At 71.8% G+C, this 113715-nt stretch carries 100 protein-coding genes (2 of these 100 running past the window's edge); 29 read left to right on the top strand and 71 right to left on the bottom strand.

Features of this window, described 5'->3' with window-relative positions; translation table 11 throughout:
* The 8 genes from ACWCO8_RS32145 to rimP form a co-directional block, all read right to left on the bottom strand.
* Positions 1-2702: the 5' portion of a trypsin-like peptidase domain-containing protein gene (locus ACWCO8_RS32145; RefSeq protein WP_451035179.1), read on the bottom strand. The gene continues 826 nt to the left of window position 1, outside the view; only the first 2702 of its 3528 coding nucleotides appear in the window; the start codon lies at positions 2700-2702; the stop codon falls past the left edge of the window.
* Between the two features lie 205 nt (positions 2703-2907).
* A complete protein-coding gene (truB, locus tag ACWCO8_RS32140) occupies positions 2908-3807 on the bottom strand; it encodes a tRNA pseudouridine(55) synthase TruB (RefSeq protein WP_362003278.1) in 900 nt (299 codons plus the stop codon).
* Positions 3807-4256 (bottom strand): 30S ribosome-binding factor RbfA, encoded by a 450-nt coding sequence (gene rbfA / locus ACWCO8_RS32135; protein WP_361603499.1) that lies wholly within the window; start codon positions 4254-4256, stop codon positions 3807-3809. The genes truB and rbfA overlap by 1 nt, the downstream gene beginning before the upstream one ends.
* A 29-nt stretch (positions 4257-4285) precedes the next feature.
* Complete coding sequence (locus ACWCO8_RS32130) at positions 4286-4579, bottom strand: DUF503 domain-containing protein (RefSeq protein ID WP_362003280.1); 294 nt, start codon at positions 4577-4579, stop codon at positions 4286-4288.
* A 141-nt stretch (positions 4580-4720) separates the two neighbouring features.
* Positions 4721-7831: a translation initiation factor IF-2 gene (infB, locus tag ACWCO8_RS32125; RefSeq protein ID WP_451035178.1), complete on the bottom strand. Its 3111-nt coding sequence runs from the start codon at positions 7829-7831 to the stop codon at positions 4721-4723.
* Positions 7832-7978: 147 nt separating this feature from the next.
* Positions 7979-8257 carry a YlxR family protein gene (locus ACWCO8_RS32120; protein ID WP_362003283.1) on the bottom strand — a complete coding sequence of 93 codons (279 nt, stop codon included), beginning with the start codon at positions 8255-8257 and terminating at the stop codon, positions 7979-7981.
* 135 nt (positions 8258-8392) lie between these two features.
* Positions 8393-9400 carry a transcription termination factor NusA gene (nusA, locus tag ACWCO8_RS32115; RefSeq protein ID WP_451035177.1) on the bottom strand — a complete coding sequence of 336 codons (1008 nt, stop codon included), beginning with the start codon at positions 9398-9400 and terminating at the stop codon, positions 8393-8395.
* 2 nt (positions 9401-9402) lie between these two features.
* Positions 9403-9900 (bottom strand): ribosome maturation factor RimP, encoded by a 498-nt coding sequence (gene rimP / locus ACWCO8_RS32110; protein WP_361967968.1) that lies wholly within the window; start codon positions 9898-9900, stop codon positions 9403-9405.
* A gap of 122 nt (positions 9901-10022) precedes the next feature.
* On the opposite strand from rimP, the gene ACWCO8_RS32105 reads away from it, so the two are divergent.
* The 4 genes from ACWCO8_RS32105 to ACWCO8_RS32090 are packed head-to-tail and all read left to right on the top strand — an operon-like array spanning position 10023 to position 12998.
* Positions 10023-10673 (top strand): hypothetical protein, encoded by a 651-nt coding sequence (locus tag ACWCO8_RS32105; RefSeq protein WP_451035176.1) that lies wholly within the window; start codon positions 10023-10025, stop codon positions 10671-10673.
* The gene (locus ACWCO8_RS32100) at positions 10670-11086 is read left to right on the top strand and encodes a ferritin-like domain-containing protein (RefSeq protein ID WP_451035175.1); all 417 of its coding nucleotides are present in this window, start codon (positions 10670-10672) and stop codon (positions 11084-11086) included. The genes ACWCO8_RS32105 and ACWCO8_RS32100 overlap by 4 nt, the downstream gene beginning before the upstream one ends.
* Before the next feature lie 56 nt (positions 11087-11142).
* Positions 11143-12042, top strand: a complete 900-nt coding sequence (locus tag ACWCO8_RS32095; RefSeq protein ID WP_362003289.1) for an aminoglycoside phosphotransferase family protein — start codon at positions 11143-11145, stop codon at positions 12040-12042.
* Positions 12043-12089: 47 nt separating this feature from the next.
* Positions 12090-12998 (top strand): slipin family protein, encoded by a 909-nt coding sequence (locus ACWCO8_RS32090; RefSeq protein ID WP_451035174.1) that lies wholly within the window; start codon positions 12090-12092, stop codon positions 12996-12998.
* Between the two features lie 48 nt (positions 12999-13046).
* Here the strand turns inward: ACWCO8_RS32090 and ACWCO8_RS32085 are convergent, their stop codons facing one another.
* The 12 genes from ACWCO8_RS32085 to ACWCO8_RS32030 form a co-directional block, all read right to left on the bottom strand.
* Positions 13047-14747: a proline--tRNA ligase gene (locus ACWCO8_RS32085; protein WP_451035173.1), complete on the bottom strand. Its 1701-nt coding sequence runs from the start codon at positions 14745-14747 to the stop codon at positions 13047-13049.
* A gap of 236 nt (positions 14748-14983) precedes the next feature.
* Positions 14984-15547: a GNAT family N-acetyltransferase gene (locus tag ACWCO8_RS32080; protein WP_362003293.1), complete on the bottom strand. Its 564-nt coding sequence runs from the start codon at positions 15545-15547 to the stop codon at positions 14984-14986.
* Between the two features lie 53 nt (positions 15548-15600).
* Positions 15601-16446, bottom strand: coding sequence for a GNAT family N-acetyltransferase (locus tag ACWCO8_RS32075; RefSeq protein ID WP_451035172.1), 846 nt, complete (start codon positions 16444-16446; stop codon positions 15601-15603).
* 228 nt (positions 16447-16674) lie between these two features.
* The gene (gene ispG, locus ACWCO8_RS32070; protein WP_362003295.1) at positions 16675-17832 is read right to left on the bottom strand and encodes a flavodoxin-dependent (E)-4-hydroxy-3-methylbut-2-enyl-diphosphate synthase; all 1158 of its coding nucleotides are present in this window, start codon (positions 17830-17832) and stop codon (positions 16675-16677) included.
* A gap of 105 nt (positions 17833-17937) precedes the next feature.
* A complete protein-coding gene (locus ACWCO8_RS32065) occupies positions 17938-19242 on the bottom strand; it encodes a M50 family metallopeptidase (RefSeq protein WP_362003297.1) in 1305 nt (434 codons plus the stop codon).
* The gene (gene dxr, locus ACWCO8_RS32060) at positions 19239-20501 is read right to left on the bottom strand and encodes a 1-deoxy-D-xylulose-5-phosphate reductoisomerase (RefSeq protein ID WP_451035171.1); all 1263 of its coding nucleotides are present in this window, start codon (positions 20499-20501) and stop codon (positions 19239-19241) included. Before dxr ends, ACWCO8_RS32065 begins: the two co-directional genes overlap by 4 nt.
* 33 nt (positions 20502-20534) lie before the next feature.
* Positions 20535-21824: a 3-phosphoshikimate 1-carboxyvinyltransferase gene (gene aroA / locus ACWCO8_RS32055; protein ID WP_451035170.1), complete on the bottom strand. Its 1290-nt coding sequence runs from the start codon at positions 21822-21824 to the stop codon at positions 20535-20537.
* 140 nt (positions 21825-21964) lie between these two features.
* Positions 21965-23893, bottom strand: coding sequence for an acyl-CoA dehydrogenase family protein (locus ACWCO8_RS32050; protein WP_451035169.1), 1929 nt, complete (start codon positions 23891-23893; stop codon positions 21965-21967).
* Between the two features lie 209 nt (positions 23894-24102).
* Positions 24103-25548, bottom strand: a complete 1446-nt coding sequence (locus tag ACWCO8_RS32045; RefSeq protein ID WP_451035168.1) for an aldehyde dehydrogenase family protein — start codon at positions 25546-25548, stop codon at positions 24103-24105.
* Between the two features lie 247 nt (positions 25549-25795).
* Entirely contained in the window at positions 25796-26764 is a 969-nt protein-coding gene (locus ACWCO8_RS32040) for an EamA family transporter (RefSeq protein WP_451035167.1), read from the bottom strand.
* Between the two features lie 754 nt (positions 26765-27518).
* Entirely contained in the window at positions 27519-29078 is a 1560-nt protein-coding gene (locus ACWCO8_RS32035; RefSeq protein ID WP_451035166.1) for a PucR family transcriptional regulator, read from the bottom strand.
* A gap of 148 nt (positions 29079-29226) precedes the next feature.
* Positions 29227-31653, bottom strand: coding sequence for an ATP/GTP-binding protein (locus tag ACWCO8_RS32030; protein ID WP_451035165.1), 2427 nt, complete (start codon positions 31651-31653; stop codon positions 29227-29229).
* Positions 31654-31870: 217 nt separating this feature from the next.
* Here ACWCO8_RS32030 and gabT point away from each other — a divergent pair, with 217 nt between their 5' ends.
* The 3 genes from gabT (at position 31871) to ACWCO8_RS32015 (ending at position 34754) form a co-directional block, all read left to right on the top strand.
* A complete protein-coding gene (gabT, locus tag ACWCO8_RS32025; RefSeq protein ID WP_362003311.1) occupies positions 31871-33205 on the top strand; it encodes a 4-aminobutyrate--2-oxoglutarate transaminase in 1335 nt (444 codons plus the stop codon).
* A 96-nt stretch (positions 33206-33301) separates the two neighbouring features.
* Entirely contained in the window at positions 33302-34072 is a 771-nt protein-coding gene (locus tag ACWCO8_RS32020; RefSeq protein ID WP_451035164.1) for a phosphatase PAP2 family protein, read from the top strand.
* A 19-nt stretch (positions 34073-34091) separates the two neighbouring features.
* Positions 34092-34754 carry a hypothetical protein gene (locus tag ACWCO8_RS32015; protein WP_451035163.1) on the top strand — a complete coding sequence of 221 codons (663 nt, stop codon included), beginning with the start codon at positions 34092-34094 and terminating at the stop codon, positions 34752-34754.
* 74 nt (positions 34755-34828) lie between these two features.
* Here ACWCO8_RS32015 and ACWCO8_RS32010 read toward each other — a convergent pair whose 3' ends face one another.
* Together ACWCO8_RS32010 and ACWCO8_RS32005 are read right to left on the bottom strand one after the other, a co-directional pair.
* Positions 34829-36604 carry a chitinase gene (locus tag ACWCO8_RS32010; protein WP_451035162.1) on the bottom strand — a complete coding sequence of 592 codons (1776 nt, stop codon included), beginning with the start codon at positions 36602-36604 and terminating at the stop codon, positions 34829-34831.
* Positions 36605-36810: 206 nt separating this feature from the next.
* On the bottom strand, positions 36811-37281 hold the full coding sequence (locus tag ACWCO8_RS32005; protein ID WP_451035161.1) for a hypothetical protein: 471 nt from the start codon (positions 37279-37281) through the stop codon (positions 36811-36813).
* Between the two features lie 289 nt (positions 37282-37570).
* On the opposite strand from ACWCO8_RS32005, the gene ACWCO8_RS32000 reads away from it, so the two are divergent.
* The gene (locus ACWCO8_RS32000; protein ID WP_451035160.1) at positions 37571-39838 is read left to right on the top strand and encodes an MMPL family transporter; all 2268 of its coding nucleotides are present in this window, start codon (positions 37571-37573) and stop codon (positions 39836-39838) included.
* A 6-nt stretch (positions 39839-39844) separates the two neighbouring features.
* Here ACWCO8_RS32000 and ACWCO8_RS31995 read toward each other — a convergent pair whose 3' ends face one another.
* Genes ACWCO8_RS31995 through ACWCO8_RS31970 form a run of 6 tightly spaced genes read right to left on the bottom strand, consistent with a single transcriptional unit; the run spans position 39845 to position 47012 of the window.
* Positions 39845-41263 (bottom strand): NAD(P)/FAD-dependent oxidoreductase, encoded by a 1419-nt coding sequence (locus tag ACWCO8_RS31995; RefSeq protein WP_451035159.1) that lies wholly within the window; start codon positions 41261-41263, stop codon positions 39845-39847.
* Positions 41264-41299: 36 nt separating this feature from the next.
* Complete coding sequence (locus ACWCO8_RS31990) at positions 41300-42094, bottom strand: ABC transporter permease (RefSeq protein WP_451035158.1); 795 nt, start codon at positions 42092-42094, stop codon at positions 41300-41302.
* Positions 42094-43029: an ABC transporter permease gene (locus ACWCO8_RS31985; protein ID WP_451035157.1), complete on the bottom strand. Its 936-nt coding sequence runs from the start codon at positions 43027-43029 to the stop codon at positions 42094-42096. The genes ACWCO8_RS31990 and ACWCO8_RS31985 overlap by 1 nt, the downstream gene beginning before the upstream one ends.
* Positions 43026-44177, bottom strand: a complete 1152-nt coding sequence (locus ACWCO8_RS31980; protein WP_451035156.1) for an ABC transporter ATP-binding protein — start codon at positions 44175-44177, stop codon at positions 43026-43028. The genes ACWCO8_RS31985 and ACWCO8_RS31980 overlap by 4 nt, the downstream gene beginning before the upstream one ends.
* Positions 44178-44220: 43 nt before the next feature.
* Positions 44221-45468, bottom strand: a complete 1248-nt coding sequence (locus ACWCO8_RS31975) for an ABC transporter substrate-binding protein (protein ID WP_451035155.1) — start codon at positions 45466-45468, stop codon at positions 44221-44223.
* A gap of 29 nt (positions 45469-45497) precedes the next feature.
* A complete protein-coding gene (locus ACWCO8_RS31970; RefSeq protein ID WP_451035154.1) occupies positions 45498-47012 on the bottom strand; it encodes a gamma-aminobutyraldehyde dehydrogenase in 1515 nt (504 codons plus the stop codon).
* A 145-nt stretch (positions 47013-47157) separates the two neighbouring features.
* Between ACWCO8_RS31970 and ACWCO8_RS31965 the strand changes: the two genes are divergently transcribed.
* Entirely contained in the window at positions 47158-47736 is a 579-nt protein-coding gene (locus ACWCO8_RS31965) for an NADAR family protein (RefSeq protein WP_451035153.1), read from the top strand.
* An 80-nt stretch (positions 47737-47816) separates the two neighbouring features.
* On the opposite strand, the gene ACWCO8_RS31960 is transcribed toward ACWCO8_RS31965, so the two are convergent.
* Entirely contained in the window at positions 47817-48488 is a 672-nt protein-coding gene (locus ACWCO8_RS31960) for a DUF4190 domain-containing protein (protein ID WP_362003337.1), read from the bottom strand.
* A 75-nt stretch (positions 48489-48563) separates the two neighbouring features.
* Here ACWCO8_RS31960 and ACWCO8_RS31955 point away from each other — a divergent pair, with 75 nt between their 5' ends.
* The 6 genes from ACWCO8_RS31955 (at position 48564) to ACWCO8_RS31930 (ending at position 54233) form a co-directional block, all read left to right on the top strand.
* Positions 48564-49592, top strand: coding sequence for an adenosine deaminase (locus ACWCO8_RS31955; protein WP_451035152.1), 1029 nt, complete (start codon positions 48564-48566; stop codon positions 49590-49592).
* 29 nt (positions 49593-49621) lie between these two features.
* Positions 49622-50314 (top strand): glycerophosphodiester phosphodiesterase, encoded by a 693-nt coding sequence (locus tag ACWCO8_RS31950; protein WP_451035151.1) that lies wholly within the window; start codon positions 49622-49624, stop codon positions 50312-50314.
* Complete coding sequence (locus ACWCO8_RS31945) at positions 50311-51096, top strand: SAM-dependent methyltransferase (protein WP_451035150.1); 786 nt, start codon at positions 50311-50313, stop codon at positions 51094-51096. Before ACWCO8_RS31950 ends, ACWCO8_RS31945 begins: the two co-directional genes overlap by 4 nt.
* On the top strand, positions 51096-52292 hold the full coding sequence (locus tag ACWCO8_RS31940) for a sensor histidine kinase (protein WP_451035149.1): 1197 nt from the start codon (positions 51096-51098) through the stop codon (positions 52290-52292). The genes ACWCO8_RS31945 and ACWCO8_RS31940 overlap by 1 nt, the downstream gene beginning before the upstream one ends.
* Complete coding sequence (locus tag ACWCO8_RS31935; RefSeq protein ID WP_362003345.1) at positions 52289-52966, top strand: response regulator transcription factor; 678 nt, start codon at positions 52289-52291, stop codon at positions 52964-52966. Before ACWCO8_RS31940 ends, ACWCO8_RS31935 begins: the two co-directional genes overlap by 4 nt.
* A gap of 103 nt (positions 52967-53069) precedes the next feature.
* Positions 53070-54233: a serine hydrolase domain-containing protein gene (locus ACWCO8_RS31930; RefSeq protein WP_451035148.1), complete on the top strand. Its 1164-nt coding sequence runs from the start codon at positions 53070-53072 to the stop codon at positions 54231-54233.
* Here ACWCO8_RS31930 and ACWCO8_RS31925 read toward each other — a convergent pair.
* Complete coding sequence (locus tag ACWCO8_RS31925) at positions 54212-54772, bottom strand: hypothetical protein (RefSeq protein ID WP_451035147.1); 561 nt, start codon at positions 54770-54772, stop codon at positions 54212-54214. The genes ACWCO8_RS31930 and ACWCO8_RS31925 overlap by 22 nt on opposite strands.
* A gap of 50 nt (positions 54773-54822) precedes the next feature.
* Positions 54823-55986, bottom strand: a complete 1164-nt coding sequence (locus ACWCO8_RS31920) for an ABC transporter substrate-binding protein (RefSeq protein ID WP_451035206.1) — start codon at positions 55984-55986, stop codon at positions 54823-54825.
* Positions 55987-56180: 194 nt separating this feature from the next.
* On the opposite strand from ACWCO8_RS31920, the gene ACWCO8_RS31915 reads away from it, so the two are divergent.
* On the top strand, positions 56181-57059 hold the full coding sequence (locus tag ACWCO8_RS31915) for an AraC family transcriptional regulator (RefSeq protein WP_451035146.1): 879 nt from the start codon (positions 56181-56183) through the stop codon (positions 57057-57059).
* 120 nt (positions 57060-57179) lie between these two features.
* On the opposite strand, the gene ACWCO8_RS31910 is transcribed toward ACWCO8_RS31915, so the two are convergent.
* On the bottom strand, positions 57180-58616 hold the full coding sequence (locus tag ACWCO8_RS31910; protein ID WP_451035145.1) for a gamma-aminobutyraldehyde dehydrogenase: 1437 nt from the start codon (positions 58614-58616) through the stop codon (positions 57180-57182).
* Positions 58617-58821: 205 nt separating this feature from the next.
* On the opposite strand from ACWCO8_RS31910, the gene ACWCO8_RS31905 reads away from it, so the two are divergent.
* The 6 genes from ACWCO8_RS31905 to ACWCO8_RS31880 all read left to right on the top strand — a co-directional run bounded on the left by ACWCO8_RS31905 (position 58822) and on the right by ACWCO8_RS31880 (position 65370).
* The gene (locus ACWCO8_RS31905; RefSeq protein WP_352191863.1) at positions 58822-59313 is read left to right on the top strand and encodes an Lrp/AsnC family transcriptional regulator; all 492 of its coding nucleotides are present in this window, start codon (positions 58822-58824) and stop codon (positions 59311-59313) included.
* The gene (locus ACWCO8_RS31900) at positions 59298-60677 is read left to right on the top strand and encodes an aspartate aminotransferase family protein (RefSeq protein ID WP_362003355.1); all 1380 of its coding nucleotides are present in this window, start codon (positions 59298-59300) and stop codon (positions 60675-60677) included. Before ACWCO8_RS31905 ends, ACWCO8_RS31900 begins: the two co-directional genes overlap by 16 nt.
* Before the next feature lie 233 nt (positions 60678-60910).
* Entirely contained in the window at positions 60911-61639 is a 729-nt protein-coding gene (locus ACWCO8_RS31895) for an ABC transporter ATP-binding protein (RefSeq protein WP_362003357.1), read from the top strand.
* On the top strand, positions 61621-62766 hold the full coding sequence (locus ACWCO8_RS31890; RefSeq protein WP_451035144.1) for a hypothetical protein: 1146 nt from the start codon (positions 61621-61623) through the stop codon (positions 62764-62766). The genes ACWCO8_RS31895 and ACWCO8_RS31890 overlap by 19 nt, the downstream gene beginning before the upstream one ends.
* Positions 62767-63239: 473 nt before the next feature.
* Positions 63240-64337 (top strand): LOG family protein, encoded by a 1098-nt coding sequence (locus ACWCO8_RS31885; protein WP_451035143.1) that lies wholly within the window; start codon positions 63240-63242, stop codon positions 64335-64337.
* A gap of 88 nt (positions 64338-64425) precedes the next feature.
* The gene (locus ACWCO8_RS31880) at positions 64426-65370 is read left to right on the top strand and encodes a hypothetical protein (RefSeq protein ID WP_451035142.1); all 945 of its coding nucleotides are present in this window, start codon (positions 64426-64428) and stop codon (positions 65368-65370) included.
* Between the two features lie 7 nt (positions 65371-65377).
* Here ACWCO8_RS31880 and ACWCO8_RS31875 read toward each other — a convergent pair whose 3' ends face one another.
* The 9 genes from ACWCO8_RS31875 to rpsB all read right to left on the bottom strand — a co-directional run bounded on the left by ACWCO8_RS31875 (position 65378) and on the right by rpsB (position 75108).
* On the bottom strand, positions 65378-66397 hold the full coding sequence (locus tag ACWCO8_RS31875; protein ID WP_451035141.1) for an ABC transporter ATP-binding protein: 1020 nt from the start codon (positions 66395-66397) through the stop codon (positions 65378-65380).
* Complete coding sequence (locus tag ACWCO8_RS31870; RefSeq protein ID WP_451035205.1) at positions 66397-68019, bottom strand: ABC transporter permease; 1623 nt, start codon at positions 68017-68019, stop codon at positions 66397-66399. The genes ACWCO8_RS31875 and ACWCO8_RS31870 overlap by 1 nt, the downstream gene beginning before the upstream one ends.
* Positions 68020-68057: 38 nt before the next feature.
* A complete protein-coding gene (locus tag ACWCO8_RS31865; RefSeq protein WP_451035204.1) occupies positions 68058-69137 on the bottom strand; it encodes a thiamine ABC transporter substrate-binding protein in 1080 nt (359 codons plus the stop codon).
* A 223-nt stretch (positions 69138-69360) separates the two neighbouring features.
* The gene (gene rlmN, locus ACWCO8_RS31860) at positions 69361-70467 is read right to left on the bottom strand and encodes a 23S rRNA (adenine(2503)-C(2))-methyltransferase RlmN (RefSeq protein WP_362003367.1); all 1107 of its coding nucleotides are present in this window, start codon (positions 70465-70467) and stop codon (positions 69361-69363) included.
* A gap of 115 nt (positions 70468-70582) precedes the next feature.
* Positions 70583-71668, bottom strand: coding sequence for a phosphatidate cytidylyltransferase (locus tag ACWCO8_RS31855; RefSeq protein WP_451035140.1), 1086 nt, complete (start codon positions 71666-71668; stop codon positions 70583-70585).
* The gene (gene frr, locus ACWCO8_RS31850) at positions 71668-72225 is read right to left on the bottom strand and encodes a ribosome recycling factor (RefSeq protein ID WP_026057589.1); all 558 of its coding nucleotides are present in this window, start codon (positions 72223-72225) and stop codon (positions 71668-71670) included. Before frr ends, ACWCO8_RS31855 begins: the two co-directional genes overlap by 1 nt.
* Before the next feature lie 101 nt (positions 72226-72326).
* Complete coding sequence (gene pyrH, locus ACWCO8_RS31845) at positions 72327-73091, bottom strand: UMP kinase (RefSeq protein WP_362003371.1); 765 nt, start codon at positions 73089-73091, stop codon at positions 72327-72329.
* Positions 73092-73249: 158 nt separating this feature from the next.
* A complete protein-coding gene (gene tsf / locus ACWCO8_RS31840; RefSeq protein ID WP_362003373.1) occupies positions 73250-74086 on the bottom strand; it encodes a translation elongation factor Ts in 837 nt (278 codons plus the stop codon).
* Between the two features lie 122 nt (positions 74087-74208).
* Positions 74209-75108 carry a 30S ribosomal protein S2 gene (rpsB, locus tag ACWCO8_RS31835; RefSeq protein ID WP_362003375.1) on the bottom strand — a complete coding sequence of 300 codons (900 nt, stop codon included), beginning with the start codon at positions 75106-75108 and terminating at the stop codon, positions 74209-74211.
* 256 nt (positions 75109-75364) lie between these two features.
* Between rpsB and ACWCO8_RS31830 the strand changes: the two genes are divergently transcribed.
* Positions 75365-75916, top strand: coding sequence for a M23 family metallopeptidase (locus ACWCO8_RS31830; RefSeq protein ID WP_451035139.1), 552 nt, complete (start codon positions 75365-75367; stop codon positions 75914-75916).
* On the opposite strand, the gene ACWCO8_RS31825 is transcribed toward ACWCO8_RS31830, so the two are convergent.
* The 17 genes from ACWCO8_RS31825 to ACWCO8_RS31745 form a co-directional block, all read right to left on the bottom strand.
* Positions 75906-76463, bottom strand: coding sequence for a TetR/AcrR family transcriptional regulator (locus ACWCO8_RS31825; protein WP_362004015.1), 558 nt, complete (start codon positions 76461-76463; stop codon positions 75906-75908). The genes ACWCO8_RS31830 and ACWCO8_RS31825 overlap by 11 nt on opposite strands.
* Before the next feature lie 53 nt (positions 76464-76516).
* Entirely contained in the window at positions 76517-77353 is an 837-nt protein-coding gene (gene whiG, locus ACWCO8_RS31820) for an RNA polymerase sigma factor WhiG (RefSeq protein ID WP_362003379.1), read from the bottom strand.
* Positions 77354-77592: 239 nt separating this feature from the next.
* Positions 77593-78750: a DNA-processing protein DprA gene (dprA, locus tag ACWCO8_RS31815; RefSeq protein ID WP_451035138.1), complete on the bottom strand. Its 1158-nt coding sequence runs from the start codon at positions 78748-78750 to the stop codon at positions 77593-77595.
* Positions 78747-80360 (bottom strand): YifB family Mg chelatase-like AAA ATPase, encoded by a 1614-nt coding sequence (locus ACWCO8_RS31810; protein ID WP_451035137.1) that lies wholly within the window; start codon positions 80358-80360, stop codon positions 78747-78749. Before ACWCO8_RS31810 ends, dprA begins: the two co-directional genes overlap by 4 nt.
* Before the next feature lies 1 nt (position 80361).
* On the bottom strand, positions 80362-80727 hold the full coding sequence (locus tag ACWCO8_RS31805; RefSeq protein ID WP_451035136.1) for a YraN family protein: 366 nt from the start codon (positions 80725-80727) through the stop codon (positions 80362-80364).
* Between the two features lie 105 nt (positions 80728-80832).
* A complete protein-coding gene (locus ACWCO8_RS31800) occupies positions 80833-81141 on the bottom strand; it encodes a DUF2469 domain-containing protein (protein WP_005311352.1) in 309 nt (102 codons plus the stop codon).
* A gap of 55 nt (positions 81142-81196) precedes the next feature.
* Positions 81197-81673 (bottom strand): NUDIX hydrolase, encoded by a 477-nt coding sequence (locus ACWCO8_RS31795; RefSeq protein WP_451035203.1) that lies wholly within the window; start codon positions 81671-81673, stop codon positions 81197-81199.
* A gap of 74 nt (positions 81674-81747) precedes the next feature.
* Positions 81748-82497 carry a signal peptidase I gene (gene lepB / locus ACWCO8_RS31790; protein WP_451035135.1) on the bottom strand — a complete coding sequence of 250 codons (750 nt, stop codon included), beginning with the start codon at positions 82495-82497 and terminating at the stop codon, positions 81748-81750.
* Between the two features lie 63 nt (positions 82498-82560).
* Positions 82561-83532: a signal peptidase I gene (lepB, locus tag ACWCO8_RS31785; RefSeq protein WP_451035202.1), complete on the bottom strand. Its 972-nt coding sequence runs from the start codon at positions 83530-83532 to the stop codon at positions 82561-82563.
* Positions 83447-84505: a signal peptidase I gene (lepB, locus tag ACWCO8_RS31780; RefSeq protein ID WP_451035134.1), complete on the bottom strand. Its 1059-nt coding sequence runs from the start codon at positions 84503-84505 to the stop codon at positions 83447-83449. Before lepB (ACWCO8_RS31780) ends, lepB (ACWCO8_RS31785) begins: the two co-directional genes overlap by 86 nt.
* Entirely contained in the window at positions 84498-85358 is an 861-nt protein-coding gene (gene lepB / locus ACWCO8_RS31775; RefSeq protein ID WP_451035133.1) for a signal peptidase I, read from the bottom strand. The genes lepB (ACWCO8_RS31780) and lepB (ACWCO8_RS31775) overlap by 8 nt, the downstream gene beginning before the upstream one ends.
* 71 nt (positions 85359-85429) lie before the next feature.
* The gene (rplS, locus tag ACWCO8_RS31770; RefSeq protein WP_362003393.1) at positions 85430-85780 is read right to left on the bottom strand and encodes a 50S ribosomal protein L19; all 351 of its coding nucleotides are present in this window, start codon (positions 85778-85780) and stop codon (positions 85430-85432) included.
* A gap of 129 nt (positions 85781-85909) precedes the next feature.
* Positions 85910-86731 carry a tRNA (guanosine(37)-N1)-methyltransferase TrmD gene (gene trmD, locus ACWCO8_RS31765; protein ID WP_451035132.1) on the bottom strand — a complete coding sequence of 274 codons (822 nt, stop codon included), beginning with the start codon at positions 86729-86731 and terminating at the stop codon, positions 85910-85912.
* Complete coding sequence (gene rimM, locus ACWCO8_RS31760) at positions 86731-87282, bottom strand: ribosome maturation factor RimM (RefSeq protein WP_451035131.1); 552 nt, start codon at positions 87280-87282, stop codon at positions 86731-86733. The genes trmD and rimM overlap by 1 nt, the downstream gene beginning before the upstream one ends.
* An 85-nt stretch (positions 87283-87367) precedes the next feature.
* Positions 87368-87607 carry an RNA-binding protein gene (locus ACWCO8_RS31755; RefSeq protein WP_005311361.1) on the bottom strand — a complete coding sequence of 80 codons (240 nt, stop codon included), beginning with the start codon at positions 87605-87607 and terminating at the stop codon, positions 87368-87370.
* A gap of 2 nt (positions 87608-87609) precedes the next feature.
* Entirely contained in the window at positions 87610-88053 is a 444-nt protein-coding gene (rpsP, locus tag ACWCO8_RS31750; RefSeq protein WP_315893857.1) for a 30S ribosomal protein S16, read from the bottom strand.
* A 179-nt stretch (positions 88054-88232) separates the two neighbouring features.
* Positions 88233-88826: a hypothetical protein gene (locus tag ACWCO8_RS31745; RefSeq protein ID WP_362003401.1), complete on the bottom strand. Its 594-nt coding sequence runs from the start codon at positions 88824-88826 to the stop codon at positions 88233-88235.
* Positions 88827-89211: 385 nt separating this feature from the next.
* Here ACWCO8_RS31745 and ACWCO8_RS31740 point away from each other — a divergent pair, with 385 nt between their 5' ends.
* Entirely contained in the window at positions 89212-89961 is a 750-nt protein-coding gene (locus ACWCO8_RS31740; RefSeq protein WP_451035130.1) for a class I SAM-dependent methyltransferase, read from the top strand.
* A 15-nt stretch (positions 89962-89976) separates the two neighbouring features.
* Here the strand turns inward: ACWCO8_RS31740 and ftsH are convergent, their stop codons facing one another.
* The 6 genes from ftsH to nsdA all read right to left on the bottom strand — a co-directional run bounded on the left by ftsH (position 89977) and on the right by nsdA (position 99731).
* A complete protein-coding gene (gene ftsH / locus ACWCO8_RS31735) occupies positions 89977-91902 on the bottom strand; it encodes an ATP-dependent zinc metalloprotease FtsH (protein WP_451035129.1) in 1926 nt (641 codons plus the stop codon).
* 149 nt (positions 91903-92051) lie between these two features.
* Positions 92052-93605: a signal recognition particle protein gene (gene ffh, locus ACWCO8_RS31730; protein ID WP_362003406.1), complete on the bottom strand. Its 1554-nt coding sequence runs from the start codon at positions 93603-93605 to the stop codon at positions 92052-92054.
* A 136-nt stretch (positions 93606-93741) separates the two neighbouring features.
* Positions 93742-96201, bottom strand: coding sequence for a [protein-PII] uridylyltransferase (locus ACWCO8_RS31725; RefSeq protein ID WP_451035128.1), 2460 nt, complete (start codon positions 96199-96201; stop codon positions 93742-93744).
* 26 nt (positions 96202-96227) lie between these two features.
* Positions 96228-96566, bottom strand: coding sequence for a P-II family nitrogen regulator (locus tag ACWCO8_RS31720; RefSeq protein WP_101390346.1), 339 nt, complete (start codon positions 96564-96566; stop codon positions 96228-96230).
* Positions 96563-97909, bottom strand: a complete 1347-nt coding sequence (locus ACWCO8_RS31715) for an ammonium transporter (protein ID WP_362003410.1) — start codon at positions 97907-97909, stop codon at positions 96563-96565. Before ACWCO8_RS31715 ends, ACWCO8_RS31720 begins: the two co-directional genes overlap by 4 nt.
* Positions 97910-98255: 346 nt before the next feature.
* Positions 98256-99731, bottom strand: a complete 1476-nt coding sequence (gene nsdA, locus ACWCO8_RS31710; RefSeq protein ID WP_362003412.1) for a transcriptional repressor NsdA — start codon at positions 99729-99731, stop codon at positions 98256-98258.
* 416 nt (positions 99732-100147) lie between these two features.
* Between nsdA and ACWCO8_RS31705 the strand changes: the two genes are divergently transcribed.
* Complete coding sequence (locus tag ACWCO8_RS31705; protein WP_451035127.1) at positions 100148-100798, top strand: bifunctional DNA primase/polymerase; 651 nt, start codon at positions 100148-100150, stop codon at positions 100796-100798.
* A 79-nt stretch (positions 100799-100877) separates the two neighbouring features.
* Here the strand turns inward: ACWCO8_RS31705 and ftsY are convergent, their stop codons facing one another.
* Positions 100878-102104, bottom strand: a complete 1227-nt coding sequence (gene ftsY, locus ACWCO8_RS31700) for a signal recognition particle-docking protein FtsY (protein ID WP_362003416.1) — start codon at positions 102102-102104, stop codon at positions 100878-100880.
* Positions 102105-102189: 85 nt separating this feature from the next.
* On the opposite strand from ftsY, the gene ACWCO8_RS31695 reads away from it, so the two are divergent.
* Both ACWCO8_RS31695 and ACWCO8_RS31690 read left to right on the top strand, forming a co-directional pair.
* Entirely contained in the window at positions 102190-103665 is a 1476-nt protein-coding gene (locus tag ACWCO8_RS31695) for a cytosine permease (RefSeq protein ID WP_451035126.1), read from the top strand.
* Positions 103666-103743: 78 nt separating this feature from the next.
* The gene (locus tag ACWCO8_RS31690) at positions 103744-104721 is read left to right on the top strand and encodes an LLM class flavin-dependent oxidoreductase (RefSeq protein WP_451035125.1); all 978 of its coding nucleotides are present in this window, start codon (positions 103744-103746) and stop codon (positions 104719-104721) included.
* 46 nt (positions 104722-104767) lie between these two features.
* Here the strand turns inward: ACWCO8_RS31690 and ACWCO8_RS31685 are convergent, their stop codons facing one another.
* The 4 genes from ACWCO8_RS31685 to ACWCO8_RS31670 all read right to left on the bottom strand — a co-directional run bounded on the left by ACWCO8_RS31685 (position 104768) and on the right by ACWCO8_RS31670 (position 111064).
* A complete protein-coding gene (locus tag ACWCO8_RS31685) occupies positions 104768-106201 on the bottom strand; it encodes a sugar porter family MFS transporter (RefSeq protein ID WP_451035124.1) in 1434 nt (477 codons plus the stop codon).
* A 198-nt stretch (positions 106202-106399) separates the two neighbouring features.
* Entirely contained in the window at positions 106400-109963 is a 3564-nt protein-coding gene (smc, locus tag ACWCO8_RS31680; RefSeq protein ID WP_451035123.1) for a chromosome segregation protein SMC, read from the bottom strand.
* 210 nt (positions 109964-110173) lie between these two features.
* Positions 110174-110389: a hypothetical protein gene (locus tag ACWCO8_RS31675; RefSeq protein WP_315893843.1), complete on the bottom strand. Its 216-nt coding sequence runs from the start codon at positions 110387-110389 to the stop codon at positions 110174-110176.
* Positions 110390-110782: 393 nt separating this feature from the next.
* Entirely contained in the window at positions 110783-111064 is a 282-nt protein-coding gene (locus ACWCO8_RS31670) for an acylphosphatase (RefSeq protein ID WP_362003426.1), read from the bottom strand.
* A 168-nt stretch (positions 111065-111232) separates the two neighbouring features.
* Between ACWCO8_RS31670 and ACWCO8_RS31665 the strand changes: the two genes are divergently transcribed.
* Both ACWCO8_RS31665 and ACWCO8_RS31660 read left to right on the top strand, forming a co-directional pair.
* Positions 111233-112090, top strand: coding sequence for a CAP domain-containing protein (locus ACWCO8_RS31665; RefSeq protein ID WP_451035122.1), 858 nt, complete (start codon positions 111233-111235; stop codon positions 112088-112090).
* A 91-nt stretch (positions 112091-112181) separates the two neighbouring features.
* The gene (locus ACWCO8_RS31660; RefSeq protein ID WP_451035121.1) at positions 112182-112595 is read left to right on the top strand and encodes a winged helix-turn-helix transcriptional regulator; all 414 of its coding nucleotides are present in this window, start codon (positions 112182-112184) and stop codon (positions 112593-112595) included.
* On the opposite strand, the gene mutM is transcribed toward ACWCO8_RS31660, so the two are convergent.
* Together mutM and rnc are read right to left on the bottom strand one after the other, a co-directional pair.
* Positions 112585-113445, bottom strand: coding sequence for a bifunctional DNA-formamidopyrimidine glycosylase/DNA-(apurinic or apyrimidinic site) lyase (mutM, locus tag ACWCO8_RS31655; protein WP_384512859.1), 861 nt, complete (start codon positions 113443-113445; stop codon positions 112585-112587). The genes ACWCO8_RS31660 and mutM overlap by 11 nt on opposite strands.
* Positions 113446-113567: 122 nt before the next feature.
* Positions 113568-113715, bottom strand: partial view of a ribonuclease III gene (gene rnc / locus ACWCO8_RS31650; protein WP_362003434.1) — the final stretch only. The gene runs 722 nt beyond the window's last position; only the last 148 of its 870 coding nucleotides appear in the window; its start codon lies off the right edge, out of view; it ends in the stop codon at positions 113568-113570.

Here is a 113715-nt window from a genome sequence, read left to right as displayed (position 1 = left end):
GCGGCGTCGGCGGGGCGGGCGAGCAGGGCGAAGGCGGCGTACCGGAGGAGCTCGCGGTCGGGGCCCGTGGTGGCGTGCGCGGCGACGAGGGCGCCGTACGTGGCGGCGGCGGCGCGGCGCGCGGGCCTGCCGTCGTCGTGGGCCCAGCGGTCGACGGCCCGGCACAGGGCGGTCGGCTCGTCCTCGGCGAGCGCGCCGAGCAGCCCGTCGGCCAGCGGGTGGGCGGTGGCGACGAGCGCCTCGCACAGGTCGTCGACGGCGAGGTGGCGGTGGGTGTGCAGCAGGGCCTGCGCGGCGGTGGCGACGGTGGCGTGCGGTGCGGCGCCGAGGGCCCGGCCGTCGCCGAACCAGCGGCAGAGCAGCGGCTGTACGCCCCGGGGCTCGGCGACGAGCCGTTCGGCGACGACGTCGAGGAACCGGGGCCCGGCGTGGGTGCCGGGCGGCGGGTCGGCGGGCACGATCCGCCGCAGCAGATCGATCCGCTCCCCCTCCCCGACCCGCAGGGCCGCCCAGAAGGGGGGCCCGAAGAGCGCGGGAGGGGCGGGGACGGCGAACGGGGCGTCCGGGGCGTGGCGCTGCGCGGGGACCTCGGGCTCCGGTCCAGGGGTCCGTGGCGCGGTCGGCGTGGTGCCGAGGTGGTCGGCCAGGTGGCGGAGGCTCGGGAGGTACGGCTTGGGGTCCGGGAGGCGAAGGAGGGTCCGGTGGAGGAGCCGGGTGGCCCACCAGGCGGCCTCGGTGGTCGCCCGGCCGTCCGCGCGGAGCCGGGCAAGCGCCTCGACCAGGCCGGTCAGCCGCCGCCCGAGCGCGTCGGCGCCGTACTCGCGGTCCATCAGCAGGAGCGCCTGGACGACCGGGCCGATCCGGTGGCGCGGTACGGGGAGGGGGTCCGGTGCCACGGCCGTGTGCGGGGTGCCGGGGCGGGCCGGGAGGCGGACCGGGGCGGCGCCCTCGCCGCGGCGGTGGACCAGCGCGAGGAGGGCCTCGTCGACGTCCAGATGGGCGCCCTGGATCCAGTCGGCGAGCTCCTCGTGCCCGAAGCGGTAGCCGGAGCCGGCCGGGACGACGAGCCCTTCGGTCAGGACGGCGGAGGCCCAGCCGGTCCGCCACGGGAAGACCTCCTCGAAGGAGCCCTGGTCCAGCTCCCCCTGCCCGGGTCCCAGGCACCGCCGGGCCGCCTCGTGGACCTGTCCGGCGACCCGCGCGGCGAGCCGGCGCACGGCGGTACCGCGCGGGACCGGGCGCGTTCCGGCGGCGATCCGTACGGCGACCCGCAGACACATCAGGTCCAGGTAGGCGCCGAAGACCTCCTCCCGCCCGGGCCTGCCGGGCGCGCCCCCGGGCACGGCCTCGCGCACCTCTGCGAGCAGCCGCAGCACGAGCGGGTGCCGGGCGTCGTCGGCGGCGAGGTCGCCCGCGCCGAGCCCGTACCGCGCCCGGGCGAGCGCCGCCTCGTCGTCCGTGAGGTCGCCGAGCGGTACGGCGCGGTGCAGGGACTCCGGGGTGTGGAGGCGGCCGGCCCGCTCCCAGAACTCCGGGCGGCAGCCGAGCATCAGGCGGGTGGCGTGGGCGCCGAGCCAGGACTCGGTGCCCTCCGTCCAGGCCGGGAGGCGGTGGGCGAGGGCCGGGGGCATCTCCTCGGGGCCGTCGAGGACGACGAGGAGGGGCCTGCCCGCCGCATGGGCGAGCCGGGCGGCCCGTTCGGGGGTGGCGGTCGACATGTCGGCATGGACACCCGAGGCGGTGACGATCCGGCCCGCCTGGCGCAGGGCGCGGCCCACGGCGTCGGCGACCGAGGTGTCGTCGGCGCGCAGGTCCGCCCCGCGCAGCCAGACCGTGGGGGCGGGTTCGGGGCTCCGGGCCCGCTCGGCGCAGTGCGCGGCGAGGGCGGTGGTGCGTCCGGTGCCGGGGTCGCCGACGAGGGCGAGGACGAGGGCGTCTGAGCTGGCGGTGAAGGCCTCGAACTCCCGGGCGCACGCGGCCCGTTCGACCGGCGGGGACTCGGACCGGCTTCCCGTGCCGGTGGCGGCCCCGGTGGACGCGGCGGTGGCGGTCGCGGTCAGCTCCAGGACGCCCGCCAGGTTCAGCTCCCGCCCGTAGCAGGGCGCGGTCGCGGCGTTGCGCCGCAGCAGCTCGGCGAGCGGGCCCACGGGCGGCAGGGGCAGCGCGTATCCGGCGGCCCGGTGGTCGCCGTGCAGCGCGGTGCCGAGGACCGCGAGGACGGCTCCCGTCTCCGGGTCCACGACGGGCCCGCCCGTGGCCTGCCCGCCGAGCCGCAGGGCATCGGCGCCCTCGGTGCCGATGGCCAGCTCCCAGGCCGCCCGGCCCAGCGCGTGCCGCCTGCCACCGGTGGCGTACGTGACGGGCGCCGTGCCGAGCACCCGCGCCTCGCGCCAGCCGTGCGCCGCGATCCGTACGTACGTCCCGGGCTCGATCTCGGTCCGCGCCGACACCGGCAGCGGACGGACGCCGATCCCCTCGGCCCGCAGGAGGGCGAGGCCGGACTCGGGCAGCAGGGTGAGGGCGTCGGGCTCGATGACGCGGTCGCGCTCGCCGGGGGCGCGCAGCAGGATCCGTACGAGTCCGGCGACGGCTTCGTGGCTGGTGACGACCGTCCCCCGGTCGTCGGCGACGAAGCCCGTTCCGCGGGGGCGGCCCGCCGGATCGCAGATCCGAACCAGCGTGCCGAGGTCCCCACGTCCCATGGTGTCGACGTTAGGTCGGCGGTGATCACCGCGAGAACCACACCGGCCGAACGCGCCCCCCAGCGCTCCCCCGTTTCACTCCGAGCGCCTGCCCGAAGGGGTGAAAATGACGATCGAAATGGATAACACTCGTCTGGGGGAGGGGAACGTGGGGCGGCACGCATGCGTGCCGCCCCACGAAATACCCGTCACAACAAATAACGCGTCAGCCGAAGACGGCCAGGCTCTTCGCCTTGCCCTTCTGGTCCTCCACGAGGGCCAGCAGACGTCCGTCGGGCGCGAAGACGGCCACCGGACCCGGCGGATACGACGGCATCTCGAGCCGCACGCCGTTGAGCAGCAGCCGGGCCCGCTTCTCGTCGACGTCCCAGCGGGGGAACGCCGCCGAGGCCGCGTCGGCGACCGGCATGACCGTCAGCTCCTCCTGGAGCTGGTCCAGGGTCTTGGCCGAGTCCAGCTTGTACGGGCCGACCCGGGTGCGTCGCAGCGCGGTCAGATGACCGCCCACGCCGAGCCCGGCGCCCAGGTCACGGGCGAGCGCCCGGATGTACGTACCGGAGGAGCAGACCACCGAGACGACCAGGTCCACGACCTGTGTGCCGTCCTCGGCGACGGCCTCCCGGACGTCGTACACCTGGAAGGACGAGACGGTGACCGGCCGCGCCGGGATCTCGAACTCCTCGCCGCCGCGCACCCGCGCGTACGACCGCTTGCCGTCGATCTTGATGGCGGAGACCTTCGACGGCACCTGCATGATGGCGCCGGTCAGCTCCGCCACGCCCGCGTCGATCCCCTCACGGGTCACCTTGGAGGCGTCCACGGAGGCCGTGATCTCGCCCTCGGCGTCGTCGGTGATCGTCGTCTGGCCGAGGCGGATGGTGCCGAGGTACTCCTTCTCGGTCAGCGCGAGGTGACCGAGCAGCTTGGTCGCCCGCTCCACGCCGAGGACGAGGACGCCGGTGGCCATGGGGTCGAGCGTGCCGGCGTGGCCGACCCGGCGGGTCTTGGCGATCCCGCGCATCTTGGCCACGACGTCGTGCGAAGTGAAGCCCGACGGCTTGTCGACGATGACAAGCCCGTCGGGCGTCTTCCCTGCGTTGCTCATCAGGCGGTGGTGCCCTCTTCGTCCTCGTCCTCGGGCTTGCGGTACGGGTCGGCCTCGCCGGCGTACTTGGCGCCGGAGGACGCCTCGCGCACGGCCGCGTCGGAGGCCCGCGCCTTGTCGAGGAGGTCCTCGATCGTCTTCGCGGTCTCCGGGAGGGCGTCCGCGACGAACGTCAGCGTCGGCGTGAACTTCGTCCCGGCGGCGGCGCCCACGGCCGAGCGGAGGATGCCCTTGGCACTCTCCAGGCCCGCGGCCGCGCTGGCCCGCTCCTCGTCGTCGCCGTAGACCGTGTAGAAGACCGTGGCCTCCCGCAGGTCACCGGTGACGCGGGTGTCCGTGATGGTCACGTGCGTACCCAGGCGCGGGTCCTTGATGCCGCGCTGCAGCTTCTCGGCGACCACCTCCCGGATGAGGTCCGCCAGCTTCTTCGCCCGCGCGTTGTCGGCCACTGGTCCTTCTCCTTCTTTGCCTTGCTCATTCAGTCTTCATCAGTGTGGAGCCTGCGTCGCACCGACAGCAGCTCCACCTCGGGCCTGGCCGCGACCAGCCGCTCGCACCGGTCGAGCACGTCCGACACGAACCCCGCGTCCCCGGACACCAGAGCGACCCCCAGTCGGGCCCTGCGATGGAGGTCCTGTTCGCCCACCTCGGCCGCGCTCACGGAGAACTTGCGCTGGAGCTCGGCGACGATGGGCCGGACGACGGAGCGTTTCTCCTTCAGCGAATGAACGTCGCCGAGGAGCAGATCGAAGGACAGAGTCCCCACGTACATGTAGTGCCGGATGTCCCGCCGGTTCGGGTTCGGTGGCCTGCCACGCCTTCGCTTGGCAGGAACACCAGAACCGTACACGCAACGGCCGGGGCCGATCGACGGAATACTTTCCGCCGACCGGCCCCGGGACTACCGCTGCCGTCAGGCGCGCGGCTTCTCGCGCATCTCGTACGTCGCGATGACGTCGTCGATCTTGATGTCGTTGAAGTTTCCGAGGTTGATACCGCCCTCGAAGCCTTCGCGGATCTCGGTGACGTCGTCCTTGAAGCGGCGCAGACCGTGGATCGTGAGGTCCTCGGCGATGACCTTGCCGTCGCGGACGAGGCGCGCCTTGGTGTTGCGCTTGACCTCGCCGGAGCGGATGAGGACACCGGCGATGTTGCCCAGCTTGGACGAGCGGAAGACCTCGCGGATCTCCGCCGTACCGAGCTCGACCTCTTCGTACTCCGGCTTGAGGAGGCCCTTCAGAGCCGCCTCGATCTCCTCGATGGCCTGGTAGATCACCGAGTAGTACCGGACGTCGACGCCTTCGCGCTCCGCCATCTGCGCCGCACGGCCGGCAGCCCGGACGTTGTAGCCGATGACGATGGCGTCGGAGCCCATGGCCAGGTCGATGTCGGACTCGGTGACCGCACCCACACCGCGGTGCAGGACACGGATGTCGACCTCTTCGCCGACGTCGAGCTGGAGCAGCGAGGCCTCGAGAGCCTCGACCGCACCGGACGCGTCGCCCTTGATGATGAGGTTGAGTTCCTGGACCAGACCGGCCTTGAGCACCTTGTCGAGGTCCTCGAGGGACACCCGGCGGACGCGCTTGGCGAAGGCGGCGTTGCGCTCACGCGCAGCACGCTTCTCGGCGATCTGACGGGCCGTACGGTCCTCGTCGACAACCAGGAGGTTGTCGCCGGCACCCGGCACGTTGGTGAGACCGAGCACCAGGACGGGAGTCGACGGGGTCGCCTCCTCGACGTTGTTGCCCTTGTCGTCGAGCATCGCCCGGACGCGGCCGTACGCGTCGCCGACCACCACGGTGTCGCCGATGCGCAGCGTTCCGCGCTGGACCAGGACGGTCGAGACGGCACCACGACCGCGGTCGAGGTGGGACTCGATCGCGATGCCCTGCGCGTCCTGGTTCGGGTTGGCCCGCAGGTCGAGCGAGGCGTCGGCGGTGAGGACGACGGCCTCGAGCAGGGAGTCGATGTGCAGACCCTGCTTGGCGGAGATGTCGACGAACATCGTGTCGCCGCCGTACTCCTCGGCCACCAGACCGAACTCGGTCAGCTGACCGCGGACCTTGGTCGGGTCCGCACCCTCGACGTCGATCTTGTTGACCGCGACGACGATCGGGACGCCGGCGGCCTTGGCGTGGTTGAGCGCCTCGATCGTCTGCGGCATGACGCCGTCGTTGGCCGCGACCACGAGGATCGCGATGTCGGTCGACTTCGCACCACGGGCACGCATGGCGGTGAACGCCTCGTGACCCGGGGTGTCGATGAAGGTGATGCGACGCTCTTCGCCGTTGACCTCGGTGCCGACCTGGTAGGCACCGATGTGCTGGGTGATGCCACCGGCCTCGCCCGCGACGACGTTCGTCTTGCGGATCGCGTCGAGCAGTCGGGTCTTGCCGTGGTCGACGTGACCCATGACGGTGACGACCGGCGGACGGGAGACCAGAGCCTCTTCGCCGCCCTCGTCCTCGCCGAACTCGATGTCGAAGGACTCGAGAAGCTCGCGGTCCTCCTCCTCCGGCGAGACGATCTGAACGGTGTAGTTCATCTCTTCGCCGAGCATCGTCAGCGTGTCGTCGGACACGGACTGCGTGGCCGTGACCATCTCACCGAGGTTCATCATCACCGCGACGAGCGACGCCGGGTTGGCGCCGATCTTCTCGGCGAAGTCGGTGAGGGAGGCACCGCGCGACAGGCGAATGGCTTCGCCGTTGCCGCGAGGCAGCATCACGCCGCCGACCGACGGGGCCTGCATGGCCTCGTACTCCTGGCGCCTCTGACGCTTCGACTTGCGACCACGACGCGCGGGACCGCCGGGGCGACCGAAGGCGCCCTGCGTGCCACCACGGCCACCGGGGCCACCGGGACGTCCACCGAAGCCGCCGGGACGACCGCCGAAGCCGCCGCCACCGCCGCCGGGACCACCCGGACGACCGCCGCCGCCACCACCGGGACCGCCGGGGCGACCGGCGAAGCCGCCGCCGCCACCACCGGGACCGGCCGGACGGCCGGCGAAGCCGCCGCCGCCACCGGGACGACCGCCGCCGCCACCCGGACGACCACCGGGGCCACCGGGACCACGGCCGCCGCCACCGGGGCCACCACCGGGACGCGGGCCGGCAGCGGGACGCTGCGGCATCATGCCCGGGTTCGGACGGTTACCGCCGGGCGCGCCGCCCGGACGGGGAGCCTGCGGACGAGGCATGCCACCGGGGGTCGGACGGGCGCCGCCCTGACCCTGGGGACGCGGGGCGCCACCGGGGCCGCCCTGCGGACGCGGGGCACCCGGAACGGCACGATCGCCACCGGGACGGGGGGCACCGCCACCCGGACGGGGCGCCTGCGGGCGCGCCATTCCGGTGGAGCCACCCGAGGTGAAGGGGTTGTTGCCCGGACGCGGACCGGCCGGACGGGCACCGCCCGGACGCGGAGCGCCCTGGCCCTGCGGACGCGGGGCACCCTGGCCCTGCGGACGCGGCGCGCCCTGACCCGGACGGGCGGGACGCTCGCCGGCGGGACGGGGTCCCTGGGCGCCGCCACCGGGACGCTGACCGGCGGCGGGAGCCGCCGGAGGCGCGGTGAACTCGGGCGCGGCCGGAGCCGGCGTGACCGGCTTGGGCGCGGGCTTCGGGCCCGGGCGGGGGCCCGAGGCGGCCGGAGCCGGAGAGGGGGTGCTGCTCGCGGGGGCCGCCGGGGTGACCGGGGCCGGTGCCGCGGGCGCGGCGGGGGCCGGCTTGGGGGCCGGGGCGCCGGGCTTGGGGGCAGCGGGACGTGCCGCGGCGGCCGGAGACGGCGCCGCGGGCTTCGAGGGGGCGGCCTTACGAGGCGCGCCAGGCTTGGCAGCGGTCTTGCCGGCGGAACCGCCGGGACCCTGCAGCGCATCAGTCAACTTGCGCACGACCGGCGCCTCGATCGTCGAGGACGCCGAACGGACGAATTCACCGAGTTCTTGGAGCTTGGCCATGACGACCTTGCTCTCCACGCCGAACTCCTTGGCGAGTTCGTATACCCGGACCTTAGCCACTTCGCTCCTTTTAGGTCCGGTTACCGCCGGACCGTCGCTACTTCATGGGCGTACTCATCGCGTACTCATCGAGTGCTCATCGCAATCTCGACCTACTTCCAACTCGCGAGGTACCTGACCGCACGGTTATCCGTGCCGTACTTCTTCTTACGGTGCTGCCTGCTCGACGTGAAAGCGGATTTCCGCCGTTTCGAGCGGACCCTGGACCTTGAAGGCCCTCGGGAACGCCCGGCGGCGGACCGCCAGGTCGAGACAGACCGAGGCGGGGTGCAGATACGCACCCCGGCCGGGCAGCGTACCGCGATGATCGGGGACGCACGCGCCCTCGACCTCCACGATGCGCAGCAGATCGCTCTTGGCCGCTCGCTCCCGGCATCCCACACAGGTTCGCTCAGGGCACGCTCGGTCTTGCGTCCGGCCAGACACGCTAAGTCTACCTCCCCGTAGCGACCTCACCCGTTTGGGGCAAAAATCGAACGGTCGTCTGTCGTGATCTCGCCGTCGCACAACGTGACGACGGCGAGATTCATTCCTCGGGACCCTCGCGGATCCCCTCCGCGCTCAGTCCCGGGCGCGCGCGTCTTCCGACGGCTGCTCGGTGTCCGGGCGGATGTCGATGCGCCAGCCGGTGAGGCGGGCGGCGAGGCGGGCGTTCTGGCCCTCCTTGCCGATCGCGAGCGACAGCTGGTAGTCCGGCACGGTCACCCGGGCGGAACGGGCGGCCAGGTCGACGATCTCGACCTTGGAGACCCGGGCCGGGGAGAGCGCGCTCGCCACCATCTCGGCCGGGTCGTCCGACCAGTCGACGATGTCGATCTTCTCGCCGTGCAGCTCCGCCATGACATTGCGCACCCGGCTGCCCATGGGGCCGATGCAGGCGCCCTTGGCGTTCAGGCCCGAACGGGTGGACCGTACGGCGATCTTGGTGCGGTGGCCGGCCTCACGGGCGATCGCCGCGATCTCGACGGAACCGTCGGCGATCTCGGGGACCTCCAGGGCGAACAGCTTCTTCACCAGATTGGGATGCGTACGCGAAAGGGTGACGGACGGACCGCGGACACCCTTGGCGACCCGGACGACGTACGTGCGCAGCCGCAGACCGTGCGTGTAGTCCTCGCCCGGCACCTGCTCCTGCACCGGAAGGATGGCTTCCAGCTTGTCGTCGAGGCGGACGAGGACGTTCTTCGGGTCCTTGCCCTGCTGCACCTGTCCGGCGACGATGTCGCCCTCGCGGCGGGCGTACTCGCCGAAGGTGACGTCGTTCTCGGCGTCCCGCAGCCGCTGCTGGATGACCTGGCGGGCGGTGCTGGCCGCGATCCGGCCGAAGTCCGACGGGGTGTCGTCGAAGTCCTTGGGCTCCTGGCCCTCCTCCAGCTCGGAGGGGTCCTCCTTCGCCCACACCGTCACGTGACCGGTCTGCCGGTTCAGCTCCACGCGCGCGTGGCGGCGGGCCGAGGGGGTGCGGTGGTACGCGATGAGGAGGGCCGACTCGATCGCCTCGACCAACAGATCGAAGGAGATCTCCTTCTCTTGTGCCAAGCCCTTCAGGAGCTTCACGTCGATGTCCACGGCTACGCCTCCTCTTCCTTCTTGTCCTTGCGGTTGAACTCGATCTCGACACGCGCCTTGGCGATGTCCGCGAACTCGGCCCGGCGGGCGGTGGGCTTGCGCCCCTTCACGCCCGGCACTTCGAGGTCGACGCCGGTCTCGTCCACGGCGAGGATCCGTGCGACGAGCTCCGCGCCGTCGTTCAGCTGCAGCTTGGCGAGGCGGCCGGTGGCGCGCACATAGTGGCGGGGCTCGGTGAGCGGGCGCTCCGCGCCCGGGGTGCCGACCTCGAGGGTGTACTCCCCCTCGCCCATCGCGTCGGTCTCGTCCAGCGTCTCCGAGAGCGCGCGGCTCACATCGGCGACCTGGTCCAGATCGGCACCTTCGTCGGAGTCGACGACCACACGCAGCACCCGCTTGCGTCCCACGGAGGCCACCTCGATCTCTTCGAGGTCGAGTCCCTGCGCGGCGATGAGCGGCTCAAGGAGTGCTCGCAGCCTGTCGCTCTGGGTGGTGCTCATCCGGGTGACTCCTCGGCCGCGTGTGCTGTTGTGGGTTTCGTCGCGTGTCAGACCAAAGGGTATCCGGTCGCGGGGGGTGTTGCCGTCCACGGCCCCGGGGGCCGCGGGTACGCTCGCCTGCGGTGATCTTCGACCTGGCCGAGGGAGTGAATGTGGGGCGCACGGGGACCTTGGGCAGGCGCGCGCTCCTGGCCGCGGGGGCGGTGACGCTGGTCGGCTGCACCGCCGAGAGCGGCCCCGAGCGGCCGAGGAAGCCGAGCGCGGCCGAGCTGGCGGCGCGGGCCGAGGCGGCGCTGCGCCGCCGTTCGGCGGCGACTAGCCGGACCCTGCTGGAACGTTACGACGAGGTGCTCGCCGCCCATCCGACGCTGACCGCGCGGCTGACCCCGCTGCGGACGGCGGTGGCGGCGCACGCCGCCGCGCTCGCGGAGGGCGCGGAGGCGGGCGGCACTCCCGGTGCCGCCGGTGCGGCTGGGGACGCCGGAAAGACCGGAAAGGCCGCTCCTTCGGCGGACACCCGGTCGGCGGATCCCGGCGACGGACCGGCCGCGACGCCGTCGGCCCCGGCCGCCTCGGGAACCCCGGCCCCCCTTCCCGTACCGGCCGATCCGGCCCTCGCGCTGAAGGAACTGGCGGCGCTCGCGCGCAGGACCGCCGACGCGCACGCGGCGGCGCTGCTCGACGCGGAGCCCGAGTACGCCCGGCTGCTCGCCTCGGTGGCGGCCTCCGGCGCCGCGCACGCGTATCTGCTGACCGAAGGAGGCCGGGCATGAGCGCCCTGGAAGCGGCGCGGGCCGCGCTCGCCGCCGAGCACGCGGCGGTGTACGGGTACGGGGTCGTCGGCGGCCGGATCGGCGCCGAGCGGCGGCCCGAGGCCACGGCCGCGTACGAGGCGCACCGGGCCCGGCGGGACAGCCTGCGCAGGACCGTGCGGGACCTGGGCGGTGAACCGGTCGCGGCGGCGGCCGGCTACGAGCTGCCGTTCGCGGTGCCGGACCGGGCCGCCGCCGTACTGCTCGCCGCCGTCCTGGAGGACCGGGTGGCCGGGGTGTACTCCGACCTCGTCCGGGCGGCCGAGGGGCCGCTGCGGCGGGAGGCGGCCGCCGCGTTGCGCGAGGCGGCGGTACGGGCCGTCCGCTGGCGCGGCACCGACGTAACCTTTCCTGGGCTCGCCGAGCGGGCGTAGCGCGGACCCGAAACGGCCCTGACCAGGCTTCGTACTGCAGAAGGAACAACGCACGCATGGCTTTCGAACCGCCGCAGCGACTGGTGCGGACGCTCGCCGAGACGTACGGCGACGCTGTCGCGGCCGAGTGGCTCGAAAAGCTGCCCGAACTCGCGCGGACCACGGTGGAGCACGCCTCCCTGGACGTCGAGCGGGTGATGGCGCCCGGCGGGCGCAGCAGCCTGGTGGTGCTCGTACGGCGCCCCGACGGCTCCCCCGCCGCGCTGAAGATCGCCCCGGAGGCCGCACGCCCCGATCTGGAGCGGGACGCCCTTGCGCACTGGGACGGCTGGGGCGCGGCGCGGCTGCTCGACGCGCCCGAGGACGGTTCGCTGCTCCTGGAGCGGCTGCACCCGGAGGTGTCGCTGCGGTCCCTGCCGGAGGCGAAGGCGCTCCTGGAGGCGGCGGGCACGGTACGGAGGCTGTGGGTCGAGCCGCCCGCGGGGCACGGCTTCGAGACGGTCGCCGAGCGCACCGCACGGCAGGCCGCGGCGATGGACTCCTACCGGGGCGAGGTCGAGACCGGGGCGCTGACCGCCGCCGCGCTCGAGGTGCGCGAGGAGCTGGTCGCGTCTCCCCCGGAGACGCTGCTGCTGCACGGGAACTTCCGGCAGGGCAAGGTGCTCGGCGGTGACCGTACGCCGTGGCTGGCCGTCGGCCCCGAGCCGCTGGTCGGCGAGCGCGCCTACGACCTGGCGCGGCTCGTACGGGACCGGGTCGAGGACCTGGTGGCGGCCTCGGCCGGGGCGTCGTCGGCCCGGCGGCGGGTCAACCGGCTCGCGGATTCGCTGGAGGTGGACCGGGAGCGGCTGCGCGGCTGGACCCTGTTCCGCGCGGTCGAGTCGGGTACCCGGGCGCTGACGGCGGGCCGTCGGCAGGACGCGGAGCTGCTCCTGGAGTTCGCGGGCTGGCTGTAGGGGAATACCTTTGCTGTAGGGCTCGGCTCGGACCTTTGGGGGTCGTGATGGTCGAGGAGATTCTCGCAGCGGTGGCGGCGACCGGAGTGGCCGCCGTGGTGTACGTGGGCGCGGCGGCACGCGTGGTGAAGCAGTACGAACGGGGCGTGGTCTTCCGCTTCGGCCGGCTCCTGGGCGATGTCCGCCAGCCGGGGTTCACGATGATCCGTCCGGTCGTGGACCGGCTCCACAAGGTGAACATGCAGATCGTGACGATGCCCGTGCCCGCGCAGGAGGGCATCACGCGGGACAACGTGACGGTGCGGGTGGACGCGGTCGTCTACTTCAAGGTGGTGGACGCGGCCGAGGCGCTGGTGCGGGTGGAGGACTACAAGTTCGCCGTCTCGCAGATGGCGCAGACCTCGCTGCGGTCGATCATCGGCAAGAGCGATCTGGACGATCTGCTCTCCAACCGGGAGAAGCTCAACCAGGGCCTCGAGCTGATGCTGGACTCGCCGGCCATCGGGTGGGGTGTGCAGATCGACCGGGTGGAGATCAAGGACGTGTCGCTGCCGGAGACCATGAAGCGGTCGATGGCACGGCAGGCGGAGGCGGACCGGGAGCGGCGCGCGCGGGTGATCAACGCGGACGCGGAGCTCCAGGCGTCGAAGAAGCTGGCGGAGGCGGCGGGCGTGATGTCGGCGCAGCCGGCGGCGCTGCAGCTGAGGCTGTTGCAGACGGTGATGGCCGTGTCGGCGGAGAAGAACTCGACGCTGGTGCTGCCGATCCCGGTGGAGCTGCTCAGGTTCCTGGAGCGGGCGGCTCCGGCGCCGGACCAGCCCGCGGCGCCCCGGCAGGAACCTCTCCCGGGCGTCCCGGCCGTCGAGGACCTGGCTCTGCCGGAGCCCCCGCTGGCCCTGGACGAGACGCTGACGGGCGCGCCGGTGGAGCCGTTCCCGCAGGACAAGGCGGCGTGACGCGGGTGGGGGTGCCCGAAGGCACCCCCACCCTTGCGTCTACGGCCGTCAGGCGCTGAGGCGGGCGATCGCCTCGTCGACCGTCAGCTCCTCGCGCTCGCCCGTGCGGCGGTCCTTCAGCTCCAGGACGCCCTCGGCCGAGCGGCGGCCGGCGACGAGGATCTTCGGGACGCCGATCAGCTCCGCGTCGGTGAACTTGACGCCCGGGGAGACGCCCGCGCGGTCGTCGACCAGGACGCGGAGGCCCGCGGCGCGCAGCTTCTCGGAGACCTCCAGGGCCAGTTCGGTCTGGAGCGCCTTGCCGGCGGCGACCACGTGGACGTCGGCCGGGGCGACCTCGGCGGGCCAGCACAGGCCCTTGTCGTCGGCGGACTGCTCGGCGAGGGCGGCGACGGCACGCGAGACGCCGATGCCGTACGAGCCCATGGTGACGCGGACGGGCTTGCCGTTCTGGCCGAGGACGTCGAGCTTGAGGGCGTCGGCGTACTTGCGGCCCAGCTGGAAGATGTGGCCGATCTCGATGGCGCGGTCGAGCTTCAGGCCGGTGCCGCACTTGGGGCACGGGTCGCCGTCCAGGACGACCACGACGTCGACGTACTCGTCGACCTCGAAGTCACGGCCCGCGACGACGTTCTTCGCGTGCGTGCCCTCCTTGTTGGCGCCCGTGATCCAGGCCGTGCCGGGCGCGACGCGCGGGTCGGCGAGGTACTTCACCTTCTCCAGGCCCTGCGGGCCGACGTAGCCCCGGACGAGGTCCTCGCGGCCGGCGAAGTCCGTCTCGGTGACCATCTCGACCGTGGCCGGCGCGAAGTGCGCCTCGACCTTGCTCAGGTCGACCTCGCGGTCGCCGGGCACGCCGACGGCGACGATCTCGCCGTCGACCTTGACCAGCAGGTTCTTCAGCGTGGCGGAGGCCGCCACGCCGAGGGAGGCGGCGAGGGTCTCGATGGTGGGGGTGTCGGGGGTGGGGATCTCCTCGGCGGCGGGGACGGCCGAGCCGTCGACCGGCTTCAGCTCGTAGGTGATCGCCTCGGTGTTCGCCGCGAAGTCGCAGTTCGGGCAGTCCGCGAAGGTGTCTTCGCCGGCCTCGGCCGGGGCGAGGAACTCCTCGGACTTCGAGCCGCCCATCGCGCCCGCGGTCGCGGCGCAGATGCGGTAGTCGAGGCCGAGGCGCTCGAAGATCCGCTGGTAGGCGGCGCGGTGCAGGCCGTAGGACTGGGCAAGGCCCTCGTCCTCCGTGTCGAAGGAGTACGAGTCCTTCATCAGGAACTCGCGGCCGCGCAGGATGCCGGCGCGGGGGCGGGCCTCGTCGCGGTACTTCGCCGCGATCTGGTACAGGATGACGGGCAGGTCCTTGTAGGACGAGCACTGGTCCTTGACCAGGAGCGTGAAGATCTCCTCGTGCGTCGGGCCGAGGAGGTAGTCACCGCCCTTGCGGTCCTGGAGGCGGAAGAGCTCGGCGCCGTACTCGTCCCAGCGGCCGGTGGCCTCGTAGGGCTCACGGGGCAGCAGGGAGGGCAGCGAGACCTCCTGGGCGCCGATGCCGTCCATCTCCTCGCGGACGATCCGCTCGACGTTGGCGAGGACCTTCTTGCCCAGGGGCAGCCAGCTCCAGATGCCGGCGGCGGTACGGCGGACGTAGCCGGCCCGGACGAGGAGCTTGTGGCTGAGGACCTCGGCGTCCGCCGGGTCGTCGCGCAGCGTCTTCGCCATCAACTGGGACATGCGCTGGACCGGTGCGTTGGCCATGGTTCTCGTACTCCTGCCGGAAATCTGGGTGATGGCTAGGGGGTGTCCGGCGGACCAGGGTCGGACAGGACGCGGCGTCTGGTGCGGTGCCTCGCAAGGCGCCGGAGCGCCTTAATAGCGGAGCTATTCAGGCGTTTCGGCAACGCGGCGAGGTGCCGTGCCAGACGTCGTGGCCCCGGCCATGGTCCGCCGGACACCCCCTAGGAGGTTAGCCGGGTGGCCCGGGGAGGCGGAAATCAGTTCCCGGTCGCGGCCCGTCGGGGCAGCGGGAGCGGGGCGCCCATCACCGCGTACGGGCGGGGGGCGCTCGGGAAGTGGACCTGCCGGGCGAGGTCGACGTAGCCGAGGGAGCGGTACAGGCCGCGGGCGGGGCTCTCGGTGTCGATGGCGGAGAGGATCGAGCGGGGCAGCTTCGACTGGTCGGTGATGGTGGTGATCAGCTCGCGGCCGACGCCCCGCCCCTGGTGGCCGGGGTGGACGTGGAGCTCGGTGATGACGAAGGAGTCGTCGAGCCAGTCGGCGGTGCCGTTGGAGCGGAGGTACGGCTCCACGATCGAGGACCACCAGTGGGCGCGGTCGTTGGGCATCCCGTACACGAAGCCGACGAGCCGGCCGGAGGCGGTGGTCGCGCCGTACGCGCGGGCGCCGGGGTTCTGGAGATGGCGCAGCACGATGTGGCGGCGGACGACGACCTCGTCCGCGCTCAGTCCGAAGGCGATCGCCTGAACGGCGAGGGCGTCGTCGACCCGTGCGGCGAGGTCGACGGGTCCGATCCTGACGTGGCTCTCGGCGTCATCCATGCGCCGCACCTTACAAGCGCCTCGGAGCGCGTGCTTCGGAACCGGACGCGGGCTCAGAACAGGACGCTCATGAAGGCCCCGACCTCGCGGAACCCGACGCGGCGGTACGCGGCCCTGGCGGGGGTGTTGTAGTCGTTGACGTACAGGCTGACGACGGGGGCGACGTCGGCGAGGGCGTAGCGGAGCACGGCGGCCATGCCGGTCTCGGAGAGGCCGCGGCCGCGGTGCTCGGGGGCGACCCAGACGCCCTGGATCTGGCAGGCCTGGCGGGTGGCGGCGCCGATCTCCGCCTTGAAGACGACCTTGCCGTCCTCGACGCGGGCGAAGGAGCGGCCGGTGCCGACGAGTTCGGCGACGCGGGCCTGGTAGAGCAGGCCGCCGTCGCCGGCCATCGGGGAGATGCCGACCTCCTCGGTGAACATGGCCACGCACGCGGGCATGATCAGCTCCATCTCGTCCTTGCGGATGCGGCGGACGAGCGGGTCGGCCTCGACGGTGGTGGAGGGCGCTTCGGTGACCATCAGCGGCTGGTGGGCGCGGACGTCGCGGGCGGGGCCCCAGCTGGGCTCCAGGAGGCTCCAGAGCTGGGAGGTGGGCTCGGAGGGGCCGACGATGGAGGAGCAGCGGCGGCCGGTCCTGCGGGCGCGGTCGGCGAAGGCGCGGACGGCGTCGGGGGTGGCGCAGAGGGGGACGAGGTTGGCGCCGGAGTAGCACAGGGAGCGCAGCCGGCCGTCGGTGTACCAGCCCCACATCTCGCCGCCGAGGCGCCAGGGGTCGAGCCCGGCGGCCTGGACGCGGGCGGTCACGAAGGCGTTCTCGACGGGGGCGCTCTCCAGGACGGCGAGCGCGGCGCCGAGGTCGGCGGGTTCGAGGACCCGGGTGGTGGTCTGCGTCAACACGAGGGGGCCTCACCATGCGGTCTGCTGATTCTCCGCACTGTACCCAACGCGCCGAGGAGGTGACGGGTGAGTGCGCGGGGCCCACGCGGGATGCCCTTTCGGGCACGGTCCGGCGCCCGTGGGTGCTCGCCCGGCCGACCCTCGGGGGTCCTGGCCGCGCCCCGCCGGGGACGCGCGAGGCCCCGGCGCGGGGGCGCCGGGGCCTTGTGGTGTGCGTACGGGACGGGGTCAGACGCCGATGGCGACCGTGGGCTCGCCCGAGGCGACGCCGTCCTTCTCCATCTGCTCGGCGATCTTCAGCGCCTCTTCGATGAGGGTCTCGACGATCTTCGACTCGGGGACGGTCTTGATGACCTCGCCCTTGACGAAGATCTGGCCCTTGCCGTTGCCGGAGGCGACGCCGAGGTCGGCCTCGCGGGCCTCGCCGGGGCCGTTGACGACGCAGCCCATGACGGCGACGCGCAGCGGGACCTCCATGCCGTCGAGGCCGGCGGTCACCTCTTCGGCGAGCTTGTAGACGTCGACCTGGGCGCGGCCGCAGGACGGGCAGGAGACGATCTCCAGGCGGCGCGGCTTGAGGTTCAGCGACTCCAGGATCTGGTTGCCGACCTTGACCTCCTCGACCGGCGGCGCGGAGAGCGAGACGCGGATGGTGTCGCCGATGCCCTCGGACAGCAGCGCGCCGAAGGCGACGGCCGACTTGATGGTGCCCTGGAAGGCGGGACCGGCCTCGGTGACGCCGAGGTGCAGCGGGTAGTCGCACTGGGCGGCGAGCTGGCGGTAGGCGTTGACCATCACGACCGGGTCGTTGTGCTTGACCGAGATCTTGATGTCGCCGAAGCCGTGCTCCTCGAAGAGGGACGCCTCCCACAGCGCGGACTCGACGAGCGCCTCGGGGGTGGCCTTGCCGTACTTCTTCAGCAGCCGGGCGTCGAGGGAGCCCGCGTTGACGCCGATCCGGATCGGCGTGCCCGCGTCCTTGGCGGCGTGCGCGATCTCCTTGACCTTGTCGTCGAACTGCTTGATGTTGCCGGGGTTGACGCGGACGGCCGCGCAGCCGGCGTCGATGGCGGCGAAGACGTACTTCGGCTGGAAGTGGATGTCGGCGATCACCGGGATCTGCGACTTCTTCGCGATCGTCGCGAGCGCGTCGGCGTCGTCCTGCGTCGGGCAGGCGACGCGCACGATCTGGCAGCCGGAGGCGGTCAGCTCGGCGATCTGCTGAAGGGTGGCGCCGATGTCGGACGTCCGGGTCGTCGTCATGGACTGGACCGAGACGGGTGCGTCGCCGCCGACGGCCACGGTACCGACCTGGATCTGGCGGCTCTTGCGCCGCTCGGCGAGCCGGGTCGGAACGGACGGGATACCGAGAGAGATCGCGGTCATCAGCTGTACAACCCCAAGGAGGTGTGGTTCATCGGGCTCAGGTCTTCGAGGTTACCGCCCCGGCGGTGGGCGGCCGGACACCCCGGGGGTCCGGCCACCCGGGCGTCACGTCAGCTTCACCGGGTTGACGATGTCCGCGGCGAGGACGAGCAGCGTGAAGCAGACGAACACGCCCGCCACCACATAGGCGGCCGGCATCAGCTTGGCCACGTCGAACGGGCCCGGGTCGGGGCGCCGGAAGATCCGCGCGGTGTGGCGGCGTACGGACTCCCACAGCGCGCCGGCGATGTGACCGCCGTCGAGCGGGAGCAGCGGCAGCATGTTGAACAGGAACAGCGACACGTTGAACATGACGAGCAGCTGGAGGAAGAAGACCAGGCGGGTCTCCGCCGGTGCCTCGATGCTCATCAGCTCGCCGCTGATCCGGGCCGCGCCGACGACGCCCACGGGCGAGTCCTGCTTGCGCTCGCCGTCGCCGAAGGTGGCGTCCCAGAGGTCCGGGATCTTGCCCGGCAGGGCGAGGACGGACTCGAAGCCGGCCTGCAGCTGGTCGGTCATCCGGGAGGCTGACTCGCCGAAGGTGAGCGGGACGACCTCGCGGCCGGACTCGAAGCCGAGGTAGCCGGCGGAGACGTACTGCACGGGCTGCACGACCTGGCCGTCCGCGTCCTTCTTGAGGACCTTGTTCTCCAGGAGGGTGGCCTTGAGGTCCAACTCCTTGCCGTCCCGCTGGACGGTGACGGTGGCCGTGCCGGTGGTGGCGCGGATGCGGTCGGAGAGGGTGTTCCAGTCGGTGACGCGCTCGCCGTTGAAGGCGACGATCCGGTCGCCCGCGAGCAGGCCGGCGGCCTTGGCGGGCGAGGGCCGGTCGGTCGACTTGCAGGTGTCGCGCTTCTCGCTCTGGTCGATGACGCAGTTGGTGACGCCCGCGACCTTGGTCGTCTGCGTCTCGAAACCGACGGCCATCGCGCTGCCGAAGAAGAGCAGCACGGCGAGAATCAGGTTCATGAACGGGCCGGCGAACATCACGATGACGCGCTTCCACGGCTTGCGCGTGTAGAAGAGCCGCTTGTCGTCGCCGGGCTGGAGCTCCTCGAAGGAGGCCTCGCGGGCGTCCTCGATCATGGCGCGCCAAGGCGAGGTGGAGCGGGCCTCGATGCGGCCGTCCTTGCCGGGCGGGAACATGCCGATCATCCGGATGTAGCCGCCGGCCGGGATGGCCTTGATGCCGTACTCCGTCTCGCCCTTCTTCCGCGACCAGATCGTCGGGCCGAAGCCGACCATGTACTGGGGCACGCGGATGCCGAAGAGCTTGGCCGTGGAGAGGTGGCCCAGCTCGTGCCAGGCGATGGAGACGAGCAGCCCGAACGCGAACAGCGCGATGCCGAGGAGCGTCAGAAGTACGGTCATGCGCGCGCCTCCGCGGTCGCCTTCGCAGCCTGTGCTGCCAGTTCCCGGGCCCGGGCCCTGGCCCAGGTCTCCGCTTCAAGGACGTCCGACACCGTGAGCCGGGTTCCCCGGTCGGGGGTGCCGTGCTCGGTGACGACTGCCGTGACCGTATCCATGATTCCGTTGAAGGGCAGCCTTCCGGCGAGAAACGCCTCGACGCACTCCTCGTTCGCCGCGTTGAACACGGCGGGCGCGGTGCCGCCCAGCTGGCCGACGTGACGGGCGAGGCCGACGGAGGGGAAGGCTTCGGTGTCGAGCGGGAAGAACTCCCAGCTGGAGGCCTTGGTCCAGTCGAAGGCGGGGGCGGCGTCCGGGACGCGCTCGGGCCAGCCGATGCCGAGGGCGATCGGTCCGCGCATGTCCGGCGGGGTGGCCTGGGCGAGGGTGGAGCCGTCGGTGAACTCGACCATCGAGTGGACGTACGACTGGGGGTGGACGACGACCTCGATGCGGTCGAAGGGGATGTCGTAGAGGAGGTGCGCCTCGATGACCTCCAGGCCCTTGTTGACCAGGGTCGCGCTGTTGACCGTGATGACCGGGCCCATGGCCCAGGTCGGGTGGGCGAGCGCGTCCTCGCGGGTGACGTCCGCCAGCTCGGCGCGCGTACGGCCGCGGAAGGGGCCGCCGGAGGCGGTGACGACCAGCTTGCGGACGTCGGCGCGGGTGCCGGCGGCGAGCGCCTGGAAGAGGGCGGCGTGCTCGGAGTCGACCGGGATGATCTGGCCGGGCTTGGCCAGCGCCTTGACCAGCGGGCCGCCGACGATCAGCGACTCCTTGTTGGCGAGGGCGAGGGTGCGGCCCGCTTCGAGGGCGGCGAGCGTGGGCGCCAGGCCGATGGAGCCGGTGATGCCGTTGAGGACCGTGTGGCAGGGCGAGGCGGCGAGCGCGGTGGCGGCGTCGGGACCGGCGAGGATCTCGGGAAGCGCGGCACCGGGGCCGTAGAGCGCGCTCAGCGCGTCGCGCAGCTCGGGGGCCTTGTCCTCGCGGGCGACGGCGACGGCCCCGACCTTCAGCCGGTACGCCTGCTCGGCGAGCAGCGCGACCCGGCCGCCGGAGGCGGCGAGGGCGGTGACCCGGAAGCGGTCGGGGTTGCGCAGGACCAGGTCGATGGCCTGGGTGCCGATGGACCCGGTGGAGCCGAGGACGACGATGTCCCGGCGGCCTTCGGTGGGATCGAAGACCAGGTGCGGGTCGGCGAGAGGAGAGGGGCGGTCGCTCATGCCCCCATTCTTGCCGCAAAGAGCGCGCGGCCTTCACTGGGTGCGGGTGAACGCTCCGAAGCCGGTGCCGGAGAGGTGCGGGAATCCCTGGAAGACGTCGTGGAAGACGTCGTGGAAGCCCGGGAAGGTCTTCCGTACGCAGCCGGGGTCGTCGTAGGTGATGCCGGGGGTGCGCAGGGCGGTGACGGCGAAGGACATGACGATCCGGTGGTCGCCGTGGGTGGCGATCTCGGCGGGTCCGGTGGGGGTGCCGGGCTGGATCTCGATCCAGTCGGGCCCGGTGGTGACGGTGACACCGAGGCGGCGGAGGTTCTGGGCGCAGGCGTCGAGGCGGTCGCACTCCTTGACGCGGGTGTTGGCGACGTCCTCGATCCGCACGGGCCCGTCGGCGAAGGGCGCGAGGGCGGCGAGGGTCGGCATGGTGTCGGAGATGTCGCGCATGTTGACGGTGAGGCCGTGGAGGCGCCCGGTGGAGCGGACGGTGGTGGCGTCGGCGGTCATCTCGACCTCGGCGCCCATCCGGCGCAGGACGTCGACGAAGCCGAGGTCGCCCTGGAGGGCGCCGGTGCCGAGACCGGGGACGGTGACTTCGCGGCCGGGGGTGGGGTCGAGGGCGGCGGCGGCGAAGAAGTACGAGGAGGTGGAGGCGTCGGGCTCGACGGCGTAGGTGATGGGGCGGTAGCCGGTGGGCGCGACGGTGTAGGTGCGGTCCTCCCGGGTGACCTGGGCGCCGAAGGCCCGCATCATCGCGAGGGTGATCTCGACGTACGGCTCCGAGACCAGGTCGGTCACGGTGATGGAGAGGCCCTCGGCGGTGAGCGGGCCGAGCATGAGGAGCGCGGTCAGGTACTGGGAGGACTGGCCGGCGTCGAGCGTGAGCGCACCGCCCTTGATCCCGGCGGCGTGGACGGTCAGGGGGTGGTGGCCCTCGCGCTCGTGGTGGCGGAGGTCGACGCCGAGGGTGCGCAGGGCGGTGGTGAGGGGGCCGAGGGGGCGGCGGCGCATCTGGGGGGAGGCGTCGAAGCGGTACGTGCCGTGGGCGCCGGCGGCGACGAGGGCGGGGAGGAAGCGGGCGGTGGTGGCGCCGTCGCGGCAGTAGACATCGGCGTCGTCGGCGGCGGGGCCCTGGGGCCGCCCCTGGATGTGCCAGGCGTCGGCGTCCTGCCGGACCTCGTACCCGAGGGCCTTGAGCCCTTCGGCGAACCCCTCGGTGTCGTCGGAGACGAGCGGCCGAAGAAGCGTGCTGGTCCCGTCGGCGGCCGCGGCGAGAAAGAGCGCGCGTGCGGTGACGGACTTGGAGCCGGGGATGTCGATGACGGTCACGGGGCCATGGTGCCGTGGGACGGGCGAGGTGGCGGGGGGCGTCCGGGACGTGGACGTTTCGTGGCTGCGGGTGCCGTGGGAGGGGCGGGTGGGCATCGGCCGGCAGAGGCCGATGCCCACCATCACCCAGGAGGTCCCCGTCAGGGGATCTTGCGGTGGGCGTTTTCCTGGTCGGAGGGGCCCGGGGTGGCGTCGGCGATCCAGGGGCCGTCGTCCGAGGGGTCGACCACGCCCGACTCCAGCCACTCGTAGCGGCCCGCCAGGACCGCGTCGACGACGCGGCGGTCGATGTCGTCCGTGTTGGACCAGAGGCGGCCGAAGAGCTCCTCCACCCGCAGCCGCGCCTGCCGGCAGAACGCGTCCGCCAGTGCCTGCGCCTCGCGCCCGTGCGGGTCGCCCGAGGACCGCAGCCACTCCGCCCGTACGCACGCCGCGCTCATCGCGAAGAGCTCCGCGCCGATGTCCACGATCCGCCCGAGGAACGCCTGCTTGAGCTCCATCCGGCCCTGCCAGCGCGACATCGCGTAGAACGTCGAGCGGGCCAGCTTCCGGGACGTCCGCTCCACGTAGCGCAGGTGCGTCGCCAGCGCGCCGAACTCCGCGTACGCATTCGGGAGTTGACCCGGTCCCGCGACCAGCTTCGGCAGCCAGCGGGCGTAGAAGCCGCCCGCCCGCGCGCCCGCCTTCGCCTTGTCGCCCAGCGACTTGTCCGGGTCGATGATGTCGCCCGCGACCGCGAGGTGCGCGTCGACCGCCTCGCGGGCGATCAGCAGGTGCATGATCTCGGTCGAGCCCTCGAAAATGCGGTTGATCCGGAGGTCCCGCAGGAGCTGCTCCGCGGGCACCGCCCGCTCGCCCCGGGCCGCCAGCGAGTCCGCCGTCTCGTAGCCGCGCCCACCCCGGATCTGGACCAGCTCGTCGGCGATGAGCCAGCCCATCTCGGAGCCGTAGAGCTTCGCGAGCGCCGCCTCGATGCGGATGTCGTTGCGGTCCTCGTCGGCCATCTGCGAGGAGAGGTCGACGACCGCCTCCAGGGCGAACGTGGTCGCCGCGATGAAGGAGATCTTCGTGCCGACCGCCTCGTGCCGGGCGACCGGCTTGCCCCACTGCTCCCGTACCGCCGACCACTCGCGGGCGATCTTCAGCGCCCACTTCCCCGCGCCGACGCACATCGCGGGAAGCGAGAGCCGGCCGGTGTTCAGGGTGGTGAGGGCGATCTTGAGACCCGCGCCCTCGGGGCCGATGCGGTTCGCCGCGGGCACACGGACGCCGTGGAACCTGGTGACGCCGTTCTCCAGGCCGCGCAGGCCCATGAACGCGTTGCGGTGCTCGACCGTGATGCCGGGCGAGTCCGCCTCCACGACGAAGGCCGTGATGCCGCCCCGATGGCCCTCGGACTTCGGCACCCGCGCCATGACCACGAGGAGGTCCGCGACGACGCCGTTGGTCGTCCAGAGCTTGACGCCGTCGATGACGTAGCTGTCGTCGCCGTCCGGTACGGCCATGGTGGCGAGCCGCGCCGGGTCGGAGCCCACGTCCGGCTCGGTCAGGAGGAAGGCGGAGATGTCCGTGGTGGCCAGCCGCGGGAGGTACGCGTCGCGCTGTTCCTGCGTACCGAAGATCTTCAGGGGCTGCGGTACGCCGATCGACTGATGCGCCGAGAGCAGCGCGCCGATCGCGGGGCTCGCGGAGCCCACGAGGGCGAGGGCCCGGTTGTAGTACACCTGGGTGAGGCCGAGGCCCCCGTACTTCGTGTCGATCTTCATCCCGAACGCGCCGATCTCCTTGAGACCGGTGACGACCTCGTCGGGGATGCGGGCCTCGCGTTCGATCGCCCGGCCGTCGATCCGCGTCTCGCAGAAGACGCGCATCTTGGCGAGGAAGGCCTCACCGCGCCGTACGTCCTCCTCGGACGGGAGCGGGTGGGGGTGGATGAGGTCAAGCCGGAAGCGGCCGAGGAACAGCTCCTTGGCGAAGCTGGGTTTCCGCCAGTCCTGCTCGCGCGCTGCCTCGGCGACCTGCCGGGCCTCGCGTTCCGTGACCTTGGGCCGCTGGGTGGGTGCGGACATGAGGAGCTCACCTCGCCGCTCGTCGGGTGCCTTTGTGGCTACTGTCCGTGGTACCCGATTCCGGGCGGTTCGGAAAGACGAACGGCGACCGGTCGCCGTCGAAGGCGGCCGGAAACAACCGGGAACGACCGGGAACGGCCGGGAACAAAGGAGACGGCCGGAGCCCCCGCACAGTGGGCTCCGGCCGTCGGCTCTTTACGGCGTACGGGTTACAGCGCCAGGCCCGTGAGGACCAGGACGCGCTCGTACGTGTAGTCGTCCATCGCGTACTTGACGCCCTCGCGGCCGACGCCGGACTTCTTGGCACCGCCGTACGGCATCTGGTCGGCGCGGTAGGACGGGACGTCGCCGATGATCACGCCGCCGACCTCGAGCGCGCGGTGGGCGCGGAACGCGGTCTGCAGGTCGTGGGTGAAGACGCCGGCCTGGAGGCCGAAGTCCGAGTCGTTGACGGCGGCGAAGGCCTCGGCCTCGCCGTCGACCTTGGCGACCGTGAGGACCGGGCCGAAGACCTCGGCGCGGGCCAGGGTGACGTCGGCCGGGAGGTCGGCGAGGACGGTCGGGGCGTAGGTCGCGCCCTCGCGGCCACCGCCGGTGAGCAGCTTCGCGCCGCCCTTGACGGCCTCGTCCACCCAGGACTCGACGCGCTTGGCGGCGTCCTCGTTGACCAGCGGGCCGACGTCGGTGGCGTCGTCCGCCGGGTCGCCGGTGACCTGGGCCTCGACGGCCGCGACGATCTTCGGGACGAGCCGGTCGTAGACGGCCGCGTCGGCGATGACGCGCTGCACGGAGATGCAGGACTGGCCGCCCTGGTAGTTGGAGAAGGTGGCGATCCGGGTCGCCGCCCAGTCCAGGTCCTGCTCGGACGCCCAGTCGCCGAGGACGACGGCGGCGGCGTTGCCGCCGAGCTCCAGGGTGCAGTGCTTGTGCGGCACGGACTGCTGGATGGCGTAACCGACGGTGTCCGAGCCGGTGAAGGAGATGACCGGGAGGCGCTCGTCCTGCACGAGGGCGGGCATGCGGTCGTTCGGCACGGTCAGGATGGACCAGGAGCCGGCCGGGAGGTCGGTCTCGGCGAGCAGCTCGCCCAGGATCAGGGACGAGATGGGGGTGGCCGGGGCCGGCTTGAGGATGATCGGGGCGCCGACGGCGATGGCCGGGGCGACCTTGTGGGCGCTGAGGTTCAGCGGGAAGTTGAACGGCGCGATGCCGAGGACGACGCCCTTGGGGATACGGCGGGTGATCGCCAGACGGCCGACGCCGCCGGCCTCGGTGTCGAGGCGCTGGGCCTCTCCGCCGTTGAAGCGGCGGGCTTCCTCGGCGGCGAAGCGGAAGACGGAGACGGCGCGGCCGACCTCGCCACGCGCCCACTTGATGGGCTTGCCGTTCTCGGCGGAGATCAGCTGGGCGATCTCCTCGGTGCGCTCGGCGAGCCGCTTCGATACGTGGTCGAGGGCGGCGGCGCGGACGTGCGCCGGGCTCGCGGCGAACTCGTCGACGACGGCGTGCGCGGCGGCGACGGCCTCCTCGACCTGGGCCTCGGTGGGCACGCTGACCTTGCCGACCAGTCGTCCGTCATAGGAGTTCGTGACGTCGAAGGTGGCCTCGCCGGTGGCCTCGCGGCCGGCGAGCCAGAAGGCGTGGGTGGCAGTCATTGCGTCCCGGCCCTTTCGTATCGGGGGTGCGAGCGATTGCTCTCGTGACACGTTAGGGCGAAGGGGGTCGGGGGTGGTTTGTGCGGTGTGGAGTGGTGGGGGCGGGTGACTCTGACGGATTGGCATGCGTGCGGGTCTGGGGCTGGGGCTGGCCTGGGCTGGGCTGGGGGCTGGGACGTGGGCTTGGGCCTTGGGCCTGGGCCCGGGTCTGGGCCTGGGCCCAGGCCCCGTCGACGCCCCGCCCCTGTCAGCGGCGGCGTTCCGTCGTCACGATCAGGCACACCCCCGCCACGACCACCGCGCCGCCGACGGCGATGGGCCAGGTGAGGGCCTCGTCCAGGACGAGGGCGCCGAGGAGGACGGCGACGACCGGGTTGACGTACGCGTAGGTGGCGACCAGCGAGAGCGGTGCGGTCTGGAGCAGCCAGGCGTACGCGGTGAAGGCGATCAGGGACCCGAAGACGACGAGGTAGGCGAGGGCGGTCCAGGACCGGACGGAGATCGCCGCGAGGTCGAGACCGTACTGCTCGCCCCTGATCAGGCCGACCGCGGCGCAGCCGAGGCCGCCGGCGACCATCTCGTACGCGCTGGCGGTGAAGGGGTTGGCGGGCATCTGGATGCGCGAGGAGGAGAAGGAGCCGACGGACCAGGCCAGGGTCCCGATGACGACGAGGACGACGCCGCCGATGCGGACGTCTCCGCTGACTCCGGGGAGGGTGAGGATCGCGAGGCCGGCCAGGCCCAGAAGGACTCCGGCCACGCCTCCGGCGGTGGGGCGCTCACCGAATCCGGCCTTGAGGACGACGACCCAGGCGGGGACGACGGCGACGAGGAGGGCGGCGAGACCGGAGGGGATCGAGGTCTCGGCGAGGACGACGAGGCCGTTGCCGCCGAGGAGCAGGAGCAGCCCGACGAGGGCGGCGGAGCCGAGCTGCGCGCGGTTGACCTTGAGTGCGGAGGGGCCTTGGCGCCAGGCGATCAGGGCGACGAGGAGGAGGCCCGCGACGACGAACCGGAGTGCGGCGGAGAGGAACGGCGGCATCGTCTCGACGGCGACCCGGATCCCGAGGTACGTCGACCCCCAGACGACGTACACGATCCCGAGGGCGGCCCAGACGGCGCCGGATATCCGCCGGGTGGGGGTGGAGGCGGGGTCGGTCCCGGGCTTTTGGGGGTCGGATCGGACCTCGTGAGCCGGTTCGGCGGGGCTTGTCATGCGCAGGAGATTAGGGAGTTCGGCGGCGAAAGGCCAGGAAAACTGCCCGAGTTCGGGCAGGGGAAGGGGATTTCAGGGCGCGCGCGGGGCGATGAGGGGTGGCTGATGGGGTTCGGCAGGCGGGTGCGGGTGCAGGTGCGGGTTCTGGGGGGCGCCTGCGGCGGGCTCTCCCCCACCCCGCCCCTTCCCGAACCGGGGCTCCGCCCCGGACCCCGGGGCGGGCGCGGGGCGCGGAGGCGGAGGCGGGTTGGCCCCGGAACCGCGCGGGCCGCGCGCCGAGAGCTCCGATCCGCCGGCCTCTCCCGCCCTGGTCACCAGCCCTGGGCGGGAGGGGCCAGCTTCCGTCCCAGGACCGCGCCGACGCCCCTCAGGTCAGGCGCTCGACCCTCGGTGCCGTGCCCGCCCTCGCCGCCGGCCCCGGCCGCTCGCGTCCCGCGTGGGGCGCGAGCGGCGGGCGGGGGCAGCCGTGTCCCAGGACCGCGCGGGTTGCACTGGCCCAGCTCAGACCGGGCCCCCGGGCCGCGCGGGTGTGCCTCAAGTCAGACCCTCGCCGCGCGGGTGCGCCTCAAGTCAGACCCTCGCCGCGCAGGTGTGCCTCAAGTCAGACCCCCGCCGCGCGGGTGCGCCCCAAGCCGGGCCCTCGCCGCGCGGGTGCCGCCTCAAAGCCCGGCCCTCGCCGCCCGGGCGCGCCCCAAGCCAAGCCCTCGCCGCGCGGGTGCGCCTCAAGCCGGGCCCTCGACCCCGCGCATCGTCCTCAGCGGGTGTCCGCGTCCGTGCCTGTGGCCTTGAGGGCCAGCCAGAGTTCCATGCGGACGTCCGGGTCGTCCAAGGAGCGGCCGAGGATCTCCTCTACTCGGCGCATGCGGTAGCGGAGGGTGTGGCGGTGGACGCCCAGGTCGGCGGCGGCCGCGTCCCATTGGCCGTGGCGGGAGAGCCAGGCGCGGAGGGAGGCGACCAGGTCGCCGCGGCCGGTCGCGTCGTGTTCGTACAGGGCGCGGAGCATGCCGTCCGCGAAGGCGCGGACGGCATCGTCGGCAAGCAGGGGGAGGACCGAGCCGGCCGCCAGGTCCTCGTGCTCGACCAGCGCCTTGCCGCGTCGGCGCGCGACCGAGAGGGCCTGTTCGGCCTGCTTGTAGGCGGCCGCCGCCGCGATCGGGCCCGCCGGGGCGGAGAGCCCGACGACGACGCCGGCCTCCTCCGCGTCCCGTTCCGCGTACGCCTCGCAGGCCGAGACGACCGCCCCGCCGTCCCCGGCGAGGACCAGCAGCCGCTCCTCGCCCTCCGGGACCGTCAGAACCGTTTCGCCCGCCCGCGCCGCCGCCGACTCCAGGGCCTCGGCCAGCTCCGGCAGCGGCGGTTCGCCCTCCCGCTCCCCTGCCGCCTGCTCGGCGATGAGCAGGCGGAAGGGGGCGTCCAGGAGCCCGCCGTAGAGGTCCCCTGCGACCGCCCGCGCGTGGTCGGGTTGCCCGGACAGCATCATCCGCAGCACCGCCGCCCCGAGCCGCGCCTCCGCCGCCTGCAGCGAGCGCGACCGCTCGGTGGTCAGCGTGAGCAGGGCGATCGCGGAGTGCACGGCGTACCGCTCCGCCGTCCCGAGCGGCGCGCCCGTGCCGACCGCGAGCGCGCCCCTGACCCGGCGCCCCGTGCCCAGGGACTGGAGCTCGACCCGGTCCTCCGTGCCGCCGACGACCGCGCTCGCGGGCGCGGGCCGCTCCCGGAGCCGTTCGACGTCGGGCGTCAGCCGGGCGGCCCGGCGCGCCGCCCACTCGGGCGACGCGGCGAGGACCGTCCCGGACGTGTCGTACAGCGCGGCCCAGCCGTCCACGTGCGCCGCGAGCCGTGCGACGACGGCGTCCGGGCCCTCCGCGAGCGCCGCCCGGGTCATCTCCCGCTGGGCCTCGAAGCCCGCCGTGACCGCCCGGTACTGGTCGGCCGCGATCGCCGCCGACACCGCCTTGCTGATGGCCAGGAACGGGGTCCGGCGCGGTACTTCGAGCAGCGGCAGACCCTCCGCCCCCGCCGCCTCCACGAGCGCCGGCGGGATGTCGTCGTAGTTGACGCCGATGGCGAAGCCGAGCCCGACCACGCCCGCGGCGAGCAGCCGCCGGACGTAGCGGCGCATCGCCTCGGCGTCCTCCGCGTCCAGGGTGAGTCCGGTGGTGAGCAGCAGCTCGCCGCCCTCCATGTAGGGGACGGGGTCGGCGAGCTCGCTGACGTGGGCCCAGCGCACGGGGGTGTCGAGGCGGTCCTCACCCGCGCGCACGGTGAGCTTGAGCGCCGAGTGCTGGGCGAGGGAGGCGAGGGTGGGCGGCATTGGGGACCGTCGGACCTTTGGGGAGGGGTCGCCGCTCAGCCGAGCGGCGCCCTCGATTGTGCCAGGGCCCGCGCGTGCCCGCTTCGGCTCGACTCGGCCACCCCGCGCACCGCCTCGGCCACAATGCGCCCTTGCCGACCTCGGCCCGTCAGCCCCGCAGGTCCACCAGGAGCGGTGGCGTGTGCTCGCCACGGACGTGGGTCAGGGAGAGCACCGCGTGCCCGGCGGGGACGGCGTGCGCGAGGTCCGAGGCAGACCAGCGCTCGCGCTCCACCTCCCGTACGGTCACGGCCTCCGCCGTCGCCGCCCGGCCGGTCACCAGGCGGCGCATGAAGTGCAGGGCCTTGGTCAGCGGCTCGTCGGAGATGATCTGCCGGTTGGTGACGTCCCGGGTCTGCACCCATTCGGTGCCCCAGGTCTCGGCGAACCGCCCGCCGTCCCACGGCGCGATCCCGGCGAACGCCATCCGGCAGCCGACCGCGCCGAGCAGCGGCCCGCGCAGCGCCTCCGGTACGTCCTCCAGGCTGCGGAGCGCGAGCACGACGCCCGCGTTGGCCGAACGCAGCCGTTGCAGCGCCCGTACGGAGTCGCCGGTGACGGTGTACGTCGCGTCGTCGAGGACCAGGCAGGCGAAGAGCGAGCGGTCGCGGCGGGCGAGGGCGGCCTCCGCGAACTGGGCGAGCAGCAGCCGGGAGACGATCCGGGAAGCCTCGGCGTGCCCGCGTTCGGGCAGGTCGACGCGGACGCGGAGCGGGTGCTCCACGGCCCGGAGGGAGAACTGCGGACGGTCGTCCCCCTTCGCTCCCTCGACCTCCGTGCGGAAGAAGCCCGCGAAGGCCGGGCGGTCCAGGAAGGCGATGCGCTCGGCGAGCAGGACACCCGCCTCGTCGCCGCGGTCCGCCTGGCGCTGCCGCGCGTCGAGCTCGCGCAGCTGGGCGGGGTCGTCGGCGACGGCGGCCCAGAGCGCGCCGAGCGTCTCCGGCGTCCCGGCGAGCAGCTCGCGCAGCTCGGGCACGCCCGGGAAGCGGCCGTACGCGGCCCGGAACGGGCCGATCAGCTGGGCGAGCGCGGTGCCGGCCCGGCGGCTGTCGGTGGTGAGGTCCCCGACGAGGGCCTCGGCCAGGATCCGGGCGGCCTCGTCGGGGTCGTCGGAGCCGCCGTACAGGTCCAGGTCGTGGGTGGACCCGGGCCGCCCGACGGAGACGACCACGTCGAAGGAGTCGTCCGGGCCGATCCCGGCGCCCTGGGCGGTCACCGCGACGACGGCGGCCCGGTTGGCGAGGGCCTGCAGGCAGAGCGCCTCGACGACGGGCCGGACGAGCCGGACGGTCTTCCCGGCGCCCGCGGGCCCGACGGCGAGCAGCGAGGTCCCGAGCACGGCCGGCTCCAGGGCGACGCCGGTGGTGCGCCGGGCGTAGGGGTTGCGCGGGTGGTCGGCGGCGGTGCCGATGAGGACCTGGCCGGTGGCGAGGTCGTGGGTGGCGGTACGGACGGGCAGGTCGCGCAGGCCCGAGGGGTGACCGCAGGCGGCGGCGCCCCGGGTGCGGACGGCCTCGGTGAAGGCGGCGAGGCGCTCGGGCCGGGTCCGTACGCCCTGCCAGGCCCGGCGGATCCGGGCGTAGTCGACGTCCCCGAGCGCACCTTGCCGGGTCGCCTCGGCGAGCCGGTCGGCGGCCTCGGGCAGCCCGGCGTCCCGCAGCTCGGGCCAGGCGGCGGGGTCGGCCTCGGGCCGGGGCGAGGGCGGCGGGCCGGCGGACGCGGAGTCACCGGTTCCGAGGCGTCGCCGCACGGCCGGCCAGGCGCCGACCCGGCCGACGGCGGCGACGAGGGCGGCGATCAGGAGGACGTAGTAGAGGTTCGAGACCCAGGTGAGCCAGGTGACGGTACGGGGCATGTCGCGCCAGACGCCCGGCAGGAGCACGAAGAGCGGCCAGACGGGAACGCCGTAGCGCTGCCAGACCTCGCGCCAGTTGCCGACGCGGCCGAAGCCGACGGCGAAGAGGGCGAGGAGGATCGCGTACCAGAGGTAGGTGGCGCCGACGTAGACCTCGAAGTCGGGGCTCACGGGGTTGCGCCACTCGTCGGGGACGAGCCAGAGCATGGGGAGCAGCCACCAGTCGTTCACGAAGATCCACCACCCCTCCAGATAGCCGTTCCAGAGGAGCGACCAGAGGAGCCAGCCGCAGAGGTACGCGACGAACGCGCCGGTCACCAGCTGCCGGCCGGGCACGAGGTCGGGCTCCTGCTCGGGCCGCTCGCGGTGCCCGAGCCGCCAGACGCCGGGGGCGGCGGAGGGTCGCGGGATCCGGAGCCACTCGGCGACCCCGAGCCGGCTGGGCGCGTGGGACGGCGGCGCCGGTACGCGGGACGGCGCCGCGGCAGCCCTCGCGGAAGGCGCGGAAGGCGCCTGGGGCGGAGGGCCGGAGGGCGCGGGCGGGCCGGACTGCCCGGACGGCGCGGGCGGGCCTGCCGGCACAGGCGGCCCCGCCGGGCGCGGAACCGCGCCTCCCCGGGGGTCGTGCGGCTCGCCGCTCCCCCGGGTGTCGCGTGACTCGTACGTGCCTTCGGTCTCCATGAAACCCCTGCCCCCTGACCAGCCAGGTCGCCGCATCTGTGCCACCGTCAATCTAGTGGGCACGGCCCGGCCCGGAGCGGTTTCCCCGCCGCCATGTCCAGACCGGACAACGACATACCCCGCAACACTCCCGATCGGCGCATGCCCGTGTCCCGCCCCCGCGCCTAGCCTGCGGAAGAAACCCACAAGAGCGTCCAGAACACCCCAGGAGCCTCGCATGAACGCTGTCCCGCAGGAGCGGCGCGTCGTCACCGCCATTCCCGGCCCGAAGTCGCAGGAGCTTCAGGCCCGCCGCCTCGACACCGTGGCCGGCGGCGTGGGCTCCGTGCTGCCCGTCTTCACCGCGAAGGCCGGCGGCGGCATCATCGAGGACGTCGACGGCAACCGCCTGATCGACTTCGGTTCCGGCATCGCCGTGACCTCCGTCGGCGCCTCCGCCGAGGCCGTCGTGCGCCGCGCCGCCGCGCAGCTCGCCGACTTCACCCACACCTGTTTCATGGTGACGCCGTACGAGGGTTACGTCGAGGTCTGCGAGGCCCTCGCCGAGCTGACCCCGGGCGACCACGCCAAGAAGTCCGCGCTCTTCAACTCGGGCGCCGAGGCCGTCGAGAACGCGGTCAAGATCGCCCGTTCGTACACCAAGCGCCAGGCCGTCGTCGTCTTCGACCACGGCTACCACGGCCGCACCAACCTCACGATGGCGCTGACGGCGAAGAACATGCCGTACAAGCAGGGCTTCGGCCCGTTCGCCCCCGAGGTCTACCGCGTGCCGGTCGCCTACGGCTACCGCTGGCCCACCGGCGCCGAGAACTGCGGCCCCGAGGCCGCCGCCCAGGCGATCGACCAGATCTCCAAGCAGATCGGCGCCGAGAACGTCGCCGCGATCATCATCGAGCCGGTCCTCGGCGAGGGTGGCTTCATCGAGCCGGCCAAGGGCTTCCTGCCGGCGATCGTGAAGTTCGCCAACGACAACGGCATCGTCTTCGTCGCCGACGAGATCCAGTCCGGCTTCTGCCGCACCGGCCAGTGGTTCGCGTGCGAGGACGAGGGCATCGTCCCGGACCTGATCACGACCGCCAAGGGCATCGCGGGCGGTCTGCCGCTCGCCGCCGTCACCGGCCGCGCCGAGATCATGGACTCCGTGCACGGCGGCGGCCTGGGCGGCACCTACGGCGGCAACCCGGTGGCCTGCGCCGGCGCGCTCGGCTCCATCGAGACGATGAAGGAGCTCGACCTCAACGCCAAGGCGAAGCACATCGAGTCCGTCATGAAGACCCGCCTGTCGGCGATGGCGGAGAAGTTCGACGCCATCGGTGACATCCGCGGCCGCGGCGCCATGATCGCCATCGAGCTGGTCAAGGACCGCGCGACCAAGGAGCCGAACCCGGAGGCCGCGGGCGCGCTCGCGAAGGCCTGCCACGCCGAGGGCGTGCTGGTCCTGACCTGTGGCACCTACGGCAACGTGCTCCGCTTCCTGCCGCCGCTGGTCATCGGCGACGACCTCCTGAACGAGGGCCTCGACGTCATCGAGAACGCGTTCGGCCAGATCTGATCCGATCAGACGCGGTGTGAAGAGAGTGTGGGGGGCCGATGGCGGGATGGAGATCCGGCTGTCGGTCCCCTTCTGTCTGCCGTACGGTTTCTGCAGATGAGAGAAACACCCCGCTCGCAGGAGACTGCGGGCGACAACAGGCCGGAGCCTCCCCAGCCCCGTCCTGGTCGCGCCCTGGCGCACACCACTGGAGCCTCGCGCTCCGGAACTCCTCACCGATCGGACGTCCGCCCGCCCCACACCCCCCGGGGCGCGCGGCAGCCCGATCACCTCGGACGCCCCGGAACCACCCCCCCTGTTCCGGGGCGTCCGGCTGTCTTCCTCTCGGTCGTCCTGCTCGCGGTCGTCACCTGGCAGGTCCTGGTGGAGGGCCCCTTGGCCCGCCTGGACGAGCGCGTCTCGCGCTCCCTCGTGGACCTCGTCCCGCGCCCCGTCTCCGAACTCGGCGCCGACCTCGGCAACATGACGGTCGCCCTCCCGGTCCTGGCCTGCGCGATGGCGTACGCGGTGTGGCGCGGCCGCCGCGCCCAAGCCCTGGTCGCGGGCCTCACCATGGCCGCCGTCCCGCTCCTGGTCATCCCCCTGAAGGAGTGGACGGCCCGCCCGGGCCCCCTGGAACCCTGGGCGGCCGGCTACTACCCCTCGGGCCACACGGCGACGGCGATGGTGGCGTACGTGGGCGCGGCCCTGCTGGTCTCCCGCCGCCTCCTCCCCCTCGCCGCCCTCCTGACGGCCCTGACGGGCGCGGGCCTGATCCTCCGCGGCTACCACTGGCCCCTGGACGTCCTGGCCTCGCTCGCCCTCTGCGTGCCCCTGCTGCGCTGGCCGGTGATCGCCGAGCGGTACGGTCGCCCCTCACGTTCGTGAGCGACGACCCGGAGCAGAGATGACGATCCAACGACCCGGCCTCCCCCAAGACTTGCCGTCCCCCGAGGTGCTGTGGGCGCGGTGGGCCCTGGTGGCCGTCCTGCAGGCGACCACGGAGGCCGAGGAGAGCACGAGGTACCGGACCGGCTGCTGGATCGACGACGAGGGGCTCCACCTCGACGACTCCGGCTGCACCTGGTGGACGTTCTCCCGCGTCGGCGAGGGCCGGTGGGTGCTCTTCGGCGAGGACGAGTCGAGCGACTGCAAGTGGCACACGCCGCCCGTCGACATGCTGGCGGGCGGCCCCGACTGGCTCCCGTACGAAGAGCTCCGCGACCGCCTCTCGGGCAACGAACTGGGCTGCGTCTACTGGTACGAGGACGGCGCCTGGGCCCGCGCACCGTACCCGGACGACCTGAAGGACGACGGCCTCGACTGCGGCATGAGCCGCTTCACCGACCGGACCGACGCCCTGCGCCTGCTGAACGACCACGTCCGCTACGACGGGGCGGCCGGCGAGACCCTCCTGGCCCACTCCGAGCGGCGCAGCCTGACCCCCGAGCTGCTCGCGACGTTCGCCACCTCCGAGGAGGGGGGCGCCCCGGACCTCCCGGCCATGACCCGGGCTCTGCACCGCGCGGGCCTGCAGGCGCGTACGGCGACGGCGGGGCCTACGGCCTGAGGCAGCGGGAAGGGCCGGCCGCGCGGCCGGCCCTTCCGTGCGTACCGCGTGCCGTCAGCTCCAGTTGGCAGTGCTTATCCGAAATACGTGTCGAAGTTCCGGCTGAACTCGCCGCCGTTGAAGCGGTCCCAGTTGATCGACCAGGTCATCAGGCCGCGCAGGGCGGGCCAGGTGCCGTGGGTCTGGTAGGTGCCGCAGTTCGTCTTCTTGGTGAGGCAGTCGAGGGCCTTGTTGACCTCGGCAGGGGTGGTGTGGCCGTTGCCCGCGTTCGGGGAGGCCGGGAGGCCGATGGCGACCTGGTCGGGGCGGAGGGCCGGGAAGACGCGGTCGGTGTTGCCGGCGACCGGGAAGCCGGTGAGGAGCATGTCGGTCATCGCGATGTGGAAGTCCGCGCCGCCCATGGAGTGGTACTGGTTGTCGAGGCCCATGATCGGGCCCGAGTTGTAGTCCTGGACGTGGAGCAGGGTGAGGTCGTCGCGCAGGGCGTGGATGACCGGGAGGTACGCGCCGGCGCGCGGATCCTGGCCGCCCCACTGGCCGGAGCCGTAGAACTGGTAGCCGAGCTGGACGAAGAAGGTCTCCGGGGCCATCGTCAGGACGAAGTTCGCGCCGTACTTGGCCTTCAGGGACTTGATCGCCGAGATCAGGTTGACGATCACCGGGCTCGTGGGGCTGCGGAAGTCCGTGTCGCCCGTGTTGAGCGACAGGGAGTGGCCCTCGAAGTCGATGTCCAGGCCGTCGAGTCCGTACTCGTCGATGATCTTCGAGACGGAGGTGACGAAGGCGTCGCGCGCGGCCGTGGTGGAGAGCTGGACCTGGCCGTTCTGGCCGCCGATGGAGATCAGGACCTTCTTGCCGGCCGCCTGCTTGGCCTTGATCGCCGCCTTGAAGTCGGCGACGGATTCCACGTTCGGGCATTCCGTGGCCGGGCAGAGCGAGAAGCGGATGTCGCCCGAGGTCACCGAGGTCGGCTCGCCGAAGGCGAGGTTGATGACGTCCCAGGAGTCGGGGACGTCGGCCATCCGGGTGTAGCCGGAGCCGTTGGCGAAGCTGGCGTGGAGGTAGCCGACGAGCGCGTGGGCGGGCAGGCCCGGGTTCCCGCCGCCGCCGGACGTCGTGGTCGCCGAGACCGCCCCGGACTTGGCCGACTCGCCCGCGCTGTTCACGGCGGAGACCTGGAAGTTGTACGAGGTCGAGGGCGCGAGGCCGGTCGCGGTGTACGAGGTGCCGGTGACCGTCGCCACGAGGACGCCGCCGCGGTAGACCTTGTAGGAAGTCGCTCCGGGCACCGCGGGCCAGGACAGCGGTACGGAGGAGGAGGTCGGGGAGCCCGCCGCGAGGCCGGTGGGGACGGCCGGTATCTGGACCGGGTCGCCGCCGGGGCCGAAGAGCGAGATGTCGTCGGCGTGGTAGGCGCCGGTGCCGTACCAGCCGTGGGTGTAGAGGGTCACGGAGGTGGTCGAGGCGCCGGTCGTGAAGGTGGTGTTGAGCTTCTGCCAGTCGGGGGCGGACTGGGTCCAGGTGGAGACGTCCGTGGTCCCGGTGCCGGACGCGCCGAGGTAGACGTAGCTGCCGCGCACCCAACCGCTCAGCGTGTAGGCGGAGTTCGGCTTCACGGTGACGGTCTGGGAGCACCTGGCCTGGTCGCTGCCGGCCGGGGTCGCAAGGAGGGCTTTGGTCCCGCCGTGCACGGGGGACGGGACGACGGCTCCGCTGCCCGCCGTGCAACTCCAGCCGTCCAGGCCGGATTCGAAGCCTCCGTTGCGGGCCAGCTCGGAGTCGGCGGCCTGGGCGACGGGGGTGAGGGCGACGAGCCCGCCGGCGGCGAGCACTCCCGCCAGGGCGAGCACGAGCGGCCTGCCGCCTGCGCGTCGGTTGCGTCTGGTGCGTGCTGTGCCTCGGGATTCTGTGGTGCGGTCCACAACTGCCTCCGGGGGTGGGGGAATCGAGGTGGAACGAGCGCGCCACAGCATGGTCCAGACCAATCAAGTGGTCAAGACCTCTGTCCGCCCGCGCGAGACGTCGACCCGTCCGGTCAAGGCCTCTCTCCGGCCGGTCAAGACCTCTGCCCGTCCTCCCCCCGCGCCAGGCCGCCCGCCGCCTCGTGCATCGCCATCTCCAGGAGCGCCGCGTCGTTGAGAGTGCCGCTGCCGTCCGGGGTCACCAGCCAGCGCACGCCGCCGGTCGTCCGGCCGGGGTACGGGACGACGATCCAGGTGCCGCGGCCCGCGCTGCGCACGCCCGTGCCGAGCCAGCGCGAGGCGGTGCCCGGGGGGACGAAGAAGCCCATCCGCGCCTCCCCGAAGTCGGCGAGGACCGGGCCGGGGCGGTCCACGAGCCGGGTCAGCACGTCGAGCGTGGGATATCCGAGCTCCCCCGGCAGGATCAGCACGTCCCATCGCCTGCCGGCCGGCAGCAGCGCGATCCCGAGCGGATTGCGCTCCCACTCCCAGCGGCAGGCGTCGGGATCCGGTGCCACCGACGCCAGCCACTCCACCGCGGTCTTGGCCGCCCCCGAACCAGTCATGGCCTACGGCCTCCCTTCCCTGTACGGACACGGTGTCCACACGCAGAGAGCGGGCTCGGTGACGATCATTACGCGGGTTCGGGCCACGAGTTGGTAGTGAGCTGGGTCACATCGCATGGGATTGGGGTGCGCCCGGGGCGCGTACCGCCCGCACCGCGCCCCCTCACCCTTCGGCGCGCGCCCGTTCGGGTGGAGAGCGGTGGTCCGGGTCGGCGGCTCCCGGGCCCGCCCGCCGCCGCGTGTTCGTATGGCTCTCCGTACGCGCGCCGCACTCGCCCCGGGAGCCCCCATGTCGAATCCGACCCCTCGGAGCAAAGGACTGCTGCGGCGGATGGGCGAGTGGTCGGCCCGGCACTTCGTCGTCGTCCTCGTCGCCTGGGTGGTCGCGCTGGGCGCCCTGATCGCGCTGAACAACGCGTACGGCGGCGAGTACTCCGACAACTACGCGCTGCCCGGCACCCAGTCCCAGGAGGGGCTCGACGTGCTCCGCGCGCACGAGCCCGCCGCCGGCGGCTACAGCGCCCAGGTCGTGCTGTACGACGGTGCCAAGCCGCTCACCGAGGTCAGCGACCAGATCTCGTCCACCGTGGACGCGCTGGAGAAGCTCCCGGACGTCCTGAACGTCACGAGCCCGCTGCCCGCGCCCGGCAGCCAGCCGCCCACCCCGCCCCCGGGCACTCCCGACGTCGGGCCGCTGTCCAGTGACGGGAAGACCGGGTACATCACCATCCGCTTCAGCGTGCAGCCCAGCACCCTCGGCGACGCCTACCTGACCGGTGTGGACAGCGCCGTGGAACCCCTGCGCGCCGCCGGGGTCGAGGTCGAGTACGGCGGTTCGCTCGGTGAACTCGCCCGGCCCGAGGCGGACGACCGGGTGAGCGAGGCGATCGGCTTCGGTGTCGCGATCGTCGTCCTGATCATCGGCTTCGGCAGTCTGATCGCCGCCGTGCTCCCTCTGGTCACGGCCCTCGTGGCGGCCCTCTGCGGGCTCTCGGCGCTCGGTCTCCTCGCCTCCGTGTGGACCTTCGCGACCGTCTCCCCCACCCTGGCCACGATGATCGGCATCGGCGTCGGCATCGACTACGCTCTCTTCCTCATCACCCGGCACCGGCAGCTGCTGATGAACGGTCAGGATCCGGTGACGGCGGCCGGGGTCGCCACGGCGACCAGCGGGCGGGCCGTCCTCGTCTCGGGCTGCACCGTCATCATCGCCCTCTGCGGCCTCTGGGTCTCCGGGCTCAGCTTCATCGGACTGCTCGGTCTGGCCGCGACCTCCACCGTGGTCACGGCCGTCATCGGCGCCCTCACGCTCGTTCCGGCGATGCTGGGGCTCATCGGGCGCCACATCGACCGGTTCCACCTGCGCGAGCCCGTGGCCGAGGTCGACGAGACCACCGGTGAGGGGACCGGCACCTGGCACCGCTACGCCCAGCGCGTGGAACGCCGTCCGTGGTGGTTCCTCACCTCGGGTGTCGTCGTCCTCGCCGTGCTCGCCATCCCCCTCTTCTCCATCCAGCTCGGACACATCGGCGACGGCGCGGACCCGAAGTCCTTCACCGACCGGCGCGCGTACGACCTGATGACCGCGGCCTTCGGGCCGGGCTCCAACGGACCGCTGACGCTGGTGATCGACCAGACCTCGGTCCCCGAGGCCGACCGTTCCTCGCTGGCGAGCCAGGCACAGAAGGCGCTCACCGACGTTCCCGACGCCCTCCTGATCACGCCGCTCACGCCGACCTCGGACGGCGACGTCCTGCTCGCGACGGCCTACTCGGTCGCCGCCCCGCAGGACGAGAAGACCACGTCCCTGACCAATCACCTCGCCGACGACGTCCTCCCACAGGCGGTCAGCGGCACCACCGCGCAGACGTACGTCACCGGCACCACCGCCGCCCAGGTGGACTTCCTCGACATCGTCTCCAGCCGGCTGCCGCTCATCATCGCGGTGGTCGTCGCCCTGGCGTTCCTCGTCATCCTGGTCGTCTTCCGCGGCCCGCTCGTCGCCCTCAAGGCCGCGGTGCTCAACCTGCTGTCGATCGCGGCCTCGTACGGCGTGGTGGTCGCCGTCTTCCAGTGGGGCTGGGGCGGCCCGGCGCTCGGGGTCTCCGGTGACGTGCCCATCGAGAGCTATGTGCCGATGATGATGTTCGCCATCGTCTTCGGTCTCTCCATGGACTACGAGATCTTCCTGCTGTCCCGGGTCCACGAGGCGTGGCTGCGCACCGGCGACGCGAAGGCGAGCGTGGCGCACGCCCTGGAGATCACGGCCCGGGTCATCACCTGCGCGGCGCTCATCATGGTGAGCGTCTTCGCGGCCTTCATCCTCAACGACAACATCGTCATCAAGATGATGGGCCTCGGTCTCGCGGCGAGCGTGCTCATCGACGCGACGGTCGCGCGCCTGCTGCTCGTGCCCGCCGTGATGACGCTGCTCGGCAAGTCGGCCTGGTGGACGCCGCGCTGGCTGGACCGGATCCTGCCGCACGTCGACACCGAGGGCGAGAGCGAGATGCCCCCGTCGGCCGGTGGGCCGACGGGGGCATCGAAGAGCGCCTGAGAAACCTCAGCTGTCGAAGCCGAGGCCCACGCGGTCCATGGCCTTCAGCCACAGGTTGCGCCGGCCGCCGTTCTCGTCGGCGCGGGCGAGCGACCACTTGGTGAGGCCGATGCCCGCCCAGGCGATGGGCTCCGGCGGGAACGGCAGCGGCTTGGAGCGGACCATCTCCAGCTCGGTCCGCTCGGTGCGCTCACCGGCGAGCAGGTCGAGCATCACGTCGCCGCCGAAGCGGGTGGCGCCCACGCCGAGGCCGGTGAAGCCCGCCGCGTACGCGACCTTGCCCTGGTACGCCGTACCGAAGAAGGCCGAGAAGCGCGAGCAGGTGTCGATCGCGCCGCCCCAGGCGTGGCTGAAGCGGAGCCCCTCCAGCTGCGGGAAGCAGTGGAAGAAGTGCTCGGCGAGCTTCAGGTACGTCTCCGGGCGGTGGTCCATCTCGGCGCTGACCTTGCCGCCGAAGCGGTAGATCGCGTCGTAGCCGCCCCACAGGATCCGGTTGTCGGCGGTGATCCGGAAGTAGTGGAACTGGTTGGCGCTGTCCCCGAGGCCCTGGCGGTTCTTCCAGCCGACGGCGGCGAGCTGCTCGGCCGAGAGCGGCTCGGTCATCAGGGCGTAGTCGTAGACCGGGACGGTGTAGTGACGGACCCGCTTGACCAGCGACGGGAAGACGTTGGTGCCGAGCGCGACCCGGCGGGCGAGGATCCTGCCGTACGGGGTGCGCACCCCCATGCCCGCACCGACGGAGGCCAGGTCGAGGCCCGGGGTGTTCTCGTAGATCCGTACGCCGAGGTCCTGGCAGGCCTGCTTGAGGCCCCAGGCCAGCTTCGCCGGGTTGAGCATGGCGACGCCGCGCCGGTCGTACAGGCCGCCGAGGAAGGTCGGGGAGTCGACCTCCGCGCGGACCGCGTCGCCGTCGAGGAGGTCGAGGCCGTCGGCGAGACCGAGCCGCTCGATCTCCTCGTACACCTCGTGGAGCTCGTCCACCTGGTACGGCTCGGTGGCGACGTCGATCTCGCCGGTGCGCTCGAAGTCGCAGTCCAGGCCGTAGCGGGCGACCGCCGCCTCGATGGAGTCGAGGTTGCGCTCGCCGAGCTCCTCCAGCTTCGGCAGCTCGCCCGGCCAGCGGGCGAGCCCGTTGCCGAAGCCGTGGGTGAGGGAGGCGGCGCAGAAGCCTCCGTTGCGGCCCGAGGCGGCCCAGCCCACCTCGCGGCCTTCGATCAGTACGACATCCCGGGAGGGGTCGCGCTCCTTGGCGAGGAGCGCGGTCCACAGTCCGCTGTAGCCGCCGCCGACGACGAGGAGATCGCACTTCTCGGTGCCGGTGAGGGCGGGCAGGGCTCCGGGCTTGCCGGGGTCTTCCAGCCAGAAGGGGACGGGCTGGGCGTCGGAGAGAGATTGGGCAGCGAGACGCATGGCGCGTGGGGCCATGGTTTCCAACTCCTTCAGGTGTTGCTCGGGGTCATCTCAGCTTGTCGCTGTTTTCTTGCGCCGGTTCGTGATGATCTGTCCGGCTACCACCACCAGTACAGCAATGACGAACATCGCCGTGCCGATGACGTTGATCTGGACGGGCGTACCGCGCTGTGCCGAGCCCCAGACGAACATGGGGAAGGTGACGGTCGAGCCCGCGTTGAAGTTGGTGATGATGAAGTCGTCGAAGGAGAGCGCGAAGGCGAGCAGCGCGCCGGCGGCGATGCCGGGGGCGGCGATCGGCAGCGTGACCCGTACGAAGGTCTGCACCGGCCCCGCGTAGAGGTCGCGGGCGGCCTCCTCCAGGCGCGGGTCCATCGACATCACGCGCGCCTTGACCGCCGTCACCACGAACGACAGGCAGAACATGATGTGGGCGATCAGGACCGTCCAGAAGCCGAGCTCGGCGCCCATGTTGAGGAAGAGCGTGAGCAGGGAGGCGGCCATGACGACCTCGGGCATGGCCATCGGCAGGAAGATCAGCGAGTTGATCGCGCCGCGCGCCCGGAAGCGGTAGCGGACCAGCGCGAAAGCGATCATCGTGCCGAGGATCGTGGCGCCGAGGGTGGCCCAGGCGGCGATCTGCAGGGACAGGGTGAGCGAGCCGCACAGGTCGGCGACGCCGCACGGGTCCTTCCAGGCGTCGAGCGAGAAGCGCTGCCAGGCGTAGTTGAACCGCCCGTTCGGCTTGTTGAACGAGAACACCATCACGACGATGTTCGGCAGGATCATGTACGCGAGCGTCAGCAGGCCCGCGATGACGACAAGGTTCCGACGGATCCAACGCATCAGACCAGGTCCTCCGTTCCCGCGCGGCGGATGTAGACGGTGACCATGAGCAGCACGATCGCCATGAGGATGAAGGACAGCGCGGCGGCCGTCGGGTAGTCGAGGACCCGCAGGAACTGCGACTGGATGACGTTGCCGACCATCTTGGTGTCGGTCGAGCCGAGGAGTTCGGCGTTGACGTAGTCGCCGCTCGCCGGGATGAAGGTGAGCAGGGTGCCGGAGACGACGCCGGGCATCGACAGCGGGAACGTCACCTTGCGGAAGGTGGTGGCGGGGGACGCGTACAGGTCCTTCGCGGCCTCGTGCAGCCGGCCGTCGATCCGCTCCAGGGAGGTGTAGAGCGGCAGGATCATGAAGGGCAGGAAGTTGTACGTCAGACCGCAGACCACGGCCATCGGGGTGGCGAGCACGCGGTCGCCCTGGGTCCAGCCGAGCCAGCTGGTCACGTCCAGGACGTGCAGCGCGTTCAGCGCGTCGACGACCAGGCTGTCGTCGGCGAGGATCGTCTTCCAGGCCAGGGTCCTGATGAGGAAGCTGGTGAAGAAGGGCGCGATGACGAGGACGAGGACCAGGTTGCGCCAGCGGCCGGCCTTGAAGGCGATCATGTACGCCAGCGGGTAGCCGAGGAGCAGGCACAGGAGCGTGGCGGTACCGGCGTACAGCAGCGAACGGACGAACTGCGGCCAGTACTCCTGGAAGGCGTCCCAGTAGGTCTGGAAGTGCCAGGTGACCTCGAAGCCCTTCTCCAGGGAGCCGGTCTGCACGGAGGTCGAGGCCTGGTAGACCATCGGCAGCGCGAAGAAGACGAGCAGCCAGATGATGCCGGGCAGCAGCAGCCAGTACGGGACGAGCCGCTTGCGGGTGGAGGGCTTCCGCGTCACCGGTGCTCCGGACGGCGCGGTCTCCTCCTCCTTCGTGAGGGTGGAGGTGCTCATCCGGCGTCCTCCACCGTCTCCACGCCCGCGTCGATGTCCTGGGCCGCGTCGAGGCCGAAGGTGTGGGCCGGGTTCCAGTGCAGGATCACCTCGGCGCCGGGACGGAGGCGGGCGTCGCGCTCGATGTTCTGCTCGTAGACCTGGAGTTCGGCCCCGGCCGGCGAGTTCACGACGTACTGCGTGGAGACGCCGATGAAGGAGGAGTCGGCGATCCGGCCGGTCACCTTGTTGCGGCCGTCGGCTATGGAGGCCGCGTCGTCGGCGTGGGTGAGCGAGATCTTCTCGGGGCGGACGCCCACGAGGACCTGGCCGCCGGTGCGCACGGTCGCCGAACAGCGGTCGGCGGGCAGCCGGAGCTTGCCGCCGCCGGCCGTCACGACCAGGTCGGAGCCGCCGGTCTCGGCGACCTCGGCCTCGATGAGGTTGGAGGTGCCGAGGAAGTTGGCGACGAACGTGGTCCGCGGGTTCTCGTAGAGGTCGGCGGGGGCGCCGAGCTGCTCGACCCGGCCGCCGTTCATCACCGCGACCTGGTCGGCCATGGTCATGGCCTCCTCCTGGTCGTGGGTGACGTGCACGAAGGTGATGCCGACCTCGGTCTGTATCCGCTTGAGTTCCAGCTGCATCTGGCGGCGCAGCTTGAGGTCGAGCGCGCCGAGCGGCTCGTCGAGGAGCAGGACCTGCGGGTGGTTGATGAGGGCGCGGGCCACGGCGACGCGCTGCTGCTGGCCGCCGGAGAGCTGGTGCGGCTTGTGCCGGGCCTTGTCGCCGAGCTGGACGAGCTCCAGCATGTCGTCGACCTGCTTCTTGACGGACTTGATGCCGCGCCGGCGCAGACCGAAGGCGATGTTCTCGGTGATGTCCATGTGCGGGAAGAGCGCGTAGGACTGGAAGACGGTGTTGACCGGCCGCTTGTACGGCGGGAGGTCGGTGACGTCGGTGTCGCCGAGGAAGACCGAGCCGGTGCTGGGGTCCTCGAGGCCGGCGATCATCCGGAGCGTGGTCGTCTTGCCGCAGCCGGAGGCGCCGAGGAGCGCGAAGAACGAGCCCTGCGGGACGGTCAGGTCGAGCGGGTGGACGGCGGTGAAGGAGCCGTACGTCTTGCTGATGCCGGTGAGACGGACGTCGCCGCCGGTGTTCTTGTCAGTCATGGGTTGCGATCCCAGGGTTCGTAAGAGGTGGACGGCAGGGGGCTCAGGCGCCGATGAGCTTGGCGAACTTCTCCTCGTACGCCGTCTCTTCCTGGCTGCTCAGCGAGCGGAAGGCGTGCGACTTCGCGGCCATGGCCTTGTCGGGGAGGATCAGCGTGTTGGAGGCGAGCTCGGGGTCGATCTTGGCGAGCTCGTCCTTCACCCCGTCGACCGGGCAGACGTAGTTGATGTACGCGGCGAGCTGGGCGGCGACCGGGAGCTCGTAGTAGTAGTCGATGAGCTTCTCGGCGTTGGCCTTGTGCCGGGCCTTGGCCGGGACCATCAGGTTGTCGCTGGAGGTGATGTAGCCGGCCGAGGGGATCGCGTACTGGATGTCGGGGTTGTCGGCCTGGAGCTGGATGACGTCACCGGCCCAGGCGAGGCAGGCGGCGAGGTCGCCCTTGTCCAGGTCCGAGGTGTAGTCGTTGCCGGTGAAGCGGCGGATCTGCTTCTTGTCGACGCCCTTCTGGAGCCGGCCTATCGCCTGGTCGTACTCGGCGTCGGTGAACTTCCCCGGGTCCTTGCCCATGTCGAGCAGGGTCATCCCGACGGTGTCGCGCATCTCCGTGAGGAAGCCGACCCGGCCCTTGAGGGCGGGGTCGTCCAGGAGCTGGGTGACGGAGTCGATCCTCTTCCCGCCGGTCGCCTTGGTGTTGTAGGCGATGACGGTGGAGATGCCGGTCCACGGGTACGAGTAGGCACGGCCCGGGTCCCAGTCGGGGCGGCGGAACTGCGCGGAGAGGTTCGCGTACGCGTTGGGCAGGTTGGCCGCGTCGAGCTTCTGCGCCCAGCCGAGCCGGATGAGGCGGGCGGCGAGCCAGTCGGTGACGCAGATCAGGTCGCGGCCGGTGTCCTGGCCGGCCGCGAGCTGCGGCTTGATCTTGCCGAAGAACTCGACGTTGTCGTTGATGTCCTCGGTGTACTTGACCTTGATCCCGGTGCGCTTGGTGAACGCCTCCAGGGTCGGGCGGGACTTCTCGTCCTCGCTGACGTCCATGTACTCGGTCCAGTTGGAGAAGCTGAGCTGCTTCTCCTTGGCCGAGAAGTCGGTGGACGCGGGGCCCTCGCCCTCGCGCTTGGCCGGCGGGATGCCGCACGCGCTGAGGGACGCGAGGCCGCCGATCGTGAGCGCGCCGACGCCTCCGGCGCGCAGCATCGAACGGCGGGTGAGGGCACCCCGGCCACTCGTCAGACTGCGTCGCATCGCCGCGAGTTGCGCGGCGGACAGGCTGTCGGGCTCGTACTGGTCCATGCGCTGTGCCTTCCGGGGGTTGGGGAGGACTACCGGTCTCCGAAGATCGTGCGGTGCCAGTCCTTCCGGACGGCCGCGGTGTTTTCGTACATCACATGCTTGACCTGCGTGTACTCCTCGAAGGAATACGCCGACATGTCCTTTCCGAACCCGGAGGCCTTGTAGCCGCCGTGCGGCATCTCGCTGATGATCGGAATGTGATCGTTGACCCAGACGCATCCCGCTTTGATCTCGCGGGTGGCGCGGTTGGCGCGGAACACGTCACGGGTCCAGGCGGAGGCGGCCAGGCCGTAGGGGGTGTCGTTGGCGAGCCGGAGGCCTTCGTCGTCGCTGTCGAAGGGCAGGGCGACCAGGACGGGCCCGAAGATCTCGGACTGGACGATCTCGCTGTCCTGGGCCGCCCCGGTGATCAGGGTGGGGAGATAGTACGCGCCGTTCTTCAGCTCCCCGCCGGGGATCCGGCCGCCGGTCACGACGGTGGCGTAGCCGCGGGCGCGGTCGACGAAGCCGGCGACGCGGTCGCGCTGGGTGTGGCTGATGAGCGGGCCGAGGTCGGTGGAGGCGTCGAAGGGGTCGCCGAGGCGGACGGTCTCCATGAGTTCGGCGACGCGGGCGACGAAGGCGTCGAAGAGCGGGCGCTGGACGTAGGCGCGGGTGGCGGCGGTGCAGTCCTGGCCGGTGTTGATGAGGGAGGCGGCGACGGCGCCGTGGGCGGCGGCCTCCAGGTCGGCGTCGTCGAAGACGACGAAGGGGGCCTTGCCGCCGAGTTCGAGGTGGAGCCGCTTCACGGTGGAGGTGGCGATCTCGGCGACCCGCTTGCCGACCGGGGTGGAGCCGGTGAAGGAGGTCATGGCGACGCCGGGGTGGCCGACGAGGTGCTCGCCGGCGACGCGGCCCGCGCCGTTGATGATGTTGACGACACCGTCGGGGATGCCGGCGTCGGTGGCGGCCTGGGCGAACAGGAGGGAGGTGAGCGGGGTGAGCTCGGCCGGCTTCAACACGATCGTGTTGCCGGCGGCGATGGCCGGGAGGATCTTCCACGCGGCCATCTGGAGCGGGTAGTTCCAGGGCGCGATGGAGCCGACGACACCGATGGGCTCGCGCCGTACGTACGAGGTGTGGTCGCCGCTGTACTCGCCGGCGGACTGGCCCTGGAGGTGGCGGGCGGCGCCCGCGAAGAAGGCGGTGTTGTCGACGGTGCCGGGGACGTCGAACTCGGTGGACAGCTTGATCGGCTTGCCGCACTGGAGGGACTCGACGTGGGCGAAGTCGTCGGCGCGCTCGGCGAGGACGCCGGCGAAGCGGTGCAGCGCGTCGGAGCGCTCGCCGGGGGTCGCGCCCGCCCAGCCGGGGAACGCCTCGGTGGCGGCGGCGACGGCGTCGTCCACGTCGGCGGTGGATGCGAGGGTGTAGGTGTAGACGCTCTCCCCCGTGGCCGGATCGACGACGCTGTGCTCGTCCTCCGAGGTCCCGGGCCGAAGACGCCCGCCGATGTACTGTGCGCCGTCCGCGAAGCGGTCGGTCACCTGGAAGCGGTTGCCCATGACGCTCTCCGTTGTTCCAGCTCGAATTGAGTGCCGATCCTGACAGAGGGATATCCGACCAACAAGTGATTCCGTTGTTGCCTTTTGGTTACGCGACGGAATCGGTCGACCATGTGTCGAGGGCCATGGAAAATCTCCATACGGAATGTCCGTGGCGGCTGCCAGACTGCCATGCATGGGGCAGATCGAGACATTGACGCAGCAGGTCAGACAGGGTGAGAAGGTCAAGTTCCTGCCCTTCTGGGGCCACCGGCCGAGCCCGGACGGGCAGCTTTCGGCGAGCTGTCTCAGCCAATGGTGGGAGTCACCCTTCGAGGTCGAGGGCGTGCGGTACGCGACCGCCGAGCACTGGATGATGGCGGCGAAGGCCCGGCTCTTCGGCGACCCGGAGGCGGAGCGCGCCGCGCTGTCGTCCCGTACGCCCGCGGAGGCGAAGAAGGCCGGACGCCTGGTGCGCGGCTTCGACCAGGCGGTGTGGGAGCGGGAGCGCTTCGGGATCGTGGTGGAGGGCAGTGTCCACAAGTTCGCCTCGGACGAGGGGCTGCGGGCGTTCCTGCTCGGCACGGGCGGCCGCGTCCTGGTGGAGGCCAGCCCGATGGACCGCATCTGGGGCATCGGCCTCGCCGCGGACGACCCGCGCGCCACGGACCCGTCCCGCTGGCGCGGCCTGAACCTCCTGGGCTTCGCCCTCATGGAGGCGCGGGAGCGGCTGCGCGGCGGCTGAGAGCGGGCCGACCCGGGTACGGAGAAGGGCCCCGCGCCTTGCAAGCGCGGGGCCCTTCTGCGTACCGAAACCAGTACCGGCTAGCGGTTCTCGACGACCAGGCTCGTCGCGAACGGGTCGTCCGCGTCGCTGCCGTACTCCTCGCCCTGCGCGATCGCCCAGATGATGAAGCCGAGGAACACCGAGCTGACCAGGATGCCGATCGCGCCGAGCACGATGCCCGCCGTCGCCATGCCGCCGTTGTTCGCCTCGCCCCGGGTGACCTTCTTGCGGCCTATGACGCCGAAGACCAGCGCCAGGATGCCGAGGACGATCCCGAGTCCGTACATGCAGAAGCCGACCACCGCGATGATGCCGAGCACCATCGCCGCCGTGCCCATGCCGTTGGACGGGGGCTGCTGCCAGCCCTGCTGGCCGTAGCCGCCGACCGCCCCGCCCGTCCCGTAGCCCGGGTAGCCGGGGTAGCCGTACCCCGACGACGCGACCGGCGCCACCGGCGTGACCGGCGGCGCGGTCGGGTAGCCGTAGCCGTACGAACTCGTCGGCGCGGGCCCGCCCGGGGCCACCGGCGGCGGCGGAACCTCGCCCGTCGGCATCGCGGTCATCGTGGGCTGGTCGTGGACCGGCGGACGGTCCTGCGGCGTGGGCGCGGGCGTCGCCGGCTTGCTCAGTTCCACCCCGTCGCGGTTCGGCGGAGCCCACGGGTCCGCCGGGTCGTACCCGCCCCGCGGCTGGTCGCTGTTCTCAGACATGGGCCTCCCCCATCGTGGTCACGCCATGCTACGACCTCCCCCCTGCCCGGGTCCCGCCCGGCCTACGATGATCCGATGACCGATCTGCACACCTTCATCGCGGGGCTGCCCAAGGCCGAGCTGCACGTCCACCACGTCGGCTCCGCCTCCCCCCGGATCGTCGCCGAGCTGGCCGCCCGGCACCCGGACTCCAAGGTTCCGACCGACCCCGAGGCGCTCGCCGCCTACTTCACGTTCACCGACTTCGCCCACTTCATCGAGGTCTACCTCTCGGTCGTGGACCTCGTCCGCACCCCGGAGGACGTCCGGCTGCTGACGTTCGAGGTCGCCCGGGACATGGCCCGGCAGAACATCCGGTACGCCGAGCTGACCATCACCCCGTTCAGCTCGACCCGCCGCGGCATCGACGAGCGCGCCTTCATGGCCGCGATCGAGGACGCCCGCAAGGCCGCCGAGGACGAGCTCGGCGTCATCCTGCGCTGGTGCTTCGACATCCCGGGCGAGGCCGGCCTGGAGGCCGCCGAGGAGACCGCCCGGCTCGCCGTCGAGCTGCGCCCGGAGGGCCTGGTCTCGTTCGGGCTCGGCGGCCCGGAGATCGGTGTGCCGCGCCCGCAGTTCAAGCCGTACTTCGACCGGGCGATCGAGGCCGGTCTGCACTCCGTCCCGCACGCGGGCGAGACGACAGGACCGGAGACGGTCTGGGACGCCCTGAAGGACCTGCGCGCCCAGCGCATCGGCCACGGCACCAGCTCCGTACAGGACCCGGAGCTCCTCGCGTACCTGGCGGAGCACCGGATCGCCCTGGAGGTCTGCCCGACGTCCAACATCGCCACCCGCGCGGTCGCCGACCTGGACCAGCACCCCATCAAGGAGATGGTGGCGGCCGGCGTCCTGGTGACGATCAACAGCGACGACCCGCCGATGTTCGGTACGGACCTCAACAACGAGTACGCCGTCGCCGCCCGCCTCCTGGAGCTCGACGAGCGCGGGATCGCGGACCTCGCCAAGAACGCGGTCGAGGCCTCCTTCCTCGACCCGGCCGGCAAGGCCCGCATCGCCGCCGAGATCGACACCTACACGGAGAAGTGGCTGGCAGGCCGGTAGGGACGGCCCTCAGCCGCCACAATGGCCGCATGGACCACGTCACTGTCGTAGGCCACCGCGGCGACCCGTACCGCGTCCGGGAGAACACCGTGCCCTCGATCGTCTCGGCGATCGAGGGCGGCGCGGACGCCGTCGAGATCGATGTACGGCTCACCCGCGACGGCGTTCCCGTCCTCCTCCACGACGACACGCTCAAGCGGCTGTGGGGTCACGACCGGCCGCTCTCCGCGCTCACTCTCGCGCAGGTGCGGGAGCTGACGTACGACGGCGTGCCCACCCTGCGCGAGGCGCTGATCGCGGCGGGGCCGTACCGGCTGATGCTCGATCTGCCCGGCGGGAACGAGGAGTCGGTCCGCACGATCGTCGGTACGGTCCGCGAGTGCGGCGCCGCCGAGCGCGTCTACTACTGCGCGGGCGGCGTCGCGATGCTCCAGGTGCGGGCCGCCGACCCGGCCGCCGAGATCGCGCTGACCTGGAACTCGCTCGCCCCGCCCCGGGCCGCCCTGCTCGACGCGGTCCGGCCGCGCTGGCTCAACTACCGCTTCGGGGTGCTGAGTCGGGGCCTGGTGGAGCGGGTGCACCGGGACGGCTACCTCGTCTCGGCCTGGACCGCGGACACCCGGCGCACCATGCGTAAGCTCCTCTCCCACGGAGTGGACGCGATCACCACCAACCGGGTGGACGCGCTCGCCGCCGAGCTGCGAAGGGGTACGCCGAGGTGACAGGGATCGACAGGATCCGGACCGACATCGCCCACAACGCCCGTGTGTGGAACTACTGGTTGGGCGGCAAGGACAATTACCCGGTGGACCGGGAGGTCGGCGACCAGGTCACCGGCTTCTACCCGAGCATCGGCGAAGTCGCCCGCGCGGACCGGGCGTTCCTCGGCCGGGCGGTCACGCATCTCGCGGCCGAGGCCGGGGTGCGGCAGTTCCTGGACATCGGTACGGGGCTGCCGACCGCCGACAACACCCACGAGGTCGCCCAGCGCGTCGCCCCGGAGTCGCGGATCGTCTACGTCGACAACGACCCGATCGTCCTGACCCACGCCCGCGCGCTGCTGACCAGCGCCCCGGAGGGGGTCACCGACTACGTCGACGCGGACGCGCGGGACCCGCGGCGGATCGTGGAGGCGGCGAGCCGCACGCTCGATCTGTCGCGGCCGGTCGCGGTCATAATGCTCGGCATCCTCAACTTCGTCCTCGACACCGACGAGGCCCGCGAGATCGTCCGGACGCTGATGGCCGCCGTCCCCTCCGGTTCGTACCTCGTGCTGACCCACCCGACCCTCGAGCCGGAACTCGGCGGCGAGGGGAACGTGGCGGCGATGGCGTTCTGGAACGAGAACGCGACCCCGCCGATCACGGCCCGCACCCGCGCCGAGTTCGCCTCCTTCCTCGACGGCCTCGACGTCCTGGAGCCGGGGATCGTCTCCTGCGCGAGCTGGCGGTTCGCCCCGGCGAGCGAGGTGGCGCAGTTCGGCGCGGTGGGCCGGAAGCCGTAGTGGACACACCGGGGGACATACGGGGGTGGGTACGGGGGCTCGGCGAGCGGGCCCGGCTGTTCGGGGGCGAGCATCCGCTCGCCGTGGACGTCGGGATCGCGCTGCTCGTGCAGGCCGCGATGACGATGCCGTTCGTCGTGCCGCGCGCCCCCGAGCTGCCGCCGGCGACCTGGACGGCGTACGGCCTGACGACGCTCACCGTGCTCCCGCTGGTCTGGCGGCGGCGCGCGCCGCTGGCCGTCCTCCTCGCGATCCTGGCGACCAGCACGCTCTACGAGCTTGCGGTGGAAGGCCCCGGCCAGCCGCTGCCGTACACCGGGCTCGTCATCGTCCACACGATCGCCGCGCTCGCGCCGCCGTGGCAGCGGCGGGCGACCGTGCTGCTGCTCGTGGTCGCGGTGCCGGTGTCGGTGTGGCTCAACACCGGCTCGGCCCGCGAACTGACCTTCTCCCTCTTCGTGTTCGCGGCGGCGTACGTCTTCGGCCGGCTGACCGACGCCCGGCAGCGGGCCCACCGCGTCGAGGCGGAGCGGGCCGCGGCGCGCGAACGGGCGCGGATCGCACGGGAGATGCACGACATCCTCTCCCACGCGGTGAGCCTGATGGTCGTGCAGGCGGAGGCGGGACCGGTGGCGGTGCGGGCGGCTCCGGAGCGTGCGGAGGCCGCGTTCGACGCGATCTCCGCGACGGGCCGGGACGCGATGGACCAGCTCCGCCGGATGCTCGGGGTGCTGCGGGACGGGACGGAGGGCGCGGAAGGTGCCCCGCCGCCCCGGGAGCCGCAGCCGGACCTCGGCGGGCTGCCCGCGCTGGTGGACCGGGTGCGGGCGAGCGGTCTCGACGTCACGTACGACACGACGGGCGGGGTCCGGGCCCTTCCGGCGGCCGTCGGGGCGACGGTCCACCGGATCGTGCAGGAGGCGCTGACGAACGTGGTGAAGCACGCGGGCGCGCGGACGGCCGCCGTACGACTCGCGTACGAGGACGGGGTGGTGGAGGTCGTGGTGACGGACGACGGGCGCGGACCCCGGCGCGGCGCGCGGCCCGCGGGCGGCGAGGGGCACGGGCTCGTCGGGATCCGCGAGCGGGCCGCCGCGCACGGCGGTACGGCAGTGACGGGCCCGGGTCCGGACGGCCGGGGCTTCGAGGTACGGGTGGAACTCCAGGTACGCACCACGGCGGAGGTGACGACGTGACGATCCGGGTGGTGGTCGCCGACGACCAGGAGCTGGTCCGGAGCGGTTTCTCGATGATCCTCGACGTCCAGCCGGACATCGAGGTGGTCGCCGAGGTGGGCGACGGCGCGGAGGCGGTGGAGGCGGTGCGCCGCCACTCCCCCGACGTGGCGCTGCTCGACATCCGGATGCCGCGCCTGGACGGCATCGAGGCCTGCCGGGCGATCAGCGCGGAGAGCGGCTGCCGGAGCGTGATGCTGACGACCTTCGACTCGGACGCGTACGTCTACGAGGCGCTGCACGCGGGCGCGAGCGGGTTCCTCCTGAAGGACGTCCGCAGGGACGATCTGGTGCACGCGGTACGGGTGGTGGCGCGGGGCGACTCGCTGCTCGCCCCGTCCGTGGCGCGCCGCCTCGTCGAGGAGTACACCCGCCCGACGCGCCGCGAGAGCGCGCCGCGGCCCGATCCCCGGCTCGACGCGCTGACGGCCCGCGAGCGGGAGACCCTGCTGCTCCTCGCGCGGGGTCTTTCGAACGCGGAGATCGCGGCGGAGCTGGTCGTCAGCGACCACACGGTGAAGACGCACGTGGGGAACGTGCTGGCGAAGCTGGGCCTGCGGGACCGGATCCAGGCGGTCATCTGCGCGTACGAGAGCGGCCTGGTCACGGCGGGCTCTCCCCCGCTCGGGGGATGAGCCGGGCGGGGGAAGATCCCCCGCTCCGGCGATCCGTGGATCGTCGCAGGTCGGCAGGGTGTGAGGCGTAGGAGAACAGCGGCTCACACCAACGGAGTTGACCATGAACGCACGTACCCGCGCCCTGCTCGCCGCGGCCCTCGTCCTGGGTGTCGCGGCGGGGCCCGCAGTCCTGCCCGCGACGGCTGCTCAGGCATCGTCTGTCGCGCCGGCCCCGGACGCCGCCCTCGAAGCGGCGATCGCCGGCCTCCCCTCGAAGGACGCGACGGCCGCGCTCGTCCGGATCGGGGGCCGGGAAGGCACCTGGCGAGGCACCTCCGGCGTGCACGACCTGGAGTCGATGCGCCCGGCCGATCCGGACGGCCGCTTCCGCGCCGGCTCGGTGACCAAGGTGTTCACGGCGGCGGTCGCCCTCCAGCTGGCGGGCGAGGGGCGGCTCGACCTGGACCGCTCGGCCCGCTCGTACCTGCCGGAGCTGATCCCGGCCCGGTACGGGACGGTGACGGTCCGCCAGCTGCTGAACCACACGCACGGGATACCGGCGCCCGACTTCCCCGGCTCGACCGTCGAGGAGTGGTACGCGAACCGCTTCGAGGTCCACGACCCGCGCGCCATGGTCCGCTCGGCGACGGCGAAGCAGCCGGAGTTCGTCCCCGGGACCCGCCAGCACTACCTCAACATCGGCTACACCGTCGCGGGTCTGCTGATCGAGCGCGTCACCGGCGACTCGTACGAGCGCCAGGTCCAGGCGCGCGTCCTCGGCCCGCTCGGGCTGCGCGGCACGTACCTGCCCGGGGCCGCCCCGCGCATCAAGGGCCCGCACAACCACGGCTACCAGTCGATGCGGCTCGCGGACGGCACGACCGGGCTGCGGGACGTGTCGGTGTGGGGCGCGTCGGACGGCTGGGCGGCGGGCGACCTGATCTCCACGACGGCCGATCTGGAGCGGTTCACGCGGGCGCTGTTCCAGGGCCGGGTGGTGCGCGGGCCGCTCCTGGAGGAGATGTTCACGCTGCCGAAGGTGCCGGACTTCAAGAGCGGCGCGGATGCCGCGTACTCCGTGGGGCTCTCGATGAAGAGGCTCGGCGGGCGGGAGGTGTGGGGGAAGACGGGCGGCCGCTGGGGCTACAACGCGGCGATCGCCTCGACCAGGAACGGCGAGCGCACGCTGGTGTACAGCGTCAACTCCACGGACGCGAAGGGCCAGGACATGAACAGCGTCGCCCTGGCCCTGATGGTGGCGGCCTACGGACCGCCGACGGCCTGAGGCCGAGGCGCACCGGCCACGACCCGCGCCTCCTGCACTGCCTCAAGTCGCTTGATCAGCCTGCGTACGACGAGCAGCGGGACGATCCCGAAGACCCCGAACGACATGTCGATGACCGACCACCAGAAGGGGATGTCGCGGATCGGCCCGCAGATCAGGGCGAGCGGGATGATCCCGACGCAGGCGATCATCCCGAACTCGATCACCCAGATGTTCCGTACCGGGTCGCGGTAGGGCCCGTAGAAGGCGACGGCGATGACGAGGTGGGCGAAGGCCAGCCAGTCGTTGCCGTACAGCAGGAACGGGTACTGCGCGTCGGCCATGTCGAGGCCGACGCGCACGCGCGCGATCCACTCGACGAGGCCGGGGAACAGCTCCCCGACCGGCGCCGCCCAGGACGTCAGCGCGCCTTCGATGAAACGGAGTTCGGTGACAAGCGGGAAGGCGGTGACCCCGCTGAGCACCAGACAGACGACGAAGAGGATCAGCCACACACGGATACGCCGAAGAAGGGCCACAGGCCCGCTCGCCTCGCTCATGACAACACCCTACGCCCCTCATGAACGCGTTCAAAAACCGGGGGCCGGGGTCAGAGGCCGACGATCGAGTTCCACCTCTTCGCGAACTCCGTCCGCTCCTCCGACGTGATGTCGCGGGCGATGGCGAGCCGCCCCCGCATCTCGTCGTCGGGGAAGATCAGCGGGTCCTCGGCGAGCGCGGCCAGTTCCTCGTCGTCGGAGTCGGCGAGGACGTCGCGGGCGGCCGGGACCGGGCAGACGTAGTTGACCCAGGAGGCCAGCTCGGCGGCGACCTCCGGCTCGTAGTAGTAGTCGACCAGCTTCTCGGCGTTCGTCTTGTGCTGCGCCAGGTTGGGAATCATCAGCGACTCCGCCCACAGCTCGGCGCCCTCCTCGGGGACGACGAACTCGATGTCGGGGTTGTCGGCCTGGAGCTGGATGACGTCGCCCGAGTACGCCTGACAGGCGAGGACGTCGCCGGTCGACAGGTCCTTGATGTAGTCGTTGCCGGTGAAGCGGCGGATGTGCCGCTCGGCGACCAGCTCCTCGATCTGCTCGCACACCGCGTGGAAGTCGTCGGCGGTCCACTTGGTGACGTCGACCCCGTTCCCTTGCATGAGCAGTGCGAACGACTCGTCGAGCCCGGAGAGCAGGGTGACCTTCCCGCGCAGTTCGGCGCGCCACAGGTCCTTGACCGAGCGGATCTCGCGGCCGAGCTTCTTGCGGTTGTACGCGATGCCGGTGATCCCGGACTGCCAGGGCACGGTGTGCAGCCGGCCCTCGTCGAAGGCGGGCGAGCGCAGCTGCGGGTCGAGGTACCGGCTGATGTTCGGCTGCGCGGCCCGGTCCATCTCCTGCACCCAGCCGAGCCGGACGAACCGGGCGGCCATCCAGTCGCTCATGACGATGAGGTCCCGGCCGGTCTCCTGGTGGTTCATCAGCGCCGGGCTGATCTTGCCGAAGAACTCGTCGTTGTCGTTGATCTCCTCGGTGTACCGCACGGAGATCCCGGAGCGCTCCGCGAACGCGTCCAGCGTCGGCCGCTTCGAGGTGTCGTCGTCATCGGTGTCGATGTAGAGCGGCCAGTTGGCGAAGTCGAGCGTACGGTCCCGCGCGGACAGGTCCCGGCCCGCCCGCCGCCCCGGCTCCACATAGGCGGCCGGTACTCCGCAGCCGGCGAGCAGCGCCACCGCCCCGGCGCCCCCGATCCCGCGCAGCAGGGACCGGCGGGACATGTTCTTCCTCGCTGTCGCTCTCATCCGAGCAGCATCCCGGCCCGGCCACGACGGGACAATGGACGCTCCGTGCGCCGGAACGACCGCGCCCCCGACACCCTGTCGATCACCCGACAGGATCGGGCACAGGATGTCGGGTCGGGCACCCTGGGTGCTGCCTAGCGTGGTGGTCGTCAAGAGGAAGGAACCGGGGCGTGCTGGAGAGGCTCAACCGGGCGATGGAGCACATCGAGCTCCACCTGGCCGACGACGACCGGCCCGTCGACGTGACGGAGCTGGCCCGGATCGCGGGCACGTCGGAGTACCACCTGCGCCGGATGTTCTCGGCGCTCGCGGGCATGCCGCTGTCGGAGTACGTACGGCGCCGGCGGCTCACCCTCGCGGGCGCGGAGGTGCTCGCGGCGCGGGAGACGCTGCTGGACATCGCCGTGCGGTACGGGTACGGCTCGGGCGAGGCGTTCGCCCGGGCGTTCCGCGCCATGCACGGTGTCGGTCCCGGCGAGGCCCGGCGGACCGGCGCCGCGCTCAGCTCCCAGCCCCGGATGGCCTTCCGTCTCACCGTCGAAGGGAGCAGCACGATGCGCCATCGCATCAAGGAGAAGCCGGCGTTCACGGTCGTCGGCCCCAAGGCCCGGGTCCCGCTGGTGCACTTGGGACCGAACCAGGCGATCATGGACTTCGTCCGGGGGATCGACAAGCCGACACTGGAGCGCCTGGAGGCGCTGTCGGACCAGGAGCCGCAGGGCATCGTCGCGGTCTGCGACGACCTGGACCCCAGCCGCGCCGAGGGCACGGAACTCGACTACTACCACGGGGTGATCACGGACGCGGCCCCGCCGGAAGGCGTGGACGTCCTGCGGGTCCCCGCCGGCACCTGGGCGGTCTTCACCACCTCGGGACCGGCCCCGCAGGCGATCCAGGAGCTGTGGCGGGACATCTACACGCAGTGGTTCCCGTCGAACCCGTACCGCGGCCGTCCCGGCCCCGAGATCGCCCGGATCCGGCTCTCGGCGGACGGCACCGAGGCGGACGCCGAGCTGTGGCTGCCGGTGGAGGAGGAGACCCGGGGCTGAGCCCCGCCCGAAACACCCGCCCGACGCACCCGCCGGACGCACCCGCCCCACAGACGACGATCGCGGCCCCGCCGCCCGAGGGCGACAGGACCGCGATCGTCGACGCGGTGGAGCGAGGGTTTAGCCGAGCGACGTCATGACGTGCTTGATGCGCGTGTAGTCGTCGAAGCCGTACGCCGAGAGGTCCTTGCCGTAGCCGGACTTCTTGAAGCCGCCGTGCGGCATCTCCGCGACCAGCGGGATGTGGGTGTTGATCCACACGCAGCCGAAGTCGAGCGACTTCGACATGCGCATCGCGCGGGCGTGGTCCTTCGTCCAGACCGAGGAGGCGAGCGCGAACTCCACGCCGTTGGCGTACTCCAGGGCCTGGTCCTCGTCACGGAACGACTGGACCGTGATGACCGGGCCGAAGACCTCGTTCTGGATGATCTCGTCGTCCTGCTTGAGGCCGGAGACGACGGTCGGGGCGTAGAAGTAGCCCTTGTCGCCGACCTGGTGGCCGCCCGACTCGACCTTGGCGTGGGCCGGGAGGCGCTCGATGAAGCCGGAGACCTGCTTCAGCTGGTTGGCGTTGTTCAGCGGGCCGTAGAGCACGTCCTCGTCGTCCGGCTGACCGGTCTTCGTGTCGGCGGCGGCCTTGGCCAGCTGCGTCACGAACTCGTCGTGGATGGACTCGTGCACGAGGACACGGGTCGCGGCCGTACAGTCCTGGCCCGCGTTGAAGAAGCCCGCCACGGAGATGTCCTCGACGGCCTTGGCGATGTCGGTGTCCTCGAAGACGACGACCGGCGCCTTGCCGCCCAGCTCCAGGTGGACGCGCTTGACGTCCTTGGCCGCCGACTCGGCGACCTGCATGCCCGCGCGGACCGAACCGGTGATGGAGGCCATCGCCGGCGTCGGGTGCTCGACCATGGAGCGGCCGGTCTCGCGGTCGCCGCAGATGACGTTGAAGACGCCCTTGGGCACGATGGAGCCGATGATCTCCGCCATCAGGACGGTCGACGCGGGGGTCGTGTCCGAGGGCTTGAGGACGACGGTGTTGCCCGCGGCGAGCGCCGGGGCGAACTTCCACACGGCCATCATCATCGGGTAGTTCCACGGCGCGACCTGGGCGCAGACACCCACGGGCTCACGGCGGACGATGGAGGTCATGCCCTCCATGTACTCGCCGGCCGAGCGGCCCTCGAGCATCCGGGCGGCACCCGCGAAGAAGCGGATCTGGTCCACCATGGGGGGAATCTCTTCGCTCGCGGTGAGAGCGACCGGCTTGCCGGTGTTCTCGACCTCGGCGGCGATCAGGTCCTCGGCGCGCTCCTCGAAGGCGTCCGCGATCTTCAGCAGGACCTTCTGGCGCTCGGCCGGCGTGGTGTCGCGCCAGGCCGGGAAGGCGGCCGCCGCCGCGTCCATGGCGGCGTCGACGTCCGCCTGGCCGGAGAGCGGAGACGTGGCGAAGACCTCGCCCGTGGCCGGGTTGACCACATCGATGGTCCGTCCGTCGGCGGCGTCCCGGAACTCCCCGTTGATGTAGTTACGCAGCCGGCGCAGCTCGGTGGTCACTTTGCCACCCCTCCTGTCACGTTCGGTCGCACGTCCTCGTGCGGTGTCCCATTTGCCGAGACACCCCAAGCGTAGTCGCTTCCCTGACGCTTTCGACAGGTCCAGCACGCGCCAACTTCGGATTCGGTGAGATTCGATCGCTCAAACAACGAATTTCATCGCTTTGGGGTTGCGAGACCGACGAGTCTCGGTGCACAGTGTGGGCGTGGCCAGTCAAAGCACGAACTCCAGAACCGGTTCCGGTTCGTCCCCGACGATCGATGCCGTCTCCCTGGCGATCATCGAACAGCTCCAGGAGGACGGCCGCCGCCCGTACGCCGCCATCGGCAAGGCCGTGGGCCTGTCCGAGGCAGCCGTACGGCAGCGCGTCCAGAAGCTGCTCGACCAGGGCGTCATGCAGATCGTCGCCGTCACCGACCCGCTCACCGTGGGACTCCGGCGCCAGGCGATGGTCGGCATCAACGTCGAGGGTGACCTCGATCCGGTGGCGGAGGCCCTGACTGCCATGAGCGAATGCGAGTACGTGGTGATGACCGCGGGCTCGTTCGATCTGATGGTGGAGGTCGTCTGTGAGGATGACGACCACCTGCTGGATGTGATCAACAAGCGCATCCGCACCCTCCCCGGCGTGCGCTCCACGGAGAGCTTCGTCTACCTCAAGCTCAAGAAGCAGACCTACATGTGGGGAACTCGATAATCGTGACCCAGGACCTGTCCAAGACCGCGTACGACCACCTGTGGATGCACTTCACCCGCATGTCGTCGTACGAGAACAACCCCGTTCCCACCATCGTGCGTGGTGAGGGCACCTACATCTTCGACGACAAGGGCAAGCGCTACCTCGACGGTCTCGCGGGTCTCTTCGTGGTCAACGCCGGGCACGGCCGCAAGGAGCTGGCCGAGGTCGCGTACAAGCAGGCCCAGGAGCTCGCGTTCTTCCCCGTGTGGTCGTACGCGCACCCCAAGGCCGTCGAGCTGGCCGAGCGCCTGGCCGACTACGCCCCGGGCGACCTGAACAAGGTCTTCTTCACCACCGGTGGCGGCGAGGCCGTCGAGACCGCCTGGAAGCTCGCCAAGCAGTACTTCAAGCTGCAGGGCAAGCACACCAAGTACAAGGTCATCTCGCGTGCGGTCGCCTACCACGGCACCCCGCAGGGCGCCCTCTCCATCACCGGCCTGCCGGCCCTGAAGGCCCCCTTCGAGCCGCTGGTCCCCGGCGCGCACAAGGTGCCGAACACCAACATCTACCGCGCCCCGATCCACGGCGACGACCCCGAGGCCTTCGGCCGCTGGGCCGCCGACCAGATCGAGCAGCAGATCCTCTTCGAGGGCCCCGAGACCGTCGCGGCCGTCTTCCTGGAGCCGGTGCAGAACGCCGGTGGCTGTTTCCCGCCGCCGCCCGGGTACTTCCAGCGGGTCCGCGAGATCTGCGACCAGTACGACGTGCTGCTCGTCTCCGACGAGACGATCTGCGCCTTCGGCCGCCTCGGCACGATGTTCGCCTGTGACAAGTTCGGCTACGTGCCGGACATGATCACCTGCGCCAAGGGCATGACCTCGGGCTACTCCCCGATCGGCGCCTGCATCGTCTCGGACCGCATCGCCGAGCCGTTCTACAAGGGCGACAACACCTTCCTGCACGGCTACACCTTCGGTGGCCACCCGGTGTCGTCGGCGGTCGCCATCGCCAACCTCGACATCTTCGACAAGGAAGGCCTGAACCAGCACGTCCTCGACCAGGAGGGCAACTTCTTCGACACCCTGAAGAAGCTGCACGACCTCCCGATCGTCGGCGACGTCCGCGGCAACGGCTTCTTCTACGGCATCGAGCTCGTCAAGGACAAGGTCACCAAGGAGTCCTTCACGGACGAGGAGACCGAGCGCGTGCTCTACGGCTTCCTCTCGAAGGCGCTCTTCGAGAACGGCCTGTACTGCCGCGCCGACGACCGTGGCGACCCGGTCATCCAGCTGGCCCCGCCGCTCATCGCCGACCAGGGCACCTTCGACGAGATCGAAGGCATCCTGCGCTCGGTGCTGACGGAGGCGTGGACCAAGCTCTGACGGTTCCGCCCCGGGGAGGCTCCGGCCTCCCCGGCACAGGACCTCACGCCGCCCTCACGGCGTGACCCCGGCCCGGGTGTGCCGCCATCCGAGTGGATGGCGGCCGCCCGGGCCGTGTGCTGTCCGTACAAACGGATCTGAATCCTTACGGTGCCCAGTGACCGACAGGCCCGTCCTTTCGTTCCCTCGGACGGGGGAACGCAAGTATCGGATCCGACATCGAGGTGTACGCGATGGCCCCACCGGACAACGACGTGCTCTGGGCGCGTTCCCTGCACTGCACCCTGGAGGGCTCGGACGTCCTGACCGGCGTCTCCCTCGGCGTGCGCGAGGGCGAGATCCTCGCCCTGGTCGGCCCGCGCGGCAGCGGCAAGACCACGCTGATGCGGTGCCTCTCCGGCCAGACGGTCGCCCAGCAGGGCGAGGTCTGGTTCAACAGCAGCCCCGTCCACACCCTGGGCCCGATCCAGCGCGAACGGCTGCGCCGGGACCGGTTCGGCTGGATCGACCCCGAGCCAGGACTCGTACCGGAGCTGACCGCCTGGGAGAACGCGGCCCTGCCGCTCCTGCTGCGCGGGGTCTCGCACCGGGCCGCGAAGGCCTCCGCCCTGGAGTGGCTGGAGCGCCTCGACATCGGGGCCTGCTCCCGCAAGCGCCCGCACGCGCTGACCCAGTCGCAGCGACAGCGGATCGCCATCGCCCGGGCCCTGGTCACCACCCCGTCCGTGCTCTTCGCCGACGAGCCGACCGCCTCCTTGCACCGCGCCGACGGCGCCCAGGTCCTGCGGACGCTCACGGCCGCGGCCCGCTCGCACCGGATCACCGTACTGCTCGCCACCCACGACCCGGAGGTGGCCGCCCTCGCCGACCGCTCGGTCGCCCTGCTCGACGGGCGCCGGGTGGGCACCGCGTCGCCGACCACCGGGGCGGAGGGCGTCGCCGCGTGCTCGCTCTCCGTCTAGTCCGCGGGACCCACCCCCTCGTCCTGCTGCGGCGCCTCCTGGTCGCCGCGGCGGCCGCGGGGGTCGGCTTTCTGCTGCTGTGCACGCTGGGGTACGCCGTGGGCCACCCGGAGCGGTCCTCCGCCGCGACCCTGCGGCTGCTGTGGTGCCTGATCCCGATGGCCGCCACCGTGCACTTCGCGGTGGCCGTGGCCCGTACGGATCCCAGCACCCGGCCGCGCCCGGGGCTCTCGGCGATCGGGCTCGGCCCGGCGCGGCTCACGGCCATCGCCGCGGCCTCGACGGCCGTCGCGTGCACGCTCGGCTCGATGGTGGCGCTGCTGTTCTACCTGCACCTGCGCGGCGACATCACGGGCCTGCCGTTCGACGGAGCCGCGGCGGAGCTGCTCGCGGCGGGTCAGCCGATCCCGCTGGCGGGCGCGCTCACGCTCCTCGCGATCCTCCCGGTGGCCGCCTCCACGGCCGCCGGCCTGGCCCTGCGCCCCCGCAAGACCCCGGCGGCTCCCGAGGGCGCGGAGCGGACGGCCCCCTCGGGCCTGCCCTGGGGCGTGGCGCTCCTGGCGGTCGGCCTCGCGGTCGAGACGTACGCGGGCCAGGGCGGGGACGACGGCGGACTGCCGCTCCCCGGCCGCTTCGAGGGCAGCCCGGCGGGGGTGCTCGCGGGCTGGATCCTCACCGCGATCGGCCTCGCGATGGCGGGACCCGGCATCACCCACTGGTGCGGCCGGCTGCTCCAGGCCGTCCGCCCCGGCGCGACCCGCCTGCTCGCCGGCCGCGTCCTGATGGACGAGTCCCGCCGCATCGGGCGCCCGCTCGGCGTGGTGTGCGCGGTGGCCTCGGGCGCGGTGGCGGCGGCCACGCTGTACGACGCCGGGGCGGGCGACTTCGGCCCGCTGACCGGCCTGGGCGCGGCGCTGGTGATGGCCTGCACGACGGCGACGCTCCTGACGGCGGCCCTGGAGTCCAAGCAGTGCCGCGCGCACACCACGGAAGCCCTGGTCCGCCTGGGCGCCCCACCCACAGTCCTCCGCACAGCAGCCCTGATGCGCGCAGCCGCCCTACTGACGATCTTCCTGCCCCTGACCTGGCTGGTAGGCACCTTGGCAGCAGTCCCACTGAGCGCCTGACGCACCCCGGTTCCCCGCCCGGCTCCCCCACACCCCACCGGCCACCCCACCCCGGGGCTCCCCCACCCACCCCCGGCTTCCGCCACTCCCGTCACTCCCCACCCACCCCCGGGTGCCCCCGCTCCCGCTGCTCCCCACCCACCCCCGGCTTCCGTTACTCCCCTACTCCCCCACCCACCCCTCGGTGTCCCGCTCCCGCTGTTCCCCGCCCACCCCCGGCTTCCCCGCTCCCGCTGCTCCCCGCCCGCCCCCGCCCACCCTCCCGTGTGGGCAATCGTCCCGCAGGGCGGGACGGGTGGGCACACGGGACGAGGGCGCCCTGGCGGGCGCGTCCGCCCCGACCGCCCCGCACCACGGGCACGGCGCCCGGACAGGGCACCCGCACCCCGGGGGCTGCGCCCCGGACAGGCCCCGCCCCCTGGGCGCGGCGCCCCGCACGACCGGCCGCACCACGTGCCCCTACCCTGGTCGACATGCCCCACCGCGAGGAACGCGAAATCCACACCCCCGCCGAGTTCGACGAGGTCATCGCCCGCGGCTCCCTCCAAGGCCACCGCGTCCAGTCCGTGGACCTCACCGACCGCACCTTCGCCCTGCTCTCCACCTCCACCACCGGCGCCGTCTTCCTCGGCTGCGAGCTCCAGCCCGAGGCCGCCGCCAAGGTCCGCGCCGACGGGGCCCTCGTCTTCCCACCCGTACCGGATCTGCCGTTCGACCCGTACCGCGCCCACCTCTACTCCCCCGCCGAACTGTTCGACCACGTCGAGGACGAGGGGTACGAGGCGACGCCCGACTTCCTCGCGTACGACTGGTTCCAGCAGACCAAGGCCGACGGCGACATCTTCGCGTCGATGCTCCGCTCCATCCACGACGACGCGATCTCCGACGCCCTCGACGAACTCCTCGTCGGCACCCGGGTCGTCGGCGTGATGGGCGGCCACGCGATGGGCCGCGGCACCGACGCGTACGCCGGGGCGGCCCGGCTCGGCCGCGCGCTGGCCCGCGACGGGCTGACCGTGGCGACCGGCGGCGGCCCCGGCGCGATGGAGGCGGCGAACCTCGGCGCGTACACCGCCCCGCACGCCGACGACGTCCTGGACGAGGCGCTCGAACTCCTCGCCAAGGCGCCCTCCTTCACCCCGTCGATCACCGACTGGGCGCGCGCCGCCTTCGAGGTGCGCTCCCGCTGGCCGAAGGGCGGCGACTCGGTCGGCATCCCCACCTGGTTCTACGGCCACGAGCCGCCGAACCCCTTCGCGGGCCACATCGCCAAGTACTTCGCCAACGCGACCCGCGAGGACGGGCTGCTCGCCCGCTGCGACGCGGGCGTGATCTTCCTGCCGGGCGCGGCCGGCACGGTGCAGGAGATCTTCGACAACTCGACCCCGAACTACTACGAGTCGCGGGGCGAGCCCACCCCCATGGTCCTGGTGAACCGCGCCCACTGGACGGAGCGCCTCCCCGCCTGGCCCCTGCTCCAGGCCCTGGCCGCCGAGCGCCCGATGGCGGCGCGGATCGCCCTGGTCGACTCCATCGACGAGGCCCCGGAGGCGCTCCGCCGTCTGAGCTGAAGCACCGGGTCGCGGGAAGCAACTTCGACGCCCGATCCCACGTCTGGCAGTCCGTACCGCCTCCTGCCTCCCGGAACGGAGCCACTCCGTGCTCATAGGACTGCTGACCGCCGTCGCTGCCTCGATCTGCTACGGCACGGGCTCCGTGCTGCAGGCCGTCGGTTCGCGCAAGTCCGCGCGGCGCGAGGCGGCCGCCTCCGGACAGTTCACCGGCCGGGGCGGGCCGAGCCTCGCGTCGACCGCGAAGGCGGCGACGACCTGGGAGTTCGTCGTCGGTACGGTCCTGGACTTCATCGGCTTCGGCCTCGGCGCGCTCGCCGCCCGGATGCTGCCGCTCTTCCTGTCCCAGACCGTGATCAGCGCGAACCTGGTCATCACGGCGGTCCTGAGCGTCCGGCTGCTCGGCATCCGGCTGAGCCGCGCGGAGTGGACCTCGATCGGGGTGGTCTGCTCCGCCCTGGTGCTGCTGGCCACCGCGGCCGGCCCCGAGGGCAGCGGGCACACCCCGATCGCCACGCACTGGTGGCTGCTCGCGATCTCACTGCTCCTGATGGCCGGCGGCACCGTTGTCGTACGTCTCCTGGGCGCGCGGGCGGCGATCCTGGCCGGTCTGCTCTCGGGGCTCGGCTTCGGCGCGCTCGGCGTGGGCGTACGGATCCTCAACGGCATCGACCCCTTCGACCTCGGCGCGCTCCTCACCGACCCGGCGCTGTACGCGATCCTCGTCGCCGGAATCGGCGGCATGTACCTGCACACCGTCGCGCTGCAGATCGGCTCGGTCAACGGAGCGACGGCGGCGCTCGTGGTCGGCGAGACCGTACTCCCCGGGATGATCGGGGTGTGGTGGCTCGGCGACACCTCCCGCCCCGGCTTCGCCTGGCTGGCCGTCCTCGGCTTCCTCCTGGCGGTCGCGGGCGCGGTCGCGGTGGCCTGGTACGGCGCCCCGGAGGCCCACGGCGCGCAGCCGGCGGAACCGGACGACGAGCCGGCACCCGCCCCACGGGAGCCCGCCGGCTCGGGCGTTCCCCGATAAGCCCCCGCTACTCCGCGAGGACCACGACCTCGTCCGCCGCGAACGTCACCCCCACCTCCGCCCCCACCTCCGGGGCGTCCCGCAGGGCGCACTCGGCCTCCAGCAGCGGGCCTTCGGCCGGGCGGAGGAGGACGGCGACGTGCGTGCCCCGGAACGTACGGGACTCGACGACGCAAGCAAGGCCGTCCGCCGGGGCCACGAGCCGGACGCCCGCCGGGCGGACCAGGACCTCCCGCGCGCCCTGGGGCGAGCCGTCGGGCACCGGGACCTTGCCCCACGCGGTCTCGGCGGCGGCGCCGCTCACCGTGCCGGGCACGATGTTGTCGAAGCCGAGGAACCGGGCCACGAACGCGGAGGCGGGGTGCCGCCAGACGTCGAGCGGCGTCCCGGACTGGGCGATCCGGCCGTCACGCATCACCACGACCCGGTCGGCGAGCGCGAAGGCCTCGCCCTGGTCGTGCGTGACGGCGAGCACCGTCGTACCCAACTGCCGGAAGAGGGCGCGCAGTTCGACGACGAGCCGTTCCCGAAGGCCGCGGTCGAGCTGGCCGAGCGGCTCGTCCAGCATCAGCAGCCGGGGCCGGGGCGCGAGCGCCCGGGCGAGCGCCACGCGCTGCTGCTCGCCGCCGGAGAGCGCGGCGACGGCCCGGCGCGCGGCCCCCGGCAGCCCGACGAGCTCCAGCAACTCCCGTACGCGTTCGTCCTGTTCGGCCTTGGACACGCCCCGCATGCGGAGCCCGAAGGCGACGTTGGAGCCGACGTCCCGCTGCGGGAAGAGCTGGTGGTCCTGGAACATCAGGCCGACCCCGCGCCGGTGCACGGGCACGCCCGCCTGGTCCGCGCCGTCGAGCCGGACCCGCCCGCCGTCGAGCGCCTGGAGTCCGGCGACGGCCCGCAGCAGCGTGGACTTGCCGCTGCCGCTGGGGCCGAGCACGCACACGATCTCGTGGTCGGCCACCTTCAGGTCCACGGAGTCGAGCACGGCCCGTTCCCCGAACCGTACGGTCACGTCCTCGAAGTGCAGCATCAGAACTCCCCGGAGCCGGAGGTCGACCGGTCGACACGGAGCCGTTCGAGGAGCAGCAGGGACACCGCGCACACCACCATAAGAATCGTCGAAAGGGCCATGGCCTGGCCGTAGTTGAGCGCACCGGGCCGGCCGAGGAGCCGGGCGACGGCGACGGGCAGCGTCGGGTTGTCGGGCCGGGCGATGAAGACCGTCGCGCCGAACTCGCCCAGCGAGACGGCGAAGGCGAACCCGGCCGCGATGAGCACCGCCCGCCGCACCAGCGGCAGATCGACCTCGCGCCAGGCCCGCAGCGGCGAGGCCCCGAGCACGGCCGCCGCCTCCCGCAGCCGCTCGTCCACCGCGCGCAGCACGGGCAGCATCGTCCGTACGACAAAGGGGACGCCGACCAGGGCCTGCGCGAGCGGGACGAGGATCCAGCTGGCCCGCAGGTCGAACGGCGGCTCGTCCAGGGTGATCAGGAAGCCGAAGCCGACCGTGACCGCCGAGACCCCGAGCGGCAGCATCAGCAGCGCGTCGAAGCCGCGCACGAGCCGCCCGGCACGCCGGGTGAGGGCGGCGGCCGCGAGTCCGCCGATGAGCAGCGCGAGGGCGGTGGCGACGACGGCGTACCGCAGGGAGTTCCCGATCGTGTCGACCATGGGCACGAGGAAGGTGCCGGAGGGGTCGACGGACTGGAGGGCCCGGTAGTAGTCGAGCCCGTACCCGTCGGGGGTGGCGAAGGACCGCTCGATCAGCACGGCGAGCGGCAGCACGAGCAGCAGGACGATCGAGACGAGGACGCCCGCGAAGAGCGCCCACGCGCCGATCCCCCGGGGCCGGCGCGCGGTCTGCTCGGGCGGGACGAGCTTCAGGGCCGTCTCCCGCCGCCGTACCGTGCGGGCGTGCACGGCGAGGACGACGCCGACGGCGACGAACTGGACGATCGTGAGGACGGCGGCCGTCGTCAGGTCGAAGCGGTCGACCGTCTGCCGGTAGATCTCCGTCTCCAGGGTGGAGTACGCCGGTCCGCCGAGGATCTGGACGACGGCGAAGGAGCCGGCGGTGAAGAGGAAGACCATCAGCGCGGCCGCGGCGACGGCGGGGGCGAGCGCGGGCAGCGTCACCGTCCGCCACGCCCGGAACCGGGAGGCGCCGAGCACACGGGCGGCCTCCTCCTGGCGGGGGTCGAGCTGCGCCCACAGCCCGCCGACGGTCCGGACGACGACGGCGTAGTTGAAGAAGACGTGCGCGAGGAGGATGGCCCAGACGGTGGTGTCCAGGCGGACGCCCCACAGCTCGTCGAGGAGCCCGCCGCGGCCGACGAGCGCCAGGAACGCCGTGCCGACCATGACGGTCGGCATCACGAAGGGCACGGTGACGACGGCGCGCAGCAGCCCCTTGCCGGGGAAGTCGAAGCGCGCGAAGACGTACGCGCCGGGCAGCGCGATCACCAGGGTCAGCGCGGTGGAGGCGAGCGCCTGCCAGAGGGTGAACCAGAGGACGTCGAGGATCTCGGGCCGGGTCAGCGTCTCGCCGAACCGGCCGAACTCCCACGCCCCGTCGACCCGCAGCCCGCGCTCGACGATCGAGGCGACGGGCCAGGCGAAGAAGAGCGCGAAGAAGGCGACGGGCACGACCATCAGGCCGAGCCGCGCCGCGCTTGCCCGGCGGTCGGGAACTACTTCAGAACGGTCGAGGACCACGACTGGATCCACTGGTCACGCTTCTCGGCGATCTTCTCGGGCGCCATGGTCTGCGGCTTGTCGATCACCACACCGTGCTGGGTGAACAGCTCGGGCAGCTGCGCGCCCGCGGTCACCGGGTTGACGAACATCTGCAGCGGCATGTCTTCCTGGAACTTCTTGGAGATCAGGAAGTCGATGAGCGCCTTGCCGCCCTCGGGGTTCTTCGCCCCGTTCAGAAGTCCGGCGAACTCGATCTGCCGGAAGCAGGTGCCGGTGGAGACCCCGGTGGGGGCGTCCTTCGGCTGCGGCTCGGAGTAGAGGACCTCGACCGGCGGGCTGGAGGCGTACGAGACGACCAGCGGGCGGTCTCCCTTGGCCTGCTTGCCGCCGGCGGAGCCGGAGAACTCCTGGTTGTAGGCGAGCTCCCAGCTGTCGACGGTCTTCACGCCGTTGGCCTTGAGCTTCGTCCAGTAGTCCTGCCAGCCGTCGTCGCCGTACCGCGCGGCGGTGCCGAGCAGGAAGCCGAGGCCCGGGGAGGACTTCTCGGGGTTCTCGACCACGAGCAGGTTCTTGTACTCCGGCTTGGCCAGGTCGTCGAAGGTCTGCGGGGGCGCGAGCTTCTTGTCGGCGAAGTACTTCTTGTCGTAGTTGACGCAGATGTCGCCCGTGTCGATCGGGGTGACCCGGTGCTCCTTGTCGAGCTTCGTCTCGGGCAGGACCCGGTCGAGCCCCTTCGCCTCGTACGGGACGAAGATCCCGTTGTCGAGGGCGCGGGAGAGCAGGGTGTTGTCGACGCCGAAGAAGACGTCGCCCTGCGGGGAGCCCTTGGTCAGGATCTCCTTGTTGACGGCGACGCCCGCGTCACCGCTCTTGAGGACCTTGACGGTGAAGCCGGTCTGCTTGGTGAACTCCGCCAGGACCTCCTTGGAGGCGTTGAAGGAGTCGTGACTCACGAGGGTCACGGTCTTCGGCGCGGGCTCACCGCTCTTGCCCGCGGCGTCGCGGATGTCCTCGGTGCCGCACGCGGCGAGCGTCGTGACGCCCAGCGCTGCAACGATCGCCGCGGCGACCATCTTCTTGGTGCTCACTGAAATTCCTCCTGGGTGTGACCAGGAAGAGACGCGGCCCTGCCCACCGGAGGGTGGGCAGGGCGCAACAGCTCGAGTTGCGACCGAACTTCCTACCCAGAATGACCTGGGCGAGGTTCAGAGGGTCTGCGGTCCGATGACCGCACTCTCAGCGCTGTGGCGCTCCCCTGTCGGAATATGGAGATGTGTTCGAGCACAGACTACAAGGTCAGCGCTCCGAGGCCGCCAGCTGTCCACAGGCACCGTCGATCTCCTGCCCGCGGGTGTCACGGACGGTGACCGGAACACCGTGGGCGGCGATGGCCTCGACGAAGGCCTTCTCGTCCTCGGGCCGGGAAGCGGTCCACTTGGACCCAGGCGTCGGGTTCAGCGGAATGAGATTGACATGCACCCGCTTGCCCTTGAGCAGCCGGCCGAGCAGGTCGCCCCGCCAGGCCTGGTCGTTGATGTCGCGGATCAGGGCGTACTCGATGGAGATCCGGCGGCCGGACTTCTCGGCGTACTCCCACGCGGCGTCGAGGACCTCGCGGACCTTCCAGCGGGTGTTGACGGGCACGAGGGTGTCGCGCAGCTCGTCGTCGGGGGCGTGCAGCGAGACGGCGAGCCGGCACTTGAAGCCCTCGTCGGCGAAGCGCAGCATCGCGGGCACGAGGCCCACGGTGGAGACGGTGATCCCGCGCTGCGACAGCCCGAGCCCGTCCGGCTCGGGGTCGGTGAGCCGCCGGATGGCGCCGACGACCCGCTTGTAGTTGGCGAGCGGCTCACCCATGCCCATGAAGACGATGTTGCTGAGCCGCGCGGGCCCACCGGGCACCTCGCCGTCCCGCAGGGCGCGCATCCCGTCGACGATCTGGTGCACGATCTCGGCGGTCGACAGGTTCCGGTCGAGCCCGGCCTGCCCGGTGGCGCAGAACGGACAGTTCATCCCGCAGCCGGCCTGCGAGGAGATGCACATGGTGACCCGGTCCGGGTACCGCATGAGCACGGACTCGACGAGCGTGCCGTCGTGCAGCTTCCACAGGGTCTTACGGGTGGTGTCGTCGTCGCACGAGATGTGCCGGACCACCGACATCAGGTCGGGCAGCAGCTCCCCCTGCAACTTCTCGCGGGAGCCGGCGGGGATGTCGGTCCACTCGGCGGGGTCGTGGGCGTACCGCGCGAAGTAGTGCGTGGACAGCTGCTTGGCGCGGAACGGCTTCTCGCCGATCGCGGCGACGGCCTCCTTGCGCTCGGCGGGCGTGAGGTCGGCAAGGTGCCGCGGCGGCTTCTTGGCTCCGCGGGGCGCGACGAAAGTGAGTTCTCCGGGCTTGGGCATGGTCCTACCAGTGTCGCAGAGGAACGGAGAAGGGCCCGACGAATGGGGGCACCCCCATAGCCCCGGAGGGGGCTATGGGGGAGGACAACGGGCCCTTCACCTACAAATTCGCAGGTCAGGTGGTGCCGACGAAGACGACCAACAGCAGCCAGACCACCGGAGCCGTAGGCAGCAGGGAGTCCAGGCGGTCCATGATGCCGCCGTGACCGGGCAGGAGCGTGCCCATGTCCTTGATGCCGAGGTCGCGCTTGATCATCGACTCGCCGAGGTCGCCGAGCGTCGCGCTCGCCGCCACCGCGAGGCCGAGCAGCAGGCCCTGCCACCACGAGCCGTCGTCGATCAGGAACTCCATGCACAGCGCGCCCGCCGCCATCGCGAACGTGACCGCTCCGAACAGGCCCTCGCGGGTCTTGCCGGGGCTGATCCGCGGTGCCAGCTTGTGCTTGCCGAAGCGCCAGCCGATCGCGTACGCGCCGGTGTCGCTGACGACCGTGAGCAGCAGGAACGTGAGGACCCGCTCCGCACCGTCGTCGGCGGTGAGCATCAGCGCCACGAACGTCGCCAGGAACGGCACGTAGAACGCGGCGAAGACGCCCGCCGTGACGTCCTTCAGATAGCCCTCGGGCGGCTCCGTCATGCGCCACACGAGGACCGCGAGGGCGGTCAGGGCCATGGCGACCCAGGCCCCCTCCGCTCCGCGGACGTAACCGGCCACCACCATCGCCGCGCCACCGACCGCCAGCGGGACGAGCGGGGCCTTGATGCCCTTGCGCTCCTGCAGGCGGGAGGTGAGCTCCCACAGGCCGACGACGACGGCGACCGCTATGACGCCGACGAACGCGGCCTTCCAGATGAAGAGGGACGCGATGATGACGGCGCCGAGCCCGACCCCGACTCCTATGGCCGCGCCCAGGTCGCGCCCCGCGCTCTTCTTCTGCGGGGAAGCGGGCCGGTTCGGGCTGGACATGGGCTCCTGCGGGTGCTCGTTCGGCGTCTCGTCACGGAACAGGGGACCGCTCGGCTGAGCGGCCCCCCGGTCGTGGTCGTCCTGGTGATCGCCGGCGGGGACGTCGGGCACGATGGGCATGGGCCGAGTCTGCGCCGCCTGCAGCCCATCGTATGCGGGACCCGCCGGGGCAGGCCCCTGGTCGGGCCCCCAGTAGCCGGAACCGGCCGGGGCCCCCCAGGAAGAGTCGTTCATCAGACCTCGAGCAGCTCGGCTTCCTTGTGCTTGAGCAGCTCGTCCACCTGCGCGACGTACTTCGCGGTGGTGTCGTCGAGCTCCTTCTCCGCGCGCCGGCCCTCGTCCTCGCCGACCTCGCCGTCCTTGACCAGCTTGTCGATGGTCTCCTTGGCCTTGCGGCGGACGGAACGGATGGAGATCTTGGAGTCCTCGGCCTTGCCCTTGGCCACCTTGATGTACTCGCGGCGGCGCTCCTCCGTCAGCTCGGGGAACACCACACGGATGATGTTGCCGTCGTTGCTCGGGTTGACGCCGAGGTCGGAGTCGCGGATCGCCTGCTCGATGTTGCGCAGCGCGCTCTTGTCGAACGGGGTCACGACAGCCATGCGCGGCTCGGGAACCGAGAACGACGCCAGCTGATTGATCGGCGTGATCGCACCGTAGTAGTCGGCCACGATCTTGTTGAACATCGCCGGGTGCGCACGCCCGGTGCGGATCGCGGCGAAGTCCTCCTTGGCGACCACGACGGCCTTCTCCATCTTCTCCTCGGCCTCGAGGAGGGTCTCTTCGATCACCACTTGCTCCTGCGTGTCGTCGCGTCTTGTCCTGCACGGTTTTGCGACCGGCAGGGCTCTGTCCGTCCCCTCGCGGGGAGGTACCCGGTTCGAGCCGAGGCTCAGGCCCGGGTGCCCTGGTCGCTCACGAGAGTGCCGATCTTCTCACCCTTCACCGCGCGCGCGATATTGCCCTCGGCGAGCAGTTCGAAGACGAGGATCGGGAGATTGTTGTCGCGGCACAGGGTGATGGCGGTGGCGTCGGCGACCTTGAGGTCGCGGGAGAGCACCTCGCCGTACTCCAGCGCGTCGAACTTGACCGCGTCGGGGTTGGTCTTCGGGTCGGAGTCGTAGACCCCGTCGACGCCGTTCTTGCCCATGAGCAGGGCCTCGGCGTCGATCTCCAGGGCGCGCTGGGCGGCCGTGGTGTCGGTGGAGAAGTACGGCATGCCCATACCGGCGCCGAAGATGACCACGCGGCCCTTCTCCAGGTGGCGCACGGCCCGCAGCGGGATGTACGGCTCCGCGACCTGACCCATGGTGATGGCGGTCTGGACGCGGGAGTCGATGCCCTCCTTCTCCAGGAAGTCCTGGAGGGCGAGGCAGTTCATGACGGTGCCGAGCATGCCCATGTAGTCGGAGCGGGCCCGGTCCATGCCACGTACCTGCAGTTCGGCGCCGCGGAAGAAGTTGCCGCCGCCGATGACGATCGCGATCTCCGCGCCGTCGCGGACGACTGCGGCGATCTCGCGTGCGATCTTGTGCACGACGTCGGGGTCGACGCCGAGACCGCCGCCTCCGGCGAATGCCTCGCCGGACAGCTTCAGCATGAAGCGGCCGGCCTTTTTGCCGTGGTTGTCGTCGCCCTGTACGGCGCTCTGGTTCATGGAGATCTCCTCGTGCACATACGACGAAGGCCATTGCCGGTGGGTCCTTGCGGTTTCCCGTACGGCAATGGCCTCCTCGTCAGATCTGCGGTCGTCCTGCGCGAGCGCGGACGACTGCTTCAGACCCTACCGGGGTCCGGTGTCCGTCGCGTACGGACTCAGATGCCGACCTTGATGCGCGTGAAGCGCTTCAGGGTGACGCCGGCTTCCTTCAGGATCTGCTCGACGGACTTCTTGTTGTCGAGCGCGTACGGCTGACCGAGCAGCGTGGCGTCCTTGAAGAAGCCGTTGACGCGACCCTCGACGATCTTCGGGAGCGCGGCCTCGGGCTTGCCCTCGGCGCGGGTGGTCTCCTCGGCGACGCGGCGCTCGGACTCGACGACCTCGGCCGGGACGTCCTCACGGGTGAGGTACTTCGGCGCGAAGGCGGCGATGTGCTGCGCGACGCCCTTGGCGACCTCGGCGTTCGGCTTGTCGAACTCGACGAGGACACCGATCTGCGGGGGCAGGTCGGGCATCGTGCGGTGCATGTAGGCGTAGACGGAGCCGTCCGCGTACTGCGCGAAGCGGTCGAGGACGATCTTCTCGCCGAGGTTGGCGTTGGCCTCGTCCACGAAGGCCTGCACGGTCTTGCCGGCCTCGATCTCGGAGGCGAGCAGCGCCTCCAGGTCGGCCGGGTTGGTGGCGGCGACATGCGCGGCCAGCTGGTTGGCGACGGCCTGGAACTTCTCGCCCTTGGCGACGAAGTCCGTCTCGCACTTCAGCTCGACGAGGACACCGGAGGTGTTGTCGTCGGCGATGAGGGAGACGACGGCGCCGTTCTCGGCAGAGCGGCCCTCGCGCTTGGCGACGCCCTTCTGGCCCTTGATGCGCAGGGCCTCGACGGCCTTGTCGACGTTGCCGTCGGCCTCGTCCAGGGCCTTCTTGCAGTCCATCATGCCGGCGCCGGTGAGCTCACGGAGCTTCTTGACGTCAGCGGCGGTGTAGTTCGCCATGAGTCTGAGTTTCTCTCTCGAAGTCTGAAAGATCTACGGGTGGACGGCGGGGGCTTTGTGGGCCCCCGCCGTCGACATCCGAAACAACCAACCGGACCTGACCTGTGCGGTCAGGCCGTGGGTCAGGCCTGCTCGGCCTCGGCGGCCGGAGCCTCGGCGACCTCGGCGACGACCTCGGCGGCCTCCGCGTCGGCGACCTTCTCGGTCTCGGCGGAGGTCTGGACCTCGGCCTCGTCAGCCTTCTTCTCACCCTCGAGCAGGTCGCGCTCCCACTCGGCGAGCGGCTCGCCCGCGGCCTTCTCGCCCGGCTTCGAGTCGCCGGTCGCGGCGCCGGAGCGGGCGATGAGGCCCTCGGCGACGGCGTCGGCGATCACGCGGGTGAGCAGGGTGACGGAGCGGATCGCGTCGTCGTTGCCGGGGATCTTGTAGTCGACCTCGTCGGGGTCGCAGTTGGTGTCGAGGATCGCGACGACCGGGATGTGGAGCTTGCGCGCCTCACCGACGGCGATGTGCTCCTTCTTGGTGTCGACGATCCAGACGGCGCTCGGCACCTTCTGCATCTCGCGGATACCACCGAGGGTCTTCTCCAGCTTGGCCTTCTCGCGGGAGAGGACCAGGAGCTCCTTCTTGGTGAGGCCGGAGGCGGCCACATCCTCGAAGTCGATCTGCTCGAGCTCCTTGAGGCGCTGCAGACGCTTGTAGACGGTGGAGAAGTTGGTGAGCATGCCACCGAGCCAACGCTGGTTGACGTACGGCATGCCGACACGCGTCGCCTGCTCGGCGATGGCCTCCTGGGCCTGCTTCTTCGTACCGACGAACATGATGGAGCCGCCGTGGGCGACGGTCTCCTTGACGAACTCGTAGGCGCGGTCGATGTACGACAGCGACTGGAGCAGGTCGATGATGTAGATGCCGTTGCGCTCCGTGAAGATGAAGCGCTTCATCTTCGGGTTCCAACGACGGGTCTGGTGACCGAAGTGGACGCCGCTCTCCAGCAGCTCCCGCATCGTGACGACGGCCATGGCCGTATCTCCTTGTGTTTCTCGGTTATGTCCTGACGCCCCGACGCGCCGTGCCACGAGGGACCGAAAAGGCGCTGCCACGACCTGTGAGGGCTGTGTGGCGGGGCGTGCGAAGTCGACCCGGTGACCCGGATCGCCATAGGAAGTGTACGGGACCCTGCGGGTGCCGGGTGACGGCGCTGTCCACAACCAGCCGGTTGTCCACAGAAACCGACCATGATCGGCAGGAATCGGGCGGGTGCGGGACGGTGTCGCCATGCATCTGACGACACTGCTTCTCGCCCTGGCCCTGATGTGGCCCCCGAGCGCGCCGATGCGCTCCCCGAGCGGGCCGCCGGTGGCCCTGACCTGGCCGCTCGGCCCGCCGCGCCCGGAGATCGTGCGCGGCTGGGAGCCTCCGGCCGGTCCGTACGCGGCCGGTCACCACGGTCTCGACCTGGCGGCCCCGGTGGGCGCCCCGGTCCGCGCGGCGGCGTCGGGCGTGGTCACGTTCGCGGGCCGCGTGGCCGGCCGGGGCGTCCTCACCCTCACCCTGCCGGGCACCGGAGACCCGCCCCTGCGCACCACCTACGAACCGGTGGAGCCCCTGGTCGCGGCGGGCACGAAGGTCACCCGGGGTGACCCGGTGGCCACCCTCGCGCCTCCGCCGACCGGCGGGGCCGGGGCGCCCGGAGCGGCCGGGGCGCCCCACTGTCCGGAATCCTGCCTGCACTGGGGCCTGCTGCGGGGGGACACGTACCTGAACCCCTTGCTCCTGCTGCGCCAGGGCCCGTCGAGACTGCTGCCCGTGACGGGGCTCAGCCGCTGACGCCGCGCAGGGCCATGGCGACGGCGGCCTCGGCGACGGTGTCCGGATCTTCGGCCGCGCCCAGTTCGATACGGCGGACGGCGGCGTCCACGACGCCCTGGAGGAGCATGGCGCCGAGGCGGGGCTGGGACTGGCCCAGGTCGACGAGGGCCTCGACGATCATGGTGACGAGGCCGCCGTGAGCAGCGCGGATCTTCTCGCGGGCGCCCTGGTCGAGCTCGCTCGCGGAGATCGCGACGACCGCCCGGTGGCGCCGGTCCCCGACGAGCTCCAGCTGCTTGCGCACATACGCCTCGACCTTGCCCTCAGGCGTGTCGGCGCGGGCCATCGCCGTCTCGACCTCAGCGGCCCAGACGGGGAAGTCGACGGCGCACAGCTCCTCGACCACGGCCGCGCGCGACCGGAAGTACTCGTACACCGAGGAACGGGCCAGGCCCGTGCGCTCGGCGAGGGCGGGGAAGGTCAGCGCCTCCGTACCGCCCTCGGACAGCAGGGAGCGCGCGGCGTCCAGCAGGGCGCCGCGCTGCATCGTCCGGTGCTCGGCCACCGAGGCCGCTCGAATCCTTGGCACGGCTCCACCATACGACTGGCCGCTCCCGGTCAGCGCCCCACATCGGCCAGCTTGGCGCGCAGCTGCAGGACCGACTTGGTGTGGATCTGGCTGACGCGGCTCTCGGTGACCCCGAGGACATGGCCGATCTCGGCGAGGGTGAGGCCCTCGTAGTAGTAGAGCGTGACCACGGTCTTCTCCCGCTCGGGGAGGGTGTTGATGGCGCGGGCGAGCAGCCTCCGCAGCTCGCGGTCCTCGGCGACCTCGACCGGGTTGTCGGCGGCGGTGTCCTCCAGGGTGTCCATCAGCGAGAGCCGGTCGCCGCCCTCGCCGCCGACATGCAGCAGCTCTTCGAGGGCGACCACGTTCGCCAGGGACAACTGGCTGAAAACCGCGTGCAGTTCCTCCAGGCCGATGCCCATCTCCGCCGCGACCTCGCCCTCGCTCGGGGTGCGCCGGAGCTTGGCCTCCAGGGTGGCGTACGCGCGCTCGACATTGCGCGCCTTCTGCCGCACGGAGCGGGGGATCCAGTCGAGGGCGCGGAGTTCGTCGATCATCGCGCCCCGGATCCGGGTGATCGCGTAGGTCTCGAACTTGATCGACCGCTCGACGTCGAACTTCTCGATGGCGTCGATCAGTCCGAAGACGCCGGAGGAGACGAAGTCGGCCTGTTCCACATTGGACGGCAGGCCCACGCTGACGCGGCCGGCGACGTACTTCACGAGCGGGGAGTAGTGCAGGATCAGCTGCTCGCGCAGTCGCTCGTCGCCCGTGTCCTTGTAGGACCGCCACAGTTCGTCGAGCGATGTCGGTGCGGGCGGTCGCACGGTGCCCCGGGCTGCTGGGGGCACCGCAGCGCGGTCAGACCCGGAGGTGTGCTGGGGCATGCGTTGCCTTGAGCCGTTCTGCTGGCGGGTTTGTCGGGACGGATGTCCGTCGGGGAACCCTTGCGAGCGTAGCGTGACTGGACGGTCGCGGTCTGCGAACCTCTGCGGATCGCACCGCTCCGGGTGGACGTCCTCGGCCACATCTTCGAACCCGGGCCGTGGCGCGTGTCGGCCCCTCGGGTGCGACCGAGACAGCTGGGTTGTTCATCACCCTCACCATTTCACCCGAATGCTCCAGGTCAAGTACCGCCTCGCCGCGCATTCGCCCCTTCCGTGGGGGTGTTCGTCAACCGCCAGTCGTCGCCTTGCCGTTCGACGAACCCCAGGGAGTGCAGTTCGTACAGTCTGACGAGGGTGTCGTCGGGGGTGGCGCCGGACCGGTCCGCGATCTCACCCACACAGGTGGCGCGGCCCGCGGGCATCGCTTCGAGGACGCGGGCGGCGTCCGGGGCGAGCAGGTCTCTCGCCAGGACCGGGCCGCGCCGGGCGGGGGCGAGCTGGCCCATGTCCCCGACGAGTTCGATCACTTCGGCGGCCTCGGTGACGAGGGTCGCCTCGCCGCGCAGCAGTTCGTGGACACCGGCGGAGAGCCCGCTGGTGACGGGTCCTGGCACGCCCATGGTGTGCCGGCCGAGGCGGGCGGCGGCGCGGGCGGTGACCAGGGAACCGCTGCGGTACTCGGCCTCCACGACGACCGTGCCTCGGGTGAGGGCGGCGATGACACGGTTGCGGAGGATGAATCTGCTGGGCGTGGGGTGACTGGCGGGCGGCAACTCCCCGATGACGAGCCCCTGTTCCGCGACGCGCCCGATGAGTTCGGCATGGCCGCGCGGGTAGGGGATGTCGACGCCGCAGGCGAGGACGGCGACGGTGGCGCCGCGGGCGGCGAGGGCACCTCTGTGGGCGGCGCCGTCGATGCCGAACGCGGCGCCGGAAACGACGACCCAGCCCTCTTCGGCGAGCCCGGAGGCGAGCGTGGTCGCCATGTGCGCGCCGTACGGGGTGCAGGCGCGGGCGCCGACGACGGCGACCGAGCGCAGCGCCCAGGTCCGCAGGTCGGCGGGGCCCCGGGCCCAGAGACCCACGGGGCGGGTGTCGCCGAGGTCGTCGAGCTGCCGGGGCCATTCGAGGTCGCCGGGGACGACGAGCCGCCCGCCCTGCCGGCCGATGGTGTCGAGGTCCCGCCGCGGCTCGGCGCTCGCGGCCCGCCGCCGCCACCCGGCGACCCGTTTCGCCCCGGTGCCGGCGAACGCGTCCGGGTCGTCGACCGGGTCCTTCAGGCGCTGGAGGAAGCCCTCGGCTCCGTACTGCCGGAGCCAGCGGCCGGCGTGGACGTCACCGGGCTCGACGACCCGGGTGAGCGCGGCGCGGGCCAGCCGTTCCTCGTACGTGATCATGCGCGCTCCCCCGCTCCCACCGGTACGCCCCGCGCGATGCCGGTCCGCAGTTCGAGGGCGAGGTCGACGTCCTGGGCGTCCGGGCGGTCGTGGCCCGCGAGGTCGGCGACGGTCCAGGCGACGCGGAGAACCCGGTCGAGGCCGCGCGCGGTCAGCATGCCGCGCTCGATGTCCCGTTCCGCCGCGGCGAGGGCTCCTGGGGCGACGACGAAGCGCGTCCGCAGTTCATGGCCGGGGACCTCGCTGTTGACGGTCCAGGGGGTGCCGGTCAGGCGGGCGGCCGCGCGGGCCCGGGCCTCGCGGACGCGGTCGGCGACGGCGGCCGTGGACTCCCCGCGCCCGCCCTGCCCGAGGAGGTCGGAGCGGGTGACGGGCTCGACCTCGACGCGCAGGTCGACGCGGTCGAGGAGCGGGCCGGAGAGTCGCGCCTGGTAGCGGCGGATGAGCGAGGCGGGGCACTCGCACCCCGCGCCGTGCAGGGTGTGCCGCCCGCACGGGCAGGGGTTGGCGGCGAGGGCCAGGAGGAACCGCGCGGGGAGCCGGACGACCCCGGCGGCCCGGGCGACGACCACGTGCCCGGATTCCAGCGGCTGACGCAGGGCGTCGAGCGCCTTTCCGGAGAATTCAGGCGCTTCGTCCAGAAAGAGGATGCCTCGATGAGCCAGGGAGACGGCGCCCGGGCGCGGGAGGCCGTTGCCGCCGCCGACGAGGGACTGCATGGTCGCGGAGTGGTGGGGCGCGCAGTAGGGGGCGCGGCGGACGAGGGGTTCGCCGGGCGGGAGGATGCCGGCCACGGAGTGGATGGCGGTGACTTCGAGGGACTCCTGACGGGTGAGCGGGGGAAGGATGCCCGTGAGCCGTTCGGCGAGCATGGTCTTTCCGGCTCCGGGTGGCCCGGAGAGCAGCAGGTGGTGGCTGCCGGCGGCGGCGACCTCCAGGGCGCGGCGGGCCCCGTGCTGTCCGGCGACGTCGGCGAGGTCCGGTCCGTCGAGGGGGTCGGCGGTGAGGCCGGTGCCGACGCCCGCGCCGGGGACGAGGAGCCCGGCGAGCATGGCGTCCGGGCGGCCCTCCTCGGCGGGCTCCTCCTCGGGGACCGGTTCGTCGGAGAGCACGGCGATGAGCTGGCGCAGGCTGCGGACGCCGAGGACGGAGACCCCGGGCACGAGGGAGGCCTCGCCGGCCGTCTGCTCGGGGACGACGACCTGGCTGTAGCCGGCTTCGGCGGCGGCGAGGACGGCGGGCAGGACGCCCCGCACGGGCCGGACGCGCCCGTCGAGCCCGAGTTCGCCGATCAGGACGAGGTCGGCGATGCCCCGGGGATCGATCCGCTCGGCGGCCCCGAGCACGGCGGCCGCGACGGCCAAATCAAATCCCGAGCCGCCCTTCGGGACGGACGCGGGGCTGAGGCCGACGGTCAGTTTCTTCTGGGGCCACTCGGCGCCCGAGTTGACGATGGCGGCGCGGACCCGGTCGCGGCTCTCGGTGAGGCTCTTGTCCGGGAGTCCGACCAGGGTGAAGGCGGCGACTCCGGCCTCCAGGTCGGCCTGGACCTCGACGACGACGCCCTCGACGCCGACGAGGGCGACGGAGCAGGTGCGGGCGAATCCCATCTCAGGCCACCCCCTGGGCGTGGGTGACGACCGCGGCGCCCTTGCGGGGCAGGACGATGCCGACGAGGTCGATGCGGATGCCGCCTTCGGGCGGTGGTCCGCCGTGGCGGTCGAGCCAGCAGGCCGCGAGGCGTTTGAGCCGGTCGGCCTTGACGGGCGTGACGGCGGCCATGGGGTGCTCGAAGGCTCCGGCCCGCCGGGTCTTCACCTCGCAGACGACGACGGCGTCCCCGTCCCGGGCGACGATGTCGATCTCTCCGGTCCGTCCGCAGCGCCAGTTCCGCGCGAGGATGACCATCCCGGCGGCCGTGAGCCTGCGGACCGCCAGCTGTTCTCCGTACTGCCCGAGAGCGCTCGTTGCGTTCATTCGGTACCACCTCCGGCACCGACTGTGACGCTTCGCGACGTTCCGTGTGCGGGCCGGTGGACAGCCACCGGCCTGTGGAGAACCCCGTCACCCCTGCGGGTGGTTTCAGCTGCCGGGAAGCTCCAGGTCGCTCTTGTTGAGCTCCTCGATGTTCACGTCCTTGAACGTGAGCACCCGGACCTGCTTGACGAACCTGGCCGGCCGATACATGTCCCAGACCCAGGCGTCGGCCATGGACACCTCGAAGAACACCTCGCCCTGGACCGAGTGCACCTGCATCTCGTAGTCGTTGGTGAGGTAGAACCGACGCTCGGTCTCGATCACGTATTTGAACAGCCCGACGACATCGCGGTACTCCCGGTAGAGCTTCAGCTCCATCTCGGTCTCGTACTTCTCGAGGTCCTCGGCGCTCATGGCATGTTCCCCTTCAGCCGTGCGTCCACCTATTGTGCGCCAGCCGCTCGCACCGTTAAGCGATTTCCGTGGCGAGCACCAGCGGCGCACTCGGCGGTCCCTCGTCGAGCAGCCTGTGCAGCAGCTCGGCGAGTCTGGTCGGGTACACCGTCTCACGCGCCGCCGACAGTTCGGCGGAGGTCCACCACCTCAGCCCCGCGACACTGCGTTCCTCCAGCTCGGTGAGGCCGCCGGGGGCGGTCACGGTCTGGCTGGTTCGTGCCAGGTAGTACCACTCGTCCTGGTCCCAGCGCCGCCCGTCGAACGGGAAGGAGCAGATCCGCTGCCACAGGACCGGTCCGAGTTCGACGTCGGTGATCCCGGTCTCCTCGGCCAGCTCGCGCAGGGCCGCCTGCTCGCGGGTCTCGTCGCCCTCCAGGCCGCCACCGGGCGTGAACCACCAGGTCAGCTCCGGTTCGTCGGGCTCGTAGCCGTGCAGGAGGAGGATGCGGTCGTCGGGATCGAGCAGCACGACCCGGGCCACCCGCCGCAGCTCCGGCCCGACGGCGTCGCCGGAACCGGCCGAACCGGCCGAACCAGCCGAGCCCTCACCACTCGTCGCACCCGTCACGCGTCCACCGTCTCTCTGCCCTTCGCCCGGCCGCCCTGGCGGCGCCCCGCGAGCCGTGCGACCGGCCCGTACGCGGCCCCGCCCAGGATCAGTACACACCCGCCGACGATCGCGTAGAAGAGCGGCTCCACGGGCCCGGGCACGGAGATCCCGCCCGGCAGCGCCGCGAACCCCGCGGGGCGCTCCACGAGGGCCGCGTCGGGCCAGGCGACGGCGTCGACCCGGGCGGTGACCGCCGAGCGCGGTACGGAGCCCTGGCCGGCCTCCTCCAGGTGCGTCCGGGAGTCCAGGGAGGTGTGCCGCTCGTCGCCGAGGAGGAAGAGCTTCCCCTCGGGCACGGTCGCCGAGAACTCCTGCCCCGAGGCGGGGGCGCCGGCCCGCGTGTACGGCTCCACGACCGGCTTGCCGTCGATGGTGAGCCGGCCGTCCTTGTCGCAGCAGGCGACCGTGTCGCCGCCGACCCCGACGACCCGCTTCACCATGGTCGATCCGCCCCAGAGCGGATCCTTGAAGATCACGATGTCGCCGCGCCGCACCTCGTCCCCGTCGATCCGCTCGGCGAGGACCTTGGAGCCGACGGCCAGGGCCGGGGTCATCGAGTCGGTGGGCACGCTGTACGGCTGGTACGTGACCGCGCCCCAGGCGAAACCGCCGAGGAAGAGCACACAGCCGACGGCCACGGCCAGCCCCGACAGAACACTGCCGAGGCGGCCGCGGCCGCCTTCCGTACGTATGGTTCCGCTCATCCCAGCGCTCCCCACCTCGAAGGTCGGTACGACGATCTGGGACGGCACCCTACCCGCGCGTCACTACTCGGCGGTATGCCGAGCGGTGAGCCTCTTCCTACGCCACAGGACCAGCGGCAGCGCGCCCACCAGGCCGACGCCGGCCAGACCGGCCGCCCCCGGGGCCACGGCCAGCGCCTTGTTCAGCCCCGGCTGGTCGAAGGTCTCCGGCACGGGCAGCGTCGCCCAGCGGGTGACCGGCCAGGCCACGAAGACCGCGCGGCCGACGACCTGGTCGTTCGGGACGGTGCCGCCGCCCGCCAGGTTCTGGTGGTAGCGGGAGTCCAGCGAGTTCTGCCGGTTGTCGCCCATGACCCAGATGCTGCCCTTGGGGACGGTGAGCGGCCCGAAGGGCTTGTCGCCGCAGGGCGAGGAGCCGGGGTAGATGTACGAGGTCTCGTCCAGCGCCTTGCCGTTGAGGATGACCTTGCCGCCCTCCTTGCAGGAGACCGTGTCGCCACCCACCGCGATGACCCGCTTGATCAGGTCCTTCTCCTCGGCCGAGGGCATCAGGCCGATGAAGGAGAGGAACTCCTGGAGCACGTTCGGCTCCGGGGTGGGCTCGCCCTCCAGCCAGCCGCCCGGGTCGTGGAAGACGACGACCTCGCCGCGCTCCGGCTCCGAGCCGAACCACGGGGTCAGCTTGTCGACCAGGACCCGGTCGCCACGCTGCAGCGTGTTCATCATCGAGTCGGAGGGGATCGAGAACGCCTGCACCAGGAACGTCTTGATCAGCAGGGCGAGCACCAGGGCGATGCCGATGAGGAGCGGCAGTTCCTTCCAGAAGGAACGCGGCTTCCGCGGGGCGCCGTCGCCCTCGCCGGCCTCGCCGCCCTGCCCGCCGTCACCCGCACCGTCCGAGTCGTCGCCGGAGCGGTCGGCGGGGTCGGCGTCACGCCCGCCGCCGGAGTCATCCCTCATGGCCACCGACGACTCGGCGAGCTGCTCGGGCCTCTCCTCGGGCTCGTCGTGTCCGGATCGTGCGCCGACGGCCACATCCCCCACATCCACTCCTCAGTCCGTGCACATGCCTGCCCCAGAACAGGGACAGGCCCACCACTCCCATAACGAGCGGGAGTTCCGCAGGAGTCGGGAGCCAGGGCAATCCGTTCAGATTCCGCGAGGACACACTATGCGACACGCCGCTCGCGGACACAGCGCCCGAACGACCGTCCGGTACGGCCGCGAACGTGTCCGGCTCCTCCAGGCGGCGCCAGTGGCCCACCGGCCAGACGATGCCGACCGCCCGGCCGACGACATCGTCCACGGAGATCGTCCCGCGGTCCTTCTCGTCCAGGTGGTAGCGCGAGTCGGCGGAGTCCGAGCGGTGGTCGCCCAGGACGAAGATCCGGCCCTCGGGGACCTTCACCTGGAACTTGATCTTCGAGGGCGCGTTCCCCGGGTGCAGATACGGTTCCTCCAGCGGGACGCCGTTGACCGTGACCTTCCCGTCCGCGCCGCAGCAGGCGACGGTGTCGCCGCCGACCGCCACCACCCGCTTGATCAGGTCCTGGTCGTCGGCCGACGGCAGCAGTCCGATGAACGTCAGAGCCTGCTTGATCTGCTTCACGCCGACGGGGTCGTCGGCGGGCGCCGGGGTGTCCTGGAGCCAGTTGCCGGGGTCCTTGAAGACGACGACGTCACCGCGCGCGGGCGTGGCGCCGAACCAGGGCGTGAGCTTGTCGACCACGACCCGGTCGTCGATCCGGATCGTCTGCTCCATCGAGCCGGACGGGATGACGAACGCCTGGACGAGGAAGGTCTTCAGGACGAGCGCGATCAGCACCGCGACGGTGATCAGGAGCGGGATCTCCTTGATCGCCGAGCGCTGTCGGCGCCGCTTGACCTTGCGGGCGAGCCTGCGCCGCTCCGCGCGCCCGGGCAGCGGACGGCCGCCTTCCGTGGGCCGTGTGCCGGTGGGCAGCCGGGTGTCGGCGCGATGCCCGCCGGCCCTGCCCCGGTTACCCATGGCCGCCCGCCGCGGGCGCCGGTACGGCGTCGAAGGCACCGGTCTCGGGCACCCCCGACCAGCGGCCGAAGGGCCAGCCGATCCAGTCCGCGCGCCCGATCACCCGCTCGACGGGCACCATGCCGCCGCCCGGCTGACCGAGGTGGTCGCGGGAGTCGCTCGACTGGCTGCGGTGGTCGCCCATCACCCACAGGGTGCCCTGCGGCACCACGATGTCGAAAGGAACCTTGGAGGGCGCGTCACCCATCTGGACGTACCACTCCTCGACGGGCACGCCGTTGACGGTCAGTCGGCCGTTCTTGTCGCAGCAGACGACGCGGTCGCCGCCGACGCCCACGACCCGCTTCACGAAGTCGGTCTCGGCGGGTTCGGCGAGCCCGAGGGCCGCCGCCGCGCCGTGCAGGAGCCCGGTGACCGGGTTCTCCTCGGGGGCCTGCTGGACGAAGGAGCCGGTGCCGTCGAAGACGACGACGTCGCCCCGCCGCGGCTGGTCGCCGAAACGGTACGCCAGCTTGTTCACCAGGATCCGGTCCCCGACTTGGAGCGTCGGCTCCATGGAGCGGCTGGGGATCAGGAAGGGCTGCAGCACGAAGTGGCTCAGGAGCAGCACGAAGACGACGCAGAGGGCGCCGATGACCCCGGTGCGCCGCCAGGACACGCCGAAGCGGTCGGCGACGGTCTCGGACCGCTCGTCGGGCTCGGTGGCGGACTCGACCGGCCGCTCGTCGGCTTCGGCGGGCCCCTCGACGGGCCCGCCCTGCTGCCCGTCCTGCCCGGATATACGCACGGAGCGCGACCGCTCCTCCATCCCGGAGGAGCGGTCGCGCTCCGTGTGCTGTGCTTCGGTGTCCATCGAGGGCAGAGCCTATCCGGCCGCCCTGTGAGTCAGTGCTCCGAAGCCCCGCGCGATCGGTGAGCCGGAGCTCAGTTGTCGCGCTTCTCCTTGATCTTGGCAGCCTTGCCGCGCAGCTCACGCAGGTAGTAGAGCTTGGCGCGACGGACGTCACCGCGGCTGACGAGCTCGATCTTCTCGAAGATCGGGCTGTTCACCGGGAAGGTGCGCTCGACGCCGACGGAGAACGAGACCTTGCGGACCGTGAAGGACTCGCTGACGCCCGAGCCCTGGCGGCGGATGACGACGCCCTTGAACTGCTGGATACGGGAGCGGTTGCCCTCGATGACGCGCACGTGGACGTTCACGGTGTCGCCGGGACGGAAGGCGGGGAGGTCGGTGCGGAGCGAAGCCGCGTTGACCGAGTCGAGCAGGGAGGCCATGGTGGTCTCTTTCCTCGCTGATGCCACAGGTCATCAGCGGAACGTTCGAAGAGGAGATGGAGCGTCGTGCGCACCGGGCGGGCGTCGTCCCCCTGTGGCAGGGGCGCTCGTCGGGCACACAACAGCGGCCTATTCTTCCACGGCCTCGGGCCTGCGCCAAAATCGGCCGCCGGGCTCGGGGGCCCAGCCCATCATGGAGAGGATCTCGCGGTCCTTCTTGTCGAAGGCGGCCGGGTCGCAGCGCTCGATCAGGTCGGGCCGGTTGAGCGCCGTACGCCGGAAGGCCTCGTCGCGGCGCCAGCGCGCGATCTTCCCGTGGTGCCCGCTGACGAGCACGTCGGGGATGGCGCGGCCGCGCCACTCGGGGGGCTTGGTGTAGACGGGGCCCTCGAGGAGGTTGGCCATGGCGCCGGGCGCGAAGGAGTCGTCGCGGTGGGACTCGGCGTTGCCGAGGACGCCGGGCAGCAGCCGCGCCACGGCCTCGGTGACCACCAGGACGGCGGCCTCCCCGCCGGCCAGGACGTAGTCGCCGATGGAGACCTCGTAGACCGGCATCCGGGTGGCGTACTCGTCCATGACGCGGCGGTCGATGCCCTCGTAGCGGGCGGGCGTGAAGATCAGCCAGGGGCGCTCGGAGAGCTCGACGGCGAGTTCCTGGGTGAAGGGGCGTCCGCTGGGGGTGGGGACGACGAGGACGGGGCCGTGGGCGCCCGCCTCGAAGCCGTCGGCGAGGGTCTGGTCGAGGGCCTCGCCCCAGGGGTCGGTCTTCATGACCATGCCGGGGCCGCCGCCGTAGGGGGTGTCGTCGACCGTGTTGTGCCGGTCGTAGGTCCACTCCCGCAGGTCGTGGACGTGGACGTCGAGCTGTCCACGCGCGCGTGCCTTGCCGACCAGGGAGACGTTCAGCGGCTCCAGGTACTCGGGGAAGATCGTGACGACGTCGAGCCGCATCAGGACGCGTCCTCGTCGTCGCGGGAGGAGACGATCTCGGCGCGGTCGTCGATGAGCCCGGGCGGCGGGTCGATGACGGCCCGCTGCTGCTCCAGGTCGATCTCGGTGACGATGTCCTCGACGAACGGGATCATCAGCTCGGTGCCGTCGGGCCGCTCGACGATGAAGAGGTCCTGGGACGGCAGGTGCGAGATCTCGGTGATCCGGCCGATCTCGGTGCCGTCGGCGAGCACGACGTCCAGGTCCATGAGCTGGTGGTCGTAGTACTCGTCCTCCTCCGCCGGAAGTTCGTCGGGGTCGACGTCGGCGATGAGCAGGGTGTTACGGAGGGCCTCGGCGCCGGTCCGGTCGCGTACGCCCTCGAAGCGGAGCAGGAGGCGGCCGCTGTGCACGCGCCCGGTCTCGATGGTCAGGGGGCCCGCGGAGGCCGGATCGGTGGCCAGGACCGCTCCGGGGCTGAGCCTCAGCTCGGGCTCGTCGGTCCGTACCTCGACGGTGACCTCGCCCTTGATGCCGTGGGCGCGGCCGACCCGCGCGACTACCAGCTGCACGTCTTCATTCTCTCCTGATCCGACGACGACGGGCCGGGGTGGACCCGAAGGCCCTCCCCGGCCCGTGCCGGTGTGTCCAACTTGCTCAGCGGACCTGGTCCACGTCGACGAGGTCGACCCGGATGCCACGGCCGCCGATGGCGCCCACGACGGTACGCAGCGCACGCGCGGTGCGGCCGTTGCGGCCGATCACCTTGCCGAGGTCGTCGGGGTGGACCCGGACCTCAAGCACGCGCCCACGACGCAGGTTGCGCGAGGCGACCTGCACGTCGTCGGGGTTGTCGACGATGCCCTTCACGAGGTGCTCGAGAGCCTCCTCGAGCATGCTCAGGCCTCGGTCGACTCGGTGGACGCGGCCGCCTCGGCCTCGTCCGCCTTCTTGTCGGCCTTCTTCGCCTTCGGGGTGATGGCCTCACCCTTGGCGTCGTCGCCCTCGAGGGTCTTGGCGAACACGTCGAAGGAGGCGCGCTTGTCCTCCTTGGTCGCCGGCTGCAGCAGCGGCGCCGGGGCCGGCAGGCCCTTGTGCTTCTGCCAGTCGCCGGTGAGCTTCAGGATGGCGAGGACGGGCTCGGTCGGCTGGGCGCCGACGGACAGCCAGTACTGCGCGCGGTCCGAGTCGACCTCGATCTTCGACGGGTTGTACGTCGGGTGGTACAGACCGATCTCCTCGATCGCACGACCGTCCCGGCGGGTGCGGGAGTCGGCGACGACGATGCGGTAGTGCGGCTGGCGAATCTTGCCGAGGCGCTTGAGCTTGATCTTGACTGCCACTGGAGTGGTGTCTCCTGGTCTTGACGTGGTTGGGCACATGAGATGCCACGTGGGGTTGCGGTACTCGGGTGCCCGATGGACGCGTCAGCCGGAGGAGAGAGGGGTCCTATGCGACTGTCGAGTACAGCTAGCCATTGTGCCACACGACCGTGGCGCCCCTGACCCGGGCGGGTCGGGGGTCAGCCCGCCACGCCCGCTGTTTCCGGGATACGGAAGGGCTTGCCGCAGCCGCCGCAGACGATCGGCGCCTGGGCGAGCACCGAGGGGACCACGCGCACGTTCCGCCCGCAGTCGCAGACGGCCTTCACGCGCACGCCGCCGCCGGAGGAGCCGTGGCGGGCGGCGGGGCCGCGGAAGGAGCGCTTGGTGTCCGCGGCCGTCGCGACGGTGTGGGCCTTGAGCGCGCGCTGGAGCCGCTCGATCGTGGGCCGGTACCGTCGCTTCGCCTCGGGGTTGAGCGTGACCAGGGAGAAGCCGCTGCTGGCGTGCGGCTCCTCGGGGTGGTCCAGGCCCATCTCCTCGGCGATCGCGAGGAATCTGCGGTTGTGGTAGCGGCCGGCGCGTGAGGTGTCGCGGACTCCTCGGGCGGCGGCGATGCCGTGGACTGCCTCGTGGAGCAGTCGTTCGAAGGAGAGTTCGGCGCCGCAGGCGGACGAGGACTCTCCGATCAGGGACTCGGGCGCGGCAAGATCCGGCAGTTCGGGGTGGTGCCGCTGAATGTCGGCCCACGCCTGTGCCAGCTCTGCGGCGAGAACAGGTGGTGTCGTGCTCACGTCGCGTACAACGAGCCGACTCGCCCCCGGGTTCCATTCCGGGGCATCCCAAATATTTTGCACGTACCCGTCAGTTGGCATTGATGCGTCCGGACGAGGGTCAGTGCGCAGATCTGCGGAGAAGTCGCGACAGCCCGCTGCAAGCTGGTGCGTAGCGGCGCATACGCCCCGGCGCGCGGAGAGAGCTCCTGCGCGCCCCCGGGGTCGACGCAGGGACAGTACCGGGTCGTGGGTCAAGGCGGCGCACCGGCCCCACCCGGACGGCGGAAGTGGTCCGGCGCGAGCACTGGACGCGGGCACGGATCGGCAGTTCCCTGACATACGGGGGGATGCGGGCGCACGTACACGGGGGCTGTCGACCAGGCAACTGATTGGGGCGCTTTCCATGACACCTACGCTCGTCCCGCACCACCCCGCGCGCGACTGGGCCGAGATCCAGGAACGCATGCTCGTACCGCTCTACGAGGCGGTGTACGACCGGCTCGACGTGGGCCCCGGCTGCCGGGTCCTGGGGCTCGGCTGCGGCTCGGGGCTCGCGCTGCTGATGGCGGCCTCGCGCGGGGCGCGGGTGACCGGCGTGGACCGGGACCACGCGCGCGTGGAGCTGGCCCGGGAGCGGATGCCGGAGGGGGCGGGGCACGCGCTCGTGGAGGGCGATCCCGCGGACGCGGGCGATCCGTCCCGTACTCCCTACGACCTCGTGACGGCGTTCCACACCTCGACCGGTCTGGGGCGGGCGCTCGCGGCCGTCACTCCTTTGGCTCAACCCGGCGCGGCGGTCGTGCTGGCGGGCTGGGGGCCGCCGGAGCGGTGCGCGACCTCGTCGGTCCTGCGGGTCGCCGCGCGGCTCGCGGGGAGCAGGCCGGGCTTCGGCGAGGACCTGGAGGACGTGGTGGCGCGGGCCGGCCTGAAGCCGGACGGCTCGGGGCGGGTGTCGTGCCCGTTCGGGTACGCGGACCAGGACAGCGCGGTGCGGGGGCTGATGTCGACGGGCGACTTCGACGCGGCGGTCCGCGCGACGGACCCGTCCCAGGTCGAGAAGGAGATCGCGGAGGCCCTGCACCCGTACGTCCGCCCCGACGGCACGGTCTGGATGCCGAACGTCTTCCGGTACCAGATCGCCCGGGTGCCGTAGGCGCCGCGAGGCGCCCTAGCTCTCCTTCGTCAGGCGCGTGATGCCCGCCGCTCGGTACGCGGCTTCCTCTTCCAGGGTCTCGTTGGCCAGCAGGGCGGTCGCGAGGGCGTCGAGTTTGTCGCGGTTCTCGCGGAGTTGGCGGATCGCGCTCTCGTAGCACTCGTCGACGATGCGGCGCATCTCCTCCGCGACCATGTCGAGGGTCGCGGGGGCCGCGGAGAGGCCGTACGCCTGCTGGGCGTCGCCGGGGATGGCGGTGAGGCGGCCGACGCGTTCGCTCATGCCCCAGCGGCCGGCCATGCCGCGCGCGATATTGGTGACCTGTTCCAGGTCGCTCTCGGAGCCGGTGGTCACGACCCCGTAGACGACCTGCTCGGCGGCCATCCCGCCGAGCGCGCCGATGATCCGGCCGCGCAGGTACTCCTCCGTGTACGCGTACTTGTCGGCGTCCGGCGTCGAGAGCGTGACGCCGAGGGCCCGGCCGCGCGGGACGATGGTGATCTTGCGGACCGGGTCGGCGCCCGGCTGGAGCATGCCGAGCAGGGCGTGGCCGCTCTCGTGGTACGCGGTGCGGCGCCGCTCCTCCTCCGGCATCACCAGCGGCCGTTCCGCGCCGAGCTGGACCTTCTCCAGGGCGTCGGACAGGTCGGACCGGGTCACCTCCTTCTGGCGCCGCTTGACGGCGAGGAGGGCGGCCTCGTTGGCGAGGTTGGCCAGTTCGGCACCGGTCATCCCCGGGGTCGTGCGGGCGACCTGAACCAGGTCGACGTCCTGGGCGAGCGGGATGTCCCGGGTGTGGATCTTGAGGATCGCCTCACGGCCCCCGCGGTCGGGCGGGTTGACGTGCACGATCCGGTCGAAGCGGCCGGGCCGGGTCAGCGCCGGGTCGAGGACGTCGGCGCGGTTGGTGGCGGCGAGGACGATGACGCCCTCGGATCCGGTGAAGCCGTCCATCTCGGTCAGGATCTGGTTGAGCGTCTGCTCGCGCTCGTCGTGGCCGCCCATGCCCGAGCCGCCGCCGCGCGCCCGGCCGATGGTGTCGATCTCGTCGATGAAGATGATCGCCGGGGCCACCTTGCGGGCCTCGGCGAAGAGTTCCCGTACCCGCGAGGCGCCGACGCCGACGATCATCTCGATGAACTCCGAGGCCGAGGCGGAGAAGAACGGCACCCCCGCCTCGCCCGCGACCGCCCGCGCGAGCAGGGTCTTGCCGGTGCCGGGCGGACCGGCGAGGAGCACGCCGCGCGGCATCTTGGCGCCCATGTCGCGGTAGGCGGAAGGGTTCTTCAGGAAGTCGACGACATCGTTGAGCTCACCCTCGACCTCGTCGATGCCGGCCACGTCCTCGAAGGTGGTGCGCTGCTCCCCCGCCACCAGCTCCACCGGCTTGGGCGGGGCCTTGCGGCCGAGCATGCCGCCCGCGCCGCCCATCCCGGAGCTCATCCGGCGGGCGATGAAGATCCACAGGACGACGAGGAGCAGCATCGGGGCGAGCGAGATCAGCAGGTTGGCGAGGAAGCTGCGCTCCTGGACGACCGGCTCGGCGGTGACGGTGACGCCCTTCGAGGTCAGCTCGCCCCAGAGGTTGTCGTCGGCGAAGGCGGGCCGCTGGGTGACGAACTTGCTGTAGTCGCCCTTGTCCCCGTTGGGCAGCGGCTGTTTGTTCTTCAGCTCGCCCTGGATGGCGTCGCCCTTGGAGTAGATCTTGGTGACGTTGCCGGCGTTCACCTGCTTGCTGAACTCGGTGTACGAGATCGTCGGCTCGTCGCCCCGGTTGAAGAACGACAGCACGAGGTTGGCGAGCAGATAGACGACGAGGGCGGTGAGGATGAGGCCGCCCCAGCCGCCGGGCATCTTCTTCTTCGCGGGCGGGGGCGGCGGCGCCCCCTCCGAGCGCCAGGGCTGGTCGGTCCGGTCGCGCGGGGGTACGGAGTTGGGCACGCTGCTCTCCTCATACCGACGTCAGGCCCGGCCCTCAGTATCGAGAGGGCGCCCGATCCCGGCATTTCGGGCGGTACGGAGGAGTGAAAAGGGGCCCGGGGCGGTTTCGCACCGCCCGGGCCGCTTCACGTACGACTGCTCGACGGGCGTCAGCCCATGAACTTCTTGAACTCGTCCGGCAGCTCGAAGTCGCCCGGGCCCTGCCCGGCCGCCGGCAGACCGAACGCGCCGCCCTGCTGCCCCTGCTCGCGGCGGGCCTGGGCGGCCTCCTCCTCGGCCTTGCGCTTCATCGGGTTGCCGCTCTTGCGCTTGCCCTTGGCCTGCTTGACCTGCTTCTTCTGCCGGCCGGGGCCGCCGCCCATGCCCGGGATCCCGGGCATGCCCGGCATGCCGCCGCCCTGGGCCATGCGGGACATCATCTTGCGGGCCTCGAAGAACCGCTCGACGAGCCCCTTCACCGCGCTGACCTCGACGCCGGAGCCCTTGGCGATACGGGCGCGGCGGGAGCCGTTGATGATGGTCGGGTCGTGGCGCTCGCCCGGGGTCATCGACTTGATGATCGCGGCCGTGCGGTCGACGTCCCGCTCGTCGATGTTGTTGATCTGCTCCTTCATCTGCGCCATGCCGGGGAGCATCCCGAGCAGCTTGGAGATGGAGCCCATCTTGCGGACCTGTTCCATCTGGGCGAGGAAGTCGTCGAGCGTGAACTCCTGGCCCTTCTTGGACGCCAGCTTGGAGGCCATCTTGGCGGCCTCTTCCTGGCTGAAGGTCTGCTCGGCCTTCTCGATGAGCGAGAGCATGTCGCCCATGCCGAGGATGCGGGACGCCATGCGGTCCGGGTGGAACGCGTCGAACTCGTCCAGCTTCTCGCCGTTGGAGGCGAACATGATCTGGCGGCCGGTGACGTGCGCGATGGAGAGCGCGGCACCGCCTCGGGCGTCGCCGTCGAGCTTGGAGAGCACGACGCCGTCGAAGCCGACACCGTCGCGGAAGGCCTCGGCGGTGTTGACCGCGTCCTGACCGATCATGGCGTCGACGACGAAGAGGACCTCGTCGGGGCTGACGGCGTCGCGGATGTCCGCGGCCTGCTGCATCAGCTCCTGGTCGATGCCGAGGCGACCGGCGGTGTCGACGATCACGACGTCGTACATCTTGGTCCGCGCGTACTCGATCGAGTCCTTCGCGACCTGGACCGGGTCACCGACGCCGTTGCCCGGCTGCGGGCCGTAGAACGCCACGCCCGCGCGCTCGGCGACGACGCCGAGCTGGGTGACGGCGTTGGGGCGCTGGAGGTCACAGGCGACGAGCAGCGGGGAGTGGCCCTGGCTCTTGAGCCAGAGACCGAGCTTTCCGGCGAGGGTGGTCTTACCGGCACCCTGGAGACCGGCGAGCATGATCACGGTCGGCGCGGTCTTGGCGAAGCGCAGCCTGCGGGTCTCGCCGCCGAGGATGCCGATGAGCTCCTCGTTGACGATCTTGATGACCTGCTGGGCGGGGTTCAGCGCCTGGGAGACCTCGGCGCCGGTGGCCCGCTCCTTGACCTGCTTGATGAACGCCCGGACGACGGGCAGGGCGACATCCGCCTCGAGCAGGGCGATACGGATCTCGCGCGCGGTGGCGTCGATGTCCGCCTCGGACAGGCGGCCCTTGCCCCGGAGGTTCTTGAATGTCGCTGCGAGGCGGTCGGAGAGGGTATCGAACACGGCGGTCGCGGATCCTCGGTGTCGGGGGCAGGCGGACGGATTGCCCTCAAGGGTATCTGCCTCGTCGAAGTACGTGCCCCCGCCCGTCGAAACGGGCGGGAACCAGGCCTCTCTCGGCGGGCCCTCGAGGGGCCTCTCACCGCAGCGCGCCCTCCAGGGCCTTCGCCAGGTCAGCGGCCTCCTCGTCGGAGAGCAGGGAGCCGTCGGGACGGGTCACGTACAGCGTGTCCACGGCGTTCGCGCCAAGCGTCGAGACGTGCGCGCTCCTGACCCGGACGTCCGCGCCCTCCAGGGCCCGTCCGATCCGGTGCAGCAGGCCCGGGGCGTCCTGGGCGCGGACCTCGATGACGGTGGCGAGCCGGGAGCCGGCCGGGGCGACCGTGACCCGGGGTGGCGGGGCCGTGACCCCGCGCCGCCTCGGGTGGGCGGCGTCACGTTCGGCGAGGCGGGCGGGGATGTCGAGGCTGCCGTCGAGGGCCCGGACGAGGTCCGCGCGGAGCCGGGTGGCCTGCGGCAGGGAGCCGTACGCGGCGGCGACGCGCCAGTTCAGGACCAGGACGGCGCCGGGGCCGAGCTCGGTGGGGAGCTCGACGGCGCGCAGGTCGGCGGCGCGCACGGTCAGGCGGTGCAGGGCGAGGACCCCGGCCGCGGCGGGCAGGACGCCTGGCTGGTCGGGCAGGGCGAGGAGCAGCTCGACACCGACGGGCTCCGGCGCGCCGTCCTCGGGGGCGGCCTCCGACTGGGTGTGCAGGGCGAGGACCGGCTCCCCGGTGCGCAGCGCCTCGATCGCGAGCCGTTCCTGTTCGGCGCTGGGCGCGGCCGGTTCCGGCTCCGGGGCGGGCTCCCCCGCGAGGACGGCGCCGACGCGTTTGACGAGGTCGGCGACGAGGGAGGCGCGCCAGGTGGACCAGGCGGCGGGTCCGGTGGCGAGCGCGTCGGCCTCGGTGAGGGCGTGGAGCAGTTCGAGCGCGCCCGGTGTCCGGACGGCGGAGGCCACGGACCGTACGGTCGCGGGGTCGTCCAGGTCGCGCCGGGTGGCGGTCTCGACGAGCAGCAGGTGGTGGCGTACGACGGTGGCGAGGACGCCCACGTCGGCCTGGTCGAAGCCGATCCGGGCGGCGACGTCGCGGGCGATGGTCTCCCCGGCCACGGAGTGGTCGCCGGGCCAGCCCTTGCCGATGTCGTGCAGCAGGGCGGCGACGAGCAGCAGGTCGGGCCGGCCGACCCGGCGGGTGAGCGAGGAGGCGCGGACGGCGGTCTCCACGAGGTGCCGGTCGACGGTCCAGGTGTGGACGGGGTTGCGCTGCGGCCGGCAGCGGACGCGCTCCCAGTCGGGCAGCAGCCGGGAGACGAGGCCTTCGGCCTCCAGGGCCTCCCAGACGGGCACGGTGGACTCCCCCGCGCCGAGCAGGGTGACCAGCTCCTCGCGCGCCTCGGCCGGCCAGGGCACGGGCAGCGGGGCGGTGTCGGCGGCCAGGCGGCGTACGGCGTGCAGGGAGAGCGGGAGGCCGGACTGGGCGGCCGCGGCGGCGGCGCGCAGCGGCAGCACCGGGTCACGGTCGGGTTTGGCGCTCAGGGCGAGGACGACCTCGCCGTCCATCTCCACGACGCCCTCGGCGAGCGGGGTGCGCTCGATCGGCGGCTTCGCGCCACCGGTACGGCCGGAGCGGCCGCCGAGGAGGCCGCGGAACCGGGGGCGGGCGGAGCGGGCCTTCAGGACCCGGTTGACCTCGCGCCAGGTGACGTCACCGGCGTACGCGATGATCCGCGCCGCTTCGTAGACCTCGCGCAGCAGGGTGTCGGCGTCGAGGAGGCCCAGCTCATCGGCGACGGCGTCCTGCTCCTGGAGGGCGAGCCGGTCGGTGGCCCGTCCGGTGGCGAGGTGCAGGGCGTCGCGGGTGTCGAGGAGGCGGCGGCGGGCGCCGTCCAGGCCCTCGCGGGGTGCGTCGGCGAGCCAGGAGGCGGCCACGGCGCGCAGGACCTGGGCGTCGCGGAGCCCTCCCCTGGCCTCCTTGAGGTCGGGTTCGAGGAGGAACTGGAGCTGCCCCATGCGCTCGGCGCGCTCGCGGCAGAGGGCGTCGAGTTCGGGGAGCCGCTTGGGGGCCTGGTTGCGCCAGTCGGCGAGGACGGCGGTCCGCAGCGCGGCGACGAGCCCGAGGTCGCCGGCGACCGGCCGGGCGTCGAGGAGGCCGAGGTGGACCTTGAGGTCGTCCCCGGCCGTCTTGAGGGCCTCTGCGGGGGTGCGGACGGAGTGGTCCAGGGCGAGGCCCAGGTCCCAGACCGGGTACCAGATCCGGTCGGCGAGCGTGGCGATCGCGCCCGCGTCGGCGCTGCCGTCGTGCAGCAGGAGCAGGTCGAGGTCGCTGCGCGGGGAGAGTTCACCACGCCCGTAGCCGCCGACGGCGACGAGCGCCACCCCTCGTGGCGGCTTGGCGGCGGTGAAGAGTCCGGTCAGCCAGTCGTCGGTGAGCCGGGCCAGGGCGGCACGGCGCGGCGGCCCGGACTGCGCCTTCTCGGTGAGAAGGCGCAGCCGGGCCGCCGCGTATCCGCTGGGTCCCGAGTCTTCCGCTCGCGTACTCGTGTCGACGGTCGTCACCCAGCAGCTCCTTACGTGCCCCGTGTCTACAGTGCGTCCGGACCGCGTTCGCCGGTGCGGACCCGTACGGCCGTCTCGACCGGCACGCTCCACACCTTGCCGTCCCCGATCTTGCCGGTTCGGGCCGCCTTGACCACGACATCGATGAGCTGTTCGGCGTCGTCGTCCTCGACCAGGACCTCGATACGGATCTTGGGGACGAGGTCGACGGTGTACTCGGCACCGCGGTAGACCTCGGTGTGGCCGCGCTGGCGGCCGTATCCGCTGGCCTCGGTGACCGTGAGGCCCTGGACTCCGAAGGCCTGCAGGGCCTCCTTGATCTCGTCCAGCCTGTGCGGCTTCACGACGGCGGTGATGAGCTTCATGCGTCCACCTTCTTGTTCTCCGTGACGGCGGGGGCGGGGGCGGCGGTGGAGCGCGAGGACGCGCCGCCGCCGGCTCCGCTGAAGTCGTACGCGGTCTCGGCGTGCTCGACCTGGTCGATGCCGGAGACCTCGTCGTCCTCGCTGACCCTCATGCCCATCGTCTTGTCGATGAGGAGCGCGAGGATCGCGGAGGCGATCAGAGAGTAGGCGAGGACGGCGGCGACGCCGATGGCCTGCTTGCCGAGCTGCTCCAGGCCGCCGCCGTAGAAGAGGCCCTTGGCGTCGGACTGGACGCCGCCGGTGGCAAAGAAACCGACGAGCAGGGAGCCGACGACACCGCCGACGAGGTGGACGCCGATGACGTCGAGGGAGTCGTCGTAGCCGAACTTGTACTTCAGGCCGACGGCCATGGCGCACAGCAGGCCGGCGATGGCACCGATGGCGATCGCGCCGAGCGGCGAGCAGGAGCCGCCGGACGGGGTGATGGCGACGAGGCCCGCGACGGCGCCGGAGGCGGCGCCCAGGGTGGTGAAGGAGCCGTGGCGGAGCTTCTCGTAACCGAGCCAGGCGAGCATGGCGGCGGCGGTGGCGACCTGCGTGTTGACGAACATGACCGCGCCGACGCCGTCGTCGTTGCCGAGCCACGAGCCGGCATTGAAGCCGAACCAGCCGAACCAGAGCAGACCGGCGCCGAGCATCACCAGCGGGAGGCTGTGCGGGCGCATCGGGTCCTTCTTGAAACCGACGCGCTTGCCGATGACGAGGATGACGCCGAGGGCCGCGGCACCGGCGTTGATGTGGACGGCCGTACCGCCGGCGAAGTCGATGACGCCCATCTCGAAGAGCCAGCCGCCGGCGCCCCAGACCCAGTGCGCGACCGGGAAGTAGACGACGGTGACCCACAGGGCGATGAACAGGGCCCAGGCGGTGAACTTGACCCGGTCGGCGAGCGCGCCGCTGATCAGGGCGGGCGTGAGGATGGCGAACATCAGCTGGAAGACGGCGAAGACGTACACCGGGATGGTGTAGCCGTCCCACAGCTCGGTGACGCCGATGCCGCTGAGGCCGACGTAGTCGGAGGACCAGCCGATGATCGATCCGGAGTCGGTGCCGAAGGCGAGGCTGAAGCCGTAGAGCACCCACAGGATCGTGACGATCCCGAGGCTGATGAAGCTCATCATCAGCATGTTGAGGGTGGACTTGACGCGGACCATGCCTCCGTAGAAGAAGGCGAGTGCCGGGGTCATCAGCATGACCAGGGCGGAGCAGATGAGCATGAACCCGGTGTTGGCGGCAGACAGCTCGGGGGCGTCTGCGGCCAGGGTCGTGATGGCTGGTGCCATCGGCGTCTCCTCGTCGTCGGTACGGCCTGTGCGGGGCGGGGCCGGAGAGCGGCTTTGGCCATGAGGGGTGGCCGGTTATGCGCCAGAGATTCGCGCAGCGCGGTTTCCGCCGATGCCGCACGATGTTTCGCCGCAGTGACGAAGGGGTGGGACGTGTTACGCGACTGTGAACGCCTGGGTCACGGACGTGTAACGCGCGTACGGTGCGCGCGGAGGCCCGGGGGAACGCGGAAAACCGGCCGCGACAGGCGGTCCCTGGTGTCCTGGCGGCGGGGGAGCCGAGTCGGGCAGTACGGGAACGCTGTCGCGGCCGGAGTGGGCGGGGCCCTGGGCCGGGCCGGTGGGGTCAGACGGCCTCGGCCGTCTCGGGGAGCAGGGCGGTGAGCCGGTCGGTGAGCTGGACGACCTCGGCGACGTCGCGGAAGTCGCGGGCGGCGGTGTCGACGGTCTTGCGCAGCCGGGTGTTGACCCGCTCGGAGCGGACGCTCTTGGCGACGCCGAGCGCCTTCTCGACGAGGACGGCCGACTGCTCGGGCTCGCGCTTGAGGAGGTGCACGGTCGCCATGCCGATGAGGTTGAGTGCGTACGAACGCTGGTGCTCGGAGTCCTTCTCGAAGAGGGAGACGGCCCGCTCCATGACGGGCTCGGCGAGCGAGGCGTAGGTCGGGGAGCGGCCGGCGACGTAGGCGAGGTCGCGGTAGGAGTGCGAGTTCTCGCCGTTGAGCTCGGCCTCGGAGAAGAAGCGGATCCAGTCGGGCTCGGGCTCGCCGTCGAGGCCGACGTCGGCGAAGGTGTCCTCGGCCATCCGCACGGCCCGCTTGCACTTGGAGGGCTGGCCCATGTTGGCGTAGGCGCGGGCCTCCATCGCATACAGCATGGCCTGGGTGCGCGGGGTGGCGCAGTCGCGACTGCCGTACTGGGCGAGGTGGATGAGTTCGAGGGCGTCGTCGGGCCGGCCGAGGTGGATCATCTGGCGGCTCATCGAGGACAGGATGTACGAGCCGAGGGGCTTGTCCCCGGCCTCCTTCGCGGCGTGCAGGGCGAGGACGAAGTACTTCTGGGCGGTGGGCTGCAGGCCCACGTCGTAGCTCATCCATCCGGCCAGCTCGGCCAGTTCGGCCGCGCACCGGAAGAGACGCTGGGCGGTGGCGGACGGCTGCGGCTCCTGGAGCAGGTCGGTGACCTCGTGGAGCTGGCCGACGACGGCCTTGCGGCGCAGTCCTCCGCCGCACTGGGCGTCCCACTGGCGGAACATCGCCGTGGTGGACTCGAGCAGGTCGAGCTCTATCGCGGAGAGCTTCCCCGGGCGGTGGCCCGTGGGGATCGGCTCGGGCGGGGCGGGTTCGCCGGCCGGGGTGGGGACGAGCCAGCGCTGCATGGGCTCGATGAGGGAGGGCCCGGCGGCGAGCGCGAGGGAGGTGCCGAGGAAGCCCCGGCGGGCGAGCATCAGGTCGCTGCGCGAGAACTCGCTGAGCAGGGCGACGGTCTGGGGGCCGGCCCAGGGCAGGTCGACGCCGGAGACGGACGGCGCCTGGTGGGCCGTGCGAAGGCCGAGGTCCTCGACGGCGACGACCGAGCCGAACCGTTCGGAGAACAGCTCGGAGAGGATCCGGGGGATGGGCTCGCGCGGCTGCTCGCCGTCCAGCCAGCGGCGCACGCGCGAGGTGTCCGTGGAGATGTGGTGCGCGCCCATCTGGCGTGCCCTGCGGTTCACTTGGCGCGCCAGTTCGCCCTTCGACCAGCCGCTCCGCACGAACCACGAGCTCAGCTGCTCGTTCGGGCGCTTGCCGGCAGTCGAACCGTCTGCGCCGTTGCCGCCCACAGGAACGCCCCCATCCAGGTCGAGACTCTGTTGCGCGAACCCCTATCAGAATGCCGTGTCTTGCGGCTTCCGTCTGGAGCTTCTACTCCTTCGAACAGGAAAGCGGGTTGCCTCCGGCATACCCACATGCGCAAGGACTCCAGGGTTCGAGCACCGAAAGTAATCCTACGATCACCCCTCCCGCGACCGGGATTCAAGAATCGCCACCATTCGCCACCCCTTCGAATGAACTCGCCTGCCGCGGAACACGATTCACTTGACATGCGACGAACCAGAGTCGGCGGACCGTAGCGCCAGCAGGCGCGCGCCGGGGTCCGCACCACCTCGCCCGCGTCCGCACGCCACCCCCGGCGACGGAGCGTGACAGTGGGGCTCCGGGTCGTAACCACCGGCGCGTCCGACCCGTTGGAGGGGGCATGGGCTTCACGATCGGCATTCGTGAGATGCGGACCGGCTCACGTCGCCGCGTCCGCACCACTGAGTGCACAGCGGTGGCCGAGTACACCGGGCTGTGGGGCTGGGACGTGGTCCCCGGCGCCCGGGCCGTCTCCGGCCAGTGTTCCTGCGGCGACACGTCCTGTACGGCTCCGGGGGCGCATCCGCTCTCGTTCGCCGAGCCGGTCCCGGCCGGCGCGGGCCTCGACGACGCGACCAAGGCATGGGGCCGGTACCCGGGCGCGGCGCTGCTGCTGCCGGTGGGCCGGGCCTTCGACGTGATCGAGGTCGCGGAGGCGGCGGGGCGGCTGGCGCTCGTCCGCCTGGAGCGCATGGGCCTGCCGCTGGGGCCGGTCTGCGTGACGCCGACGGGGCGGGCCCAGTTCTTCGTGGCGCCCGGGGCGGCGGCGGAGCTGCCGCAGCTGCTGTACCGGATGGGCTGGGACGACGCGGACCTGGATCTGCGGGGCCTGGGTCCCGGCGACCACGTGACGGCGCCGCCCTCGGACCTCGGCGGCCTGGGCCCGGTCCGCTGGCTGCGGCCGCCGACCCTGGACACGGCGGGCGCTCCGCCGCAGGCGCGGCTGCTGCTCGGGACGCTGGCGTACATCTGCCACCGCACGCACTTCTGAGAGACGGCGCTTCCCACAGACGCCCGACACGCGAAGGGCCCCGCCGGAGACCGGCGGGGCCCTTCGCGTGGTGTCGGTGTCAGTCCCCGATGAGGGCATCGACGAAGGCGCCCGGCTCGAAGGGGGCCAGGTCGTCCGGGCCCTCGCCCAGGCCGATCAGCTTGACCGGGACGCCCAGCTCGCGCTGGACGGCGATGACGATGCCGCCCTTGGCCGTGCCGTCGAGCTTGGTGAGCACGATGCCGGTGATGTCCACGACCTCGGCGAAGACGCGCGCCTGGACCAGGCCGTTCTGGCCGGTGGTGGCGTCGAGGACGAGCAGGACCTCGTCGAGCGGGCCGTGCTTCTCGACGACCCGCTTGACCTTGCCCAGCTCGTCCATCAGACCGGTCTTGGTGTGCAGGCGGCCGGCGGTGTCGATGAGGACGACGTCGGCGCCCTCGGCGATGCCCTCCTTGACGGCGTCGAAGGCGATCGACGCCGGGTCGCCGCCCTCGGGGCCGCGCACGGTCCGCGCGCCGACGCGCTCGCCCCAGGTCTGGAGCTGGTCGGCGGCGGCGGCGCGGAAGGTGTCGGCCGCGCCGAGGACGACGGAGCGGCCGTCGGCGACCAGGACGCGGGCGAGCTTGCCCGTGGTCGTGGTCTTGCCGGTGCCGTTGACGCCGACGACCATGACGACGCCCGGGGTGCCCGGGTCGCTCTCGGTCTTCACGGAGCGGTCGAAGTCGGGGCCGAGGAGGGTGACGAGCTCCTCGCGCAGCAGGGCGCGCAGCTCCTCGGGGGTACGCGTGCCGAGGACCCGGACGCGCTCGCGCAGCCGGTCGACCAGCTCCTGGGTCGGGGCGACGCCGACGTCGGCGGTGAGCAGGGTCTCCTCGATCTCCTCCCAGGTGTCCTCGTCGAGGTTGTCCCGCGACAGCAGCGCGAGCAGCCCCTTGCCGAGGGAGTTCTGGGAGCGGGCGAGGCGGGCGCGGAGGCGGACGAGCCGGCCGGCGGTCGGCTCGGGCACCTCGATCTCGATCGCTGGCGCCTCGGCGACGACCGGGTCCTCGACGGCGGCCGGGGCCTCGGTGGCCTCCTCCGCGGTCGGGAGGTCGACCTCCTCGATGGTGCGGCGTGGTTCTTCCCGCGGTGTCTCCGCCTCCTCGCCGACGTGCGGCTCGGCGGGCGGAGCGGTGATGGTCGGCGTGGTGGACGGTGCCTCGGGCGGTGGCAGCTGCTTCTTCTTGCGGCCGCTGATCACGAGCCCGCTGGTCACGGCGACGGCGACGACCAGGGCGATGACTACAGCAAGAATGAGTTCCATAACGCGTCCAGTATCGGCCACGACGGGACTTGAGGAAGAGCACGTACGCTGGGTGGGTCCCCCACACCCCGCACGGAGTACCGCCATGCCCCCTGCCGCCGAGACCGCCGCGGAAATCCCCGCAGAAGCCGAAGGCGCGGTCGAGACCCGTGGTCTCGAACCCGTCCCCGACGCCGAGCGCACCGGTCACGTCCGCGAGCTGTTCCCGACCTGGGTCGCCGCCAACATCAGTGTGCTTCTTCTCACGATGGGCGCCGGGCTCATCGTCTTCAACGGCCTGAACTTCTGGCAGGTGCTCGTCGTCGCGACGGCGGCGCCGATCCTCTCGTACGGGATCGTCGGCCTGATATCGATCGCCGGGAAGCGCGGCGGCTCCCCCGGCATGGCGCTGTCGCGGGCGGTCTTCGGGCAGCGCGGCAACCTCTTCCCCGGCTCGCTGATCTGGGTGGCCCGCTGGGGCTGGGAGACGATCAACGCGGTCACCGGCGCGTACGCCGTCCTGACCGTGCTCGACCTGCTCTTCGGGATCGAGTCGAACACCGCGCTGATCGTCATCACGCTGCTGCTCTTCGTCGCCTGCACCTTCCTGGTGTCCGGGCTCGGCATCAACGCCCTGCGGGTGTGCAGCAAGTGGTCGACGTACCTCTTCGGCGCGTTCTCGGTGCTCGTGCTCGTGTATCTGGTCGCCAACACCGACTGGTCGGCGGTCTTCGACAAGCCGGCCGGTTCGACGGCGATGATGATCGCGGGCATCGGCACCATCGCGGCGGGCGGCATCAGCTGGGTGCCCTCCGGCCCGGACTTCACCCGCTACCTGCCGCGTACCGCCTCCTCGAAGGCGATGGTCGGCACCACGATCGGCGGCGCCGGGATCGTCGTCCTGCCGATGGTCCTGATGGGCGCCGTGATGGCGGTCGCAACCCCGGACCTCGCCTCGGCGCAGGACCCGGTCTCCTTCATCGGCGAGCTGCTGCCGACCTGGATCTCCGTGCCGTACCTGATCATCGCGCTGATCGGGATGCTGCTGATCAACTCGATGTCGATGTACTCGGCCGGGTTCACCGCGCAGACGCTCGGCATCAAGGTCTCGCGCGCGGCGGCGGTCAGCGTGAACGCCGTGATCAGCCTGGTCTTCGGCTTCCTGCTCATGGTGGTGGCGACCAGCTTCATCGGCTCGTTCATCTCGTTCCTGACGCTGCTCGCGGTGGCGTTCTCGGCGTGGATCGGCGTCTTCGGCGTCGACATGCTGCGCCGCCGGTCGTACGACGGCGTGGCCCTGATGGACACGGGCCGGACCAGCGCGTACTGGTACCGGGGCGGTTTCGCCTGGCAGGCCATGACGGCGTGGGCGGTGGCGCTCGTGGCGGGGCTGCTGTTCACGAAGGTCGACTGGTTCTCCGGTCCGCTCGCCTCCTCCTGGATCGGCGAGAACGGGCTCGGCTGGGCGGCGACGATCGTGGTCTCGGGCGTGCTGTACGCCGTGCTGCCGAGGGACCGCGCGCGGGTCGCCGCGGAGCCCGTCGAGGTGCCCGTCACGGCCGGCGAGTCCGTTTCCGTCTGACGCACCCCGTTCTCATCTGACGCTACGTCAGATACCGTCCCCCTTCGCCGACTTCCCACGCGCGGAGGGGGACTTCCCATGCCCTTCACAGTCGTACGGTTCAACCTGGTCGATCCGCACGGGACCCCCGCGTCCCTCTCGGAGCGCTACCGGGCCGCCCTCGCCATGGCCGCCTACGCCGACGAGCACGGCGTGGACACGATCCAGACCGAGGAGCACCACGGCGCGACGAACAACTGGCTGCCCTCCCCCTTCGCCTTCGCCGGCGCGGTCTTCGGCGCGACGAAGAGGATCGCGGTCACGGTCTCCGCGATCATCGGGCCGCTGCACGACCCGCTGCGGCTCGCGGAGGAGATCGCCGTCCTGGACCTGCTGAGCGGCGGCCGCCTGGTGACGGTCGCGGGCATCGGCTACCGGCCGGAGGAGTACGAGGAGCGCGGGGTCGACTGGGGCCGCCGGGGCAAGCTCCAGGACCTGCTCCTGGAGACCCTGCTCAAAGCGTGGTCCGGTGAGCCCTTCACGTACGAGGGCCGTACGGTACGGGTCACCCCGCGGCCCTTCACCCAGCCGCATCCGCTGCTGCTGGTGGGCGGTTCCTCGAAGGCGGCGGCGCGGCGCGCGGCCCGGCTCGGTCTTCCGCTCTTCCCGAGCGCGCACCTGCCGGAGCTGGAGACGTACTACCAGCAGCAGTGCGCGGAGCACGGCACGGAGGGCTGGACGATGATGCCGGCTGAGAAGACCCCGCTGCTCCACGTCTCGGAGGACCCCGACCGGACGTGGGAGCTGTACGGGGAGCACTTCCTGCACGAGGCGCGGACGTACGCGTCCTGGCAGTCGAAGGACATCCGCTCGGCGGTGCGCTCGGCGGCGACGACGGTGGCGGAGCTGCGCGCGGAGGGCGTCTACCGGATCGTCACGCCGGAGGAGTGCGTGGCGCTCGGGCAGGAGCTGGAGAGTCTGGTGCTGCATCCGCTCTGCGGCGGGATGCCGGTCGAGGAGGCGTGGCGGTCGCTGCGGCTGCTCGGGGAGACGGTGCTGCCCCGGCTCAAGGCATAGGGCCTGGGCCGGGGCAGTTCCGGTTCGAGGAGAGGGGCAGCGGGGTTTAGCCCATCTCCTCCAACGCCTTGCCCTTGGTCTCCTTCACGTACCTGAGTACGAAGGGGATGGAGAGCACGGCGAAGACCGTGTAGATGATGTACGTGCCCGAGAGGTTCCAGTCCGCGAGGGACGGGAAGCTCGCGGTGATGGCCCAGTTGGCGATCCACTGCGCGGAGGCGGCGACGCCGAGGGCGGCGGCGCGGATCCGGTTGGGGAACATCTCGCCGAGGAAGACCCAGACCACGACGCCCCACGAGAGGGCGAAGAAGAGCACGAAGACGTGGGCGGCGACGAGCGCCACGACGCCCTCGGTGTTGGGGAGCTTGCCGTCGACGAGGTCGGCGGAGAAGGCCCAGGCCTCGAAGGCGAGGGCGATCGCCATGCCGACGGAGCCGACGAGCGCGAGCGGCTTACGGCCCACCCGGTCGACCAGGACCATCGCGATGACGGTGCCGATGATGTTGATGATGGACGTGGTGAACGAGTAGAAGAACGAGCTCGTCGGGTCGATGCCGACCGACTGCCAGAGCGTCGAGGAGTAGTAGAACGCCACGTTGATGCCGACGAGCTGCTGGAAGACCGAGAGTCCGATGCCGACCCACACGATGGGCAGCAGCTTGAACCGGCGGCCGGCCACCATCAGGTCCTTGAAGGTGGACTTGTGCTCGCTGTGCATCGCGTGCTCGATCTCGGCGACGCGGTGGTCGAGGTTCACGTCCTTGCCCTCGACCTCGGAGAGGACCTCCTTCGCCCGGTCGATCTTGCCGACCGAGATGAGGAAGCGGGGGGACTCCGGGATGGCGAAGGAGAGCAGACCGTAGAGCAGGGCGGGGACGACCATCACGCCGAGCATCCACTGCCAGGCCTCGATGCCGCCGATCTCGCCGCGCTGGTCGCCGTCGGCGAGCTGCAGGATGCCGTAGTTGACCAGCTGCGAGATGGCGATGCCGATGACGATGGCGGCCTGCTGGAAGGAGCCGAGGCGGCCGCGGTAGGCGGCGGGGGCGACCTCGGCGATGTACGCCGGGCCGATGACGGAGGCCATGCCGATGGCGAAGCCGCCGACGATCCGCCAGAAGGCGAGGTCCCAGAGGGCGAAGGGCAGGGCGGAGCCCACGGCGCTGATGGTGAAGAGCACGGCGGCGATCTGCATGCAGCGGATGCGGCCGATGCGGTCGGCGATCCGGCCGGCGGTCGCGGCGCCGATGGCGCAGCCGATCAGGGCGATGGCGATGACCTGGGCCAGGGTGCCGGAGCCGATGTCGTAGCGGTCCCTGATGGCCTCGACGGCGCCGTTGATGACGGAGCTGTCGTAGCCGAAGAGGAACCCGCCCATCGCGGCCGACGCCGTGATGAAGATGACGTGGCCGAGGTGGTCGGGGTGGGCGGCCCGGCCTTCGGACGGCGGCGGCGTGGGCGCCTGCGCTGTGTTGGTCACATGGACTCCTAGGCTCCGGCGGCGGTGCCGGGGCGTGGGGGGCGAGCCCTTCCAGTGGCGCACAACATGACGCCGCCCACCACGTGAAGGTAAAAGCAACGTTGCAGAGACTATGCCTTCAAGTTTCGAAGTCAATAGTTGATGTCGTATGACTTAAAACAAGCTGCGGGGCATTGTTCGTTCAAGACTTGAAGTTGATCAACGAAGCCGCTGGCTGATGACCTTCGAGACGCCGTCGCCCTGCATGGAGACGCCGTAGAGCGCGTCCGCGACCTCCATCGTCCGCTTCTGGTGCGTGATCACGATGAGCTGCGAGGACTCCTGGAGCTCCTGCATGATCCGGATCAGCCGCTGGAGGTTGGTGTCGTCGAGCGCCGCCTCCACCTCGTCCATCACGTAGAACGGGCTGGGGCGGGCCTTGAAGATGGAGACCAGCATGGCCACGGCGGTCAGAGAGCGCTCGCCGCCGGAGAGCAGCGAGAGGCGCTTGACCTTCTTGCCCGGCGGACGGGCCTCCACGTCGACGCCGGTGGTGAGCATGTTGTCGGGGTCGGTCAGGATCAGCCGGCCCTCGCCGCCCGGGAAGAGCCGCGAGAACACGCCCTCGAACTCGCGGGCGGTGTCCCGGAACGCCTCGGTGAAGACCTGCTCGACCCGGATGTCGACCTCCTTCACGACCTGAAGGAGGTCGGCCCGGGTCTTCTTCAGGTCCTCCAGCTGCTCGGAGAGGAACTGGTGCCGCTCCTCCAGCGCCGCGAACTCCTCGAGAGCCAGCGGGTTCACCTTTCCGAGCTGTTGGTACGCCCGCTCGGCGGCCTTGAGCCGCTTCTCCTGCTCCGAACGGACGAACGGCCGCGGCTGGTTCCGCGGATGCTCCGGGTCCTCCGGAAGCTCCTCGCCCTCGGCGGGCGGCGACGGCGGTACGAGCTGATGGGGGCCGTACTCGGAGACGAGTCCGGCCGGCTCGACGCCCAGCTCCTCCAGGGCCTTGGTCTCCAGCTGCTCGATCCGCATCCGCTTCTCGGCACCGAGGACCTCGCCCCGGTGGACGGAGTCGGTCAGCTTGTCCAGCTCGGCCTTCAGGTCGCGGCCCCGGGTGCGGGCGGCGGACAGGCCCTGTTCGCGGGCGCCCTTGGCGGCGTCGGCGAGCGCGCGCTCCTGCTCGGCCCGGACGAGGGAGACCTCGATGTGGGCGAGGAGCTGGCGGGCGCCGGCGGCCACGGCGGCGGCGACCTCCGCCTCGTGCCGCATCCGGGCGCGCCGCTGCTCGGCACGCGCGCGTGCCTCGCGTTCGGCGCGGGCGCCGCGGTCGAGGGAGTCGGCCCGCCCGGCGAGCCCCTTGACCCGTTCCTCGTGCGTACGGAGCTGGAGCCGGGCTTCCATCTCCGTCTGGCGGGCGTTGGCGCCGTCGGCGGCGAGCCGGTCGCGCACGGAGGTGTCGGGCTCCTCCTCGGCCGGAGCCTCCTCGGCGACGAGCAGCCGCTCGGCGAGCTCCTCGGCCTCGTAGAGCGCCTTCTCCAGGGCCTCGTCGGCGCGGGCGGCGGCGGCCGCGGTCCGCTCGGCCTCCCCGGCGGCGCCCCTGGCCTGTCCGGCGAGCCGGCCGAGCTGCTGGGCGACCTGGGACTTCTCCCGGTCGGCGGCGCGGCGGCGTTCGGCCAGTTCCTCGACGAGCGCGGCGGCTGTGCGGCGCGCCTCGGTCGCGCCCTGCTGGGCGTCGGCGAGCGCCTCGCAGCGCGACTCGAGCTCCTCCAGCTCGGCGGCCGCCTCGTCCACGGAGGCCTGCACTTCGAGGAGGCTGGGCGCGCCGGCGGAGCCTCCTTGCGCGTAGTGCGCGCCGAGCAGGTCGCCCTCGGCGGTGACGGCGGTGAGCCCGGGGTGCGTCCGCACGAGCTCGACGGCCTCGTCGAGTCCTTCGACCACGACGACGTCCCGGAGCAAGCGGCGGACGGCGCCCATGAGTTCGCCGGGTCCGTCGACGAGCCGGGTGGCGGGGACGGCGGGGGTGGCATCGCCCCGGGCACCCGGCGCGTCGGCCGGTCCCTCCGCGCCCGCGAGGAGCAGGGCCGCGCGGCCCGCGTCCTGCTTGCGGAGCAGCCGCAGGGCCTCCGCCGCCGCGCCGGGTCCTGTGACGGCGACGGCGTCCGCCGCGGCGCCGAGGGCGGCGGCGAGCGGGATCTCGTATCCGGGGGTGACGGTGAGGAGTTCGGCGGCCGGGCCGAGCAGGCCGGTCAGGGTCTCACGGGCGCCGAGCAGCGCCCCGGTGCCGTCCTTGCGGCGCAGGCCCAGGGAGAGCGCCTCGTGGCGGGCCCGGGTCGCGGCGCGGCGGCGGTCGGCGGCGGTGGCGGCCTCGCGGGCTGCGGTCAGCGCGGCCTCCGCATCGGCGAGGTCGCGGCGGGCGGCCTCGTACCGCTCCCCCAGTTCGCTGTCGTCCGCGTCGAGCCCGTCGACCTCGGCCTTGAGCTGCTCGTACTCCTCCTGCGCGGCGACGGCCCGGTCCTGCGCCTCGTCCCGGGAGGCGGCGAGCCGGTCGATCTCGGCCTGGGCGGACGCGGCGCGCGAGCGGGCGGCGTTGACCTGGCCGTGCAGCCGGGCGAGGCCCTCGCGCCGGTCGGCGATGGCGCGGGCCACGTCCTTGAGCCGCCGCTCCTCGACCTCGAGCTCGCGCTCCAGGTCGGCGCGGTGCGCGACGGTGTCCTCCAGGGCGCGTTCGGCCGCTTCGAGGGCGGCCTCCAGCTCGGCCTCCTGCTCGCGGATGCGGGCGGCCTCGCGCTCCATGTCCTCCGGGTCGCGGCCCCGGCGCTCCTCGGGCGGCTGGGCGGTGGCGCTCTTCACGCGCGCGTCGGCGAGCGAGATCGTGCCCCGTACCCGCTCGGCGAGCTGGGAGAGTTCGTACCAGGTCTGCTGGGCGCGCTGGAGGCGCGGGGCGAGCCTGCGGACCTCGTCCTCCAGGTCGGCCTCCTTGGCGAGGGCGGCCTTCAGCTCGTTCTCGGCGCTCTCCTTGCGTTCCTTCAGCGCGGCCTCGTCGGCGACCTCGGTCTTCAGCGCCTCCTGGAGCCGTACGAGGTCGTCGGAGAGCAGCCGGAGGCGCGCGTCGCGCAGGTCCGCCTGGATGACGGCGGCCCGGCGGGCGACGGCCGCCTGCCGGCCGAGCGGCTTGAGCTGGCGGCGCAGTTCGTCGGTGAGGTCCTGCACGCGCGCGAGGTTGGCCTGCATCGCGTCCAGTTTCCGCAGCGCCTTCTCCTTGCGCTTGCGGTGCTTGAGGACCCCTGCGGCCTCCTCGATGAAGGCGCGGCGGCCCATGGGGTCGGCGTGCAGGACGGAGTCGAGCTGGCCCTGGCCGACGATGACGTGCATCTCGCGGCCGATGCCGGAGTCGGAGAGCAGGTCCTGGATGTCGAGCAGCCGGCAGGTGTCGCCGTTGATCTGGTACTCGCTGCTGCCGCCGCGGAACATGATCCGGGTGATGGTGACTTCGGCGTAGTCGATGGGCAGCGCGCCGTCGGAGTTGTCGATCGTCAGCGAGACCTCGGCGCGGCCGAGCGGCGGCCGGCCGGTCGTGCCGGCGAAGATGACGTCCTCCATCTTGCCGCCGCGCAGCGACTTGGCGCCCTGCTCACCCATGACCCAGGACAGCGCGTCCACGACATTGGACTTGCCGGACCCGTTCGGCCCCACGACACACGTGATTCCCGGTTCGAACCGCAGGGTGGTGGCGGAGGCGAACGACTTGAAACCGCGGAGGGTCAGGGCCTTGAGATGCACGCCCCGGGACTCTACCTGGGGTTGCGCGTTTCACCCATGAAGGTGCAGGGCACACCCTCCGGTAAGAACCGGGGGTGTGACATGGGGGACTCAAGAAAGAAGGGACGCCTGAGCGTCCCTTGCATATCTAGCTGTGCCAGCGAGAGTGTTTCTCACCTTGCCCCGGCACGGGGCTGACCGTCGGGGCTGACTGTCCGATGGTGCCGACCGTCAGGTGAGCGCAGGCTCCGCCTTGGGAACGTCGAGTTCGATGCTGTCGAGCAGCGACTCGCCATGATGTGCGGCGGCAGCGTTGAGCGCGTCGTTCTCGGACTGAATCCGTACCAGCTCGGACTCGAGGTCCTGGACGCGCTGCTGAAGCCGTCGCATCTCGGCGAGGAGTCGCGGGTCGGAGCCGCCGACGTAACCGAGAAGCGCCTTTGCCATGATGGATGGTCCTCCACAATGAGTGACCGACCGAAGCGGTGTGGGTCGTGAGGGATTTCGCACCCGCGGTGCTCGGCAGTGCTTCATGTCGTGCCGGTTTTTACTGCCAAACAGCTAAGGTGCGCGGGGCTTCCAGAGTCTCACCAAAAAGTTTGACGGTCAACACGATCACGCCCTGTATCAAGGGGCGACCGGGGGGTCCGCGGCCGCACTACAGGCGGCGGCGCCTCGCAACTCGGTGCCTCAGGGGCGTCGCGATCATCCTTCCGCGCACGGAAGCCCACCGCAAGCCCTTCTCGGCAACCAGCAGGTCATTTCCCCTTCGGCACCCCTTCGCCGAACGTCCGCCCGAGGACCGCGCAGGCCATCGGACGGAGCCGGATCGAGGGGTCGTCAGCGGATCGCGAAGCTGTCGTAGCCGCCGCGCGGGGTGCCCCATATCTCGGTGACTCCGTCCACCCGCCCGGGAGTGTCGGCGGAGCGCAGCCAGTCGAGCAGACGGTGGCAATTCTCACTCGGCCCCTCGGCCACGACCTGCACCCGGCCGTCGTCGAGGTTGAGGGCGAAGCCGACCAGGCCGCCGATCTCCAGTGCGTTTGCCCTGGTGAACCAACGGAAGCCCACTCCCTGTACTCGGCCGCGCACCCAGGCGGTCAGCCGTACGTCTTCGTTCATGGATGAACGCTAACGGCCCAATTACTCAGGGAGCACACCACCCCCTCGTGTCATGGCGTACAGTCCCGACGGAATGCGGCTCACCCGTTCGGGCGCGTCGCATTCGACAACCCCGCAGAAGCAAAGATCAGCAAAGACAGCACCGTAGAACGTCAGGGAGGCAGAGGGATGGGACGCCATCGCAGGAGGCGCGGCGCGCCTTTGCGCACCGGACTGCTCGGTGCCTCCGCCGCGGTCGCCGTCGGCGCGGGGCTCGTCGCCGCGGGCCTGATCCCCGGCGGTGATGTGCTCACCGTGGGCAGCGCGGGCTCGGGAACGGAGCAGCAGACCCACTCCCGGCAGGCCCCGGAGCTGACGACGCAGGGCGGTTCGTCCGCGACGCCGACGAACCCGACGTCCGCGTCCGCCTCCGCGTACAAGAAGCCGGCGGCCCCGAGCAGTACGTCTCCCTCCGCCACGCCGTCGCAGAAGCCCAAGCCGAAGCCGACGCCGACGCCGTCGAAGACGACCGCCGCCCCGAAGCCGAAGCCTTCGAAGCCCGCCGTCACGCCGTCGAAGACGGCGAAGCCGAAGCCGGCCCCGACGACGGCGAAGCCCGCGCCCCGCACCGAGGCGCCCGCGAAGCCCGCCGCCCCGACCCAGAGCCGCGCCGCGGCCGCCGAGGCGGAGGTCGTCCGGCTGGTCAACGAGGAGCGGGCCAAGGTCGGCTGCAGCGCGGTGCGCTCGGACGCGGCGCTCGCGAAGCTGGCCGGCGACTTCAGCGCCGACATGGCCGCGCGCGGCTTCTTCGACCACACGGACCCGGACGGCGACACCCCGTGGGAGCGGGCCCGCCAGGCGGGCGTCACCGGCATGGGCGGCGAGAACATCGCCCGCGGCCAGGCGGACGCGGCTGCCGTGATGGAGTCCTGGATGAACAGCGACGGCCACCGCGCGAACATCCTGAACTGCGACTACACGACGCTCGGCGTCGGCGTGCACTTCGCCGACGGCGGCCCGTGGTGGACGCAGGACTTCGGCCTCTGAGGCCCTGACCCTGACCCTGACCCTGACCCCCTGAAGCACTAACTCCTGGTGAGCGCTGTGCGGAAGTACGGTGCCGGAGTACCGTGAAGCCATGAGTGACGACGCCCTCGCCTTCGACGACCTGGCCTTCGACGTGTTCGCCCGCGCCTGTCAGTCGCGGGTCACGCTGGAGCACGTGACCGGGCGGTGGGGCAGCCTCACCCTCGGCGCGCTCCACGAGGGGACGCTCCGCTTCAACGAGCTGCGGCGCCGGGTCGACGGCGTCAGCGAGAAGATGCTGTCGCAGACGCTGCACGCCCTGGAGCGCGACGGGCTCGTGCACCGCGAGGCGCAGCCGACGAACCCGCCCCGGGTGGACTACACGCTCACGCCGCTGGGCCGCGAGGTCGCGGAGCGCCTGGTCGGCCTCATCGAGCTGGTCGAGGGCCGGATGCCACAGGTCCTGTCGGCGCGCGAGCGGTACGACGCGGCCAAGGAGACCGCCCGCGAGGCAGCTACGCCGTAGCGCGGGGCGGGCGCTGGCAGCGCGGGCAGAAGTAGCTCGACCGGTTCATCCAGGGCCGTCGCCGCATCGGGGTCCCGCAGCGCCGGCACGGCTCGTCCTCGCGCCCGTAGGCGTCGAGCGAGCGGTCGAAGTAGCCCGACTCGCCGTTCACGTTCACATACAGGCTGTCGAAGCTGGTCCCGCCGGCGGCGAGGGCCGCGTTCATGACGTCCCGTACATGCTGGAGCAGCTCGGCCGAGCGGGGGCGGGTGAGCGCGGCGGTCGGGCGTTCGTAGTGCAGCTTGGCGCGCCAGAGCGCCTCGTCCGCGTAGATGTTGCCGACCCCGCTGATCAGGGTCTGGTCGAGCAGCGCCCGCTTGATCGTCGTACGGCGCAGGCGCAACGCGGTCTGGAAGGCGGCGTCGTCGAACTCCGGGTCCAGCGGGTCGCGGGCGATGTGCGCGATGACGTCGGGCAGTCCGTCGGGGGTGTTCTCGTGGAGCGAGAGCCCGCCGAAGGTGCGCTGGTCGACGAAGCGCAGCTCGGTGCCGAGCCCGTCCTGGAACCGGACCCGGATGCGCAGATGCTTCTCGTCCGGGGCGTCCTCGGGCTGGACGAGCAGCTGCCCGCTCATGCCGAGGTGGCCGAGGACGGAGGCGTCGGAGTCGGCCAGCGGGATCCAGAGGTACTTGCCGCGGCGCCGCGCGGTCCCGAAGCGGTGGCCCTTGAGGCGGGCCGCGAAGTCCGCGCCGCCGGCCGGGTGCCTGCGCACGGCCCTCGGGTGCAGGACCTCGACCTCGCCCACGGTCCGCCCGCCGACCCAGCGCTCAAGACCGCGCCGTACGACCTCGACCTCGGGCAACTCGGGCACGGGACTCCTCTGCAAGGGGTACGGGAACGATGCCCGAAGCCTACCGCCGGGCACCGACACGAAAGCGCCCCGGGCCGGGACCCGCTTGGGGTCCCGGCCCGGGGCGTCGTGAAGACGAAGGGTCAGGCGGAAGCCTCGTCGGCGGGCGTCGGCACCCCGCCGGTCTCCGGCTGCTCGCCGGCCGCCGGAACAGCGTCACCGGTCTCGTCGGTGTCACCGGTCGTACCGGTCCCACCCACGTCGCCGGCCTCGGCCGCGGCCTTCGCCGCC

The sequence above is a fragment of the Streptomyces sp. NPDC001927 genome (assembly GCF_053594455.1).
Note: the sequence above shows the minus strand (reverse complement) of the source record. Positions and strands in the feature narration are given on the sequence as shown.

What these genes read in the sequence shown, in the direction of transcription:
- truB (WP_362003278.1), bottom strand. Translation starts at nt 3,807, where the DNA reads ATGAGCAACGCAGGGAAGACGCCCGACGGGCTTGTCATCGTCGACAAG.
- ACWCO8_RS32130 (WP_362003280.1), bottom strand. Translation starts at nt 4,579, where the DNA reads ATGTACGTGGGGACTCTGTCCTTCGATCTGCTCCTCGGCGACGTTCAT.
- rimP (WP_361967968.1), bottom strand. Translation starts at nt 9,900, where the DNA reads ATGAGCACCACCCAGAGCGACAGGCTGCGAGCACTCCTTGAGCCGCTC.
- ACWCO8_RS32100 (WP_451035175.1), top strand. Translation starts at nt 10,670, where the DNA reads ATGAGCGCCCTGGAAGCGGCGCGGGCCGCGCTCGCCGCCGAGCACGCG.
- ACWCO8_RS32095 (WP_362003289.1), top strand. Translation starts at nt 11,143, where the DNA reads ATGGCTTTCGAACCGCCGCAGCGACTGGTGCGGACGCTCGCCGAGACG.
- ACWCO8_RS32090 (WP_451035174.1), top strand. Translation starts at nt 12,090, where the DNA reads ATGGTCGAGGAGATTCTCGCAGCGGTGGCGGCGACCGGAGTGGCCGCC.
- ACWCO8_RS32085 (WP_451035173.1), bottom strand. Translation starts at nt 14,747, where the DNA reads ATGGCCAACGCACCGGTCCAGCGCATGTCCCAGTTGATGGCGAAGACG.
- ACWCO8_RS32080 (WP_362003293.1), bottom strand. Translation starts at nt 15,547, where the DNA reads ATGGATGACGCCGAGAGCCACGTCAGGATCGGACCCGTCGACCTCGCC.
- ispG (WP_362003295.1), bottom strand. Translation starts at nt 17,832, where the DNA reads ATGACCGCGATCTCTCTCGGTATCCCGTCCGTTCCGACCCGGCTCGCC.
- ACWCO8_RS32065 (WP_362003297.1), bottom strand. Translation starts at nt 19,242, where the DNA reads ATGACCGTACTTCTGACGCTCCTCGGCATCGCGCTGTTCGCGTTCGGG.
- dxr (WP_451035171.1), bottom strand. Translation starts at nt 20,501, where the DNA reads ATGAGCGACCGCCCCTCTCCTCTCGCCGACCCGCACCTGGTCTTCGAT.
- ACWCO8_RS32050 (WP_451035169.1), bottom strand. Translation starts at nt 23,893, where the DNA reads ATGTCCGCACCCACCCAGCGGCCCAAGGTCACGGAACGCGAGGCCCGG.
- ACWCO8_RS32045 (WP_451035168.1), bottom strand. Translation starts at nt 25,548, where the DNA reads ATGACTGCCACCCACGCCTTCTGGCTCGCCGGCCGCGAGGCCACCGGC.
- ACWCO8_RS32040 (WP_451035167.1), bottom strand. Translation starts at nt 26,764, where the DNA reads ATGACAAGCCCCGCCGAACCGGCTCACGAGGTCCGATCCGACCCCCAA.
- ACWCO8_RS32035 (WP_451035166.1), bottom strand. Translation starts at nt 29,078, where the DNA reads ATGCCGCCCACCCTCGCCTCCCTCGCCCAGCACTCGGCGCTCAAGCTC.
- ACWCO8_RS32030 (WP_451035165.1), bottom strand. Translation starts at nt 31,653, where the DNA reads ATGGAGACCGAAGGCACGTACGAGTCACGCGACACCCGGGGGAGCGGC.
- gabT (WP_362003311.1), top strand. Translation starts at nt 31,871, where the DNA reads ATGAACGCTGTCCCGCAGGAGCGGCGCGTCGTCACCGCCATTCCCGGC.
- ACWCO8_RS32020 (WP_451035164.1), top strand. Translation starts at nt 33,302, where the DNA reads ATGAGAGAAACACCCCGCTCGCAGGAGACTGCGGGCGACAACAGGCCG.
- ACWCO8_RS32015 (WP_451035163.1), top strand. Translation starts at nt 34,092, where the DNA reads ATGACGATCCAACGACCCGGCCTCCCCCAAGACTTGCCGTCCCCCGAG.
- ACWCO8_RS32005 (WP_451035161.1), bottom strand. Translation starts at nt 37,281, where the DNA reads ATGACTGGTTCGGGGGCGGCCAAGACCGCGGTGGAGTGGCTGGCGTCG.
- ACWCO8_RS32000 (WP_451035160.1), top strand. Translation starts at nt 37,571, where the DNA reads ATGTCGAATCCGACCCCTCGGAGCAAAGGACTGCTGCGGCGGATGGGC.
- ACWCO8_RS31995 (WP_451035159.1), bottom strand. Translation starts at nt 41,263, where the DNA reads ATGGCCCCACGCGCCATGCGTCTCGCTGCCCAATCTCTCTCCGACGCC.
- ACWCO8_RS31990 (WP_451035158.1), bottom strand. Translation starts at nt 42,094, where the DNA reads ATGCGTTGGATCCGTCGGAACCTTGTCGTCATCGCGGGCCTGCTGACG.
- ACWCO8_RS31985 (WP_451035157.1), bottom strand. Translation starts at nt 43,029, where the DNA reads ATGAGCACCTCCACCCTCACGAAGGAGGAGGAGACCGCGCCGTCCGGA.
- ACWCO8_RS31980 (WP_451035156.1), bottom strand. Translation starts at nt 44,177, where the DNA reads ATGACTGACAAGAACACCGGCGGCGACGTCCGTCTCACCGGCATCAGC.
- ACWCO8_RS31975 (WP_451035155.1), bottom strand. Translation starts at nt 45,468, where the DNA reads ATGGACCAGTACGAGCCCGACAGCCTGTCCGCCGCGCAACTCGCGGCG.
- ACWCO8_RS31970 (WP_451035154.1), bottom strand. Translation starts at nt 47,012, where the DNA reads ATGGGCAACCGCTTCCAGGTGACCGACCGCTTCGCGGACGGCGCACAG.
- ACWCO8_RS31965 (WP_451035153.1), top strand. Translation starts at nt 47,158, where the DNA reads ATGTCCGTGGCGGCTGCCAGACTGCCATGCATGGGGCAGATCGAGACA.
- ACWCO8_RS31960 (WP_362003337.1), bottom strand. Translation starts at nt 48,488, where the DNA reads ATGTCTGAGAACAGCGACCAGCCGCGGGGCGGGTACGACCCGGCGGAC.
- ACWCO8_RS31955 (WP_451035152.1), top strand. Translation starts at nt 48,564, where the DNA reads ATGACCGATCTGCACACCTTCATCGCGGGGCTGCCCAAGGCCGAGCTG.
- ACWCO8_RS31950 (WP_451035151.1), top strand. Translation starts at nt 49,622, where the DNA reads ATGGACCACGTCACTGTCGTAGGCCACCGCGGCGACCCGTACCGCGTC.
- ACWCO8_RS31930 (WP_451035148.1), top strand. Translation starts at nt 53,070, where the DNA reads ATGAACGCACGTACCCGCGCCCTGCTCGCCGCGGCCCTCGTCCTGGGT.
- ACWCO8_RS31925 (WP_451035147.1), bottom strand. Translation starts at nt 54,772, where the DNA reads ATGAGCGAGGCGAGCGGGCCTGTGGCCCTTCTTCGGCGTATCCGTGTG.
- ACWCO8_RS31920 (WP_451035206.1), bottom strand. Translation starts at nt 55,986, where the DNA reads ATGTCCCGCCGGTCCCTGCTGCGCGGGATCGGGGGCGCCGGGGCGGTG.
- ACWCO8_RS31895 (WP_362003357.1), top strand. Translation starts at nt 60,911, where the DNA reads ATGGCCCCACCGGACAACGACGTGCTCTGGGCGCGTTCCCTGCACTGC.
- ACWCO8_RS31885 (WP_451035143.1), top strand. Translation starts at nt 63,240, where the DNA reads ATGCCCCACCGCGAGGAACGCGAAATCCACACCCCCGCCGAGTTCGAC.
- ACWCO8_RS31875 (WP_451035141.1), bottom strand. Translation starts at nt 66,397, where the DNA reads ATGCTGCACTTCGAGGACGTGACCGTACGGTTCGGGGAACGGGCCGTG.
- ACWCO8_RS31870 (WP_451035205.1), bottom strand. Translation starts at nt 68,019, where the DNA reads ATGGTCGTGCCCGTCGCCTTCTTCGCGCTCTTCTTCGCCTGGCCCGTC.
- ACWCO8_RS31865 (WP_451035204.1), bottom strand. Translation starts at nt 69,137, where the DNA reads ATGGTCGCCGCGGCGATCGTTGCAGCGCTGGGCGTCACGACGCTCGCC.
- rlmN (WP_362003367.1), bottom strand. Translation starts at nt 70,467, where the DNA reads ATGCCCAAGCCCGGAGAACTCACTTTCGTCGCGCCCCGCGGAGCCAAG.
- ACWCO8_RS31855 (WP_451035140.1), bottom strand. Translation starts at nt 71,668, where the DNA reads ATGAACGACTCTTCCTGGGGGGCCCCGGCCGGTTCCGGCTACTGGGGG.
- pyrH (WP_362003371.1), bottom strand. Translation starts at nt 73,091, where the DNA reads ATGAACCAGAGCGCCGTACAGGGCGACGACAACCACGGCAAAAAGGCC.
- tsf (WP_362003373.1), bottom strand. Translation starts at nt 74,086, where the DNA reads ATGGCGAACTACACCGCCGCTGACGTCAAGAAGCTCCGTGAGCTCACC.
- rpsB (WP_362003375.1), bottom strand. Translation starts at nt 75,108, where the DNA reads ATGGCCGTCGTCACGATGCGGGAGCTGCTGGAGAGCGGCGTCCACTTC.
- ACWCO8_RS31830 (WP_451035139.1), top strand. Translation starts at nt 75,365, where the DNA reads ATGCATCTGACGACACTGCTTCTCGCCCTGGCCCTGATGTGGCCCCCG.
- whiG (WP_362003379.1), bottom strand. Translation starts at nt 77,353, where the DNA reads ATGCCCCAGCACACCTCCGGGTCTGACCGCGCTGCGGTGCCCCCAGCA.
- dprA (WP_451035138.1), bottom strand. Translation starts at nt 78,750, where the DNA reads ATGATCACGTACGAGGAACGGCTGGCCCGCGCCGCGCTCACCCGGGTC.
- ACWCO8_RS31810 (WP_451035137.1), bottom strand. Translation starts at nt 80,360, where the DNA reads ATGGGATTCGCCCGCACCTGCTCCGTCGCCCTCGTCGGCGTCGAGGGC.
- ACWCO8_RS31805 (WP_451035136.1), bottom strand. Translation starts at nt 80,727, where the DNA reads ATGAACGCAACGAGCGCTCTCGGGCAGTACGGAGAACAGCTGGCGGTC.
- ACWCO8_RS31800 (WP_005311352.1), bottom strand. Translation starts at nt 81,141, where the DNA reads ATGAGCGCCGAGGACCTCGAGAAGTACGAGACCGAGATGGAGCTGAAG.
- lepB (WP_451035135.1), bottom strand. Translation starts at nt 82,497, where the DNA reads ATGAGCGGAACCATACGTACGGAAGGCGGCCGCGGCCGCCTCGGCAGT.
- lepB (WP_451035134.1), bottom strand. Translation starts at nt 84,505, where the DNA reads ATGGGTAACCGGGGCAGGGCCGGCGGGCATCGCGCCGACACCCGGCTG.
- lepB (WP_451035133.1), bottom strand. Translation starts at nt 85,358, where the DNA reads ATGGACACCGAAGCACAGCACACGGAGCGCGACCGCTCCTCCGGGATG.
- rplS (WP_362003393.1), bottom strand. Translation starts at nt 85,780, where the DNA reads ATGGCCTCCCTGCTCGACTCGGTCAACGCGGCTTCGCTCCGCACCGAC.
- trmD (WP_451035132.1), bottom strand. Translation starts at nt 86,731, where the DNA reads ATGCGGCTCGACGTCGTCACGATCTTCCCCGAGTACCTGGAGCCGCTG.
- ACWCO8_RS31755 (WP_005311361.1), bottom strand. Translation starts at nt 87,607, where the DNA reads ATGCTCGAGGAGGCTCTCGAGCACCTCGTGAAGGGCATCGTCGACAAC.
- ACWCO8_RS31740 (WP_451035130.1), top strand. Translation starts at nt 89,212, where the DNA reads ATGACACCTACGCTCGTCCCGCACCACCCCGCGCGCGACTGGGCCGAG.
- ACWCO8_RS31720 (WP_101390346.1), bottom strand. Translation starts at nt 96,566, where the DNA reads ATGAAGCTCATCACCGCCGTCGTGAAGCCGCACAGGCTGGACGAGATC.
- ACWCO8_RS31715 (WP_362003410.1), bottom strand. Translation starts at nt 97,909, where the DNA reads ATGGCACCAGCCATCACGACCCTGGCCGCAGACGCCCCCGAGCTGTCT.
- ACWCO8_RS31705 (WP_451035127.1), top strand. Translation starts at nt 100,148, where the DNA reads ATGGGCTTCACGATCGGCATTCGTGAGATGCGGACCGGCTCACGTCGC.
- ftsY (WP_362003416.1), bottom strand. Translation starts at nt 102,104, where the DNA reads ATGGAACTCATTCTTGCTGTAGTCATCGCCCTGGTCGTCGCCGTCGCC.
- ACWCO8_RS31695 (WP_451035126.1), top strand. Translation starts at nt 102,190, where the DNA reads ATGCCCCCTGCCGCCGAGACCGCCGCGGAAATCCCCGCAGAAGCCGAA.
- ACWCO8_RS31690 (WP_451035125.1), top strand. Translation starts at nt 103,744, where the DNA reads ATGCCCTTCACAGTCGTACGGTTCAACCTGGTCGATCCGCACGGGACC.
- ACWCO8_RS31675 (WP_315893843.1), bottom strand. Translation starts at nt 110,389, where the DNA reads ATGGCAAAGGCGCTTCTCGGTTACGTCGGCGGCTCCGACCCGCGACTC.
- ACWCO8_RS31670 (WP_362003426.1), bottom strand. Translation starts at nt 111,064, where the DNA reads ATGAACGAAGACGTACGGCTGACCGCCTGGGTGCGCGGCCGAGTACAG.
- ACWCO8_RS31665 (WP_451035122.1), top strand. Translation starts at nt 111,233, where the DNA reads ATGGGACGCCATCGCAGGAGGCGCGGCGCGCCTTTGCGCACCGGACTG.
- ACWCO8_RS31660 (WP_451035121.1), top strand. Translation starts at nt 112,182, where the DNA reads ATGAGTGACGACGCCCTCGCCTTCGACGACCTGGCCTTCGACGTGTTC.